The sequence below is a fragment of the Enterobacter cloacae complex sp. IR5418 genome (genome assembly GCF_049238105.1).
GTDB lineage: Bacteria > Pseudomonadota > Gammaproteobacteria > Enterobacterales > Enterobacteriaceae > Enterobacter > Enterobacter hormaechei.
In genome coordinates this window covers 1-114,223 of the sequence record NZ_JBMKHS010000003.1, presented here as the reverse complement: position 1 = coordinate 114,223, position 114,223 = coordinate 1, and the positions used below count along the sequence as shown (strand labels likewise).

At 56.2% G+C, this 114,223-nt stretch carries 111 protein-coding genes, 3 tRNA genes, 1 pseudogene and 1 other annotated feature (1 of these 116 cut by a window edge); of the genes and pseudogenes, 57 read left to right on the top strand and 58 right to left on the bottom strand.

The features are described from left to right. A protein-coding gene (kefF, locus tag ACOTX7_RS03860) for a glutathione-regulated potassium-efflux system oxidoreductase KefF (protein ID WP_006810147.1) crosses the window boundary here: on the bottom strand, window positions 1-218 show its beginning. 313 nt of this gene lie to the left of the window's left edge; only the first 218 of its 531 coding nucleotides appear in the window; the start codon lies at window positions 216-218; its stop codon lies off the left edge, out of view. A 375-nt stretch (window positions 219-593) separates the two neighbouring features. On the opposite strand from kefF, the gene ACOTX7_RS03855 reads away from it, so the two are divergent. Further along, window positions 594-3,638 carry an autotransporter outer membrane beta-barrel domain-containing protein gene (locus tag ACOTX7_RS03855; protein WP_421626049.1) on the top strand — a complete coding sequence of 1,015 codons (3,045 nt, stop codon included), beginning with the start codon at window positions 594-596 and terminating at the stop codon, window positions 3,636-3,638. 49 nt (window positions 3,639-3,687) lie between these two features. On the opposite strand, the gene ACOTX7_RS03850 is transcribed toward ACOTX7_RS03855, so the two are convergent. The 5 genes from ACOTX7_RS03850 to ACOTX7_RS03830 form a co-directional block, all read right to left on the bottom strand. Then, window positions 3,688-3,921 (bottom strand): YgdI/YgdR family lipoprotein, encoded by a 234-nt coding sequence (locus tag ACOTX7_RS03850; RefSeq protein WP_003856439.1) that lies wholly within the window; start codon window positions 3,919-3,921, stop codon window positions 3,688-3,690. A gap of 182 nt (window positions 3,922-4,103) precedes the next feature. Beyond that, window positions 4,104-7,328: a carbamoyl-phosphate synthase large subunit gene (gene carB / locus ACOTX7_RS03845; protein WP_221256899.1), complete on the bottom strand. Its 3,225-nt coding sequence runs from the start codon at window positions 7,326-7,328 to the stop codon at window positions 4,104-4,106. Window positions 7,329-7,346: 18 nt separating this feature from the next. Then, entirely contained in the window at window positions 7,347-8,495 is a 1,149-nt protein-coding gene (gene carA, locus ACOTX7_RS03840) for a glutamine-hydrolyzing carbamoyl-phosphate synthase small subunit (protein WP_045338409.1), read from the bottom strand. Window positions 8,496-8,949: 454 nt separating this feature from the next. Further along, window positions 8,950-9,771, bottom strand: coding sequence for a 4-hydroxy-tetrahydrodipicolinate reductase (gene dapB, locus ACOTX7_RS03835; protein WP_221256898.1), 822 nt, complete (start codon window positions 9,769-9,771; stop codon window positions 8,950-8,952). A gap of 132 nt (window positions 9,772-9,903) precedes the next feature. Then, window positions 9,904-10,911 carry a LacI family DNA-binding transcriptional regulator gene (locus ACOTX7_RS03830; RefSeq protein ID WP_032673657.1) on the bottom strand — a complete coding sequence of 336 codons (1,008 nt, stop codon included), beginning with the start codon at window positions 10,909-10,911 and terminating at the stop codon, window positions 9,904-9,906. A gap of 189 nt (window positions 10,912-11,100) precedes the next feature. On the opposite strand from ACOTX7_RS03830, the gene ACOTX7_RS03825 reads away from it, so the two are divergent. From ACOTX7_RS03825 to ACOTX7_RS03805, 5 genes are read left to right on the top strand one after another with little or no spacing between them, the layout of a single operon-like run. Beyond that, window positions 11,101-12,843, top strand: a complete 1,743-nt coding sequence (locus ACOTX7_RS03825; protein ID WP_221256897.1) for a class I mannose-6-phosphate isomerase — start codon at window positions 11,101-11,103, stop codon at window positions 12,841-12,843. A gap of 2 nt (window positions 12,844-12,845) precedes the next feature. Continuing rightward, on the top strand, window positions 12,846-13,274 hold the full coding sequence (locus ACOTX7_RS03820) for a PTS sugar transporter subunit IIA (RefSeq protein WP_006810156.1): 429 nt from the start codon (window positions 12,846-12,848) through the stop codon (window positions 13,272-13,274). A gap of 10 nt (window positions 13,275-13,284) precedes the next feature. Continuing rightward, on the top strand, window positions 13,285-13,779 hold the full coding sequence (locus ACOTX7_RS03815; protein ID WP_006810157.1) for a PTS system mannose/fructose/N-acetylgalactosamine-transporter subunit IIB: 495 nt from the start codon (window positions 13,285-13,287) through the stop codon (window positions 13,777-13,779). Window positions 13,780-13,789: 10 nt separating this feature from the next. Further along, the gene (locus tag ACOTX7_RS03810; RefSeq protein ID WP_006810158.1) at window positions 13,790-14,587 is read left to right on the top strand and encodes a PTS mannose/fructose/sorbose/N-acetylgalactosamine transporter subunit IIC; all 798 of its coding nucleotides are present in this window, start codon (window positions 13,790-13,792) and stop codon (window positions 14,585-14,587) included. Further along, window positions 14,587-15,405 carry a PTS system mannose/fructose/sorbose family transporter subunit IID gene (locus tag ACOTX7_RS03805; protein WP_006810159.1) on the top strand — a complete coding sequence of 273 codons (819 nt, stop codon included), beginning with the start codon at window positions 14,587-14,589 and terminating at the stop codon, window positions 15,403-15,405. Before ACOTX7_RS03810 ends, ACOTX7_RS03805 begins: the two co-directional genes overlap by 1 nt. Before the next feature lie 26 nt (window positions 15,406-15,431). On the opposite strand, the gene ACOTX7_RS03800 is transcribed toward ACOTX7_RS03805, so the two are convergent. The 8 genes and pseudogenes from ACOTX7_RS03800 to ACOTX7_RS03765 all read right to left on the bottom strand — a co-directional run. Next, window positions 15,432-16,202: a glucose-6-phosphate isomerase family protein gene (locus ACOTX7_RS03800; RefSeq protein WP_006810160.1), complete on the bottom strand. Its 771-nt coding sequence runs from the start codon at window positions 16,200-16,202 to the stop codon at window positions 15,432-15,434. Beyond that, on the bottom strand, window positions 16,195-16,749 hold the full coding sequence (locus tag ACOTX7_RS03795) for a glucose-6-phosphate isomerase family protein (protein WP_221256896.1): 555 nt from the start codon (window positions 16,747-16,749) through the stop codon (window positions 16,195-16,197). Before ACOTX7_RS03795 ends, ACOTX7_RS03800 begins: the two co-directional genes overlap by 8 nt. A 157-nt stretch (window positions 16,750-16,906) precedes the next feature. Then, window positions 16,907-17,857 (bottom strand): 4-hydroxy-3-methylbut-2-enyl diphosphate reductase, encoded by a 951-nt coding sequence (ispH, locus tag ACOTX7_RS03790; protein WP_022647010.1) that lies wholly within the window; start codon window positions 17,855-17,857, stop codon window positions 16,907-16,909. A gap of 1 nt (window position 17,858) precedes the next feature. Next, window positions 17,859-18,308, bottom strand: coding sequence for an FKBP-type peptidyl-prolyl cis-trans isomerase (gene fkpB / locus ACOTX7_RS03785; protein WP_006810163.1), 450 nt, complete (start codon window positions 18,306-18,308; stop codon window positions 17,859-17,861). 81 nt (window positions 18,309-18,389) lie between these two features. Continuing rightward, a complete protein-coding gene (gene lspA, locus ACOTX7_RS03780) occupies window positions 18,390-18,890 on the bottom strand; it encodes a signal peptidase II (RefSeq protein WP_006810164.1) in 501 nt (166 codons plus the stop codon). Next, the gene (gene ileS / locus ACOTX7_RS03775; RefSeq protein ID WP_006810165.1) at window positions 18,890-21,706 is read right to left on the bottom strand and encodes an isoleucine--tRNA ligase; all 2,817 of its coding nucleotides are present in this window, start codon (window positions 21,704-21,706) and stop codon (window positions 18,890-18,892) included. Before ileS ends, lspA begins: the two co-directional genes overlap by 1 nt. A 45-nt stretch (window positions 21,707-21,751) precedes the next feature. Continuing rightward, on the bottom strand, window positions 21,752-22,678 hold the full coding sequence (gene ribF, locus ACOTX7_RS03770; RefSeq protein ID WP_221256895.1) for a bifunctional riboflavin kinase/FAD synthetase: 927 nt from the start codon (window positions 22,676-22,678) through the stop codon (window positions 21,752-21,754). A gap of 7 nt (window positions 22,679-22,685) precedes the next feature. After that, window positions 22,686-22,891: pseudogene (locus tag ACOTX7_RS03765) on the bottom strand (DUF2575 domain-containing protein); the annotation flags it as partial. Window positions 22,892-23,006: 115 nt separating this feature from the next. Between ACOTX7_RS03765 and rpsT the strand changes: the two are divergent. Continuing rightward, window positions 23,007-23,270, top strand: a complete 264-nt coding sequence (gene rpsT, locus ACOTX7_RS03760; RefSeq protein ID WP_003856458.1) for a 30S ribosomal protein S20 — start codon at window positions 23,007-23,009, stop codon at window positions 23,268-23,270. A gap of 58 nt (window positions 23,271-23,328) precedes the next feature. Here the strand turns inward: rpsT and nhaR are convergent, their stop codons facing one another. From nhaR to dnaK, 4 genes are all read right to left on the bottom strand, one after another. After that, window positions 23,329-24,228: a transcriptional activator NhaR gene (gene nhaR / locus ACOTX7_RS03755; protein ID WP_003856462.1), complete on the bottom strand. Its 900-nt coding sequence runs from the start codon at window positions 24,226-24,228 to the stop codon at window positions 23,329-23,331. Window positions 24,229-24,286: 58 nt separating this feature from the next. Continuing rightward, window positions 24,287-25,462 carry a Na+/H+ antiporter NhaA gene (gene nhaA / locus ACOTX7_RS03750; protein WP_221256894.1) on the bottom strand — a complete coding sequence of 392 codons (1,176 nt, stop codon included), beginning with the start codon at window positions 25,460-25,462 and terminating at the stop codon, window positions 24,287-24,289. A 173-nt stretch (window positions 25,463-25,635) separates the two neighbouring features. Further along, window positions 25,636-26,781: a molecular chaperone DnaJ gene (gene dnaJ, locus ACOTX7_RS03745; RefSeq protein WP_008502040.1), complete on the bottom strand. Its 1,146-nt coding sequence runs from the start codon at window positions 26,779-26,781 to the stop codon at window positions 25,636-25,638. An 87-nt stretch (window positions 26,782-26,868) separates the two neighbouring features. Further along, window positions 26,869-28,782 (bottom strand): molecular chaperone DnaK, encoded by a 1,914-nt coding sequence (gene dnaK, locus ACOTX7_RS03740; protein WP_006810169.1) that lies wholly within the window; start codon window positions 28,780-28,782, stop codon window positions 26,869-26,871. Between the two features lie 296 nt (window positions 28,783-29,078). On the opposite strand from dnaK, the gene satP reads away from it, so the two are divergent. After that, window positions 29,079-29,645, top strand: coding sequence for an acetate uptake transporter (gene satP / locus ACOTX7_RS03735; protein ID WP_221256893.1), 567 nt, complete (start codon window positions 29,079-29,081; stop codon window positions 29,643-29,645). On the opposite strand, the gene ACOTX7_RS03730 is transcribed toward satP, so the two are convergent. The 3 genes from ACOTX7_RS03730 to tal form a co-directional block, all read right to left on the bottom strand. Next, window positions 29,622-30,944: an MFS transporter gene (locus ACOTX7_RS03730; RefSeq protein ID WP_421626048.1), complete on the bottom strand. Its 1,323-nt coding sequence runs from the start codon at window positions 30,942-30,944 to the stop codon at window positions 29,622-29,624. The genes satP and ACOTX7_RS03730 overlap by 24 nt on opposite strands. A gap of 122 nt (window positions 30,945-31,066) precedes the next feature. Continuing rightward, window positions 31,067-31,654: a molybdopterin adenylyltransferase gene (mog, locus tag ACOTX7_RS03725; RefSeq protein ID WP_047354693.1), complete on the bottom strand. Its 588-nt coding sequence runs from the start codon at window positions 31,652-31,654 to the stop codon at window positions 31,067-31,069. A 111-nt stretch (window positions 31,655-31,765) separates the two neighbouring features. Next, a complete protein-coding gene (gene tal / locus ACOTX7_RS03720) occupies window positions 31,766-32,719 on the bottom strand; it encodes a transaldolase (RefSeq protein WP_006810174.1) in 954 nt (317 codons plus the stop codon). 262 nt (window positions 32,720-32,981) lie between these two features. Here tal and ACOTX7_RS03715 point away from each other — a divergent pair, with 262 nt between their 5' ends. Continuing rightward, a complete protein-coding gene (locus tag ACOTX7_RS03715; protein WP_221256891.1) occupies window positions 32,982-34,415 on the top strand; it encodes an alanine/glycine:cation symporter family protein in 1,434 nt (477 codons plus the stop codon). A gap of 66 nt (window positions 34,416-34,481) precedes the next feature. After that, window positions 34,482-35,255 (top strand): peroxide stress protein YaaA, encoded by a 774-nt coding sequence (gene yaaA, locus ACOTX7_RS03710; protein ID WP_221256890.1) that lies wholly within the window; start codon window positions 34,482-34,484, stop codon window positions 35,253-35,255. 32 nt (window positions 35,256-35,287) lie between these two features. Here the strand turns inward: yaaA and ACOTX7_RS03705 are convergent, their stop codons facing one another. The 7 genes from ACOTX7_RS03705 to yjjY all read right to left on the bottom strand — a co-directional run bounded on the left by ACOTX7_RS03705 (window position 35,288) and on the right by yjjY (window position 42,103). Continuing rightward, complete coding sequence (locus tag ACOTX7_RS03705) at window positions 35,288-35,584, bottom strand: DUF2502 domain-containing protein (protein ID WP_047354689.1); 297 nt, start codon at window positions 35,582-35,584, stop codon at window positions 35,288-35,290. 248 nt (window positions 35,585-35,832) lie between these two features. Further along, complete coding sequence (thrC, locus tag ACOTX7_RS03700; protein ID WP_221256888.1) at window positions 35,833-37,119, bottom strand: threonine synthase; 1,287 nt, start codon at window positions 37,117-37,119, stop codon at window positions 35,833-35,835. A 3-nt stretch (window positions 37,120-37,122) separates the two neighbouring features. Further along, the gene (gene thrB, locus ACOTX7_RS03695; RefSeq protein ID WP_221256887.1) at window positions 37,123-38,052 is read right to left on the bottom strand and encodes a homoserine kinase; all 930 of its coding nucleotides are present in this window, start codon (window positions 38,050-38,052) and stop codon (window positions 37,123-37,125) included. Window position 38,053: 1 nt separating this feature from the next. Continuing rightward, window positions 38,054-40,516, bottom strand: a complete 2,463-nt coding sequence (gene thrA / locus ACOTX7_RS03690) for a bifunctional aspartate kinase/homoserine dehydrogenase I (RefSeq protein ID WP_047354687.1) — start codon at window positions 40,514-40,516, stop codon at window positions 38,054-38,056. Window positions 40,517-40,540: 24 nt separating this feature from the next. Continuing rightward, window positions 40,541-40,658, bottom strand: a sequence feature (Thr leader region). After that, a complete protein-coding gene (thrL, locus tag ACOTX7_RS03685; RefSeq protein ID WP_015572623.1) occupies window positions 40,597-40,665 on the bottom strand; it encodes a thr operon leader peptide in 69 nt (22 codons plus the stop codon). It overlaps the preceding feature by 62 nt. A gap of 211 nt (window positions 40,666-40,876) precedes the next feature. Further along, a complete protein-coding gene (locus ACOTX7_RS03680) occupies window positions 40,877-41,563 on the bottom strand; it encodes a tRNA/rRNA methyltransferase (protein WP_221256886.1) in 687 nt (228 codons plus the stop codon). Window positions 41,564-41,962: 399 nt separating this feature from the next. Further along, entirely contained in the window at window positions 41,963-42,103 is a 141-nt protein-coding gene (gene yjjY, locus ACOTX7_RS03675) for a protein YjjY (protein ID WP_001541509.1), read from the bottom strand. A 95-nt stretch (window positions 42,104-42,198) separates the two neighbouring features. Here yjjY and arcA point away from each other — a divergent pair, with 95 nt between their 5' ends. Then, the gene (gene arcA / locus ACOTX7_RS03670) at window positions 42,199-42,915 is read left to right on the top strand and encodes a two-component system response regulator ArcA (RefSeq protein ID WP_003856501.1); all 717 of its coding nucleotides are present in this window, start codon (window positions 42,199-42,201) and stop codon (window positions 42,913-42,915) included. A 46-nt stretch (window positions 42,916-42,961) separates the two neighbouring features. On the opposite strand, the gene creD is transcribed toward arcA, so the two are convergent. Genes creD through creA form a run of 4 tightly spaced genes read right to left on the bottom strand, consistent with a single transcriptional unit; the run spans window position 42,962 to window position 46,969 of the window. Beyond that, entirely contained in the window at window positions 42,962-44,314 is a 1,353-nt protein-coding gene (gene creD / locus ACOTX7_RS03665) for a cell envelope integrity protein CreD (protein ID WP_221812954.1), read from the bottom strand. A 56-nt stretch (window positions 44,315-44,370) separates the two neighbouring features. After that, window positions 44,371-45,795: a two-component system sensor histidine kinase CreC gene (gene creC, locus ACOTX7_RS03660; protein WP_221812955.1), complete on the bottom strand. Its 1,425-nt coding sequence runs from the start codon at window positions 45,793-45,795 to the stop codon at window positions 44,371-44,373. Further along, the gene (creB, locus tag ACOTX7_RS03655; RefSeq protein WP_125358541.1) at window positions 45,795-46,484 is read right to left on the bottom strand and encodes a two-component system response regulator CreB; all 690 of its coding nucleotides are present in this window, start codon (window positions 46,482-46,484) and stop codon (window positions 45,795-45,797) included. Before creB ends, creC begins: the two co-directional genes overlap by 1 nt. A gap of 14 nt (window positions 46,485-46,498) precedes the next feature. Further along, window positions 46,499-46,969, bottom strand: coding sequence for a protein CreA (creA, locus tag ACOTX7_RS03650; RefSeq protein ID WP_003856503.1), 471 nt, complete (start codon window positions 46,967-46,969; stop codon window positions 46,499-46,501). Window positions 46,970-47,184: 215 nt separating this feature from the next. Between creA and robA the strand changes: the two genes are divergently transcribed. Next, window positions 47,185-48,054: an MDR efflux pump AcrAB transcriptional activator RobA gene (gene robA / locus ACOTX7_RS03645; RefSeq protein ID WP_006810186.1), complete on the top strand. Its 870-nt coding sequence runs from the start codon at window positions 47,185-47,187 to the stop codon at window positions 48,052-48,054. Here the strand turns inward: robA and gpmB are convergent. Further along, window positions 48,051-48,698: a 2,3-diphosphoglycerate-dependent phosphoglycerate mutase GpmB gene (gpmB, locus tag ACOTX7_RS03640; RefSeq protein ID WP_006810187.1), complete on the bottom strand. Its 648-nt coding sequence runs from the start codon at window positions 48,696-48,698 to the stop codon at window positions 48,051-48,053. The genes robA and gpmB overlap by 4 nt on opposite strands. Window positions 48,699-48,747: 49 nt before the next feature. Between gpmB and yjjX the strand changes: the two genes are divergently transcribed. After that, a complete protein-coding gene (gene yjjX / locus ACOTX7_RS03635) occupies window positions 48,748-49,263 on the top strand; it encodes an inosine/xanthosine triphosphatase (RefSeq protein WP_032673791.1) in 516 nt (171 codons plus the stop codon). Here the strand turns inward: yjjX and trpR are convergent. Next, a complete protein-coding gene (gene trpR / locus ACOTX7_RS03630) occupies window positions 49,254-49,583 on the bottom strand; it encodes a trp operon repressor (protein ID WP_221812957.1) in 330 nt (109 codons plus the stop codon). The genes yjjX and trpR overlap by 10 nt on opposite strands. A gap of 55 nt (window positions 49,584-49,638) precedes the next feature. After that, window positions 49,639-51,576 (bottom strand): murein transglycosylase, encoded by a 1,938-nt coding sequence (gene sltY, locus ACOTX7_RS03625; protein WP_047354680.1) that lies wholly within the window; start codon window positions 51,574-51,576, stop codon window positions 49,639-49,641. 226 nt (window positions 51,577-51,802) lie between these two features. Between sltY and ettA the strand changes: the two genes are divergently transcribed. Beyond that, window positions 51,803-53,470, top strand: coding sequence for an energy-dependent translational throttle protein EttA (gene ettA / locus ACOTX7_RS03620; protein ID WP_006810191.1), 1,668 nt, complete (start codon window positions 51,803-51,805; stop codon window positions 53,468-53,470). A gap of 92 nt (window positions 53,471-53,562) precedes the next feature. Here the strand turns inward: ettA and ACOTX7_RS03615 are convergent, their stop codons facing one another. Next, window positions 53,563-54,462: a LysR family transcriptional regulator gene (locus ACOTX7_RS03615; protein WP_047354678.1), complete on the bottom strand. Its 900-nt coding sequence runs from the start codon at window positions 54,460-54,462 to the stop codon at window positions 53,563-53,565. Between the two features lie 108 nt (window positions 54,463-54,570). On the opposite strand from ACOTX7_RS03615, the gene ACOTX7_RS03610 reads away from it, so the two are divergent. Further along, complete coding sequence (locus ACOTX7_RS03610; RefSeq protein ID WP_221256885.1) at window positions 54,571-55,572, top strand: zinc-binding alcohol dehydrogenase family protein; 1,002 nt, start codon at window positions 54,571-54,573, stop codon at window positions 55,570-55,572. 96 nt (window positions 55,573-55,668) lie between these two features. On the opposite strand, the gene nadR is transcribed toward ACOTX7_RS03610, so the two are convergent. Genes nadR through serB form a run of 3 tightly spaced genes read right to left on the bottom strand, consistent with a single transcriptional unit; the run spans window position 55,669 to window position 59,302 of the window. After that, window positions 55,669-56,901 (bottom strand): multifunctional transcriptional regulator/nicotinamide-nucleotide adenylyltransferase/ribosylnicotinamide kinase NadR, encoded by a 1,233-nt coding sequence (gene nadR, locus ACOTX7_RS03605; protein WP_221256884.1) that lies wholly within the window; start codon window positions 56,899-56,901, stop codon window positions 55,669-55,671. 35 nt (window positions 56,902-56,936) lie between these two features. After that, window positions 56,937-58,322 (bottom strand): DNA repair protein RadA, encoded by a 1,386-nt coding sequence (gene radA / locus ACOTX7_RS03600; RefSeq protein ID WP_003856523.1) that lies wholly within the window; start codon window positions 58,320-58,322, stop codon window positions 56,937-56,939. 11 nt (window positions 58,323-58,333) lie between these two features. Next, entirely contained in the window at window positions 58,334-59,302 is a 969-nt protein-coding gene (gene serB / locus ACOTX7_RS03595; RefSeq protein WP_006810195.1) for a phosphoserine phosphatase, read from the bottom strand. Between the two features lie 117 nt (window positions 59,303-59,419). On the opposite strand from serB, the gene ACOTX7_RS03590 reads away from it, so the two are divergent. From ACOTX7_RS03590 to ACOTX7_RS03580, 3 genes are all read left to right on the top strand, one after another. After that, window positions 59,420-60,064: a YtjB family periplasmic protein gene (locus ACOTX7_RS03590; protein ID WP_006810196.1), complete on the top strand. Its 645-nt coding sequence runs from the start codon at window positions 59,420-59,422 to the stop codon at window positions 60,062-60,064. A gap of 39 nt (window positions 60,065-60,103) precedes the next feature. Then, window positions 60,104-61,120 carry a lipoate--protein ligase LplA gene (gene lplA, locus ACOTX7_RS03585; protein WP_221812959.1) on the top strand — a complete coding sequence of 339 codons (1,017 nt, stop codon included), beginning with the start codon at window positions 60,104-60,106 and terminating at the stop codon, window positions 61,118-61,120. 166 nt (window positions 61,121-61,286) lie between these two features. After that, window positions 61,287-61,970: a DUF1120 domain-containing protein gene (locus tag ACOTX7_RS03580; RefSeq protein ID WP_006810198.1), complete on the top strand. Its 684-nt coding sequence runs from the start codon at window positions 61,287-61,289 to the stop codon at window positions 61,968-61,970. 55 nt (window positions 61,971-62,025) lie between these two features. Here the strand turns inward: ACOTX7_RS03580 and deoD are convergent, their stop codons facing one another. From deoD to deoC, 4 genes are all read right to left on the bottom strand, one after another. Further along, window positions 62,026-62,745, bottom strand: a complete 720-nt coding sequence (gene deoD, locus ACOTX7_RS03575; RefSeq protein ID WP_006810199.1) for a purine-nucleoside phosphorylase — start codon at window positions 62,743-62,745, stop codon at window positions 62,026-62,028. A 125-nt stretch (window positions 62,746-62,870) separates the two neighbouring features. After that, window positions 62,871-64,094, bottom strand: coding sequence for a phosphopentomutase (deoB, locus tag ACOTX7_RS03570; protein WP_221256883.1), 1,224 nt, complete (start codon window positions 64,092-64,094; stop codon window positions 62,871-62,873). Between the two features lie 53 nt (window positions 64,095-64,147). Then, complete coding sequence (gene deoA, locus ACOTX7_RS03565) at window positions 64,148-65,470, bottom strand: thymidine phosphorylase (RefSeq protein WP_047354703.1); 1,323 nt, start codon at window positions 65,468-65,470, stop codon at window positions 64,148-64,150. Between the two features lie 100 nt (window positions 65,471-65,570). Continuing rightward, entirely contained in the window at window positions 65,571-66,350 is a 780-nt protein-coding gene (gene deoC, locus ACOTX7_RS03560; protein WP_003856543.1) for a deoxyribose-phosphate aldolase, read from the bottom strand. 262 nt (window positions 66,351-66,612) lie between these two features. Here deoC and ACOTX7_RS03555 point away from each other — a divergent pair, with 262 nt between their 5' ends. Next, window positions 66,613-68,148, top strand: coding sequence for a YjjI family glycine radical enzyme (locus tag ACOTX7_RS03555; protein ID WP_221812961.1), 1,536 nt, complete (start codon window positions 66,613-66,615; stop codon window positions 68,146-68,148). Further along, complete coding sequence (locus ACOTX7_RS03550; protein WP_205922295.1) at window positions 68,123-68,983, top strand: YjjW family glycine radical enzyme activase; 861 nt, start codon at window positions 68,123-68,125, stop codon at window positions 68,981-68,983. The genes ACOTX7_RS03555 and ACOTX7_RS03550 overlap by 26 nt, the downstream gene beginning before the upstream one ends. On the opposite strand, the gene ACOTX7_RS03545 is transcribed toward ACOTX7_RS03550, so the two are convergent. From ACOTX7_RS03545 to ACOTX7_RS03510, 8 genes are all read right to left on the bottom strand, one after another. Continuing rightward, window positions 68,978-69,757, bottom strand: a complete 780-nt coding sequence (locus ACOTX7_RS03545) for a TatD family hydrolase (RefSeq protein WP_260630767.1) — start codon at window positions 69,755-69,757, stop codon at window positions 68,978-68,980. The genes ACOTX7_RS03550 and ACOTX7_RS03545 overlap by 6 nt on opposite strands. Continuing rightward, window positions 69,757-70,809, bottom strand: a complete 1,053-nt coding sequence (locus ACOTX7_RS03540; RefSeq protein WP_032673663.1) for a patatin-like phospholipase family protein — start codon at window positions 70,807-70,809, stop codon at window positions 69,757-69,759. Before ACOTX7_RS03540 ends, ACOTX7_RS03545 begins: the two co-directional genes overlap by 1 nt. Window positions 70,810-70,931: 122 nt before the next feature. Next, the gene (locus tag ACOTX7_RS03535; RefSeq protein ID WP_003856556.1) at window positions 70,932-71,093 is read right to left on the bottom strand and encodes a DUF1328 domain-containing protein; all 162 of its coding nucleotides are present in this window, start codon (window positions 71,091-71,093) and stop codon (window positions 70,932-70,934) included. Between the two features lie 125 nt (window positions 71,094-71,218). Beyond that, window positions 71,219-71,836 (bottom strand): molecular chaperone OsmY, encoded by a 618-nt coding sequence (gene osmY / locus ACOTX7_RS03530; RefSeq protein ID WP_221256881.1) that lies wholly within the window; start codon window positions 71,834-71,836, stop codon window positions 71,219-71,221. 304 nt (window positions 71,837-72,140) lie between these two features. Further along, a complete protein-coding gene (prfC, locus tag ACOTX7_RS03525) occupies window positions 72,141-73,730 on the bottom strand; it encodes a peptide chain release factor 3 (RefSeq protein WP_221812963.1) in 1,590 nt (529 codons plus the stop codon). Window positions 73,731-73,822: 92 nt separating this feature from the next. Continuing rightward, complete coding sequence (yjjG, locus tag ACOTX7_RS03520) at window positions 73,823-74,500, bottom strand: pyrimidine 5'-nucleotidase (RefSeq protein WP_006810211.1); 678 nt, start codon at window positions 74,498-74,500, stop codon at window positions 73,823-73,825. A gap of 19 nt (window positions 74,501-74,519) precedes the next feature. After that, a complete protein-coding gene (gene rimI, locus ACOTX7_RS03515) occupies window positions 74,520-74,963 on the bottom strand; it encodes a ribosomal protein S18-alanine N-acetyltransferase (protein ID WP_003856565.1) in 444 nt (147 codons plus the stop codon). Then, window positions 74,932-75,345 (bottom strand): DNA polymerase III subunit psi, encoded by a 414-nt coding sequence (locus ACOTX7_RS03510; protein WP_125358550.1) that lies wholly within the window; start codon window positions 75,343-75,345, stop codon window positions 74,932-74,934. Before ACOTX7_RS03510 ends, rimI begins: the two co-directional genes overlap by 32 nt. A gap of 101 nt (window positions 75,346-75,446) precedes the next feature. Here ACOTX7_RS03510 and rsmC point away from each other — a divergent pair, with 101 nt between their 5' ends. The 4 genes from rsmC to ACOTX7_RS03490 all read left to right on the top strand — a co-directional run bounded on the left by rsmC (window position 75,447) and on the right by ACOTX7_RS03490 (window position 76,939). Further along, the gene (rsmC, locus tag ACOTX7_RS03505) at window positions 75,447-76,475 is read left to right on the top strand and encodes a 16S rRNA (guanine(1207)-N(2))-methyltransferase RsmC (protein WP_006810213.1); all 1,029 of its coding nucleotides are present in this window, start codon (window positions 75,447-75,449) and stop codon (window positions 76,473-76,475) included. 144 nt (window positions 76,476-76,619) lie between these two features. Further along, window positions 76,620-76,706: transfer RNA gene (locus ACOTX7_RS03500), tRNA-Leu, on the top strand. A 28-nt stretch (window positions 76,707-76,734) separates the two neighbouring features. Beyond that, window positions 76,735-76,820 (top strand) — tRNA-Leu (locus ACOTX7_RS03495). Window positions 76,821-76,852: 32 nt separating this feature from the next. Continuing rightward, window positions 76,853-76,939, top strand: a tRNA-Leu gene (locus tag ACOTX7_RS03490). A 41-nt stretch (window positions 76,940-76,980) separates the two neighbouring features. Here ACOTX7_RS03490 and ACOTX7_RS03485 read toward each other — a convergent pair. Further along, the gene (locus ACOTX7_RS03485) at window positions 76,981-77,250 is read right to left on the bottom strand and encodes a DUF1435 domain-containing protein (protein WP_026080652.1); all 270 of its coding nucleotides are present in this window, start codon (window positions 77,248-77,250) and stop codon (window positions 76,981-76,983) included. Between the two features lie 216 nt (window positions 77,251-77,466). Here ACOTX7_RS03485 and ACOTX7_RS03480 point away from each other — a divergent pair, with 216 nt between their 5' ends. Together ACOTX7_RS03480 and fhuF are read left to right on the top strand one after the other, a co-directional pair. Continuing rightward, a complete protein-coding gene (locus tag ACOTX7_RS03480; protein WP_221256879.1) occupies window positions 77,467-78,531 on the top strand; it encodes a GGDEF domain-containing protein in 1,065 nt (354 codons plus the stop codon). Between the two features lie 95 nt (window positions 78,532-78,626). Further along, complete coding sequence (gene fhuF, locus ACOTX7_RS03475) at window positions 78,627-79,415, top strand: siderophore-iron reductase FhuF (RefSeq protein WP_221256878.1); 789 nt, start codon at window positions 78,627-78,629, stop codon at window positions 79,413-79,415. An 83-nt stretch (window positions 79,416-79,498) separates the two neighbouring features. Here fhuF and ACOTX7_RS03470 read toward each other — a convergent pair whose 3' ends face one another. Further along, window positions 79,499-80,845 (bottom strand): PTS cellobiose transporter subunit IIC, encoded by a 1,347-nt coding sequence (locus ACOTX7_RS03470; RefSeq protein ID WP_006810218.1) that lies wholly within the window; start codon window positions 80,843-80,845, stop codon window positions 79,499-79,501. A 328-nt stretch (window positions 80,846-81,173) separates the two neighbouring features. Between ACOTX7_RS03470 and ACOTX7_RS03465 the strand changes: the two genes are divergently transcribed. Further along, window positions 81,174-81,632, top strand: coding sequence for a YbaK/EbsC family protein (locus tag ACOTX7_RS03465; protein ID WP_003856572.1), 459 nt, complete (start codon window positions 81,174-81,176; stop codon window positions 81,630-81,632). Between the two features lie 37 nt (window positions 81,633-81,669). On the opposite strand, the gene bglJ is transcribed toward ACOTX7_RS03465, so the two are convergent. Both bglJ and ACOTX7_RS03455 read right to left on the bottom strand, forming a co-directional pair. Then, entirely contained in the window at window positions 81,670-82,305 is a 636-nt protein-coding gene (gene bglJ, locus ACOTX7_RS03460) for a DNA-binding transcriptional activator BglJ (RefSeq protein WP_032673666.1), read from the bottom strand. After that, window positions 82,302-83,039 (bottom strand): helix-turn-helix transcriptional regulator, encoded by a 738-nt coding sequence (locus ACOTX7_RS03455; RefSeq protein ID WP_032673667.1) that lies wholly within the window; start codon window positions 83,037-83,039, stop codon window positions 82,302-82,304. Before ACOTX7_RS03455 ends, bglJ begins: the two co-directional genes overlap by 4 nt. A 388-nt stretch (window positions 83,040-83,427) precedes the next feature. Here ACOTX7_RS03455 and ACOTX7_RS03450 point away from each other — a divergent pair, with 388 nt between their 5' ends. From ACOTX7_RS03450 to ACOTX7_RS03395, 12 genes are all read left to right on the top strand, one after another. Then, entirely contained in the window at window positions 83,428-84,204 is a 777-nt protein-coding gene (locus ACOTX7_RS03450; RefSeq protein ID WP_047354665.1) for a threonine/serine ThrE exporter family protein, read from the top strand. Further along, window positions 84,195-84,668, top strand: coding sequence for a threonine/serine exporter (locus tag ACOTX7_RS03445; protein WP_214592266.1), 474 nt, complete (start codon window positions 84,195-84,197; stop codon window positions 84,666-84,668). Before ACOTX7_RS03450 ends, ACOTX7_RS03445 begins: the two co-directional genes overlap by 10 nt. Window positions 84,669-84,712: 44 nt before the next feature. After that, entirely contained in the window at window positions 84,713-85,165 is a 453-nt protein-coding gene (locus ACOTX7_RS03440; RefSeq protein ID WP_221256877.1) for a MarR family winged helix-turn-helix transcriptional regulator, read from the top strand. A gap of 84 nt (window positions 85,166-85,249) precedes the next feature. After that, entirely contained in the window at window positions 85,250-85,678 is a 429-nt protein-coding gene (locus ACOTX7_RS03435; protein ID WP_003856578.1) for an organic hydroperoxide resistance protein, read from the top strand. A 123-nt stretch (window positions 85,679-85,801) separates the two neighbouring features. Then, window positions 85,802-86,347, top strand: a complete 546-nt coding sequence (gene dnaT / locus ACOTX7_RS03430) for a primosomal protein DnaT (RefSeq protein WP_006810225.1) — start codon at window positions 85,802-85,804, stop codon at window positions 86,345-86,347. After that, window positions 86,344-87,081: a DNA replication protein DnaC gene (dnaC, locus tag ACOTX7_RS03425; RefSeq protein WP_006810226.1), complete on the top strand. Its 738-nt coding sequence runs from the start codon at window positions 86,344-86,346 to the stop codon at window positions 87,079-87,081. Before dnaT ends, dnaC begins: the two co-directional genes overlap by 4 nt. Window positions 87,082-87,165: 84 nt before the next feature. After that, complete coding sequence (locus tag ACOTX7_RS03420; RefSeq protein WP_221256876.1) at window positions 87,166-87,648, top strand: DUF2501 domain-containing protein; 483 nt, start codon at window positions 87,166-87,168, stop codon at window positions 87,646-87,648. Window positions 87,649-87,919: 271 nt separating this feature from the next. Continuing rightward, entirely contained in the window at window positions 87,920-90,211 is a 2,292-nt protein-coding gene (opgB, locus tag ACOTX7_RS03415; protein WP_221812965.1) for a phosphatidylglycerol--membrane-oligosaccharide glycerophosphotransferase, read from the top strand. A gap of 180 nt (window positions 90,212-90,391) precedes the next feature. Next, window positions 90,392-91,030, top strand: coding sequence for an EAL domain-containing protein (locus ACOTX7_RS03410; protein ID WP_221812967.1), 639 nt, complete (start codon window positions 90,392-90,394; stop codon window positions 91,028-91,030). 145 nt (window positions 91,031-91,175) lie between these two features. After that, a complete protein-coding gene (locus tag ACOTX7_RS03405) occupies window positions 91,176-91,676 on the top strand; it encodes a Csu type fimbrial protein (RefSeq protein WP_047354660.1) in 501 nt (166 codons plus the stop codon). Between the two features lie 2 nt (window positions 91,677-91,678). Next, window positions 91,679-92,458 carry a fimbrial biogenesis chaperone gene (locus ACOTX7_RS03400; protein ID WP_221812969.1) on the top strand — a complete coding sequence of 260 codons (780 nt, stop codon included), beginning with the start codon at window positions 91,679-91,681 and terminating at the stop codon, window positions 92,456-92,458. Continuing rightward, window positions 92,376-92,834, top strand: coding sequence for a hypothetical protein (locus tag ACOTX7_RS03395; RefSeq protein ID WP_260630758.1), 459 nt, complete (start codon window positions 92,376-92,378; stop codon window positions 92,832-92,834). Before ACOTX7_RS03400 ends, ACOTX7_RS03395 begins: the two co-directional genes overlap by 83 nt. Here ACOTX7_RS03395 and ACOTX7_RS03390 read toward each other — a convergent pair. Then, window positions 92,799-93,068 (bottom strand): hypothetical protein, encoded by a 270-nt coding sequence (locus ACOTX7_RS03390; RefSeq protein ID WP_260630759.1) that lies wholly within the window; start codon window positions 93,066-93,068, stop codon window positions 92,799-92,801. The two genes, ACOTX7_RS03395 and ACOTX7_RS03390, sit on opposite strands and share 36 nt — an antisense overlap. Between ACOTX7_RS03390 and ACOTX7_RS03385 the strand changes: the two genes are divergently transcribed. The 5 genes from ACOTX7_RS03385 (at window position 92,980) to ACOTX7_RS03365 (ending at window position 97,497) form a co-directional block, all read left to right on the top strand. Beyond that, window positions 92,980-94,671, top strand: coding sequence for a fimbria/pilus outer membrane usher protein (locus ACOTX7_RS03385; protein WP_421626052.1), 1,692 nt, complete (start codon window positions 92,980-92,982; stop codon window positions 94,669-94,671). The genes ACOTX7_RS03390 and ACOTX7_RS03385 overlap by 89 nt on opposite strands. After that, window positions 94,662-95,618, top strand: coding sequence for a Csu type fimbrial protein (locus ACOTX7_RS03380; RefSeq protein ID WP_221812971.1), 957 nt, complete (start codon window positions 94,662-94,664; stop codon window positions 95,616-95,618). Before ACOTX7_RS03385 ends, ACOTX7_RS03380 begins: the two co-directional genes overlap by 10 nt. A gap of 127 nt (window positions 95,619-95,745) precedes the next feature. Next, entirely contained in the window at window positions 95,746-96,486 is a 741-nt protein-coding gene (locus tag ACOTX7_RS03375; RefSeq protein ID WP_221812973.1) for a winged helix-turn-helix domain-containing protein, read from the top strand. A gap of 1 nt (window position 96,487) precedes the next feature. Continuing rightward, a complete protein-coding gene (locus ACOTX7_RS03370) occupies window positions 96,488-96,961 on the top strand; it encodes a hypothetical protein (RefSeq protein ID WP_221812975.1) in 474 nt (157 codons plus the stop codon). 29 nt (window positions 96,962-96,990) lie between these two features. After that, window positions 96,991-97,497 (top strand): GNAT family N-acetyltransferase, encoded by a 507-nt coding sequence (locus ACOTX7_RS03365; protein ID WP_047354655.1) that lies wholly within the window; start codon window positions 96,991-96,993, stop codon window positions 97,495-97,497. Between the two features lie 92 nt (window positions 97,498-97,589). On the opposite strand, the gene tsr is transcribed toward ACOTX7_RS03365, so the two are convergent. Both tsr and hpaR read right to left on the bottom strand, forming a co-directional pair. Further along, window positions 97,590-99,254 (bottom strand): methyl-accepting chemotaxis protein, encoded by a 1,665-nt coding sequence (tsr, locus tag ACOTX7_RS03360; protein WP_421626046.1) that lies wholly within the window; start codon window positions 99,252-99,254, stop codon window positions 97,590-97,592. 83 nt (window positions 99,255-99,337) lie between these two features. Then, window positions 99,338-99,778 carry a homoprotocatechuate degradation operon regulator HpaR gene (gene hpaR / locus ACOTX7_RS03355; protein WP_006810239.1) on the bottom strand — a complete coding sequence of 147 codons (441 nt, stop codon included), beginning with the start codon at window positions 99,776-99,778 and terminating at the stop codon, window positions 99,338-99,340. A 268-nt stretch (window positions 99,779-100,046) separates the two neighbouring features. On the opposite strand from hpaR, the gene hpaG reads away from it, so the two are divergent. The 13 genes from hpaG (at window position 100,047) to yjiA (ending at window position 114,066) form a co-directional block, all read left to right on the top strand. Beyond that, window positions 100,047-101,324: a 4-hydroxyphenylacetate degradation bifunctional isomerase/decarboxylase gene (hpaG, locus tag ACOTX7_RS03350; protein WP_221256873.1), complete on the top strand. Its 1,278-nt coding sequence runs from the start codon at window positions 100,047-100,049 to the stop codon at window positions 101,322-101,324. After that, window positions 101,321-102,787: a 5-carboxymethyl-2-hydroxymuconate semialdehyde dehydrogenase gene (gene hpaE / locus ACOTX7_RS03345; protein ID WP_221256872.1), complete on the top strand. Its 1,467-nt coding sequence runs from the start codon at window positions 101,321-101,323 to the stop codon at window positions 102,785-102,787. The genes hpaG and hpaE overlap by 4 nt, the downstream gene beginning before the upstream one ends. Before the next feature lie 2 nt (window positions 102,788-102,789). Beyond that, window positions 102,790-103,641 (top strand): 3,4-dihydroxyphenylacetate 2,3-dioxygenase, encoded by an 852-nt coding sequence (gene hpaD / locus ACOTX7_RS03340; RefSeq protein ID WP_221256871.1) that lies wholly within the window; start codon window positions 102,790-102,792, stop codon window positions 103,639-103,641. Between the two features lie 9 nt (window positions 103,642-103,650). Then, a complete protein-coding gene (locus ACOTX7_RS03335) occupies window positions 103,651-104,031 on the top strand; it encodes a 5-carboxymethyl-2-hydroxymuconate Delta-isomerase (RefSeq protein WP_221256870.1) in 381 nt (126 codons plus the stop codon). Between the two features lie 131 nt (window positions 104,032-104,162). Continuing rightward, complete coding sequence (hpaH, locus tag ACOTX7_RS03330; RefSeq protein WP_221256869.1) at window positions 104,163-104,966, top strand: 2-oxo-hept-4-ene-1,7-dioate hydratase; 804 nt, start codon at window positions 104,163-104,165, stop codon at window positions 104,964-104,966. 10 nt (window positions 104,967-104,976) lie between these two features. Next, window positions 104,977-105,774, top strand: a complete 798-nt coding sequence (gene hpaI, locus ACOTX7_RS03325; protein ID WP_221812977.1) for a 4-hydroxy-2-oxoheptanedioate aldolase — start codon at window positions 104,977-104,979, stop codon at window positions 105,772-105,774. 21 nt (window positions 105,775-105,795) lie between these two features. Beyond that, window positions 105,796-107,142, top strand: a complete 1,347-nt coding sequence (gene hpaX, locus ACOTX7_RS03320; RefSeq protein ID WP_047354649.1) for a 4-hydroxyphenylacetate permease — start codon at window positions 105,796-105,798, stop codon at window positions 107,140-107,142. Further along, on the top strand, window positions 107,114-108,040 hold the full coding sequence (gene hpaA, locus ACOTX7_RS03315) for a 4-hydroxyphenylacetate catabolism regulatory protein HpaA (protein WP_213826142.1): 927 nt from the start codon (window positions 107,114-107,116) through the stop codon (window positions 108,038-108,040). The genes hpaX and hpaA overlap by 29 nt, the downstream gene beginning before the upstream one ends. A 184-nt stretch (window positions 108,041-108,224) precedes the next feature. Then, on the top strand, window positions 108,225-109,787 hold the full coding sequence (gene hpaB, locus ACOTX7_RS03310) for a 4-hydroxyphenylacetate 3-monooxygenase, oxygenase component (RefSeq protein ID WP_221256865.1): 1,563 nt from the start codon (window positions 108,225-108,227) through the stop codon (window positions 109,785-109,787). A gap of 17 nt (window positions 109,788-109,804) precedes the next feature. Continuing rightward, complete coding sequence (locus ACOTX7_RS03305; protein ID WP_205924778.1) at window positions 109,805-110,314, top strand: 4-hydroxyphenylacetate 3-monooxygenase reductase subunit; 510 nt, start codon at window positions 109,805-109,807, stop codon at window positions 110,312-110,314. A gap of 334 nt (window positions 110,315-110,648) precedes the next feature. Continuing rightward, a complete protein-coding gene (locus tag ACOTX7_RS03300; protein ID WP_214592254.1) occupies window positions 110,649-112,802 on the top strand; it encodes a carbon starvation CstA family protein in 2,154 nt (717 codons plus the stop codon). Between the two features lie 96 nt (window positions 112,803-112,898). Next, window positions 112,899-113,102 carry a YbdD/YjiX family protein gene (locus ACOTX7_RS03295; RefSeq protein WP_003856610.1) on the top strand — a complete coding sequence of 68 codons (204 nt, stop codon included), beginning with the start codon at window positions 112,899-112,901 and terminating at the stop codon, window positions 113,100-113,102. A 10-nt stretch (window positions 113,103-113,112) separates the two neighbouring features. Continuing rightward, a complete protein-coding gene (gene yjiA, locus ACOTX7_RS03290) occupies window positions 113,113-114,066 on the top strand; it encodes a GTPase (protein WP_221256864.1) in 954 nt (317 codons plus the stop codon). The last annotated feature ends 157 nt before the right edge of the window (window positions 114,067-114,223 follow it).

Genomic DNA, 114,223 nt, shown 5'->3' with positions numbered 1-114,223 from the left:
AGCGGAGGGGTGCTGTACCACTGCATTGGATGCTGCCAGACGATCAGGTCGGCACGGGAGAGCGCCTCCTGTTCAGCAGCGACATCGATATTAAAGTCTGGATAGCGTTGATAGAGGGAACGTATCTCTACGTTTTCAAGCGTCCTTGCCTGCTCAAGCATCCGCTTATTGGCATGCGAGTGCTGCGGATAGGGGTGCGCATAAATTATCAGAACCATGAATATGCCTGTCTTTTACTTTTCTTGTAGCAATGAGTGTAGACAGTTACCACCCTGACTGAAAGGGGCTAACTAAGGCCGTCAGGTAAAACGCAAGTATTGGCAATCTTCTCAACCGTGCCCATGTTACCGCGGCTCAAGAAAGCGAGCGAGGTGTGTAATGAATTCATATTATAAAGCAGTCATACTCAAACATATTATTAACGGATACTTTTAGAATATCTTAAGTCATTATGTAATAAATTAACCTGTACATAACCCCTTGAAAAAATAATAATTTTATGCTCTTTTTTTGAGTTCACCTTTTTACGCGATCAATATACGTTTTCATACACGTTAACTTGATGTTCCTTTCTCACTCAAATGGATGTGTACATGAGCAATAAACGCTTTAATTTAAACAATACAACTAAAACTCTGGGAAAGATATTTCCTGCCTTGTTAATATGTACGCCAGTAGTTGCATTTTCTGCCACCATTGACCAATCAACATCTGTCCCTCAAAATTTCTCCACCGATACTGAATATGTTATAAATCAAGATGTCACGATATCTTCCGCAGATAGTGAAGCGGCAGTATCTGTCTCTGGATTTACTACCACCAACGCCACTAATAATGGCAATATTTCTGGCGCGGGAAATGGCCTGGATATTAATACTGGTGATCAGAGCATGGTAATTAATAATGGCATCGGTGCAACCATTTCCTCCACCACCGCAAATGCTGTTAATATTCAGTCAATGCTCGGTAATTTTACTAACAGTGGAAATATTATCGGCGCGGAAAATGGCATAGCTGTCAGCGAAAACTCTTCCGCAGTAACCATTATCAATACCAGCACTGGAATGATAAAAGGAAAAACGGGTCTAAGTACTCACGTTGGCATTGGCATTAATAACAGTGGCGCAATTATCGGTACAAATGGTGATGCTATTACGGCAACTCATGGCAACACCAAGCTTACTAACAGTGCCCTTGTGCAGGGAACCGAGAACGGTATCAATGTAAAAGATACTGCAAAATTGGATATCAAGAATAGCGGAACGATTAGTGGCGATACAGCCGCTATTATGTTTGCCAGTAATAAAAATAACGCCCTGGTGCTTGATACGGGTTCCGTCCTTGTCGGTGACGTTATTTCCACCAATTCCACGGGAAACAATCTCTCTCTGATCGGCACCGGCACAGAAGACAGTAACTTTGTTGGCCTGAATGAAGGCGACGGCTTTGCCAGCGTCACAATGAACGGCGAAAGCTGGGCGCTGTCGGGCGATCTCGACATTATTGGCTCTGGCGATTCCTTACTGGTAGAGACCGGCGCATTAACCCTTTCGGGTGCGGTATCCAACACCGGTAATACACGCGTTGCCAAAGATGCCTCTCTGCAACTGGGTGATGGCGAAAAAACCGCAACGCTCAGCGGTGGACTAACTAATAACGGTACCGTCATTTTTAATCAGGGCAGTGATTTCACGTTTGCCACCGATATGACCGGTAGCGGTAACGTCGAAAAAGTAGACGCCAACACCCTGACCCTGACGGGCAATAATAGCTATGCAGGGGATACCGTTCTGCACGGCGGCACCACGCTGGTCGCCAGCGGCGCGCAACTTGGTGTCGAGGGCAGTAACGCCACCGTTACCGTTGAAAACAGCGCGACCTTTGCCACCGCAGGTGAAGTGAACAACAACGTTGCTATTCTTACCGGCGGTACGCTGGCAGCGTGGAATGCGGTTCAGGGTAACGCAACGCTGCGCGGGGCCGGGGTGGATACCGTGAATGGCAACGTGACAAACGGCGGCACGCTGCTGCTCGCCGCGGCTGATAATAGCGTTGGCAATAATTTTACGATTAACGGCGACTACACCGGTTCTGCCGGCAGCCAGATTGTGATGAACAGCACCCTGGGTGAAGATAATGCGCCAACCGACCACCTCACCATTACCGGCAGCAGCTTTGGTCAGTCCGGCGTAAGCATCTCCAACATTGGCGGTGCAGGCGCTCAAACCATTAACGGAATGGAAATTGTAAACGTAGGTGGCAGTTCCGAAGCCCAGCTGACGCTGGCTGCACCTGTTGTTGCTGGCGCTTATGAATACAATCTTTATCAGCACGACGACGGCAACTGGTATCTGGAATCAAAGGCAATACCTTCTGATGAACCTACCGACGACACCGACGGCGATAACACTGACGGCGGTGCCAACACCGACAACGGCGGTAACACCGACAACGGCGGCAACACCGACAACGGCGGCAACACCGACAACGGCGGCAACACCGACAACGGCGGTAACACCGACAACGGCGGTAACACCGACAACGGCGGTAACACCGACAACGGCGGTAACACCGACGACGGCGGCAACACCGACAACGGCGGCAACACCGACAACGGCGGCAACACCGACAACGGCGGCAATACCGACAACGGCGGCAACACCGACAACGGCGGCAATACCGACAACGGTGGAAACAACGCGCCAGAAGTCATGGCACCAGAAGTCGGCGCTTACTTAGGTAACTACCTCGCAGCGCAGAGCATGTTCCTGCATAAGCGTGACGACCGTGACCAGATCACCTTCCGCAATGAAGAGGATCTGAACACCTGGATGTACGTTAAGGGTCGCTATCACGAGAACGATGCCGGTGGCGATAAAGTCAGCTATGACACCACCACCACCGTCCTGCAAGTCGGCAGTGATTTCATGAGCAAGCCAATGGACAACGGTATCCTGCGTGCCGGTGGTATGTTCGGTGCAGGCCAGGCGAAAACCCACTCTGATGCGAAGCACAACGTGCGTGATGCACAGGGTAAAGTGGATGGCTTCAATGTTGGGCTGTACGCCACCTGGCAGGAAGATCAGAAATTACGTCTTGGCAGCTACATTGATACCTGGGCCGCTTATAGCTGGTACAACAACAAAGTGACCAGCAACCGCAACGATGAAGACTACGATAGCGAAGGTTTCGCCGCGTCTGTTGAAGTCGGTCATGCGTGGGTTATCCAGTCTGAAAACGAACGTACCTGGAAGATCGAGCCACAGGCACAGGTGATCTACAGCTATCTCGATCAGGAGAACCACACCGATCGCGACGGCGTTCGTGTGACCACGCTGGATAATGACAGCGTCTTCGGACGTCTGGGCGTGAAATCCAGCTACTTCCAGCAGAAAGACGTCACGGCCTGGCAGCCGTATGTTGCGGTTAACTGGCTGAAAGGTGCAGGTCAAAACGATCTGGCCTTTAACGACGAGACCGTCAGCAACGACACGCCGGAAGATCGTGGTCAGTTAGAGCTGGGCGTCACCGGCAACCTGAACGAGACCACAACGATCTCCCTGCGCGCCAGCGGCGAATGGGGTGAGAACAGCTATGCCGCTTACGGCGGTCACATTTTGTTAAACCACCGCTGGTAATCTGACAGCATAACGCAAAAAAGCAGTGGCATTTGCCACTGCTTTTTTTTTAATTATCCAGCTCACCCATTGATTTAACCTGGTCACGGTTAATCTGCTCGGTTTGTCCGGTTTCGGCGTTTTTATAGGATACCAGACCGGTATCGTCATCCACCTGCGGTTTCCCGTCAGTCACGATGGTTTTGCCATCGGTGGTTTTTACGGCCTGATTAGACGAACAGCCCGCCACGGTGAACATTGCAGTGGCAGCCAGAACGGAAGCGATCAGTAGTTTATTTTGCATGGTGTTTTCCCCTGCTCTCAGTTGAATTTTCGTTATCGACCTGACTATTTTAGGCTAACTGACTGAAAGCGGATGAAAAACCAGAAGGTTCTTAAGATGGATAAAGAAAATCACAGGGCGGGTAAGCGAAGCGCCACCCGCCATTTGCCCGGCGGCGCTAACGCTTGCCGGGCCTGTGCAGATTACTTACTAATCTGAGCGTGCATTTCCTGCACCGAAATCACCTTCTCAGTGGCATCCGCATTCAGCGCCATGGCTGTCGCGAAACCGCCGTTCAGGGTGGTGTCGTAATGCACTTTGTACTGGAGCGCGCTGCGGCGAATCAGCTTGGAGTCTTCAATCGCCTGGCGACCTGCGGTGGTGTTAATGATGTAGGTGTACTCGCCATTCTTGATACGGTCCTGAATGTGCGGACGACCTTCATGCACTTTGTTCACCAGACGCGGATTAATGCCCGCTTCACCCAGCACAATCGCCGTACCGTGAGTGGCGTCCAGCTCGAAGCCCTGCTTCAGCAGCTTGGCGGCCAGGTCAACGACGCGCTCTTTATCGCCTTCGCGAACGGAGAGCAGCGCACGACCCGATTTCTTCATGGTGGAGTTACTGCCCAGCTGTGCTTTCGCAAACGCTTCTGCGAAGGTACGGCCCACGCCCATCACTTCCCCGGTAGAGCGCATCTCTGGCCCTAACAGCGGGTCAACGCCCGGGAATTTGTTGAACGGCAGCACCACCTCTTTCACCGAGTAGTACGGCGGGATGATTTCTTTGGTCACGCCCTGCTGAGCCAGCGTCTGGCCTGCCATCACGCGCGCCGCCACTTTCGCCAGCGGAATACCGGTCGCTTTTGAGACGAACGGTACGGTACGCGCTGCACGCGGGTTGACTTCAATCAGATAGACTTCGTTGTCTTTTACCGCGAACTGAACGTTCATCAGGCCACGAACCTGCAACTCAAAGGCCAGCTTCTGCACCTGCTGGCGCATCACGTCCTGAATCTCCTGGCTCAGGGTGTACGCTGGCAGAGAACAGGCGGAGTCACCGGAGTGCACGCCCGCCTGCTCGATGTGCTCCATGATGCCGCCAATCAGCACCATTTCGCCGTCGCAGATGGCGTCCACGTCCACTTCAACCGCGTCGTCGAGGAAGCGGTCGAGCAGCACTGGCGCATCGTTGGAAACGCTCACCGCTGTCTGGAAGTAGCGACGCAGGTCGGCTTCGTCGTAGACGATTTCCATCGCGCGGCCACCCAGGACGTAAGATGGACGCACCACCAGCGGGTAGCCAATCTCTTTCGCTTTCTCTACGGCCATTTCAATCGCGGTCACGGTGGCGTTCGCTGGCTGTTTCAGCTTGAGACGGTCAACCGCCTGCTGGAAACGCTCGCGGTCTTCCGCACGGTCAATCGCATCCGGGCTGGTGCCGATGACCGGCACGCCTGCGGCTTCCAGCGCGCGCGCCAGCTTCAGCGGAGTCTGGCCGCCGTACTGCACGATCACGCCTTTTGGCTTCTCGATGCGCACTATTTCCAGCACGTCTTCCAGGGTAACCGGCTCGAAGTAGAGGCGGTCGGAGGTGTCGTAGTCGGTAGAAACCGTTTCCGGGTTACAGTTGACCATGATAGTCTCGTAACCGTCTTCGCGCAGCGCCAGCGAGGCGTGTACGCAGCAGTAGTCGAACTCGATGCCCTGGCCGATACGGTTTGGACCACCGCCCAGCACCATAATCATGTCGCGGTCGACGGACGGGTTCGCTTCGCACTCGTCTTCATAGGTGGAGTACATGTACGCGGTGTCGGTAGAAAACTCTGCCGCACAGGTGTCGACGCGCTTGTAAACCGGGTGCAGGTCATACTGGTCGCGCAGCTTGCGGATTTCCGCTTCGCGCACGCCCGCCAGCTTAGCCAGACGCGCATCGGCAAAGCCTTTACGCTTCAGCATGCGCAGGAAGTCTGCGTCCAGGCCGTTGATGCCCAGCTCCGCCACTTTCTCTTCCAGGCGCACCAGTTCTTCAATTTGCACCAGGAACCAGCGGTCGATGTTAGTCAGATTAAATACGCCATCGACGGACAGGCCCGCGCGGAAGGCATCGGCGATGTACCAGATACGCTCTGCGCCCGCGTCTTTCAGCTCGCGGCGGATTTTGGTCAGTGCTTCCGGGTCGTCCAGGCTCACTTTCGGGTCAAACCCGGTCGCGCCCACTTCCAGGCCGCGCAGCGCTTTTTGCAGGGATTCCTGCTGCGTGCGGCCAATCGCCATGACTTCACCAACAGATTTCATCTGGGTCGTCAGGCGGTCGTTGGCGCCAGCGAATTTTTCGAAGTTGAAGCGTGGAATTTTGGTCACAACGTAGTCGATGGACGGTTCGAAGGACGCTGGCGTGCGGCCACCGGTGATGTCGTTCATCAGCTCGTCAAGGGTGTAACCCACCGCCAGTTTCGCCGCCACTTTCGCAATCGGGAAGCCGGTGGCTTTGGAGGCCAGCGCGGAGGAGCGGGACACGCGCGGGTTCATTTCGATAACAATCAGACGACCGGTTTTCGGGTTCACCGAGAACTGCACGTTAGAGCCGCCGGTTTCCACGCCGATTTCACGCAGTACCGCCATCGAGGCGTTACGCATGATTTGATACTCTTTGTCGGTCAGCGTCTGAGCTGGCGCAACGGTGATGGAGTCGCCGGTGTGGATCCCCATCGCATCGAAGTTTTCGATAGAGCAGACGATGATGCAGTTGTCGTTCTTATCACGCACCACTTCCATCTCGTACTCTTTCCAGCCAATCAGCGATTCATCAATCAGCAGCTCTTTGGTTGGGGAGAGATCCAGGCCACGCTCGCAAATTTCTTCAAACTCTTCGCGGTTGTAAGCGATGCCGCCGCCGGTGCCGCCCATGGTGAAGGAAGGACGGATGATGCACGGATAGCCCACGTCAGCCGCGACGGCCAGCGCTTCTTCCATATTGTGCGCAATACCGGAACGTGCGGTATCAAGGCCGATTTTTTTCATTGCCACGTCGAAGCGACGACGGTCCTCTGCTTTATCAATCGCGTCGGCGGTGGCACCAATCATGGTCACGCCGAACTCTTCCAGCACGCCCTGACGCTCCAGCTCCAGCGCACAGTTCAGCGCCGTCTGGCCGCCCATGGTCGGCAGGACCGCGTCCGGGCGCTCTTTCTCGATAATTTTGCGTACCACTTCCCAGTGAATCGGCTCGATGTAGGTCGCATCAGCCATTTCCGGGTCGGTCATGATGGTTGCCGGGTTTGAGTTGACCAGGATGACGCGGTAACCCTCTTCACGCAGGGCTTTACATGCCTGCGCGCCGGAATAGTCAAATTCACAGGCCTGGCCGATGACAATCGGGCCAGCGCCAAGGATCAGGATGCTTTTTATGTCTGTACGTTTTGGCATGGTTTTCTCAGCTCCTGATTATTTAGCGGTCTTACGGTATTGCTCGATAAGTTCGATGAAGTGATCGAACAGCGGCGCGGCATCATGTGGGCCAGGGCTGGCTTCAGGGTGGCCCTGGAAGCTGAACGCAGGCTTATCGGTGCGATGGATACCCTGCAAGGTGCCATCGAACAGTGATTTGTGCGTCACGCGCAGGTTAGCTGGCATTGTCGCTTCATCCACAGCGAAACCGTGGTTCTGCGCGGTGATCATCACCGTGTTGTTATCGATGTCTTTCACCGGGTGGTTACCACCGTGGTGGCCGAACTTCATCTTGACGGTGTTCGCCCCGCTCGCCAGCGCCAGCAGCTGATGGCCGAGACAGATACCGAATACCGGGATATCGGTTTCGAGGAAGGACTTGATGGCGTCGATAGCGTAATCGCACGGCGCCGGGTCGCCCGGACCGTTAGAAAGGAAGATACCGTCTGGATTCATTTTCAGAACATCTTCCGCAGACGTTTGTGCCGGAACAACCGTCAGGCGGCAGCCGCGGTCAACCAGCATACGCAGGATGTTGCGTTTGGCGCCAAAATCGTAGGCCACCACGTGGAATGGCAGCTCGCTCTCTGGTTTCGCTTCCGGCAGGTCGCCTTCCAGCGTCCAGCTTCCCTGCGTCCAGCTGTAGGCTTCGGCGGTGGTCACTTCCTTCGCCAGGTCCATACCGTTCAGGCCCGGGAAGGCTTTCGCTTTTTCCAGCGCCAGCGTTGCATCAAGGTTATCCCCTGCGATGATGCAGCCGTTTTGTGCCCCTTTCTCGCGCAGCAGACGCGTCAGCTTACGCGTATCGATATCGGCAATCGCCACAATGTTATGGCGCTTCAGGTAAGAAGAGAGGTCTTCGGTGTTGCGGAAGTTGCTGGCAATCAGCGGCAGGTCGCGAATGACCAGGCCTTGCGCATGTACCTGAGAGGATTCTTCGTCAGCCGCATTGGTGCCGACATTGCCGATATGAGGATAAGTAAGAGTAACGATTTGGCGAGAATAGGAAGGATCAGTGAGGATTTCTTGATAACCGGTCATTGAAGTATTGAAAACGACTTCCCCAACCGCCGAACCCGTTGCCCCTATGGCCCGACCGATAAACTGGGTTCCGTCTTCCAGAACCAATAGCGCTGACTTAATCAAAACACCCTCCAGAGAATATTCACTCACTTTATTTGCATATTAATTCATAACCATGTCATGGATCAATGCAAATGTGTTGCCAGCGGATTTTTGGCAAACGGCGGCATTCTGGGGATTTGCCCGGTAAAAGTCAACTTAAAACGGATATTTTGTTTATTCTTTTGCAAGCCTGGCGGCTGGATTTCGAATTAAGCGGCAAAAAGATCATCTAAATCACCGTTGAAACCGCTTGCGTGCGCAGTTTAATAGAAATGAACGTCGAACGGGAATAAAAAGTGGACCAAACGGTCAAAATTTACAATTCAGCAACACAAAACGGAAGGAATAATGTCATTTTTAAGTACTTTAAGGCGATAAGTATTGCTAACGGATAAAATAAAAGGGCAATAAAATATTGCCCTATGCAATCAAGTGTTTACGACTGCAATAACCACATCACGATGGGTAATAACACTTACAAATCGTTGAGATTCAGGACATCTCGCATATCAAAAAGACCGTTAGACTTACCTTTTAGCCACAGAGCGGAGCGTACCGCTCCGTTTGCAAACGTCATGCGGCTGGATGCTTTATGCGTGATTTCGACTCTTTCGCCAATATCAGCGAACATGGCGGTATGTTCGCCGACGATATCTCCCGCGCGAACCGTAGCAAACCCAATGGTGCCAGGAACACGCTCGCCAGTGTGACCTTCGCGAGAATAGACCGCGATGTCTTTCAAATCTTTATCCATTGCATATGCAATCGCTTCGCCCATCGCCAGCGCCGTGCCTGACGGCGCATCGACTTTGTGGCGATGATGTGCTTCGACAATTTCAATGTCGGTATAGTCGCCCATCACCTTCGCCGCCTTCTCCAGCAGTTTCAGCATGACGTTAACGCCCACGCTAAAGTTTGCCGCAAAGACAATCGCAATCTCCGTGGACGCATCCTGAATGGCTTGCTTACCGGCCTCGTCAAAACCAGTGGTGCCAATTACCATCCCTTTACCGTACTGACGGCAAAACGCCAGGTGAGCCAGCGTACCTTCAGGCCGGGTAAAATCGATGAACACGTCAAAGTCGTCTTTCACGGCCTCAAGGCTGCTCTGCACGGTAACGCCCGTCTGACCTGCGCCCGCCAACTCGCCTGCATCGGCTCCCAAAAGCGATGAACCATCACGCTCCAGCGCCGCGCCAAGCGCTACGCCATCCATCTGTAGTGCCGCCTGAATCAGCTGACGGCCCATACGTCCACCCGCGCCCGCAATAGCGACGCGGATCTGTGCATCATGCATAGTTATTCTCTTACGTTAAAATGATGTAAATCGTTTTCAGATTAACCAGCCTTCGCTGAGGCCGCCACAGAAAACGCCGATAATTAGAAATTAATGATAAACAGGGAGAGATATCAGTGAAAGACATGATCGTCAGCGAAAACCGCATGATTCCCGCACGACCAGCGCAGGCGGCAGGATGATACGTTTGGCGGGTTCATCATTGCCCTGTATCCGGCTGTACAGTAACTCCCCCGCCTTACGACCAATCTCTTTCGCCGCCACTGATACGGTGGTCAATGCGGGCTGCACCAGAGCCGCTTCGGTAATATCATCAAAACCGACCAGCGCAAAATCGCGTCCCGGCTCACGGCCCATCTTGCGTAAGCTTTGCATCACTCCCAGCGCCACGACATCCTGATAGCAAATCGCCGCGCTGATGTGTGGATGCTCAAGGAGTAACGCCTCCGCCACGCGCGCACCGTCGCTTTGGCTGGCGTGTGAGGTTCTGATCCAGGCAGGATTCGGCGTCACGCCGTACTCAAGCAGCTTGCTGGTAAAGCCGCCAATACGCTGTGCCCGGGAGCCCGAATTCTGGCTCCCCCCGATGAACGCAATGTGCCGATGGCCCATTCTGAGCAGATGCTCCGTCGCCATCTGCGTGCCTAAGAAGTTATCCGTTCCGACAAAATCAAAATCTGGATCGTTCAGCGGGCGCACAACCATGATCGCCGGAATATTGCGCCGCTTCAGCCCCTCAAAAAAGGCCTGGGGCGTTTCCCGGGCCGCGCACAGCACCATACCACTAACGTTATTCCGCATCAGTGAATCAACAAATTTTTGCTGTCGCTCTGCCGATTCCTCGCTGTTCGCCAGAAAAAGCAGCAGCTCATGGCGCTCCATTTCATGACTTAGCCCTGCCGTCATCTCGCTGTAAAAAGGGTTGGTAATATCGTGCAAAAGCAGCCCGACCTGGTTACTGCGGCGGTTACGTAAATTGGCTGCCGTCTGGTTATAGACATAGCCGGATTCATCCAGCGCCTTCAGCACACGTTCGCGCGTGCTTTGCGAGATACGGCCTTTGTTGCAGAGCACCATCGAGACCGTCGCCGTTGACACGCCGGCGCGTTTCGCGACATCGGCCAGTGTAATTCCCGTCATGTTGTCTCCTTTCATCATCTCTACAGGTTAATCGAATAACCTGTTTTTTTGCATTTTTCCCTGTGAGACTCTTCACATTACCGCTGAGGATCTGGATGCGATTCGCATTTATGGCGGGTTAATCGCGTTAACCACTCTTCTCAAACACGGTTAATCGAATAACCTTAAATAACGATTACGGAGGATACAATGACAACCTACGACAAATTTCCCACGGTAGCGATAAAGGGATATGACGACAGCGCCTGGCAAGGCTGGGAGGCGATTACCCGCGTCCTTGAGGCAAAAACCCAACAGCGCAGCCGTACGGTGCTGGTGATGGATTGCTATCCGGGCGTGCGCATGACTGAGCTTGAAGAGAACGTGCTGCCGCGGCTACGTCCGACGCTGGCGATCAATGCCGAACAGGCGCGACGGGATGAAGGTGCCATCCATGAGATGCTGGCGCGCAACCTCACGGACGATCGCGTTTTTGGCGTACTCTCCTGCCACCAGCCTGGTGAGTTTTTCGATGCTGCGCGTCTGAAGACCTTACAGGAGCAGGTGAACCAGTGTACCGAGGGGCTGATTGTGATTTACGGACCCGGTGCGACGCTTGTCCATCCGGGTGATGTACTGGTGTATGCCGATCTGCCGCGCTGGGAGATCCAGCAGCGTATGCGCAGCGGCGAGATGGGAAACTGGGGCGCAGAGAATCAGCAGGAAGATATGCTTCGTCGCTACAAGCGCGCCTTTTTTATCGAGTGGCGCGTCTTCGACCGCCACAAAACGCCGCTGCTCAGGCGCACCGATTTTTTACTGGATACAACCCAGGCGAACCAGCCTGCGATGGTCAGCGGCGAGGCCTTGCGAGCCGGGCTGAAGCAAATTACCACTCAGCCTTTCCGCGTGGCGCCCTTCTTCGATCCCGGCGTCTGGGGCGGCCAGTGGATGAAACAGCAATTCGATCTCGATCCCTCTGCACCCAATTACGCATGGTGTTTTGACTGCGTGCCCGAGGAGAACAGCCTGTTACTGCGTTTTGGCGCAGTGCGGATCGAGATCCCCTCTCTGGATCTGGTTCTGCTTGAGCCTCGTGCTCTGCTGGGCGAGAAAGTTCACGCACGTTTCGGCGCAGAGTTCCCGATCCGCTTTGACTTCCTCGACACCATGGGTGGCCAGAATCTGAGCCTCCAGGTCCACCCCATTACTGAGTACATCCAGCAGCAGTTTGGGATGCACTATACCCAGGATGAGAGTTATTACATTCTGGAAGCCGAGCCGGGTGCCGTCGTCTATCTGGGGACCAAAACCGGTACCGACCCTGAGGCCATGATGGACGATCTCAGGCGCGCGGGTCGCGGTGAAAAACCGTTTAATGACGACCACTTCGTTAATCAGATCCCGGCGAAAAAGCACGACCATTTCCTGATCCCGGCAGGGACGGTGCACTGCTCCGGCGCGGGAACCATGGTGCTGGAGATCAGCGCTACGCCGTATATCTTCACTTTCAAACTGTGGGACTGGGGTCGCCTGGGCCTGGACGGGCTCCCGCGCCCGGTACACCTGGAACACGGTGAAAAGGTAATCGACTGGGAGCGCGACACGCAGTGGGTACATCAGCATCTGGTGAATCAGTTCGAACCTGTCGCGGAAGGAAACGGCTGGCGCGAAGAGCGTACTGGCCTGCACGAGCGTGAATTTATCGAAACCCGCCGCCACTGGTTTAGCGAACCCGTTGTGCATCACACCGGCGGCGGCGTAAATGTACTGAATCTGGTAGAGGGCGACGAAGCAATTGTCGACAGCCCAACCGGTGCATTTGAGCCGTTTACCGTTCATTACGCCGAAACCTTCATCATTCCGGCAAGCGTAGGTGAGTATCGCATTTCACCGTCCTCCCGTGCTTGCGGACAACCGCTTGCGACCATCAAAGCCTGGGTAAGGAGCTAACGATGATTCATTTTATTGTCGCTACTCACGGCCCATTAGCCACCGCGCTACTGGAGAGTGGCCGGATGGTGTACGGCGACCTTCCCAACGTACACGCCGTTTGCCTGACTGAACAGGCGGGAATAGAGGGCTTCCGGCAGGATTTCAGCGCCACGCTGAAAGCGGCAAGCGCCAACGCCGAAGGTGTGCTGGTGTTATGCGACATGCAAAGCGGCACGCCGTGGAACGTGGCCTGTGAAGCCGCGTTTACCCCTCTCACGCAGCCGCCGGTCGCCGTGGTGGCTGGCGTTAACTTCCCGATGCTGCTGCAAACCGACGAGGTGATGATGGCACGCGACGTTCATCATGCTGCCGCACAGCTTATCGAACTCACACTGCCGACGCTGGTACAGGCGAAACCGGCGGATACTGCACAGACAGACGATTTTTAAGGAGCCGCATATGAGTATTTCTTTTGTACGCATTGACGACCGCGTGATCCACGGGCAGCTCATTACGCGCTGGGCCAGGGAGCTGCCCTGCGACGGCATCGTTGCCATTGACGATGCCGTCGCGGCCGATCCGCTGTTATCGTCGGTCATGAAAGGGGCCGTATCAGACACCAAAGTGTGGCTGTTCGATACGGCAACCGCGATCGAAAAACTGCCAAAAGTGATTGCCAGCGAGAAACGCTATTTCGTGATTGGTAAATCACCACTCACGCTACAGCGCATTGAGCAGGCAGGCATTAGCCTGAAAAACAGCAACGGGAAAATTAACGTGGGGCCAATGAGCGCCCGGGCTAACACGATCACCATCGGCCCGAACCAATCGGTAACGCCAGATGAAGCGGCGGCGTTCGAATGGCTGACCGGACAGGGGCATGCGATTGAATTCCGCCTGGTTCCCGATGCCAGTTTTTATACCTGGCAGGATGCCAGACAAAAGCTGAAATAAGGAGCAGATCATGATTATCGAAGCGGCTTTAATTGGCCTGCTGTGTTATCTGGGCGCACTCAGTAGTCCGTGGCTTTTAGGGCTAACGGGCGGCTGGTATCTCATCTCCCGACCGCTCATTTCCGGGATGCTGGTTGGCCTGATCCTGGGCGATATCAAAACCGGGATCATGATTGGCGTAGCGGTACAGGCGGTGTATATCGCAATGGTGACGCCCGGCGGCTCAATGCCAGCAGATTTGAACTTTGTGGCATATCCGGCCATTGCGCTGGGGATACTTTCCGGCAAAGGACCAGAGGTTGCCGTCGCGCTGGCGGCGACTATCGGGATCGCCGGAACCATTCTCTTCAATGCGATGATGGTGCTGAACTCCTTCTGGAACCATCGTGCGGATGTGGCGCTGGAGAACGGCGACGAGCGCGGGATCTACCTCAACAGCGCCATCTGGCCGCAGGCGATGAACTTTGTGCTGCGCTTTGTGCCTACCTTTATCGCCGTCTTTTTCGGCGCACAGTACATAAGCGGGTTTATGGACAGCCTGCCGCACATCGTCCTCTCCACCATGAATGTGCTGGGCGGCATTTTGCCCGCCGTTGGTATTGCCATCCTGCTTAAGCAGATCATCAAAAGCTATAGCATGCTCATCTACTTCCTGGTGGGCTTCGTCTGTATCGTCTTTCTGAAACTCAATATGGTCGCGCTGGTGATCGTGGGCGCCCTGCTGGCACTGATTCATTACAACTATAAACCCGAGGCACCGCAGGCCGTGGCTTCAGCACCTGTCCCTGACGACGAGGATGAATTCTGATGGAAGAACGTAAACTCACCCGCAAGGATCTGCGCCGCTGCTGGCGAGCGTGGATGATGCACAACCTCTCCTCAATGAGCTTTGAACGCCTTGAATCCTTCGGCTTTTGCCTCAGCATGCTACCGGTCGCAAAAAAGCTCTATCCCGACGCGGCACAACGTACCGAGATGCTGCGCCGTCACGCGTCGTTCTACAACACGGAGCCACAGATTGGCGCGATCGTTAACGGTATGGCGCTGGGGCTGGAAGAGAAAAAAGCCAACGGCGAGCCGATTGATGGTGAAACCATAAATACCCTGAAGGTAGGCCTGATGGGGCCAATTGCCGGGATCGGCGATTCGATGATCCCCGGCATGCTGATCCCGATCCTGCTCAGCATCGGGATGGCGCTGGCGGCAGGCGGAAATATCCTCGGTCCACTGTTTTATACCGTTGCCTGGCTGGCCATCATTATCCCTGGCTCCTGGTTCCTGTTTCTGAAAGGCTACCAGATGGGTTCCGGCTCCGTGGAGATGCTGGTGAGCAGCAAATCCACCCGGCTACGGGAAGCACTCTCGCTACTGGGCGTATTTGTCATGGGCGGCGTGGCAGCCAGCTACGTTAAGCTCGGCACCGGGCTGGAATTTATCACCCGGGATGGGGTTAACATTCACCTTCAGCAGATGCTGGACGGTATTTTCCCACAGTTGCTTCCGCTGGCGGTGGTCCTGGGGACCTGGTATCTGATGGCAAAACGCGGCGTGTCGCCGGTGAAAGCCATGGCGTTACTGCTTATACTGGCAGCGCTTGGCGTGGCATCAGGTTTGTTTGCAGGATAAGAAAACCGGGGCAACGCCCCGGCTTTTTATGGATGGAAGTTATTCCACAGCTCTGCCGCTTTATCGGGACGCGAAATAAACTGGAACCGCGCGGGCTCATCAATAAACTGCTGATAAACAGGCGCATCAGTAATACCGAACTCCAGATAACTGCGCGGTGTAACCATCTGCAAACGCCCTGGTCTGTAATGACTGTTGTGCTGCCAGACAATATGATCCCCCTGAACTAAGGGATACCAGGCCAGACCTTTTCGCGCACGAACGGCCTCATACTCAAAGCCATATTCCCGATCGCACCACGCGCCAAAGGTCAGCGGCTCATTGGGCGAGGCCGAAATCGTCGCATGACCCCAACCAGGAGGGACCAGTACCTTTTCACCTGGCCCCGCGAGCACCGCAAAACAGCGTCCCGGATCGTCGTCCACATATTCCTGCATGTAGATAATCGCTTTACCCTGCCAGATTTCATACAGTTCAGGCGGCGACCATCCGCTGTGCTGGCTAATGCGGTGAACATGTCCCTGGCTGCGGACCGGCTCATCGCCAAGCGTGCCCGCCGCGTAGGTGACCACACCAAAAAGCAGCATGCGTTTTTCGAGTTCCTGCCTGTCCGCCAGACGCGCCACGTCCATCGCGATGGCATACACCTGTTCAGGCCCTTCGCAGTCCGGATTGCGCAGCGACGGGCGGATCTGATCCAGCGTTCTGATCTCCGGCATCGGCCCGGTAACGTCCTCTCCGTAGCAAAAACCGAGCGGCTGACGGGTGATGGTCATATCAAGGCCATAGTTAGCCATGGCGCACCTCGTAACCTTTCCCGGAGGCAAAGATCCGCACGGTGAAGCCCTCTGCCAGCGCCGCATAGTCGTGTCCCGCAATACTCGGCCAGACGGCAAGGGAGGACAGCGTCTCGTTGCCAGTGTTAATCAAGCGATGTGCGGTAAAAGGCGGAATAATATGCACGGAGCCTGCCGTCACCTGCTCAAGCCGCGCGTCGCCCGCCTCCGTTTGCAGCAGCAGCAAGCCAACTCCGCGCAGGCCAAAATAGACCTCGCCCTGTTCGCGGCGCTGGTGAAAATGGCCGCGCGTCATAAAGAACTCACCGCCAATCTTCCCTGCATACAGGTGTGTTACCCCAACGAAAAGTGCCCCTTCCCCCACGGGGGAGTCCAGGACGTCTACGTCATACACGCTTTTTTGAGGATCGCCGCACGTCCACGCCTCGCCGTCCGCGAAGATATCGGGAAGATCCGTAAGACGAGTCGTTTTGCGGGTAAGAGGCCCGCCAGCTAGCGCGCCGGTTGCCCACGCCACCTGAGGTGGCAGAAAGATGTCTGAAGTCATATTGGTCTCCGGCCCAAGGAGAACAGCAGTATCATCATGACAGATTAAACGATTAACCCGCTCGTAAAATGCGTTACTATTGATGGTGAATCACAGTTAACCAGAAACAAAAATGCCGGAAGCTTTCACCACCGGCATTTTTAAGGCTGAAAGGAGGTTACTCCACTTCGCGGGCGTCGATCCGCAGCTCTTTCGGCACTTCAAAGACAATGTTCTCTTCACGGCCTTCCAGCGGCACCGCTTCGCCACCGCCCAGCTCTTGCAAGCGGGCAATGACGTTCTGCACCAGAATATCCGGCGCAGACGCGCCAGCAGTCACACCGACGCAGGCCGCGTTTTTCACCCACGCTTCCTGAATGTCCGTTGCATCGTCGATCAGGAACGCCGCTTTCCCCATACGCTGCGCCAGTTCGGCCAGACGGTTGGAGTTAGAGGAGTTTTTCGAGCCGACCACTAGCACCACGTCCGCCTGCTCCGCCAGCGCACGCACCGCTTCCTGACGGTTGGTGGTTGCGTAGCAAATATCATCTTTACGCGGCCCGACGATTTTCGGGAAGCGCTGACGCAGGGCGTCAATCACGTCAGAGGTGTCGTCTACGGAGAGCGTTGTCTGGGTCATAAACGACAGACGCGCTTCGTTTTTCACGTTCAGCGTAAAGACGTCTTCCGGCGACTCAACCAGATACATGCCCCCTTCCGGGTTGCTGTACTGGCCCATGGTGCCTTCGACTTCCGGATGACCGGCATGGCCAATCAGAATCGACTCTTCACCACGACGGCTGGCGCGCGCCACTTCCATATGCACCTTGGTCACTAAAGGACAGGTGGCATCGAATACGGTCAGATCGCGGCTTTTGGCTTCGTTACGCACCGCCTGCGAGACGCCGTGGGCAGAGAAGATCAGGATTGCACCGTCCGGCACTTCGCTGATCTGCTCGATGAAAATCGCCCCGCGCTCGCGCAGGCTGTCCACCACGTAGCGGTTGTGCACCACTTCGTGACGCACGTAAATCGGCGCGCCGTAAATCTCCAGCGCGTTTTCAACAATGCTGATAGCGCGGTCTACACCGGCGCAGAAACCGCGCGGGTTAGCCAACAGGATCTGCATTTCAGGCCTCCAGTGCCGGATCGATCTCCAGCACTTCTACATCAAAATGAACGGTACGCCCGGCAAGCGGATGGTTGAAGTCAACGGTGATGGAGTCCCCGTTGATTTCGCGGATCACGCCAGGCATTTCGCTGCCGTCCATAGCGGTAAAGAGCATGATCGCCCCTACTTCCGGTTCGCCCGCATCCATAAATTCACGGCGCGAGAAGTATTGCACCAGGTCCGGGCTTGGCACGCCAAATGCGGCATCCGGCTCCAGCGAAAATGCCTTTTTCTCGCCCTCTTTCAGGCCAAGAAGCTGCTGCTCAAGACCTTCAGACAGGGACGTGTCGCCAAGACGAAACAGGGCAGGTTTGCCGTTATTGCGGGTGGATTCAGCCGTGGAGCCATCATCCAGCTTCAGCGTGAAGTGGACAAGAACCGCGCTGTTGCTCTGTACGGATTTAGACATGCAAATTGCTCTTTAGTGTTGTCTCGCCTGTGTGCCGGGTGGCACTTCGCTTACCCGGCCTACAAGTGTCGGCATTGACAATTAAACCTGCTCTTTCGCAGCCGGTTTTGGCAAGAAGCCTTCCAGCACGATTAACGCCGCACCAACGCATATTGCGCTATCGGCGAGGTTAAAGGTCGCGAAGTGCCAGTCGCCGACGTAGAAGTCGATCATATCGACCACAAAGCCGTGCCACAGGCGGTCAAAGAGGTTACCCAGTGCGCCGCCAATGATCAGCGCGTAGGCGATGTTATTCAGCTTTTGCGTGGCCTTCGAGCGGTACATCAGCACCGCCAGCACGACGCAGATACCGATCGCGATACCTGCGAAGAACCAGCGCTGCCAGCCACCGCTGTCGGCAAGGAAACTGAACGCCGCGCCGTAGTTACGGGCGTAGTGCAGGTTAAGCGACGGGAACAGCGGGACCGTATCCCCCAGAGCGAAATTCTGGAGGATCAGGAACTTGCTGCCCAAATCAATAATCAGCACCACCACAACCAGCCACAGCCAGCGCAGTCCTGTTGAACAGAGAGTTTTACTCATCAGGCAAACTTACGTTTTTCGCCGTCACCGGCGACGTTGCTTACACAGCGTCCGCAAATGTCTGCGTGTTCCGCCACCTGACCGACATCAGTGGTGTAATGCCAGCAACGCGGGCATTTTTCACCGTCGGCTTTGCTCAGAGCGACTTTCAGTCCTTTGAGCAGTTCGCTCTGCTGAGCATCAGCAGAAGCCTCGGCATAATCCGCAACTTTCGCACCGGAGGTCAACAGGACAAATCGTAATTCATCGCCCAGCGCGGTCAGCTTCGCGGCCAGCTCAGGCTCTGCGTACAGGGTCACCGTCGCTTCCAGAGAGCCACCGACTTTCTTGTCCGCACGCGCCTGCTCGATAACCTTGTTCACTTCGCCGCGCACTTTCAGCAGCTCGTCCCAGTAAGCATCGTTCATCGCTTCGGTGCTGGAGAGGTCAAACAGACCTTCGTACCACTCGCCAGTGAAAACATACTTCTCGCGGTCGCCCGGCAGGTAGCCCCAGATTTCATCCGCGGTGAAGGACATGATCGGCGCCATCCAGCGTACCAGCGCTTCTGCGATGTGGAACAGCGCGGTCTGGCAGCTACGACGCGCCACGCTGTCCGCTTTCGCGGTGTACTGGCGGTCTTTTATGATGTCGAGGTAGAACGAGCCCATCTCGATGGAGCAGAAGCGCATCAGGCGCTGCACCACTTCGTGGAAGTCGTAAGATTCGTACGCCTTAACGATGTCTTCCTGGGCCGCTTTCGCACAGCCTACCGCCCAGCGATCGAGCACGACCATCTCTTCCGGTTTAACCATGTCTTTCACTGGATCAAACCCGTTCAGGTTCGCCAGCAGGAAGCGCGCGGTGTTACGGATACGACGATAGCTGTCAGCCGCACGTTTCAGGATCTCGTCGGACACCGCCATTTCGCCGGTGTAGTCGGTAGAGGCCACCCACAGGCGCAGGATGTCCGCACCCAGCTTGTTCATCACGTCCTGCGGAGAAACGGTGTTACCGATGGACTTGGACATCTTACGGCCCTGACCATCCACGGTGAAGCCGTGAGTCAGTACCTGACGGTAAGGTGCTTTACCCTTCATGGCGGTGGAGATCATCAGGGATGACATGAACCAGCCGCGGTGTTGGTCGGAACCTTCCAGATACATGTCGGCAGCGTGACCGGCAAATTCCGGACGCACGTCAACCACGGAAGAGTGGGTAGACCCGGAGTCAAACCACACGTCCAGGGTATCCGGCACTTTCTCATAGTTGTCCGCGTCCGCGCCCAGGATGTCGCGGGCGTCAAGATCCCACCACGCCTGAATGCCATCAACTTCAACGCGCTTCGCCACTTCTTCCATCAGTTCCAGGGTGTTCGGGTGCAGTTCCTGCGTCTCTTTATGCACGAACAGGGACATCGGCACGCCCCAGGTACGCTGACGGGAGATACACCAGTCAGGACGGTTAGCCACCATCGATTCGATACGCGCCTGGCCCCAGTCAGGGATCCACTGCACGCCTTTGATCTCTTTCAGTGACTGCTCGCGCAGGCCTTTCTGATCCATGCTGACGAACCACTGCGGGGTCGCACGGAAGATGATCGGCGTCTTATGACGCCAGCAGCACGGATAGCTGTGCTGCATTTTCTCAACGTGCAGCAGTGCGCCGCGGTCACGCAGCATGTCAACGATGATGTCGTTCGCCTTAAAGACGTTGATACCGTCCAGCGCCGGGTAAGTACCGGGCAGGTAAGAGCCGTCCGGGCCAACCGGGTTGGCGATTTCCAGACCGTATTTCAGGCTGATGTTGTAGTCGTCAGGACCATGGCCACCGGCGGTATGTACCGCACCCGTACCCGCGTCCAGCGTCACATGGTCGCCCAGGATCGCCGGAACGTCGAAGTCCAGGAACGGGTGCTTGAAGCGCATCAGCTCCAGCGCGTCGCCTTTTACGGTGCCCAGCACGGAGTAGTCGGTGATGTTCGCGCGCTTCAGCACGCTCTCAACCAGATCTTTCGCCAGGATAACCGCGCGGCCATCAATCTGCACCAGCGCGTACTCAAACTCACCGGACAGGGAAATAGCACGGTTGGCTGGCAGCGTCCACGGGGTGGTGGTCCAGATAACCAGCGAGATTGGGCCGCTTACGCCAGGCAGACCAAATTTAGCTTTGATCGCATCCTGATCGACCGCTTCGAAAGCCACGTCGATAGAAGGGGAGGTTTTGTCGTAATACTCCACTTCCGCTTCTGCCAGCGCAGAGCGGCAGTCTACGCACCAGTGCACCGGCTTCGCGCCCTTGTGCAGGTGGCCGTTACCGATGATTTTGCCCAGCGCACGGATGATGTTGGCTTCGGTTTTGAAGTCCATGGTCAGGTACGGGTGCGACCAGTCGCCCAGCACGCCCAGACGGATGAAGTCAGCGCGCTGACCGTCAACCTGGGTGGCGGCGTATTCGCGGCATTTCGCGCGGAACTCGGCGGCGGTGAACTTCTCACCCGGCTTGCCGAACTCTTGCTCCACTTTCAGCTCGATTGGCAGACCGTGGCAGTCCCAGCCCGGAACGTAAGGCGAGTCATATCCCGCGAGTCCTTTGGACTTCACGATAATGTCTTTCAGAATCTTGTTTACAGAGTGACCAATATGAATGCTGCCATTCGCATATGGAGGGCCATCATGCAGAATGAAGGTTTTTTTGCCTTTTTTGGCTGCACGAATGATGCCGTACAGGTCATCATCGGTCCAACGCGCCAGCATTCCCGGTTCACGCTTGGCGAGATCGCCGCGCATCGGGAACCCTGTTTCCGGCAAATTCAGGGTTGATTTATAGTCACTCATCAGATTCTCGGTTCCGTATTTATCACGTAGGCAGTTAAGCCGGTTCTAAAGCCCAAAAAACTCGCGGGCCGTTAATTCATCTCGCGCGATTTGCGCCTTAAGTTCGTCCAGCGAAGCGAATCGCTGTTCATTGCGTATTTTTTTACGCAGTATCACATCTATATGGCGACCGTAGAGGTCCATTACAACGTCCAGCAGGTGTACTTCTAACTGTTGACGTACACCGGCAACGGTTGGACGTGTGCCAATGTTGGCAACACCGTAGAAAGGCTTCTCGCCCAGTCCTGCCACTTCCACCGCATATACCCCTTTAACCGGGGAGACCTGACGGCGCAGCGGTATATTCGCCGTCGGGAAACCTATCGTGCGGCCCAGCGCATCGCCATGGACCACGCGACCTGAAATCGTGAACGGATGGCCCAGCAGCGTTTCTGCCGTGTCCAGATCATCGTTCGCCAGCGCCTGACGTACCGCCGTGCTGCTGACGCGCACCCCGCCCTCGCAGAAGGTCATTGTACTGGTGACGTCAAACCCGTACTCCAGGCCAGCCTTCTGTAATAACAAGAAATCGCCCTGACGACCAGCGCCAAAGCGGAAATCATCGCCCACGGCAAGAAACTGCACGCCAAGCTGCCTGACCAACAGGTCACTGACGAAGTTTTGTGCGGTCAGCGCGGCAAAGCGACGGTCGAACCGTATGCACAGGACGTAGTCTACCCCTGACTCCGCCAGGTAGCGTAACTTCTCGCGCAGACGAGTCAGCCGCGCGGGGGATTTCTCGCCTGCAAACAGCTCCAGCGGCTGAGGCTCGAAAATCATCACCACGACGGGCAGGCCTCGCGCCTCGCCTTCTTTACGCAATCCCTGCAACAGCGCCTGATGCCCACGATGCACGCCGTCGAAATTGCCAATGGTCAGCACGCACCCGCGCGGGGCCTGACTGAGATTATGTATGCCGCGTATCAGCTTCATGACTGGCTCAAAACAGTGAAAATCGCCAAAGTATACCTTGTACAGCGGTTAAGGTTAACCGGCGATTGTTCACGCTAAACAGAAAGCTGTATGATTTCATCACGCTGACCTTTCACAGCAAAAAAATCTGCCCGTGAACTGCGATTTTTACGCCGAAAAGCTGTATTCACGAACGACAAGCTGGTAGAATCCTGCGCCATCACTACGTAACGTAGCGTCGCCACATTAACGGCGCTTATTTGCACAAATCCATTGACAAAAGAAGGTATAGAGGGCATATTCCTCGGCCTTTGAATTGTCCACATAGATCATATTTGGGAGTTGGACCTTGGCTAATATCAAATCAGCTAAGAAACGTGCCGTTCAGTCTGAAAAGGCTCGTAAGCACAATGCAAGCCGTCGCTCTATGATGCGTACTTTCATCAAGAAAGTATACGCAGCAATCGAAGCTGGCGACAAAGCTGCAGCGCAGAACGCATTTAACGAAATGCAACCAATCGTGGATCGTCAGGCTGCTAAAGGTCTGATCCACAAAAACAAAGCAGCGCGTCATAAAGCAAACCTGACCGCGCAGATCAACAAACTGGCTTAATCGCCACTTGTTGTTGCTTGTTTGAAAGAACCCGCTTAACGCGGGTTTTTTTATGTCTTCAGATTGCCGGTGGTGTAAACAGCGCCGAGTAGTCACGGTTGCAGATTCGCTGCACCGCCGGGTGCTGAATCATCCTTTCGGCGAATATGGCGTGATACTCCTCCATCACGTTATCTACCCTGCCAATCTCCGTAATCTTGTCGTCTGAATAGAGATCGTGCGCGTACAGCGTCGGGGCAACGAAGATAGCGTTGTGTGCCTCGCCAAAGGCTTTCATCAGCGCGGCATCGTCGAACTCACCGAGGATTTCTACGTTCAGCCCCTGCGAGTTAAACCAGTTCAGCAGCTTGCGTCCGAGCATGGAACGCCTTCCCGGCACCAGCAAGCGGCGCTCTTCCAGGCAGGCCGGAAACGGTTTTTCCGGTGGCGGATTGATGCACCAGAAACTGACGCCGCATTCACCAATTTTCACCGAGAACAAACCCTCCTGCTGCGTCGAATCGATGGGGCAGTCCGAGATAATCATGTCCAGCTTGTGCTGGCTCAGCTGTTCCAGCAGCATTTCGTGAGTGGACTCAAAGCAGCGTAAATGAATCTGTTCATCTTCCACCACTGCCGCATCCAGCACGCCGCTCACCAGCCGTTTGGACAGCGCATCCGCCACCCCCACGTCAAAGAGCAGGTTAGACTCTTTGCGATAGTTAACGATATCCAGCATCTCCTGGCTCAGGGTGAACATCTTGTCCGCGTAACGGAACACCAGTTCACCCAGCTCGCTCGGCTCAATGCCCCGCCCTTTCCGCTTAAAAAGCTTTCCCTGCAAACGCTCTTCCAGGGCTTTGATTTGCCCGGTGATAGTCTGTGGCGTCAGGTAGAGCGCCTCTGCGGCCCCCACGACCGAGCCCTGCTTGTAGACATGCCAGAAGTAATAGAGGTGGTTATAGTTCAAATGTGACATCACGTTTTCACTCCCTGATAGTTTATCGGGAGAAGGCTTCCCTCCTCCCGGTTTCCTGTTATGCCTGGACAGCCTGTCCGGACAACTTCACCTTCAACAAGGTATAACCAACAACCGCGGCCAGTAACGACCCGATAAGAATGCCGAGTTTCGCCCAGATGATCAGCTCAGGCGCGCTTGTACCAAACGCCAGCGTCGAGATAAAGATCGACATGGTGAATCCAATACCGCACAGCACGCCGACGGCCATAATCTGTCTAAAGGTGGTTCCGTTTGGCAATGACGCCAGCTTCAGTTTCAGCGCCAGCCAGCAGAACAGGCTAATGCCCAGCGGCTTGCCGATAAACAGACCGGCGATGATGCCCAGCGGCAGCACGGAGGTGAGTCCGTCCAGGGTAACCCCTGCCAGGGACACCCCCGCGTTGGCAAACGCGAACAGCGGCAGGATCATAAAGCCCACCCAAGGGTGCAACACATGCTCTAACTGTTTAGCAGGCGATTTTCCGTCCTTCTCCTTCAGCGGAATAAAGAAGCCAACGATGACGCCAGCCAGCGTGGCATGCACGCCAGACTTCAGCACAGCCGTCCACAGCACCATTCCCACCAGAATATAAATACCCGTGCGTCGGACATTGAAGATGTTCAGCAACGCCAGCACCGCAATAGCCACGGCCGCCACGCTCAGCGACAGAACAGACAGATCGCTGGTGTAGAACAACGCGATAATCACAATAGCGCCCAGGTCATCAATAATCGCCAGCGCCATCAGGAAAATTTTGAGTGCGGTCGGCACACGGCTGCCAAGCAGGGCTAAAACGCCGAGCGCAAACGCGATGTCCGTCGCGGCCGGGATCGCCCAGCCGTCACGCGCAACCGGATCCTGCCACGCAAACGCGAGGAAAAGCAGCGCCGGAACGACCATCCCGCCAATTGCCGCGATCACCGGAAACGCCGCGCGCTGTCGGCTGGCAAGCGAACCGATCACCAGTTCACGTTTGACCTCCAGCCCCACCAGCAAAAAGAACACCGCCATCAGTGCATCGTTGATCCATAGCAGCATGTTCTTGTTAATTTCCAGCGCCCCGACCTTAAGCTCAACGGGCGTTTCCAGAAATGCGTGATAGAGATCGCGCGTCATGCCCATGTTGGCGAGCAGCATGGCAGCCACAGCAGCAATGATCAGAATGATGCCGCCGGACGCCTCACTGCTAAAGAAACGGTGTAGTAATTTCACGTTTACTCTCTCTTTTACAACAATACTTCGGTAAAACCATAATATCAGCGCAAACAGATCGGTAAAATCAGATTAATATTGGGTATAGATTCAGTTTAACCGAGCAATAAGGCTATAAAGCAAAAAGCCCGGAATCGCTTCCGGGCTTTAAAGGATAGTAACCAGCTGGCGAATTAGCGGGTTAAATCGTCGAAGAATTTTTTGACGCCATCGAAGAAGCTTTTGGAGCGCGGGCTGTTTTTCTCACCCGTTGGGCCGCCAAAGCTTTCCTGCAACTCTTTCAGGAGCTGTTTCTGCTTGTCGTTCAGGCCGACCGGCGTTTCAACGACCACGCGGCATAACAGGTCACCCTGCGCGCCACCGCGAACGGATTTAACGCCTTTGCCGCGCATGCGGAACAGTTTGCCGGTCTGGGTTTCGCCAGGAATTTTCAGGTTAACGCGACCGTCCAGCGTTGGCACTTCGATTTCACCGCCGAGTGCCGCCATCGCGAAGTTGATCGGCACTTCACAGTACAGGTTGTTACCTTCACGCTCGAAGATGGCGTGCTGCTTCACCTGCACCTGAACGTACAGATCGCCTGCCGGTGCACCGTGCTCCCCTGCTTCACCCTCGCCTGCCAGACGGATGCGGTCGCCCGTATCAACGCCCGCCGGGATCTTAACGGACAGCGTTTTGGTTTTCTCAACGCGACCATGACCGTGGCATTTGGTGCACGGATCTTTAATCAGCGTACCGCGACCATGACAGTGCGGACACGCCTGCTGCACCGCGAAGAAGCCCTGACGCATCTGGACCTGACCGGAACCGTGACAGGTCGGACAGGTCTGCGGCTGAGTTCCAGCCTTCGCACCGCTGCCGTGGCAAACGTCACACTCTTCCAGCGTCGGGATACGGATCTCTTTGGTTACGCCACGAACCGCTTCTTCCAGCGTCAGATCCATGTTGTAGCGCAGGTCTGCGCCGCGCGCCGCGCGTTGACGACCACGACCACCACCGAAGATATCGCCAAATACATCGCCAAAGATGTCGCTGAAATCCGCACCGCCGCCAAAGCCGCCGCCACCAAATCCACCGCCGCCCATGCCGCCCTGTTCAAAGGCCGCGTGACCATACTGGTCGTAAGCCGCACGTTTTTGTGCATCGGTCAGGACTTCGTAGGCTTCTTTGATCTCTTTAAATTTGGCTTCAGCCTCTTTGTCACCCTGATTGCGGTCCGGGTGGAATTTCATGGCCAGGCGCTTATACGCCTTTTTAATTTCACGCTCTTCCGCAGTTTTCGGAACGCCTAAAATCTCGTAATAGTCTTGCTTTGCCATTGGTTTTTTTAAGCCCCTTAACATGCGAGCACGGGCGTGGAGAATTCTCCTACGCCCGTGCCGATTACTTACCCTGCATCAGGGCGATTATTTTTTGTCTTTCACTTCTTCGAACTCAGCGTCGACAACATCGTCGTCTTTCGCGTTGTTCTGGGAAGCATCAGCGCCCGCCTGCTGCTGTGCGTGCTGCTGCTGAGCGATTTCCATCAGCTTCTGAGAAACCTGTGCCAGCTCCTGCATCTTCGCTTCGATGTCCGCTTTGTCTTCGCCTTTCAGAGACGTTTCCAGCGCGCTCAGTGCAGTTTCGATCGCAGTTTTGTCTTCCGCTGGCAGTTTATCGCCCGCTTCTTCAACCTGCTTACGGGTGCTGTGCAGCAGATGGTCACCCTGGTTACGGGTCTGAACCAGCTCTTCGAACTTACGGTCGGATTCCGCGTTAGCTTCGGCATCACGAACCATTTTTTCGATTTCCGCTTCGTTCAGGCCAGAAGATGCCTTGATGGTGATCTTCTGCTCTTTACCGCTGTTTTTGTCTTTCGCAGACACGTGCAGGATACCGTCAGCATCGATGTCGAATGTGACTTCGATCTGTGGCATGCCGCGTGGTGCCGGGTTAATACCGTCCAGGTTGAACTGACCCAGAGATTTGTTATCTGCCGCACGCTTACGCTCACCCTGAATCACATGGATGGTTACCGCAGACTGGTTGTCTTCAGCGGTAGAGAACACCTGGCTGTGTTTCGTCGGGATAGTGGTGTTTTTGTTGATGAGCGGAGTCATCACGCCACCCATGGTTTCGATACCCAGAGACAGCGGGGTAACGTCCAGCAGCAGTACGTCTTTCACTTCACCCGTCAGTACACCACCCTGAACCGCAGCACCGATAGCCACTGCTTCGTCCGGGTTAACGTCTTTACGTGGCTCTTTGCCAAAGAATTCAGCCACTTTCTTCTGAACCATTGGCATACGGGTCTGACCACCTACCAGGATAACGTCCTGAATGTCAGACACGGACAGGCCAGCGTCCTGCAATGCAACTTTCAGTGGCTCGATAGAACGGTTCACCAGGTCTTCTACCAGGCTTTCCAGTTTCGCACGGGTCACTTTGATGTTCATGTGTTTTGGACCGGTCGCGTCTGCGGTGATGTACGGCAGGTTCACGTCGGTCTGCTGAGCGGAAGACAGCTCGATCTTCGCTTTCTCAGCGGCTTCTTTCAGGCGCTGCATCGCCAGCGGGTCGTTACGCAGGTCAATGCCCTGATCTTTCTTGAACTCGTCAACGAGGTAGTTGATCAGACGGGTATCGAAGTCTTCACCACCCAGGTGGGTATCACCGTTGGTTGCCAGAACTTCGAAGGTTTTTTCGCCGTCAACGTCGTCGATTTCGATAATAGAGATATCGAAAGTACCACCACCCAGGTCGTAAACCGCGATAGTACGGTTGCCAACTTCTTTATCCAGACCGTAAGCCAGCGCAGCTGCGGTTGGTTCGTTGATGATACGTTTTACTTCCAGACCTGCGATACGGCCAGCATCTTTGGTTGCCTGACGCTGAGCATCGTTGAAGTAGGCAGGTACGGTAATAACAGCTTCAGTTACCGGCTCACCCAGGTAATCTTCCGCGGTTTTCTTCATTTTTTTCAGCACTTCAGCAGAGATCTGCGGTGGTGCAGTTTTGGTGCCTTTCACATCAAGCCATGCATCGCCGTTATCCGCTGCGATAATTTTGTAAGGCATGATGGAAACGTCACGCTGAACTTCTTCGTCCTGGAAGCGGCGGCCAATCAGGCGTTTGATCGCAAACAGGGTGTTTTGCGGGTTTGTCACTGCCTGACGTTTAGCCGGCTGACCAACCAGAGTTTCACCATCCTGGGTATAAGCAATGATAGAAGGCGTGGTGCGATCGCCCTCGGCGTTCTCCAGCACACGTGCAGTAGTGCCATCCATAATCGCTACACAAGAGTTGGTAGTACCCAGGTCGATACCAATAATTTTACCCATCTAAACGTCTCCACTAAAAATTCAGTCAACATGTGGTTGTGTACCTGTAATAAGGGCAGAACGTGCTTTTTCAACTGCCCAGATTTGATTTTTTTCAGGTCCACACACTGCGGTTGCTTACAAGATGGGGTCACAACGGCATCCATCAAGGGGGAAGGATAAAAAATTTTTTAATTTCACCCCGATGAGATCATAGACGGCGTCGATGCCGCCCATTATGATGCCGCGCCCCGTCAGGGAGAACTGGCGCGGGTTTAACCATTTCACCATATTAATGATGATTTTTTTGAGGACTTATGGGCAACACTAAGTTGGCTAATCCGGCTCCGCTGGGCCTGATGGGTTTTGGCATGACCACCATTCTGCTGAACCTGCACAATATCGGGATGTTCCCGATGGACGGCATTATCCTGGCGATGGGCATTTTTTACGGCGGTATCGCACAAATTTTTGCGGGCCTGCTGGAATATAAGAAAGGCAACACCTTCGGCTTAACCGCCTTTACCTCTTACGGTTCCTTCTGGCTGACTCTGGTCGCGATTCTGCTGATGCCTAAAATGGGCCTGGCGGAGGCGGCAAACACCCATTTCCTGGGCGTGTACCTGGGACTGTGGGGCGTATTCACCCTGTTCATGTTCTTCGGCACCCTTAAGGCGAACCGCGCGCTGCAATTCGTCTTCCTGAGCCTGACCGTACTGTTCGCCCTGCTGGCCATCGGTCACCTGGCGGATAACGAAGGCATCGTTCACGTTGCCGGCTGGGTGGGTCTGGTTTGCGGCGCAAGCGCAATCTACCTCGCTATGGGTGAAGTGCTGAACGAGCAGTTCGGCCGCACCATTCTACCGATTGGTGAAAAACACTGATCCCTCTGTCGTGGCCCCGTCGCGGGCCCGACGTCCCGCTGACTGGCGAAGCCACATCCCCAATACCAGCCCCATCAGCGATAACGCCAGCACGTACCACGCTGGTGCGAGGGGTGACACCCCCATTAACACCGTGACCACTATTGGCGTTAGCCCACCGAAAATGGCATACGAGACGTTATAAGAGAAAGAGATCCCGGTAAAGCGTACCTCCGGCGGGAAGGCGCGGACCATCACGTACGGTACGGCGCCAACGACGCCCACGCACAGCCCGACGATGCCGTACAGCAGGAACAGCTGTTCAGGATGACTGCCCGCCAGGTGGTAAAATGCCCAGCTCGACGCGGCCAGCAGCAGGCTGCCGACAATAAAGGTCACGCTGGCCCCGAAACGATCCGCCGCCAGACCGGCGGCCAGACAGCCAAAGCAGAGCATAATTGTCGCGATACTGTTCGCCTGTAACGTCACGGCGGGCGCAAAACCGTACTGTTTTTGCAGCCAGACTGGCGACATCAAAATGACCACCACAATGCCCGCAGACAGCAGCCAGGTCAGAAGCATCGATACCACCACCGCTTTTTTATGCCGCACCACCACCGTTTTCACCGGCAGTTCTTGCGCCAGCGCCTTTCGCTGCTGCATTTCCAGAAATATTGGCGTCTCCTGCAACCAGCGTCGCAGGTACATTGCCACCAACCCAAACGCCCCGCCCAGCAGGAACGGGATACGCCAGCCCCAGTCGTGAACGGCCTGCTGCGTCATGCTGGTATTGATGATGGTGGCGACCACGGAGCCAAGCAGGATCCCGATCGTCAGCCCTGCGGTCAGCGTTCCGCACGCAATGCCGATCCGGCGCACCGGGACGTGCTCAGCGACAAACACCCAGGCGCCCGGCACTTCCCCACCGATGGCCGCCCCCTGGAGAATACGCATCAGCAGCAGTAATAACGGGGCGATAATGCCCATCGACTCATAGGTAGGCAAAAGACCAATCGCCAGCGTCGGCACGGCCATCAGCAGGATACTGAGGGTAAACATCTTCTTGCGCCCAACCAGATCGCCAAAGTGCGCCATGACAATGCCGCCCAGCGGACGCGCCAGATATCCGGCGGCAAAAATGCCGAAGGTTTGCACCTGACGCAGCCATTCAGGGATATCCGCCGGGAAAAACAGCGCCCCCACGACGGCAGCGAAGAAGACGAAGATGATGAAGTCGTAAAACTCCAGCGCGCCGCCTAAGGCGGCGAGCGTCAGGGTTTTGTAGTCCTGTCGATTCAGAGGTCGGGTGTTATGTGACATAGCGAACCATTGTGCATGTGTTGTGGATTATTTTTTACAGCAATCGTAAAGAAAAAATTACTATATCGTAAATCCATTTACACGCTACCGTGGCTGGCGCGAATGTCACATTTTAATCAATTTCAGGAGATTGTTTCGCGGCGAGCGCTTTTAGGGCGAAATGCTGCTACCACGTTGCCGTCAGTTTCCACATAGGGACCGTCAAGCAACTGTATACAATACGGTACACTTGCAAAGATGCCGTGCACGATAACGCTGCCGTCCTCGGCTTTCACCCCTTCCAGCGTTTCTTTGATCGACTTCGGCTGACCCGGCAGGTTAAGGATCAACGCCTGCTTGCGGATCACCCCCACCTGGCGAGAGAGAATGGCCGTCGGGACAAAGTGTAGACTGATCTGGCGCATCTGTTCACCGAAGCCCGGCATTTCGCGGTCGGCAATCGCCAGCGTCGCGTCCGGCGTCACATCGCGGCGCGCGGGGCCGGTTCCGCCCGTTGTCAGAACAAGGTGGCAACTCATCTCATCCACCAGTTCACACAGGGTCTGCTCGATGATCGGCTGCTCGTCCGGGATCAGGCGAGTCTGGATCTCAAACGGGGTAGTGAGCGCGCTGCTCAGCCACGCTTCCAGAGCAGGGATGCCTTTATCCTGATAAACACCGCTGGAGGCGCGGTCAGAAATCGACACTAGGCCGATGCGTAAGGTATTCATATCCATTCCATTAAAAAAGTACTGATTAAAGGGAATGATACACGCAGAGAGGAAATTCAGACAGTGGTGGGGGGGAAGACGCGTGACCGGGAACCCGGTCACGCAGAATGATTACAGCAGGTCGCCGATCATTTTTTCCAGTTTTTCCTGGTCGATAGCAAACTTACGGATACCATCCGCCAGTTTATCTACGGCCATTGGATCCTGGTTATGCTGCCACAGGAACTCGGATTCGGTGATGCGCTCCGGGCGCGCTTTCACTTCGCCGGTGTAAGAAAGTTTACGTTCGATAGTCCCTTCGCTTTCTGCCAGCTCTTTCAGCAGCGCAGGGGCGATGGTCAGGCGGTCACAGCCAGCCAGCTCGATGATTTCGCCGACGTTACGGAAGCTTGCGCCCATAACAACGGTCTCATAGCCGTGCTGTTTGTAGTATTCGTAGATTTCAGTCACGGAAATCACGCCTGGATCTTCAGACGCCGCATACTCTTTCTTGTCGGTATTGGCTTTGTACCAGTCCAGAATACGGCCCACGAACGGAGAAATCAGGTATACGCCAGCTTCTGCACATGCACGCGCCTGCGCGAAGGAGAACAGCAGAGTCAGGTTACAGTTGATGCCTTCTTTTTCCAGCTGCTCAGCAGCGCGGATGCCCTGCCAGGTAGAGGCCAGTTTGATCAGGATACGATCGTTGCTGATGCCCGCATCGTTGTACAGTTTAATCAGGCGTTTTGCTTTGGCGATAGACGCTTCGGTGTCGTAGGAGAGACGTGCATCAACTTCGGTAGAGATACGGCCAGGAACGAGTTTCAGGATTTCCAGACCGATGTTCACTGCCAGTTTGTCAGTGGCATCCACAACCTGCTGCGCGCGGTCATTGCTCTGTGCTTTCGCCCAGGTCACCGCCTCGTCGATCAGTTTGCGATACTCAGGGATCTGCGCGGCGTTAAGGATCAGAGAAGGGTTGGTTGTGGCATCCTGCGGCTGGTACAGCTTCATTGCCGCGATATCTCCGGTGTCAGCGACGACAGTGGTGAACTGACGAAGGGAGGTCAATTTATCCGTCATGATAGTGTTTCTCTTTTAACGTGCCCTGGATAATTCACACTACCGACAGCTTGCCAGCAGCGGAAAAATGACAGGTTTACTTGTTAGGGGGATGTAACCGGTCTGCCCTGATGATAACACGAGTGAGAGGCAGCGCAACCGCAGACAGTGCGCTTAGGCAGAGTATGATAAACTCAGAATATTAACAGGCTGCTAAGTAACAGCATGCACACTCAGTGATAGCGCTTACATATTCACTTTGGCATCAACAAGAGGGACGTTAGTGCCTGATTTCTTTTTCTTTATTAACGAAGTCCTCTGGGGTTCGATCATGATATACCTGCTTTCAGGAGCAGGTATCTGGTTTACGTGGCGCAGCGGGCTGATTCAGTTCCGCTATATCCGCAAATTTGGCAGAAGTCTGAAAAACAGCGTCACCCCACAGCCGGGCGGCCTGACCTCGTTTCAGGCGCTCTGTACCAGCCTGGCCGCGCGCGTGGGCAGCGGTAACCTGGCCGGTGTCGCGCTGGCGATCGGTGCGGGCGGTCCGGGCGCGGTATTCTGGATGTGGGTGACAGCGATTATCGGCATGGCCACCTCCTTTGCGGAGTGCTCCCTTGCGCAGCTCTACAAAGAAAAAGACAGTAAAGGTCAGTTCCGCGGCGGCCCTGCCTGGTATATGGCTCGCGGGCTGGGAATGCGCTGGATGGGCGTGCTCTTCTCACTCTTTTTACTGATTGCCTATGGCCTTATTTTCAATACCGTACAGGCAAACTCCGTCGCCCACGCGCTACGTTTCGCCTTCAACTGTCCGGAGTGGCTGACGGGCGGCGCGCTTGCCCTTCTCACCCTGCTGACCATTGTGACCGGGCTAAAAGGGGTTGCCCGCCTGATGCAGTGGCTGGTTCCGCTGATGGCGCTGCTGTGGGTGTCCACCAGCCTGTTGGTGTGCGCGATACATATCGACGAGGTGCCGAACATTATCGCCACCATTTTCAAAAGCGCGTTCGGCTGGCGCGAAGCTGCTTCCGGCGCACTGGGTTACACCGTAAGCCAGGCACTCGCCGCAGGATTTCAACGGGGGATGTTCTCCAACGAAGCGGGGATGGGTTCCACGCCGAATGCCGCCGCCGCGGCCGCATCCTGGCCCCCGCATCCCGCCGCGCAGGGCATTGTGCAGATGATTGGCGTCTTCACAGACACCATTGTTATCTGTTCCGCCAGCGCGATGATAATGCTGCTGGCTGGCGCGACTGAACATCCGTCCGGCAATACGACAGGTATTCATTGGGTACAACAGGCGCTGGCCTCCCTCGTCGGCGGCTGGGGCGCGGGCCTTGTCGCACTTGTCGTGGGGCTGTTTGCCTTCAGTTCCATTGCGGTGAACTATATCTATGCCGAAAATAACCTTATTTTCCTGAAGGTTGATTCGCGTCTGGCCCGCAACGTACTTCGCGCGGGGGTGCTGACGATGGTGATCGTCGGCTCCCTGCTCAGCATGCCGATGATCTGGCAAATAGCGGACGTCATTATGGCGCTGATGGCCATCACCAACCTGACGGCCATTTTGCTCCTTTCACCGGTTGTGGCGCTGATCGCGCGCGATTATCTGCGTCAGCGCAAGCTCGGCGTACAGCCCGTCTTTGACGCCTCACGCTATCCCGAAATCGAGTCACAGCTTGCCCCTGGCACCTGGGATGATTTGCCGCGGCAATAACAGCTATCGATCAATTCAGGGCGATTTTTTGTTAAAGTCGCTCTAAATTTCCTGCAAGGACTGGATATGCTGATTCTGATTTCACCTGCAAAAACGCTCGACTACCAGAGCCCGCTCGCCACTGAGCGTTATACCCAGCCGGAATTGCTGGACTACTCGCAACAGCTGATCCGCGAAGCGCGTAAACTTTCGGCTCCGCAGATCGCCTCGCTGATGAGCATCAGCGATAAACTCGCCGACCTGAACGCCACCCGTTTTCACGACTGGCAGCCTGACTTCACGCCCGCTAATGCCCGCCAGGCGCTGTTAGCCTTCAAAGGTGATGTCTACACTGGCCTGCAAGCAGAAACGTTTAGCGAAGCCGATTTCGATTTTGCCCAGCAGCATCTGCGCATGCTGTCCGGCCTGTACGGGGTGCTGCGCCCGCTGGATCTAATGCAGCCGTATCGCCTGGAGATGGGTATCCGCCTGGAAAACGCCAAAGGCAAAGATCTGTACCAGTTCTGGGGCGATGTTATCACCGACACGCTTAACGCGGCGCTGCAAGCCCAGGGGGATAACGTGGTGATCAACCTGGCCTCCGATGAGTACTTTAAATCGGTGAAGCCGAAAAAGCTGGATGCGGACATTATCAAGCCGGTGTTCCTCGACGAGAAGAACGGCAAATTTAAAGTGATCAGCTTTTACGCTAAAAAAGCGCGCGGTATGATGAGCCGCTTCATCATCCAAAACCGCCTGACGAAGCCAGAGCAGCTCACCGGCTTTAACTGTGAAGGGTACTTCTTCGACGAGGCATCGTCAGGAAAAAACGAGCTGGTGTTTAAGCGTCACGAGCAATAAATGACAACCCCGCCCTCTGGCGGGGTTCTGCATTAATGGTGTTTCCAGTCCGGGCCAGGACGATGATCGTCATGGCGACGATCGTCATGATGGTGGTCACGATCGCGGCGCTCATCGTGCGGACGCCAGTGGTTATCGCGCCAGTCATAGTGCGCTTTCCACCAGTCATGGTCGCGCCAGCGGCCACCATCCCAGTAGTGTCCGTTATTATCCCGATCGCCTATTTGCAATTTTACCGCAGGTACGAGAGTAATTTCAGATGCCTGTACCGCCATAGGGGCGACCAGCATCAGGGAAAGCGCGATGAGTGCAGGTTTCAGTGTAGACACAGGTGACTCCTTATTCTTCTTGCCCGACGTGGGCCGATGTAAGGAGAGTACGTGATGGGAACGGGGGATGTTATTCTCTGCAATCCTAAACGCTAAGTGACCGCATTTATTGGGAATTTCTGCTTTTTTCCTGCTGTTTTTCTCCTTAATTTCTCCATAAAAAAGCCGGGTGGCGGCTTCGCCTTACCCGGCCTACATTCTGAGCCGTTGTAGGCCCGGTAAGGCGTAGCCGCCACCGGGCAACAAACTTACGCTCGGGTCATCATCAGCTTACGCAGCGCGGCAAAGTCTGCGGGCAGCTCATGGGACAGCAGCGGCAGATCGGCGCGCTCGGCCAGCTCTTTTGGCAGCGGCAGCGTTTCGCCCAGGATCGCTTCCACGCTCTCTTTGAACTTGGCTGGATGGGCGGTGCCGAGGAACAGGCCATACTCGCCCGGTTGAAGCTGATCGCGCAGGGCACGATAGGCAATCGCCGCGTGTGGCTCAGAAGTGTACCCCACCGCTTTCAGCTCGCGCAGGGTGGCTTTAGTGGTTTCGTCCGTTACCGCAGCGTAGCCCAGGTCGCCCAGACGCCAGACCTTACGGCGGAACAGCTCTTCCACACGCGGCCAGTTGTTAGGCTGTGACACATCCATCGCATTGGAGAGCGTGGCCTGAGTCGCGTTCGGCGCCCATTTTCCGTCCTTCAGGAAACGCGGCACAGTGTCGTTGGCGTTGGTGGCGGCAATAAAGCGTTTCACCGGCAGGCCGAGTGATTTTGCCAGCAGACCCGCCGTCAGATCGCCGAAGTTCCCGCTTGGCACGGAAACCACCAGCTGATTGCGCGCTTCCTGCGGCAGCTGCGCCACCGCTTCGAAGTAGTAGCAGATCTGCGCCAGCAGACGGCTGATGTTGATGGAGTTGGCAGAGTTCAGCCCCAGCGCCGCCTTCAGCTCTTCGTCATCGAAGGCCTGCTTGACCAGCGCCTGGCAGGCATCGAAATCGCCGTCGATCGCCACGGTTTCAATGTTGCCCCCCAGGGTGCAGAACAGTTTTTCCTGAAGCGGACTGATTTTGCCTTTCGGATAGAGGATCACCACGCGGACGTTTTTCAGGCCGTAGAACGCATGGGCCACCGCTGCCCCGGTATCACCGGAGGTCGCGGTCAGGATGGTCACCGGTTTGTCACCGCTGATGTGGGTCAGCATCTGCGCCATAAAGCGACCGCCGAAATCTTTGAACGCCAGCGTCGGGCCGTGGAACAGCTCCAGACAGCCAATGTCAGGCTCCACCTGTTTCACCGGAGCCGGGAAAGCAAACGCCGCGCGCACGCGCTCTTCGAGCAGCTCCTGCGGGATTTCGTCGCCGATAAACGCAGACAGAATTTTGGTGCTGCGGGTGACAAAGTCCTGTTTCAGCAGTTCATCAATTTCAGTCAGCTGAAATTCCGGCAGGTCGTGGGGAAAGAACAGCCCCTGATTTTTGCCCAAACCCTGCGTTACCGCCTGCGCGAAGCTGACCTGCTCGTTATGATCTTTAAGGTTGTAGAGTTTCATTCGTTATCCCAGTACTCGTGCGCCAGCCGTGTCCAGACGGCAAATATGAACAAAGCCTTCCTGATTTTGCAGGTAGTGTTTAGAGAGCCAGTCCGCCACGCGCTGCGCGGTGTCTGGCTTGTCGCATAAGGCGAACAGCGTCGGGCCGGAGCCGGAGATGCCACACGCCTGTGCGCCGATATCCATGGATGCCTGTCGCGCATCGTTAAAGCCCGGCAGCAGCTTCGTGCGATACGGTTCGGCAATGACGTCTTTCATCAGTTTCGCCGCCAGCTGCGGCTGACGGGTGTAGCAGGCGTGAATAAAGCCCGCCAGATGACGCCCGTGGGCGATACAGTCCTGACGACGATACTGCGCTGGCAGGATCGCACGCGCTTCGGCGGTAGACACTTTAATGCCCGGATAGGCCAGTACCCACAGCCACTCATCAAACCCTGGCACCTGCTGGCTGATGATGCCATTTTCTTCAATCATCAGCTGCATGCCGCCGAGGAAACATGGCGCCACATTATCATAATGAATGCTGCCGGAGATGCGCCCCTCCAGCTCGCCCATCAGCGCCAGCAGACGGCTGTTGTTCAGCGGCTTGCCGCAGTGCTCATTCATCGCCACCAGCGCGGCGACCACCGAGCAGGCGCTCGAGCCGAGGCCCGAGCCAATCGGCATGCTCTTTTCCAGCGTCATGGCGACCGGCACGTTTTTGCCGATCTCCTGACAGAAGCGTTCCCAGCACTGATAAACGATATTTTCGCGCGGCTCAGACGGCAGTTTGCTGGCGAAGCGGCCCACGTTATTCAGGCTGAAGTGCTCTGACGCCTCAACCGTTACCGTATCACCCAGCAGCGAACCATCCACCGGCGTCACCGCCGCCCCCAGCACGTCAAACCCGACGCTCATATTGGCGCTGGAAGCCGGGGCATATACTTTAACCATCTTAAACTCCTAACTTCCATGACAGGGTACGCAGCAGATCGGCAAACACGCCTGCCGCCGTTACATCATTCCCTGCGCCATAGCCGCGAAGCACCAGCGGCAGTGGCTGATAATAATGGCTGTAGAACGCCAGGGCGTTCTCGCCGTTTTTCACCTTATACAGCGGATCGTTGCCATCCACTTCGGCAATCTTCACCCGGCACACGCCGTCTTCTTCAATGTTGCCAACATAGCGCAATACCTTACCTTCATCACGGGCTTTCGCAACGCGTGCGGCAAAGGCATCGTCAAGCTGGGGCAAATTCGCCATAAAGGTGCTGACATCGCCGCTGCTGTCAAACTCGGCAGGCAGCACCGGTTCAATCACGATATCCGAAAGCTCCAGCTCGCGGCCCGTCTCACGCACCAGGATCAGCAGCTTACGCGCCACGTCCATGCCGGAAAGGTCGTCGCGCGGGTCTGGCTCGGTGTAGCCCAGCTCGCGCGCGGCGCGGGTGGCTTCCGACAGGCTCATCCCTTCATCCAGCTTGCCGAAGATAAACGACAGAGAGCCGGAAAGGATGCCGGAGAAACGCTGGAGTTCATCCCCCGCGTTCAGCAGGTTTTGCAGGTTCTCAATGACCGGCAGGCCCGCGCCCACGTTGGTGTCATACAGAAACTTGCGGCGCGACTTACTCGCCGCCAGGCGCAGCTGGTGATAGTAATCCATCGACGAGGTGTTGGCCTTTTTGTTCGGCGTCACCACGTGGAAGCCTTCGCGCAGGAAATCCGCGTACTGATCGGCCACCGCCTGGCTGGAGGTACAGTCGACGATCACCGGGTTAAGCAGGTGATACTCTTTTACCAGACGGATCAGGCGGCCCAGGTTAAACGGCTCTTTTGCCTCTTCCAGCTCCGCCTGCCAGTTTTCCAGGTTCAGACCGTGGACGTTAGTCAGCAATGCTTTCGAGTTAGCGATACCGCAGACGCGTAGATCGATGTGCTTTTTCTTAAGCCACTCCTGCTGGCGCTTGACCTGCTCCAGCAGCGCGCCGCCGACGCCGCCAACGCCCACCAGAAACAGCTCAATCACCTGGTCGGTATTGAACAGCATCTGATGCACCACGCGCACGCCGGTAGTGGCATCATCGTTATCCACAACCACGGAAATTGAACGCTCTGATGAGCCCTGGGCAATCGCCACGATATTGATATTGGCCCGCGCCAGCGCGGCAAAGAATTTGGCAGAGATACCGCGCAGGGTGCGCATGCCGTCGCCCACCACGGAGATCACGGCCAGGCGCTCCTGAATAGAGAGCGGCTCCAGCAGTTCCTCTTTCAGCTCCAGGTAGAACTCTTCTTCCAGCGCGCGACGGGCGCGCAGGCAATCGCCCTGTGGGACGCAGAAGCTGATGCTATATTCCGAGGAAGACTGCGTGATCAGCACGACGGAGATCCCGTTGCGGGACATGGCGGCAAACACGCGCGCAGCCATGCCGACCATGCCCTTCATGCCCGGGCCGGAGACGCTGAACATCGCCATGTTATTAAGATTCGAAATGCCTTTCACCGGCAGGTCATCTTCATCCGCGCTGGCGCCAATCAGCGTACCCGGCGCTTGCGGATTACCGGTATTTTTAATCAGGCAAGGGATCTGGAACTGGGCAATCGGGGAGATGGTACGCGGGTGAAGCACTTTAGCACCGAAGTAGGAAAGCTCCATCGCTTCCTGGTACGACATCGACTTCAACAACCTGGCGTCCGGCACCTGACGCGGATCGCAGGTATAAACGCCGTCGACGTCAGTCCAGATCTCACAACAGTCTGCACGTAAACAGGCCGCCAGCACGGCAGCGGAGTAATCAGAGCCGTTACGCCCCAGCACCACCAGTTCGCCCTTCTCGTTACCGGCGGTGAAGCCTGCCATCAGGATCATATGGTCAGACGGAATTTTGCTTGCCGCAATGCGGCGTGTCGACTCGGCAATGTCGACGGTGGATTCAAGGTAGTGGCCTACTGCCAGCAGTTTCTCAACCGGATCGATGACCGTCACGTGGTGACCGCGCGCTTCCAGCACCCCCGCCATGATGGCGATGGAGAGCTTTTCACCCCGGCAAATCAGCGCCGCGTTGATGCTGTCCGGGCACTGACCCAGCAGGCTGATACCGTGAAGAACATGTTTGATCTGGGCAAATTCGAGTTCAACAGTGGCTTTCAACTGCGCCAGCGGGAAACCAGGCTGGGCGTCTGCCAGCCCCTGAAGCAGATCGGCGAAGATATGCTCGGCGTCGCTGATGTTCGGCAGTGCATCCTGACCACCGATGGTTTTTTCAATCATCGCCACCAGGTGGTTCGTGATTTTAGCCGGGGCAGAGAGCACGGTGGCAACCTGCCCCTGCCTGGCGTTGCTTTCCAGGATATCGGCAACACGCAGAAAACGCTCTGCATTTGCCACTGACGTACCGCCGAACTTCAACACTCGCATGGTTCTACCTCATTTCCTTTAGCCGAAAAAAAAGCCCGCACTGTTCAGGTGCGGGCTTTTTTCTGTTTTTCCTGTACGCGTCAGCCCGCATCGTTACCTGTGGTAATGATGATGGTTGTAGTAATGGTGGTGATGCTGATGCGTTTCATGGATGTTGTGTACTCTGTCATTATTATCTGTCTGTGCTCTATTCTTTTAGGGTTAAAGGATCGAGCTTCTTAAGTCAATGAATTTTTAATTTGATCACAATTCGGGACATTCTCACGTCCCACTGTGGGCTGATTTATTTTCATCGGAATCCCCCAGATGCAACCCCTGACATCAGCAGGATCGGCCATAATAAAAACCTATGGCACGATTTTACTCGGCTAATTTTTTTTCAATATCATGGAGCAATCGGTGCAGCATTGCGGTGTCGCGCTGTTCAAGACGCCCTAAACGCTGCTGCAACCAGTCCACCATTTTTTGATCATCCGCGACGCCCAGCTGCACAAGAAGCTTATCTGCACGAACCCGCAGTGCCGCCAGCTGGTTTTCATCCGGCATTGTCACCGGTGGCTGAGAAATTTGTATTAAGGATGCTAATTGATAGCAATAAACCATCACCGCCTGCCCCAGATTGAGTGATGGATAATCCGCCACCATCGGCGCGCCCGTCAGCACGTCAGCCAGCTCCAGTTCTTCGTTGGTCAGCCCGGAATCCTCGCGCCCAAATACCAGTGCGGCTTTCTCCAGCCACTGGCTTTTTTCTTCCAGCATCGGCACCAGTTCAGCGGGCGTGGCGTAATAGTGAAACTTTGCCCGGCTGCGCGCGGTCGTCGCGATGGTAAACGAAATATCGTGCAGCGCGTCAGCGAGTGTTGCGTAAGTGGTTATATTATCGAGAATATCACCCGAACCGTGCGCAACCCACCGCGCAGCAGGTTCCTGATGTGCGGTGCTGTCCACAATACGCAAATCGGTAAAACCCATGGTCTTCATAGCCCGCGCCGCAGCGCCAATATTCTCGGCTCTCGCTGGTGCAACCAGCACAATCGACAGATGCATTTATGCTCTCTTTTTAATCATTTAGCGGGTAAAAATGTGATTCACTTTATCATATTACGCAGCGCGAATTTACAAATTTGCAACACAAATCACTGAAATAGCGTTTCATAACAAATTAAAAACGCTAAACTATTTTGTGGCTGAACAATCAGTTAGAATGTTAACAGAAGTTCATTATCCTTATGTTTTGTAATGATAATGACCATATGAATACTCTTTTCTGATTGGATTCGTACCGTTTATCAATCAATGTCCGCAACTAGTTGGTTTATTGAAAAATTGTGACAAAGGCTAGCATTCAGCTACGATGATTTCATCAAACTGTTAACGTGCTACAATTGAACTTGATATATGTCAACGAAGCGTAGTTTTATTGGGTGTCCGGTGTCACTTAGCCTGTTATGTTGCTGTTAAAATGGTTAGGATGACAGCCGTTTTTGACACTGTCGGGTCCAAAGGGAAAGTACCCACGACCAAGCTAATGATGTTGTTGACGTTGATGGAAAGTGCATCAAGAACGCAATTACGTACTTTAGTCACGTTAAGCCGATCATGTTAATTTGCGACATGCATCAGGCAGGTCAGGGACTTTTGTACTTCCTGTTTCGATTTAGTTGGCAATTTAGGTAGCAAACATGCAGACCCCGCACATTCTTATCGTTGAAGACGAGTTGGTAACACGCAACACGTTAAAGAGCATTTTCGAAGCAGAAGGCTACGATGTCTTTGAAGCGACCGATGGCGCAGAGATGCATCAGATCCTTTCTGAAAATGATATCAACCTGGTGATTATGGATATCAATCTGCCGGGCAAAAACGGGCTTCTTCTGGCGCGCGAACTGCGTGAACAGGCGAACGTCGCGTTGATGTTCCTGACAGGCCGTGACAACGAGGTTGATAAAATTCTTGGTCTGGAAATCGGCGCGGATGACTACATCACCAAGCCGTTCAACCCTCGCGAGTTAACCATTCGTGCACGCAACCTGCTGTCCCGCACCATGAATCTGGGTACGGTCAGTGAAGAGCGTCGTAGCGTCGACAGCTACAAATTCAACGGCTGGGAACTTGATATCAATAGCCGTTCGCTGATTAGCCCGAACGGTGAGCAGTACAAACTGCCGCGCAGTGAATTCCGCGCGATGCTGCACTTCTGCGAGAACCCGGGCAAGATTCAGTCCCGTGCAGAACTGCTGAAGAAAATGACCGGTCGTGAGTTGAAGCCACACGATCGTACCGTTGACGTAACCATCCGTCGTATTCGTAAACATTTCGAATCTACGCCGGATACGCCGGAAATCATCGCCACGATCCATGGTGAAGGCTATCGTTTCTGCGGTGACCTCCAGGAGTAATCCGTTCCGTCACGCAGTAAAAAACGGCGCTTTTGCGCCGTTTTTTTTATTTCCAGATCCGCATCGTATCGTCATCCGGCGATGCTGGTGGCTCAGACCGCTTCGGCTGTGAAAGTGAATACCAGTCGAGATGTCGGGTCAGGTACATCACGGCGAACAGCGCCAGCGCGAGAACCGCAGACCCCAACAGCAGCGCGCTATCCTCCGAGCGCAACAGGAACCACATCACCACGTCCAGCCCCAGCAGGGCCAGCACGAACAGCCCGCTGCGCTTCCAGCTTTTCAGCACAGCATGCAGGTACATCCCGTTCATCGCCGCGCCCACCAGACTTGCAACAACCCAGGCTGGTGTAAAGCCGACGTGTTCTGACAGCGCCAGCAGCACCAGATAGAACAGCACCAGCGAAAGCCCCACCAGCAGATACTGCATCGGGTGCAGGCGCAGACCGGTGAGAGTTTCGAAAACAAAGAAGGCCATAAACGTCAGCGCAATCAGCAAAATAGCGTACTTGATCGCCCGGTCAGTCAGTTGATACTGATCGGCGGGCGTGGCTACCGTGACGCTGAAAGCGGGGATCGACTCCCACGTCGGAGATTCACTGCCGTTGAACCAGCTCTCAAGGTTGTTCGCAAACCAGCTGCTCTGCCAGTTCGCCTGAAAACCGGAATCACCAATTTTGTGCTTCACCGGCAGATAGTTACCCATAAAGCCCGGATGCGGCCAGTTGCTGTTCAGCGCCATTTCACTGTTACGTCCCACAGGCACCACGGCAAAACTTCCCGTCCCCGCCAGATTCAGCGACATGTCCATGACAAACGTTTTTGGCTCCAGCGCTTTGTCCGTCAGCGGGATATGAATACCGGAAAGCCCCCCATACACGCCTGAACCCGGCTCTACGCTCAGCGTCTCACCGTTGATACTGGAGACGTTAACCGTGCCAATGCCGCGAGCATCGCCCACGCCAACAACGATAAACGGCTGCCCCAGGGTCATCGTCTCCCCTTTCAGCTGCGTGATTTTTTCGGTGTTGAATCGCGCTTTTATGTTGAGTTCAGTGTTCCAGATCTGACCGTCATAAATACCGATATTTCGGGACTCAACGTGCTGGTTACCCTCAACAAGCAGAGACTCCGGCAGGATGAAACGCATATAGCTTTTCTTGTACTCGACTTGCTTCTCATCCTCTGACTTGTAGAAGACCTCCGTAACCGGGATCGCCATCATCGGGCCGACCAGTTTTTGCGGTCCACTGGTACTCTGGCGAAGTGTGTTTTCGACATCATTACGGTAGCTTTCACGCTCTGAAATGAGGTTACTCACCATACACAGCGGAACTAACAGCAGCAGAATGCACCCCAGCAGGGTGCTTACTTTCCAGAACAGGGGGGATTTCATCATTACGTCTCCTTTGCGATGAAGAGAGCGTAACCAGGCTGTGTGGGGGAAGTTTGAAGTTATGTGAAGGGACGGTGAAGTGTCAGCGTGGCCATCACGCCGCCTTCATCACGATTGCGCAATGTAATCTCTCCCTGATGCAGACGAGCCACCTCCTGGACAAAGGCCAGCCCAAGCCCGCTGCTCTTAACCCCATTATCCCGCGGCAGGGAATAGAAGCGTTCAAAAATACGATCCCGCGCGTAATCCGGGATCCCGCTTCCGCTGTCGGTGACGATCAGCTGTATCTGCCCGTGCTCTTCCCGGGCCGCCAGTTCTATGGATCCGCCCTGCGGTGTGAAATCGATAGCGTTATCCAGCAAATTACCGAGCGACTGTTCAAGCAGGTCGGGATCGCCTTTAACATAAAGCGAAGCAGGCTGGAGGGTCAGCGCAATCTCTTTTGTCGCCAGCTGCGCCGATCGCGCGTCAGCAAGCCGGGTAAACAGCGAGTCGACCCGGACGGCCTCGGGCGTAATCTCGACCCGATTTTCAAGCCGAGCCTGAGCGAGCAGTTTTTCAACCAGCGACTGCATGCGCGCGTTTTGTACCAGAATGTTATCGATGAACCGCGCAGCCACCTGCGGCGGCGGCTGCTCGGCGAGTATTTCCGCCGCGCCGCGTATGGCCGCGATCGGGCTTTTCAGCTCGTGGGTGAGCGCATGGACATAGCGTTCAATATAGTTTTTCCCTTCGAGGCGAATGCGCATATTTTCCAGCGCCTGGGCCAGCTTGTGCAGTTCGCTGCTGCCCGGATTGGGCAGCGGGAGAGGCGTGTCGGTGGTCACCGAGTCGGCGTAGTGCGATAACGTACTGATGGAACGGTTGATCCACCAGGCGACAAAAAGACCGATCAGCAAAGCAATGCCGAGCAGCGCCCCGCCTGCCCACAGAATTCGCCGCTCGCTGCGATGAATAACCGGGTCCATCGCGCTGTTAGGTTTCCCCACCGACAGCACGCCGATGATTTGGCCCTGTTCCACAACCGGCGCGGCAACATACATCACCGTACTCTCCGGATCCTCGGGATTGATCTGAGTACTGCGCGCGCCGTATTCGCCGCGAAGCGTCAGCCAGACGTCGTTCCAGCGAGAGTAATCTTGTCCTAACGCCAGGCCTGTGGAATCAAACACCACTCTCCCCTGCGCATCGGTCATATAGACGTGATACTCGTTGCGCACCTTATGAATGCCGCCGATATTGGCGCGGAAAGGCCGCTGATGGAGCTGGGAAAAGGCCTGCGCCAGTTTGCCCTGCTGCGCATTGCCCGAAAGAAGATCCTCACGCCCGACTTCGGCGAGCAAGGTCGCGGTATCGATCAACGTGCCCTCGGTTGCCCTTCGCACGCCGGGCTTCACTTCCTGAACAAAGATCGACAGCACAAACCACGCGGCGATGGCCACGATGAGGAAATATCCCAGCAATAACCGCATCCCAATGCGCATCAGTAAAGGCCCAGACTATAGCCCATACCGCGATGGGTGCTGATGGGTGAGAGTTCCTCGTTCACCGCCCGCAGCTTGGCGCGAAGGGTTTTGATGTGGGTATCCACGGTACGATCGAAACTGTCCCCGTCTTCACCCCATACCTTGTCCATGAGCTGCTGGCGAGAAAATACGCGTCCGGGCGCCTGTAACAGGGTTTTGAGCAGCAAGAATTCGTAGCGGGTCAGGGGCAATGCTTCACCGCACCAGCTGATTCGGGCTGCTGGTTCGTTCAGCTCAAACTGCCCGATACGCACCGTCTCTGCTGGCGCGGCAGATTTTTGCATCCGGCGTAAAATGGTCCTTACCCGGGCGCATACCTCGCGCGGGGAGAAAGGTTTGGCGACGTAGTCGTCTGCGCCCATTTCCAGGCCGAGGAGTTTATCCACTTCGTCACTGCGTGCCGTCAGAAACAGCACGGGCAGTGACGGATGCTGCGCCAGAAGCTGGCGGCAGAGCTCGAAACCACTGATGTCCGGCAGCCCGATATCCAGAATGGCGAGCGCCGGAACCTGCCGCCGCGCCGCCTCCAGCACGGGTAGCCCCCGTTCAAACGCCTTTACCGCAAACCCTTCCTGCTGAAGCATGTAGATAAGCGTATCGGCAATACTGGTTTCGTCTTCAACCAGCCAGACCACAGGTTGTTGCATGGTTCATCTCTGTATTAATGCCACGGCATAATCGGCACCGCGCTAATCGCGTTTTTCGGTGACCCTTCCACGACTTTGTCGGAATAAGCCAGATAAGCCAGGGTGTTGCGCTTCGCGTCATAAAAACGCACTACCTGTAGCTTTTTGAATACCAGCGAGGTCCGTTTCTGGAATACGACGTCGCCCTGCGCTTTGCCGTTTTTGATTTTGTCACTCAATTCCACCGGGCCAACCTGCTGGCAGGAAATGGCCGCGTCAGACGTGTCTTCAGCCAGACCCAGGCCGCCTTTAATCCCGCCCGTCTTCGCCCTGCTGACATAGCAGGTGACGTTTTTCACGTCCGGATCGTCAAAGGCCTCCACCACAATTTTGTGGTCCGGCCCAAACATTTTAAACACGGTATCCACGGAGCCAATTTGCTCCGCCTGCGCCACGCGCCCTGCCATCAGCGCCAGAGCCGCAAAGACTAAAACCTTGTATTTCATATTGTTACCATTCATAAAAAATTACGCTGAGCGATTATTCAACAGGTTAGGTAAAAATGTAGCAAGATCACAGGATTAGAATATATCCGCACATAAATCACCACAAAAAGCATTTATGCGCAAAAAAAACACTGAATGCTAAAACGTCAAAAAATGCTATTATCCGCTAACCTGTAAACAGGCACCTGCGGCAGTTTTAAGGATGAGGATAGTATATGGATCAGGCTGGAATTATTCGCGACCTGCTCACCTGGCTGGAAGGTCATCTCGACCAGCCATTGTCACTGGATAATGTGGCGGCAAAAGCAGGCTATTCCAAGTGGCATCTGCAAAGGATGTTCAAAGATGTCACCGGTCATGCTATCGGTGCTTATATTCGTGCACGACGGTTATCAAAGTCTGCTGTAGCGTTGCGCCTGACCGCGCGACCAATCCTGGATATTGCCCTGCAATATCGCTTCGATTCACAGCAAACCTTCACCCGCGCCTTTAAAAAACAGTTCTCGTTAACGCCAGCGCTTTATCGTCGTTCGCCGGACTGGAGTTCCTTTGGTATGCGTCCGCCGCTGCGTCTGGGCGAGTTTGCGATGCCAAAATATGAAATCATCACCCTGCCGGAAACGCACCTGGTTGGCACCACGCAGAGCTACTCCTGTTCCCTGGAGCAGATCTCCGAGTTCCGCCATCAGATGCGCGTTCAGTTCTGGCGCGAATTTTTAAGCCACGCTCCGGCGATCCCGCCGATTCTGTATGGCCTGAACGAAACGCATCCAAGCCAGGAAAAAGACGACGAGCAGGAGGTGTTCTATACCACGGCGCTGACGCCTGACATGGCGAACGGTTACATTCATGGCTCGAAGCCTGTCGTGCTGGAAGGCGGCGAGTATGTGATGTTCTCATACGAAGGTTTAGGCACGGGCGTTCAGGAGTTCATCCTGACCGTTTACGGGACCTGCATGCCGATGCTGAATCTGAATCGCCGTAAAGGTCAGGACATTGAGCGCTACTATCCGGCGCATGATGCTAAACCGGAAGAAGGCCCTATCAATCTGCGTATGGAATTCCTGATTCCGGTACGTCGTTAACGCTGCAATTCGTCCAGTGCAGGGGCATCAAGATGCGAAATGTCCCCTGCCATCTCAACCACCCACCCCGATGCCAGCCAGGCACTTTCCTGATAGTCGATACGGGAAATGGAACAGTTGCGCAGACGCAAACGACGCTCGGCATAAGCCGGCAGTCCCAGAATGGTGCTCACCAGGCAACCCAGCGCGATACCGTGGCTCACCAGCAGCGGTCGGCTACCCGCAGGAAGTTTCAGGCACTCGGCCAGCGCGGCATGCATGCGCACGCTCAGCTCCTGCATGGATTCCCCCTCCGGGATGCGACCATCTTCAGTACCGTTCACCAGCGTGCGACGCCAGCCTTCTTCGGTTTCCGTCAGCGTATCGATAGGACGTTTTTCCAGCACACCCATATCCAGTTCGCGCAGGCGCGGTTCGAGGGTGACGTCACAGCCACAGGCATCGGCAATGATGCGCGCCGTCTGCTGCGTGCGGCCTAAATCACTGGAGATGACGTGAGTGATACCCAGCGTTCTGGCGCGCTCCGCCACCTGCCACGCTTGTTGCACACCCTTGTCGGTGAGAGGACTGTCTGACTGGCCTTGAATACGTCGCTCGGCGTTCCACTGCGTTTCACCGTGGCGAACAAGGTATACCTGTAACATGCTTTTTTTCCGTTATACTGCGATGAATTTTTTTAAATCGAGCTTAATTATGCACCATGTTGTCTCTGCTACCACCAATCCTGCCAAAATTCAGGCAATTCTAAGGGCATTTGAAGAGATCTTCGGCGAAGGATCCTGCCATATTGACGCCGTCGGCGTCGAGAGTGGTGTGCCGGAGCAGCCGTTTGGCAGCGAGGAAACGCGCGCTGGCGCACGAAATCGCGTGGCGAATGCCAAAGCCGCCGCGCCAGACGCTGACTTTTGGGTCGCGATTGAAGCGGGCATCGACGAAGGGGCAACCTTCAGCTGGGTGGTGATTGAAAGCCGTGAGCAGCGCGGCGAAGCGCGTTCAGCCACCCTGCCCCTGCCGGAGATTATTCTGGAGAAAGTTCGCGAAGGCGAAGCGCTCGGGCCGGTGATGTCGCAGTACACCGGCATTGATGAGATTGGCCGTAAAGAAGGGGCGATTGGCGTCTTTACCGCGGGCAAGCTCACCCGTTCGAGCGTTTACCACCAGGCGGTGATCCTGGCGCTAAGCCCGTTTCATAACGCCATTTATCGTTGATCGCTCAATAAGAATGACTCGAGCCACTGGCGCAGCTCAACCGGCGCAGACTTCAGGCTGTTTGACCCACGGGTAATCGTCGCGATGCCCGCGCCCAGCTCGTTTTTCAGCTCGCGCTGGCTCATCTCACCGCGCAATAGCTCTTCAATAATCCGCACGCGCGTGCCCAGCGCCTCACGCTCGTCCGGCGTAAGCATCAGCTGCATGAGGGGTAGGTGCAAATCCTGCTCGTAAGACTGGCGAAGCAGCTCCACAAAACGAAGCCACTCCTGGTGACGCTGTTCGGCCATCGCCGAGGAATACGGGGAATGCTGGGTCATGTTATGCTGCCTCTTGTACTCATTAGCGAGTACAGCATAACACAACCCACGCCGATCAGTAACGTCTCTGCCACTCGGCATCGCTCATCAGGGTATCTTTCTGCCCCATGAAGTAGCGATAGTAGGCGTCATACGCCAGCACGTTCTTCACATAGCCGCGCGTTTCCGAGAACGGAATGCTCTCGACGAACGCCACGGCGTCGATACGCCCTGCGCTATTGCCAAGCCATGTCCGCACGCGGCCGGGTCCGGCGTTGTACGCCGCTGACGCGAAGATGCGGTTATTACCGAACTGCTGATAGACATACTGCAAGTAGCTGGTGCCGATGTTGATGTTGGTATCCGGATCGAGAAGCTGTGACGGGCTGCTATAACCTGGAATGTTGAACATCTTCACCGTGTGCGTCGCGGTGCCCGGCATAATTTGCATCAGGCCACTGGCCCCCACCGGAGAACGCACTTTCGGGTTCCACGCACTCTCCTGACGGGCGATCGCCATCGCGTAGCTTTGCGGAATGTCTTTGCCGCTGGTGTAACGCTCGAAGAGATCTTTATAAGCCAGCGGGAAACGCTCTTCGAGATGATCCCACAGCTTGCCGGCGATCGTCGCCTGTACGCTCAGATCCCACCAGCGATTATCAAACGCATAGCGGGCAAGCTGCGCTTTCTCATTCGTGGTGCGGCTGGTCACCAGATTGGCCCATTCGCTGCGCGCGGTATTATCCAGATTCCAGTACATCAGCTCGCGCACGCGCGCCATTTCTGGCCCCTGCGTCAGCGCCGGGTTCGCGTTAGCTGGCGCTTTGTCGATCTTCAGGGTGTACTCCTCGCCCAGACGCTGCGCCGCCGCCATCGGGTAGAAGCCGCGCTGCTGCATCAGGGAGTGGAGGATCTCTTTGGCTTCGTCTTCACGACCACGCTCCAGCAACAGGTCCGCCTGCCAGTAACGCCATTCATCTTTCTCTTTGGCATCCATCGGCAGACGCGCCAGCCAGGTATTGAGGCCACGACGATCGCCCGTGCCCAACGCCATGCGCACGCGACGTTCTACCAGCGAGACAGAGTTTGAACGCATTACCGCATCGTCACGCCAGCGCGCCTGTTCGTCGGTGACATCTGTTCCCATCAGCCGCCACGCAACGATATCGCGCAGCTCCTGGGTTTGATCGTCATTCAGCTGCTGGGCCTGCACCAGCTGCGGGATCATCAGCCGGGCGTTTTCCACATCATCACGCGCCACGCTGGTAAAGGCCACCGCCGCCATTTGACGGGTAAAATCGGTCGCGCCGGTGGTGCGCGCAAACGTCAGCACGGTATTGGGATCGTTCGCCAGACTGATAACGGCGGACGCAATGGTCTGATAATCCGCTGGCATCTGGCCCGCCAGCACGGTGACCAGCCGGGTGTTTCCGGCCTTCATCGCCAGGCGAATGCGTTCCAGGTAAGAGAGCGGATCCTGCTTGCCCGAGGCGCGCCAGGCGCTGAAAAGCGGGTCACAGGCGTTTGGCTGGCTTTTCCCCGTCAACCACAACTCTTTCGCACCAGCCCAGGCTTCCTCCTGCTGACCGGTCGCCCATTTCGCATAATAGTAATTACACTGCGCTTCCGTCGCGCCCGGTTTATCCGGGCTGAAGGCCAGCAAACCGCGCCAGTCTTCGCGACGGGCCAGCTCGTTTACGAACCGGGACTTCAGGGTGCGCGCAGGCGGCAGGGTCGGGTTCGCCTGAATGAAGTTATTGACGGTGACGGTCGGTTGATTCATGAGATCGTCGGTGATCTGACGATACTCCAGATACGGATACAGCGGATAATCCTTCAGCGTCGGCATCAGCGCCTGGACGGTATCCATCTGCTTGTTGTCCCATGCCTGTTTAATCTGGGCATAGCGGCTACGTTGTTCATCCAGTGAATCGGCATGTACCGCCTGGCTTACCGCCATTACGCATACGCTGGCCGCCAGCAGACGCCAGACCACCCGTTTGGCTTTTTCCACACGCTCTTCCTCATTGTTTTTCGTCAGTTGCAGCGTCTTGCCACGTAAAAGTTACATCAACTTATGCTAACCAGGCATCCCACAACGCGCCACGTCATGGACACTTTTTTACCTTTCTTGCGCGTTTTAACACTCCCGACGTTCCTGGCTGGGATTAGGGCGTGAAAAAGGCTACACTTCGAGGCTGAAATTCCTTCTCATCACGATAAAAGAGGCGAAGTCCAACGTGGCTCAATTCGTTTATACCATGCATCGTGTCGGCAAAGTTGTCCCGCCGAAACGTCATATTCTTAAAAATATCTCGCTGAGCTTCTTCCCGGGCGCAAAAATCGGTGTTCTGGGTCTCAACGGTGCCGGTAAGTCCACCCTGCTGCGCATCATGGCCGGCATCGATACAGACATCGAAGGTGAAGCCCGTCCGCAGCCTGGCATCAAGATCGGCTACCTGCCGCAGGAACCTCAGCTGAACCCGGAACACACCGTTCGCGAATCCGTTGAAGAAGCGGTATCCGAAGTGGTTAACGCGCTGAAAGGTCTGGATGAAGTGTATGCCAAATACGCCGAGCCGGATGCGGACTTCGACAAGCTTGCTGCACAACAGGGCAAGTATGAAGAGATTATCCAGGCGCACGACGGCCACAACCTGAACGTGCAGCTGGAGCGCGCCGCTGATGCCCTGCGTCTGCCAGACTGGGATGCGAAAATCGCTAACCTGTCCGGTGGTGAACGCCGCCGCGTGGCGCTGTGCCGCCTGCTGCTGGAAAAACCAGACATGCTGCTGCTCGACGAACCGACCAACCACCTGGATGCGGAATCCGTGGCATGGCTGGAGCGCTTCCTGCACGACTTCGAAGGCACCGTGGTGGCAATTACCCACGACCGTTACTTCCTCGACAACGTGGCAGGCTGGATCCTGGAGCTGGACCGCGGGGAAGGTATTCCATGGGAAGGCAACTACTCCTCCTGGCTGGAGCAGAAAGACCAGCGTCTGGCGCAGGAAGCGTCTCAGGAAGCCGCCCGTCGTAAGTCTATTGAGAAAGAGCTGGAGTGGGTGCGTCAGGGCGCGAAAGGCCGTCAGTCTAAGGGCAAAGCCCGTCTGGCACGCTTCGAAGAGCTGAACAACACCGAATACCAGAAACGTAACGAAACCAACGAACTGTTTATTCCACCTGGCGCACGTCTGGGGGATAAAGTGGTTGAAGTGACCAACCTGCGTAAGTCCTACGGCGACCGCCTGCTGATCGACGATCTGACCTTCTCCGTACCGAAAGGCGCTATCGTCGGCATCATCGGTCCGAACGGCGCGGGTAAATCCACCCTGTTCCGCATGATGTCCGGTCAGGAACAGCCTGACAGCGGCTCTATCACCCTGGGTGAGACCGTGAAGCTGGCCTCCGTTGACCAGTTCCGTGACGCCATGGATAACAGCAAAACCGTGTGGGAAGAAGTCTCCGGCGGTCTGGATATCATGCGTATCGGCAACACCGAGATGCCAAGCCGTGCCTACGTTGGCCGCTTTAACTTCAAAGGCACCGACCAGGGCAAACGCGTGGGCGAGCTGTCCGGCGGTGAGCGCGGTCGTCTGCACCTGGCGAAACTGCTCCAGGTTGGCGGCAACGTTCTGCTGCTCGATGAACCGACTAACGACCTGGACATCGAAACCCTGCGCGCGCTGGAAAACGCCCTGCTGGAATTCCCGGGCTGCGCGATGGTTATCTCGCACGACCGTTGGTTCCTTGACCGTATCGCGACCCACATCCTGGACTACCAGGACGAAGGTAAAGTGGAGTTCTTCGAGGGTAACTTCACCGAATACGAAGAGTACAAGAAACGCACGCTGGGCGCCGACGCGCTGGAGCCGAAGCGTATTAAGTACAAGCGTATTGCGAAATAAGTGCCTGAGTGCCGGGTGGCGGCTTCGCCTTACCCGGCCTACGGTACTGCGCAGTTTGTAGGCCGGGTAAGCGTGAGCGCCACCCGGCTTTTTTATTTGCCCACGTAGTACCGCTTCACCTCATCAAACTGCATTGCAAAGTCGATATAGCTCATCAGCGCAGGCGAATTCAGCTTGCGGCTCGGGTAGGCCAGCCAGAGATCGTTACCTTCAACGCTCCATTCTGGCAGCACCTGAACCAGCGCCCCCTTTTCGATCTTATCCTCCAGCAGAAAGGCGGGTAACAGCGTGATCCCCGCCCCGGCAATGGCACATTCGCGGGCGTACACCAGGTTATCGGTCATATGGGCATTATCCGGCAGGTAGCGGTAATCCTCACTCTCGCTTCGCAGAAGCCACTCCGACCATGCCCGGTGCGTAATGCAGCGGTGATCCACCAGTTGTCGGGGGTGGATTAACGGCGCCCGACGCGCCAGGTAGTCGGGCGAGGCCAGCATGTAGCGCGGACAGTGCCCAATCATGCGGCCAATCAGGGAGGAGTCCTGCGGTTTGCCGGTGCGCAGCGCCACGTCAAAGCCAGACTCAACCAGATCCACCACGTCGTCAGAGATCGACACATCCAGCGACACGTCAGGATAGCGAAGCTGGAACTCGGCATTCATATGGGCCAGCAGCGTCGCGCCAATCCCGGCCGGACAGGTGATCCGCAGCCGCCCGCTGGGGTTTTCGCGCAGGCGCTGAATGGCATACTCCGCGCGCTCGCTGGCCGCCAGCATTTCACGGCAGTGCACCAGATAATGCTCGCCTGCAAAGGTCAGGCTGATCCTGCGAGTCGTGCGGTTAAGCAGACGGATCCCCACCTGCTGCTCCAGCTGGCTTATCCGCTGGCTGACGCTGGATTTCGGCAGCTCCGCCTTCTGCGCCGCCGCGGTAAAGCTGCCCATCTCGGCCACCAGCGCAAACAGCGCCATATCCTGAAGCTGTTTAAACATGATTGTTCACCCTATGCGAACGCTGAGTTCTTGATTGTCCATCTTATCATGCAGCTGACCACTTACTAGACTAGCCTCAACAAGACGCATTTCATTGAGGAGCACACCATGTCTGTTAAAGCCATTGCCGTTAGCCCAGAAAATCCCTCCACCTTTATTGAAATCGCCCCGCCGATGCCGCAGCCCGGCGAGCACGATCTGCTGGTTGAGGTAAAAGCCGTATCCATAAATCCGGTCGATACCAAAGTGCATGCGGGGCTCGCCAAAAATGGGCTGAAAGAGCCACGCATTCTCGGGTGGGATGCCAGCGGGATCGTCAAAGCGGTTGGGGCTGGCGTCACCGGATTCAAACCGGGTGACGAAGTGTGGTACGCGGGAGATATCACCCGTCCGGGGAGCAATACTACGCATCAGCTGATCGATGCGCGTATTGTCGGGCACAAGCCCACAAGTCTTGGCTGGGCCGCCGCGGCTGCGCTGCCGCTGACGGCGCTTACCGCGTGGGAAGGCCTGTTTGAACGGCTGAACATTCAGGATGCCGACGCAGATAAGACTCTGCTGATCATCGGCGGCGCGGGCGGCGTGGGATCGCTGGCGATCCCGTTTGCGAAGCACAACAGCAAGGTGAAGATTATCGCAACCGCTTCGCGAGAAGAGTCCGCCCGGTGGTGTCGCGATCGCGGGGCTGACGCAGTGGTCAACTACCGCGATCTGAAAGGCGAGCTGGCGAAGCAAGGGATCACCTTTGTGGATTACATTTTTATCCTCAACGACACCGACGGGCACTGGGATGCGGTCAGCGATCTGATTGCCCCTCAGGGGCATATCTGTTCCATCGTTGAAAACGCGCATCCGCTGAACCAGGACAAGCTGAAGTCCAAATCTGCCGCCCTGCACTGGGAATTTATGTACACCCGCAGCATGTACCAGACCGCGGATATGGCGCGTCAGGGGGAGATTTTAAACGAGGTGGCGAAGCTGGTGGATAACGGCGTGGTGGAAAGCTCGCTCAGCGAAACGCTGCACGGGCTGAGTGTGGAAAGCATTACCGAAGCGCACCGCAGGGTGCTGGAGGGGCATATGCGGGGAAAAGTGGTGGTTGAGTATTGAGGTATTCCCCCCTCATCCCGGCCCTCTCCCCAAAGGGGCGAGGGTGGAATTATTCCCTCTCCCCTCTGGGGAGAGGGTTAGGGTGAGGGGTAATTCTTAACCCTGCTCCCCCATCATCTCCTTCACCAGCTCGACGCAGCGCAGGAAACGGGAGTCGTAGTCCGACTCCTCCACATGGACAAACTCAACGTTGTTTTCGTTAAGCATCTCCACCAGCATGGCCTGGAACTCGCGCCTGTCCACGGAGCTGCCGAGGCTGCGCATGCCGTCAGCCACCCACGGCGTGTTGTTTTCCAGCAGGATCACCAGGTCAAAGCGGTATTCGTCAATCAGCGCCTGCACAAACGGGTGCTCGCGCCCCTCGTACTTTTTACAGAACGCCTGCGTGGTGACAAAATCGGTATCGATAAAGGCCACTTTGTTGGCGTATTTCACCGCGAAATCAATGTACTGGGCATGACCGAGCGCGATTTTATCGTAGTCGGAATACTGCAACGCCATCTCGTCGCCGCCCAGGTGCGAGAAGACGTAATCGCGTCCGTACTCCCATGCGCTGGTGGTATTGAAGATATTCGCCAGCTTGTTGACCAGCGTTGATTTGCCGCTCGACTCGCCGCCGAGGATCGCCACAGTGCGCACGAAGAAAGGCTTCACTTCGGTCGGAATGTAATCCCAGTAGCGGAACGGGTTCTCGCGGATCTGTGCCCCGCTGATGTTCATGAACGTGCGTTTCGGATCGATCAGCACCGTCTCAATGCCCAGATGCTCGCGGAACTGCGGCGCGTCCGACTCTTCAGAGGTGTAGATCCAGTTAGGCGCGATGCCCTTCTCTTCCATAAACGCTTTGATGCCGTTGCTCCACACGTCCCAGCCGTGCGGGTACGGCTCCATGCCCTCTTCGTTGAAAGCATGAATACGAATATTTTTCTGATACTTAAACGTCTGAAGCAGCCAGCGAAGGCGGTCCGGTACGGTGGGCTGCTGTGACATGGCGCTGTCTTCAAACAGCTGGCGATCGCGGGTTTCATCATAACCCATGATGATATGCAGTTCGTCGACCTGGCTACAGGCGCGCTGGATCAGATAGATGTGGCCAGTATGCAGCGGGTAGAACTTACCGAACACCACGCCAATGTTCTTTTGCATCCGCGGAAATTCAAGCCCCAGAAAACGGTGCAGCGCTTCAAGCTTCTGCGCGCTGGGGCTTTTGATTTTGGCGTTCAGCAGTTGGCTCAGGTAGCCCTTGGTCATGCCGCTGGCGTCCGCCACCTGCTGCAACGTGCAGCCCTTCTGGCGGATAGCGGTCTTGATGTAGTCAAATGATGACATAAATTACGGTGCCTCCTGCAAAATCGAATACGTAATTATAAGTCGTCAAAGACATTTAACGCATCTGCGAGTTTTTTAACGCCAAAAACCTGCATCCCTTCCGGGATTTTTTTCGGCACGTTGGCGGCCGGAACAATCGCACGGCGGAAACCGTGTTTTGCCGCTTCGGAGATACGCTCCTGGCCGCTCGGTACCGGGCGTATCTCGCCAGCCAGCCCCACCTCGCCAAACACCACTAAATCCTGCGGCAACGGTCTGTCGCGCAGGCTGGAGACCATTGCCAGCAGCAGCGCCAGGTCCGCGCTGGTTTCCGTCACCTTCACCCCACCCACCACGTTGACGAACACATCCTGATCCGCCATTTGCAGGCCGCCGTGACGGTGCAGGACCGCCAGCAGGATCGCCAGGCGGTTCTGTTCCAGACCAACCGCCACGCGCCGCGGGTTGCCCATCATCGAGTGATCCACCAGCGCCTGAATTTCAACCAGCAGCGGACGCGTTCCCTCCCACAGCACCATCACCGAACTGCCGGACGTGATCTCGTCGCCACGGCTCAGGAAGATGGCCGACGGGTTGCTGACTTCGCGAAGCCCCTGCTCGGTCATGGCAAACACGCCCAGCTCATTCACAGCGCCAAAACGGTTTTTATGGCTACGCAGGGTACGAAAACGGGAGTCCGCATCGCCGTCGAGCATCACGGAGCAGTCGATACAGTGCTCCAGCACCTTTGGCCCCGCCAGCGAGCCATCTTTGGTGACGTGGCCGACCATCACTATCGCCACGCCGCGCGTTTTGGCAAAGCGCGTCAGGTAGGCTGCGGTTTCACGCACCTGTGCCACACTCCCCGGCGAGGACTGGATGTCCGCCATGTGCATCACCTGGATGGAGTCGATCACCATCAGCTTCGGCTGCTCTTCTTCGGCGATCATGCAGATCTGCTCGATGCTGGTTTCCGACAGCATATTCAGATTGCCGGTTGGCAGGCCGAGGCGGTGCGCACGCATCGCCACCTGCTGGAGTGACTCTTCACCCGTCACGTACAGGGTTTTCATCTGTTCGGCGAGCTTGCAGAGCGTTTGCAGCAGCAGGGTCGATTTACCCGCGCCCGGGTTACCGCCGATCAGAATGGCGCTGCCCGGCACGACGCCACCGCCGAGTACGCGGTCAAATTCTTTGAATCCGGTAGAGAAGCGCGGCAGCGCCTCAAGGCTGATATCCGAAAGTTTTTGTACCTTCGACACGCCTGCATTGCCCGCATAGCCGCTCAGCCGTTCATTGCGGGCCACGCTCGGCGAAGCCGCCACACCACGCACTTCAGTGATGGTGTTCCAGGCATGACAGGCGCTGCATTGCCCCTGCCAGCGCGGATAATCCGCACCACATTCATTACAGACAAATGCGCGTTTAGGAGCTTTCGCCACGGTTTACCTCGTTATTTTTGATTAATGCTGCCGGAGAGAATGCAGAACACCCCCATCAGGTCAGCGTGACGGATAGTCACTTCCGTCTTTTCATTCACTTTCGGCTTGGCATGGAAGGCAATACCCAGTCCGGCCACTTTGATCATCGGCAGATCGTTCGCGCCATCGCCGATGGCAACGGTCTGCTCGACCGGAATGTCATATTTCTCCGCCAGACGCGTCAGCGTATTGGCTTTGTACTGCGCATCCACGATGTCACCGATGACCTGCCCGGTCAGCTTGCCGTCCATGATCTCCAGCTCGTTGGCCACCACGGTGGTCAGACGCAGTTTGTCACGCAGGTAATCGGCAAAGAAGGTGAACCCACCGGAGGCAATCGCCACCTTCCAGCCGAGCGTCTCCAGCTTGAGCACCAGCTGCGTCAGCCCCGGCATCAGGGGCAGTTCGTCGCGCACCTGACGCAAAATAGTCGCATCGGCCCCCTTCAGGGTCGCCACGCGCTGTCTCAGGCTGGCGGTGAAATCCAGCTCGCCGCGCATCGCGCGTTCGGTGACTTCCGCCACCAGCTCGCCGCTGCCTGCCAGTTTAGCAATCTCGTCAATACACTCGATCTGAATGGCGGTGGAGTCCATGTCCATCACCAGCAGGCCCGGCGTTTTCAGGTGCGGAATTTTGCCGAGCGGGGCAACGTCCAGCCCGGCGTCGTGCGCCAGACGGGTGGCGCGCTGCGTCAGGGAACCCGCCAGGCGAATAACCTGATAGTCTTCCACGCACCAGGCCGCAACGATGACCATCGCTGCGCCCAGTTTGGTTTGATACTGCGTGAGGCGTTGCTTATCCAGGCCGCGTCCGTACAGCAGCCAGCCGCTACGGCCAGCGTGGTAATCGAGAGGCATCACCTCATCGCCACTTAAAGAGAGCGGCAATCCTGGCCATAAAGAGACATCCGTTGGCAGGTCGCACCAGGTAATGTTCGGCATTGAAGCTCCTGTAATTTCGTTCGCGCCGGAAGGTTCCAGAGGGAAAATAACGCATGAGGCTACCCTGTAACCATCACTTCTGGCAACATTAAGCCGTAAATTTTAAGCAGGTGGAATATGGCTCGCGCAAAACTGAAATTCCGGCTTCATCGCGCCGTGATTGTCCTGATCTGTCTCGCACTATTAGTGGCGCTTATGCAGGGGGCATCCTGGTTTAGTCAGAATCACCAACGGCAGCGTAACCCGCAGTTTGAAGAGCTGGCCCGTACGCTGGCGCGTCAGGTGACGCTCAACGTTGCGCCGTCTATGCGCACCGAAACGCCGGATGATAAGCGGATAGCCCAGGTATTACGCCAGCTGACGGAAAACAGCCGCATTCTGGATGCGGGGGTGTACGATGAACAGGGCGACCTGATTGCCCGCGCGGGTGAGCATGTCGACGTGCGCGACAGGCTGGCGCTGGACGGCAAAAAAGCCGGTGCTTATTTCAACCAGCAAATCGTCGAACCTATTCAGGGCAAGAATGGTCCGCTCGGGTATCTGCGCCTGACGCTTGACACTCACACCCTGCCAACCGAAGCCAAACAGGTGGATAACACCACCAATATTTTGCGCCTGATGCTGCTGCTCTCGCTGGCGACTGGCGTGGTACTGGCGCGCACGTTGCTGCAAGGCAAGCGCACCCGCTGGCAACAGTCACCGTTCCTGTTAACCGCCAGCAAGTCGGTCCCCGAAGAGGAAGAGAGCGAGAAGAAAGAATAGTGGTAAAGTAGGCGGATGATTCGGAAAAGGAACTCTGCCATGACGACGTTACGCCTGCTTATCTCTGACTCTTACGATCCCTGGTTTAACCTGGCGGTGGAAGAGTGCATCTTTCGCCAGATGCCCGCCACCCAGCGCGTCCTGTTTCTCTGGCGCAACGCTGATACGGTCGTTATTGGTCGCGCGCAAAATCCGTGGAAAGAGTGTAACACCCGCCGTATGGAAGAGGACAACGTCCGCCTGGCGCGCCGGAGCAGCGGCGGCGGCGCAGTGTTTCACGATCTGGGCAATACCTGCTTTACCTTTATGGCAGGCAAACCGGAGTATGACAAAACCATCTCCACCGCTATTGTGCTCAACGCGCTCAATGCGCTCGGCGTGACGGCTGAAGCTTCCGGACGTAATGACCTGGTGGTGAAAACCCCTGAAGGCGACCGGAAAGTGTCAGGCTCAGCCTACCGCGAAACAAAGGATCGCGGATTCCACCATGGCACCCTGCTTCTTAACGCTGATCTGAACCGCCTTGCGAATTACCTTAACCCCGACAAAAAAAAGCTTCAGGCAAAAAGAATTACCTCTGTACGTGGTCGTGTGGCTAATCTGGTCGAGCTTCTGCCGGATATTACGCACGAGCGGATCTGTGAAGCCGTTCGCGAGGCGTTTTTTGCCCATTACGGTGAGCGCGTTGCAGCAGAAATTATCTCACCGGATAACACCCCGGACCTGCCCAACTTTGCAGAGACGTTCGCCCGACAGAGCAGCTGGGAATGGAATTTCGGCCAGGCCCCCGCGTTTTCGCATCTGCTGGACGAACGGTTCCCCTGGGGCGGAGTAGAACTGCACTTCGACGTTGAAAAAGGGCATATCACCCGTACGCAGATTTTTACCGATAGCCTCAATCCGGAACCGCTGGAAGCGCTGGCCGCGCGTTTACAGGGGTGTTTGTACCGTGCGGATATGCTCCAGCAGGAGTGTGATGCGCTGCTGGTTGATTTCCCGGAACAGGAAAATGAGCTGCGGGCGCTTTCAGCGTGGATAGCAGGCGCGGTGCGCTAACCTGTCCGGGCGCATTCCACGGCAGATTGAGCTTATTATCAATTTAAACTTTATAATCAATGAAGAAAAAATAATTAAAGTAGAGTGACTGGTCTGATTATCATCATCCTGATTTGCACAATTTGTGCTATAGCCCGTGGTTGATTATTACTATCAAGGAAATGATATGAAGAAGTCCTCAATTGCCGCCGCCCTTTTTTGCGCGGCCTTTATGACTACTGCCCATGCAGCAGAAACCGCCGTTCTTAAATTAAAAGGTACGTTAACCAATTCTGCCTGTACACCTGAACTGAGCAATGGCGGTATTGCCGATTTTGGTTATATCCGTACGGCGGAATTAAGCGCGACACAAACAAACCAGATCGGAAAACGCGACATTACGCTGACAATTAACTGCCAGACCAAAACCCAGGTAGGCTGGAGCATTGTTGACAACCGCGCGGATAGCTTACCAAGTCCTTTCATTACCGTTGATGATGCCGCCGCGAACGGTGAATATGCCTTTAGCGGATCGTCCACGTTTGGCGTTGGAAAAACGCCAGGTGGCGTTAACATCGGTGCCTATGCCGTCTATGCCGATCTGCCGAACGTAACGGGTAACGGCATTGCTGTTGATGTTCTTTCTCATGCAGGCGATAGCTCCACCTGGACTAAGAGCACCACGGGTCGTCCGACGATCGGTGTCGATGTCTTTACCGTTACGAACAAAGGTGAGAAAGAGCCTATAGCATTTACCGAAGCCGTGTTCCCACTGAAAGTGGTACTGGCTGTTCAGGCTACCGACAAGCTGTCGATCACTGACGACGCGCCGTTAGATGGTCAGGCGACCATCAGCCTTACTTATCTGTAATTTGCAGAAGTAAAAAAGCCTCCGTCACGACGAAGGAGGCTTTTTAGTCATAGCGTTACGCTTTATCGCCCAGCAGAACGGATTCCAGCGCGATTTTGATCATGTCGTTGAAGGTGGTCTGACGCTCGGCAGCAGTGGTCTGCTCGTGGGTACGGATGTGGTCGGACACGGTGCAGATGGTCAGCGCTTTCGCACCAAACTCAGCCGCCACGCCGTAGATACCCGCCGCTTCCATTTCCACGCCCAGGATGCCGTATTTTTCCATCACGTCGAACATGTCGCCTTCTGGCGAGTAGAACAGATCGGCAGAGAACAGGTTGCCCACGCGCGCGTCAACGCCCAGCGCTTTTGCCGCGTCAACGGCGTTACGCACCATGTCAAAGTCAGCGATTGCCGCAAAGTCATGATCTTTAAAGCGGATGCGGTTGACTTTAGAGTCGGTACACGCGCCCATGCCGATCACCACGTCACGCAGCTTAACGTCCATACGTACCGCGCCGCAGGAGCCGACACGGATGATTTTCTTCACGCCGAAATCGGTGATCAGCTCTTTGGTGTAGATGGAGCAGGATGGGATACCCATGCCGTGGCCCATCACGGAGATTTTGCGGCCTTTATAGGTGCCGGTGAAGCCCAGCATGCCGCGCACGTTGTTCACTTCACGCACGTCTTCGAGGAAGGTTTCTGCAATGTGCTTCGCGCGCAGCGGGTCGCCCGGCATCAATACGACGTCAGCGAAATCACCCATTTCTGCATTAATGTGAGGAGTTGCCATCTTCAGTTCCTTTTACATTGTTGTTTTTGCCGGGTGGCGGCTACGCCTTACCCGGCCTACATTCTGTTCTCCCTCTCCCACGGGGAGAGGGCCGGGGTGAGGGCATCAGGCCGCACCCAATCCGTTTAGAACATAGCCTTGCCATATTCCATGTCAGACGTACCAAAGTATTTCGCAATGGTCTGGCCGATGTCCGCGAAGGTTTCACGGTGACCGAGCGAGCCAGGTTTGACTTTCGGGCCATACACCAGCACCGGAATGTGTTCACGGGTGTGATCGGTACCGGTCCAGGTCGGGTCACAGCCATGGTCAGCGGTCAGGATCAGAATGTCATCTTCCCCCACCAGCTCCATCAGCTCTGGCAGACGGCGGTCAAACAGCTCCAGACCCGCAGCATACCCGGCGACGTCGCGACGGTGGCCCCAGGAGGAGTCGAAGTCCACGAAGTTGGTGAAGACAATGGTCTTATCACCCGCTTCTTTCATCTCTTTGATGGTGGCGTCGAACAGCGCATCCAGACCGGTCGCTTTGACCTTTTTGGTAATGCCGCAGTTGGCGTAAATGTCCGCGATTTTACCCACAGAAACCACGTGGCCGTCTTTCTCGTCGACGAGTTTTTGCAGCACGGTCGGCGCTGGTGGCTCCACGGCCAGATCGTGACGGTTGCCGGTACGCTGGAAGTTACCCGCTTTGTCGCCGATAAACGGACGCGCGATAACACGGCCAATGTTATAGCCGCCTTCGGTCAGCTCTTCACGCGCGATTTCGCACAGTTCGTAGAGTTTATCCAGGCCAAAGGTCTCTTCGTGGCAGGCGATCTGGAACACGGAGTCAGCGGAGGTGTAGAAAATCGGCTTACCGGTTTTCATGTGCTCTTCGCCGAGCTGATCCAGAATCACGGTACCGGAAGAGTGGCAGTTGCCGAGGTAGCCCGGCAGGTTGGCGCGCTGCACCAGCTTATCCAGCAGCTCCTGCGGGAAGCTGTTCTCGTGATCGGAGAAATAACCCCAGTCAAACAGCACCGGCACGCCGGCGATTTCCCAGTGACCGGACGGGGTATCTTTACCGGAAGAGAGCTCGTGCGCCCAGGCGTAGGCGCCCACCACTTCCGCGTTACCGTCCATACCGGCTGCGATTTTACCGGTAGAGCCTTCATGCGCTTTTACCAGCCCGAGGCGGGTCAGGTTTGGCAGGTTCAGAGGGCCTTTACGACCGTTGTCCGCTTCGCCTTTGGCACAGGCTTCCGCGATGTGACCCAGGGTATCGGAACCCACGTCACCAAAACGTTCTGCATCTTCGGTTGCGCCGATGCCGAATGAGTCCAGCACCATAATAAATGCACGTTTCATAATTGTTCTCCGTACTTAGTGCTTCATAAAAATGCGATCAGATCAGTATACCGCTATTCAGTGATACGACGATAGACCGTCGGTGTGGTTTCCGGTGCTTTATCGTCAAGAGATATTGCCGCTTTCACCGCTTTCGCCGCGTCCTGCCAGCTGGCTTCGTCTTTCGCGTGGATCACCGCCAGCGGACGCTGGCCGTCAACGCTGTCGCCCAGACGGGCCATATCGGTAAAGCCGACGCTGTAATCAATGGTGTCCGATGCCTGACGGCGACCGCCGCCCATAGAGACGACAGCCATGCCGAGCGCGCGGGTATCCATAGCCGAAACAAAACCTTCGCTGTCCGCATAAACGGCTTTGCTGAGCATCGCGGTTGGCAGGTATTTCGCGTAGTTTTCCACGAAGTCGGTCGGGCCTTTCTGTGCCGCGACCATCCGACCAAAAATCTCCGCCGCTTTGCCGTTGTCCAGCACCGCCTGCAATTTCGCGCGTGCTTCCGCATCGTCTTTCGCCAGCTTGCCGGAGATCAGCATCTCCACGCACAGCGCCATAGTGACGTCGAACAGGCGCGGATTGCGGTATTCGCCTGTAAGGAACTGCACGGCCTCGCGAACTTCGACGGCGTTACCGGCGCTGGAGGCCAGCACCTGGTTCATGTCCGTCAGCAGCGCGGTGGTGCGCACGCCTGCGCCGTTGGAGACGCCAACGATCGCCTCAGCCAGCGCCTCAGAGAGTTCATAGGTTGGCATAAATGCGCCGCTGCCCACTTTCACATCCATCACCAGCGCGTCCAGCCCTTCCGCCAGTTTTTTGGCGAGGATAGAGGCGGTGATCAGCGGGATGGAGTCTACGGTCGCGGTAATATCACGCGTCGCGTAGAAACGCTTGTCTGCCGGAGCAAGAGAGCTGGTCTGGCCGATAATTGCCACACCAACGTCTTTAATAATGTCGCGGAAGCGGCTGTCATCCGGGAAGATATCGAAGCCCGGAATGGCTTCCAGTTTGTCGAGCGTCCCGCCGGTGTGGCCCAGGCCGCGCCCGGAAATCATTGGGATGTAACCGCCGCAGGCCGCCACCATAGGGCCAAGCATCAGGGAGGTCACGTCGCCCACGCCGCCGGTGGAGTGTTTGTCCACAATCGGGCCGTTGAGGTTGAGGCTTTTCCAGTCCAGAACGGTTCCTGAATCTCGCATCGCCATGGTCAGCGACACGCGCTCAGGCATAGACATATCGTGGAAGAAAATGGTCATCGCCAGAGCCGCAATCTGCCCTTCTGAGACGGTGTTATCACGAATGCCGTTGATAAAGAAGCGGATCTCTTCGTCGCTTAATGCATGACCATCACGTTTTTTACGAATAATTTCTTGTGCGAGAAACACGGTAACCCCCATGCGGAATCGGGTGAATGGCGGCGGGTATGTTGACCCGCCCTACGATCCTGTAGGCCGGGTTAGCGTAGCGCCACCCGGCAATTCAAACTTAGTAGCTGCTTGCGCTCTTACCGTCGCCGTGACCCAGCGCCTTCAGCAGGCTGGCCAGCAGGCTGGATGCGCCGAAGCGGTAGTGGCGGGAATCGGCCCAGTCGGCACCGAACAGCTCGTCGGCAATCGCCAGGAACTGCTGCGCGTCTTCCGCGGTACGCACGCCACCCGCCGGTTTGAAGCCAACGGTTTTGGACACGCCCATATCGCGGATAACTTCCATCATGATGCGCGCGCTTTCCGGCGTAGCGTTGACCGGCACTTTACCGGTAGAGGTTTTGATGAAATCTGCGCCCGCTTTGATGGAGATTTCAGACGCTTTACGAATCAGCGCCTCTTCTTTCAGCTCGCCGGTTTCGATGATCACTTTCAACAGCACGTTTGCCGCCGCGCAGGCATCTTTACACGCTTTCACCAGGTCAAAACCGACCTGCTCGTTGCCCGCGATCAGCGCGCGGTACGGGAATACCACGTCAACTTCGTCTGCGCCGTACGCAATCGCCGCGCGGGTTTCTGCCAGCGCAATCTCGATGTCGTCATTGCCGTGCGGGAAGTTAGTTACGGTTGCAATGCGCACATCCGGCGTGCCCTGCTCTTTCAGCGTTTTGCGGGCAATCGGGATAAAGCGCGGGTAGATGCAGACGGCGGCGGTGTTACCCACTGGCGTTTTCGCCTGATGGCACAGGGCGATGACTTTTTCATTGGTGTCGTCATCGTTCAGGGTGGTCAGGTCCATCAGTTTCAACGCACGCAGGCTGCTTGCAGTTAAATCGGTCATAACATTCTCCAACGGCAGTGCCGTATAAATTTTACCTTGCGGGTCTGTGAGTATTCTAACATTCACCCGCATCCACACTTCGACATTCATCACAGTTAATGAAAACTGTGTGCAAATTTGCATTACTGTAATGAGATCTTCTTCAAACTTTAGCGCGTTAATTGCTGACTAAATCGGCGATATCCCCTGTCGGATCAAAAGCGCCGTCAGATGGGCTTCCTACAATTCGTTCACCGTCCGCCGAACAATCAAGGAAATGAATATGTCCGACGCCCTGCAACAACGTTGCCAGCACATTGTGACCAGCCCGGTGTTAACCCCCGAACAAAAACGTCATTTTCTGGCGCTGGAAGCGGAGAACAACTTGCCCTATCCCGCTCTGCCAGAGGCGGCCCGCGCTGCGCTGGACGAGGGATTCATCTGCGACATGTTCGAAGGCCATGCGCCATACAAACCGCGCTACGTGCTGCCGGATTACGCCAAATTCCTGGCTAACGGTTCAGAATGGCTGGAGCTGGAAGGGGCGAAAGATCTGGATGATGCCCTCTCGCTGCTCACTATCCTTTATCACCATGTTCCATCCGTCACATCGATGCCGGTCTATCTGGGCCAGCTCGATGAGATACTCAATCCCTATGTTAAAATTCTAACACAGGATGAAATCGATAGCCGAATAAAACGTTTCTGGCGTTACCTGGACAGAACCCTGCCCGATGCGTTTATGCATGCCAATATCGGCCCGGCGGATACGCCTGTCACCCGAGCCATTCTTCGTGCGGATGCAGAACTGAAGCAGGTTGCGCCGAACCTGACCTTTATCTACGACCCGGACGTTACCCCCAGCGATCTGCTGCTGAGCGTGGCGAAAAACATTTGTGAGTGTAGCAAGCCGCATATTTCCAATGGCCCGGTGAATGATAAAATTTTCACAAAAGGCCGCTATGGTGTGGTGAGCTGTTACAACTCCCTGCCGCTGGCAGGCGGAGGCAGTACGCTGGTGCGCCTTAACCTCAAGGCCATTGCCGAACACAGCGCATCGGTTGACGACTTCTTCACCCGCACGCTCCCGCACTACTGCCAGCAGCAAATCGCCATCATCGATGCCCGCTGTGATTTTCTGTATCAGCAATCCGGCTTCTTTGAGAATAACTTCCTGGTGAAAGAGGGGCTGATTGATGCCGATCGTTTTGTGCCGATGTTTGGTATGTACGGCCTGGCCGAAGCGGTGAACGTGCTGTGCGAGAAAGCAGGCATTACGGGACGTTACGGTAAAAACGAACAGGCTAATGCACTGGGCTACCGCATCAGTGAACAGCTGGCGGCGTTTGTTGAAAACACGCCGGTAAAACACGGCTGGCAGCACCGCGCGATGCTGCATGCCCAGTCTGGGATCAGTTCCGATTCAGGCACCACGCCGGGCGCGCGGCTGCCGTATGGCGACGAGCCGGACCCTGTCAGCCACCTGCTGGCCGTGGCGCCGCACCATAAACACTATCATTCGGGGATCAGCGATATTCTCACCCTGGATGAGACGGTTAAACGTAATCCTCAGGCGGTGGTGCAGCTGTGCCTGGGGGCGTTCAACGCCGGTATGCGTGAGTTCACCGCGAATGTCGCCGGAAACGACCTGGTGCGCGTAACCGGGTATATGGTGCGGCTTTCCGATCTGGAGAAATACCGGGAGGCTGGCTCACGCACCAACACCACCTGGCTCGGCGAGGAGGCCGCGCGCAATACCCGTATTCTGGAACGACAGCCACGCGTGATAAGCCATGAACAGCAGATGCGCTTTAGTTAGTCAGGTTATACCTTTCTCCTGCGTGGATGGGCCGGGCAGCCGCCTGGCGCTGTTCCTTCAGGGCTGTAACCTGCGCTGCAAAACCTGCCACAACCCGTGGACGATAGGGCGCTGCAACGACTGTGGCGACTGTGTTCCTCACTGTCCTCATGATGCGCTGACGATTCAGGCCGGGCGCGTCTGGTGGCAGGAGAGTGACTGTCAGCAGTGCGACACCTGTCTGCACCTGTGTCAGCAGCAGGCGACGCCGATGGCGCAGCGCTATAGCGTTGAGGAGATCCTCACCCGGATCCGCACGTCCGCGCCGTTTATTGAGGGCGTGACCGTCAGCGGAGGCGAGGCCACCACGCAGCTGCCGTTTGTGGTGGCGCTGTTCACCGCGATCAAAGCCGATCCGTCCCTGCGCCATCTTACGTGTCTGGTGGACAGCAACGGTCTGTTAAGCGAAACCGGCTGGCAAAAGCTGTTACCGGTGTTTGACGGCGCGATGGTGGATCTGAAAGCCTGGGGCAATGAGCATCACCGTTTTCTGACCGGGCGCGAAAACACGCTGATCAAGCAGAGCATCCGCTGGCTGGCCGAGCGTCATCGCCTGACGGAGCTACGCCTGCTGGTGATCCCCGATCGGTGTGATTATCTGCAACATCTGTCACCGTTGACCGCTTTTATCCACACGCTGGGGAACGTTCCGGTGCGGATCAACGCGTTTCATACCCATGGGGTTTACGGGGAGGCGGCGCGATGGCGGAGCGCCACACCGGAAGATATTGAGCCACTGGCGCTGGCGCTGGAACAGCAGCAGATTACGGTGATCCGCCCTGCTCTTTATCTATAGCGTGATGCCGAAGACCGCTCGGGTATTTTCCAGCAGCGCGCTGGCAATCACATCGTCAGGCTCCTGGCGCAGTTCACACAGCACATCAAAAACGCGCGCCGCCTGCTCCGGGCGGTTGGGCTGGCCCTGAAAATCCTTCAGCGGCATGTCAGGCGCATCTGTTTCCAGCAGGAGCGAGGTCAGCGGGAGTTGCGCCATCACATCACGGGTTTTGCTGGCACGCGGATAGGTAATGGTGCCGCCGACGCCTATTTTATAACCCAGCTCGATGAAACGCTGCGCCTGCTGAAGGCTGCCAGCGAAACCGTGGACCACGCCCCTGCGCGGCACATCGATGCGCTTCAGGTGCATCGCCAGTTTGTCATGGGTACGTCTGGAGTGGAGGATCACCGGCAGATCGTGGCGCTTTGCCAGCCGGAGTTGCGCATCCAGGATCGTCTGCTGGCGCTCGAACTGCGGATCTTCACGATAGAGATCGAGGCCGATCTCACCGATGGCAACCAGCTTCGTATCCGCGTTTTGCAGCATGGCATCCAGCCTGTCGATATGGTCATCAAGATGATGCTCAATAACGATCGGATGCAGACCCAGCGCGGCGTACAGCGCATCGTGATCCCGGGCAAGCGCCAGCACTTTCTCGAATCTTGCCGCTTCAATAGCGGGCACAATGATGGCTCTCACACCGGCCTGAGCCGCGCGCTCAATGCTTGATGTCTCCTCCCCGCTGAACGGCGGGAAATCAAAGTGGCAATGGGTATCGACAAAGCAGTGCATCACGCCAGATCCTCGTTATCGAGTAAGCCATCGTTGGCCTGCGGCGCGTCCACCAGCGGCATCGCCACCGCGTCATTAGCCACAATAGCGGGCGGCAAAATGATGCTTTTATGCCGTTGAACAGGCGGTTGCTCGGCCAGCATTTTTCCGACGGTCGCCAGGAAGTAACGCCCGCAGAGCCGCCCTGTTTTGTAATCCATACGCAACGCAGGCAGCCGACTGCCCAGCGCCATGCTCAGCAGCGGCTTAGGCGGATAAATTTCAAAGATGCGCAGCTTGCCCGGTGGTTTTTCAATAAAACGCTGCATCGCGCCGTAGGTCGTTTCATGCTGCTTCGCGATATTCACCAGCGGTTGCAGACTGCTGTCGCCCAGCCAGCGTTCCATCCGCTTAAACCACTGTGGGGTGTAATACATTTGCGATGGCACCGTGCGGATCACCACAATGGTTTTTGCCCCGCGCCGCGCCGCCTCCTGTACCGGCACCGCGTCGCTGATACCGCCGTCAAGATAGCTTATTCCCTCCAGCAGCGCGCCGGTGCGGTAGAAACCCGGGATCGCGCTGGATGCGCGAATGATATCGAGCCAGTTCTCTTTCTGCGGCGAAAAGTAACCCGGCGAATAGTCATCGCCACGGCTGGCGCACATCCAGAACGCTTTGCCGGTATCGAACAGACGTGCAGCGGTATCCATAGCCAGCGGCATCTGGCTGGAGGTGGCATCCAGCAGCCAGTCGAGATCGATCAGGTTCCCGCCGCGCACGAAGCGTACCGGATTGAAGAATTCTTTGGAGGTGGTGTAGCGCATAATCACTTTACGCGCATAGCCGGGCTGGTTGCAGACATAGGCAGAGAGGTTTTGCGCCCCGGCAGAGGTACCAAAATAGAGATCGAACGGGTTGAACTGCGCGCGCATAAATTCGTCGAGCACACCGGCCGTGAATATACCGCGCTGCCCACCCCCTTCACAGACCAGCGCAAGCTGGCCTGCATGAAACGGTTTTAACGTCAGCGGCGCAATATTGCCGAGCGTCACGGGAATTCGTTGCCCCACCTCTGCCTTCCTGTTTTCATTATTTTGATGAGACACAGTAACGCACTTCCCCGGTGGTTCTCAAACAAGAAAAAGCCAGTCACGAGGACTGGCTTGAGTTTGTTTAATATATATTGCGTTTGCTACGGGCGACGTCGACCCGTAAACAGGCTGACCAGGAACAGAATAATACCCACGACGAAGACAATTTTTGCTGCCCATGCCGCAGTACCCGCCAGTCCACCAAAGCCCAATGCGGCGGCAATTAACGCGATAACCAGAAATATAATGCCCCAACGAAACATAAGCCTCTCCTTTACCATAGTTAATGTCGGCCGCTAAACGTGAGCGCTCAGGTCACTCACCGGCTTTTCCAGAGTCGTTTTTATTTCGCCCGCAGGTGTAATCCTGTCGGGCGAATGGTGCTGCTTTACTTCGTTTTCAGATCGTTTTTGACGCTTTTCACACCATCAATCGCTTTCGCAATTGACTCGGCACGATCGCTTTGTGCCTGGTTCTCAACCGTACCGGACAGCTGGACCACACCATCGGTGGTTTCAACTTTCACCATACGGGATGGCACGATGTCGTCAGCTAACAGTTTAGCTTTGATTTCGCTGGTAGTTGCTGCATCTCCGGCATAGCCCTTCACCGACGATTCTTTGTTGTCACGTAAGTGCAGTTTGTCGCTGACGGAGCTAACGCCCTCAACGCCTTTAGCCACTTTAACGGCCTCTTCGGCCTGGGTCTGGCTTTCAACGAAACCGCTCAGAGTGACAACTTTGTTGTCGGTTTTAACAGAAATATCGGTACTCTTGATGGATTCATGATCCACCAGTGCGGCTTTCACTTTTGCTGTGATTGAGCTGTCATCCATGAAATTACCGACTTTATTCATAGAGCTATCGATTTTTTCCCCTGCGGTATCGGCGGTATTTTGCGCTTTATCCATGGTGCTGGTTTCCGCCAGTGCAGAACCGCTTACCAGGACACTACCCAACGTTACAGCCAGCAGAGTTTTAGAAATCTTCAGTCTTGTCATATTCATCGATTTATTCCTGTGTTTTGCCCGTTATTTGGGCGACATACTTCCCTAAATCTTGGTTTTATATATTGCGAATTAACACCGGGGCAAAATGGAGAACCAATCGACATGCATTGAACAGTTAATTCATCCACGCCCGGTGCTAAACACTGAGTTAAATATAGATCACAATCAGAGGGGTGCATTCAGAATTGGGGAAAAAACGAACGAATAGCGAAAAATTGCGGTGAATTAAGAACATTCCGCAAGGGTTTAATAACACAGGAATTAAAGAAGAGCACGGCGGCTGCCGTGCTCTGAGAGGGAATTAATGCTCGCGCGTTTTGCGGAACTGAACATCAGGATAACGTTCCTGCGTCAGGTTCAGGTTTACCATGGTCGGGGCGATATAGGTCAGGTTATCGCCGCCATCCAGCGCCAGCTGAACTTCGTTCTTACGCTTAAATTCTTCGAACTTCTTCACGTCTGAACATTCAACCCAACGCGCGGTCGCCACGTTCACCGATTCGTAAATCGCTTCCACGTTGTACTCGCTCTTAAGACGGGCTACCACCACGTCAAACTGGAGCACACCTACCGCGCCCACGATCAGATCGTTGTTGGCGATTGGGCGGAACACCTGGACTGCCCCCTCTTCGGAAAGCTGAACCAGGCCTTTCAGGAGCTGCTTCTGCTTCAACGGGTCGCGCAGACGAATGCGGCGGAACAGTTCCGGCGCGAAGTTCGGAATGCCGGTGAACTTCATCATCTCGCCCTGCGTGAAGGTATCGCCAATCTGAATGGTACCGTGGTTGTGTAAACCAATAATGTCGCCCGGATAGGCTTCTTCCACGTGCGAACGGTCGCCCGCCATGAAGGTCAGCGCGTCGGAGATCACCACGTCTTTACCGATACGCACCTGACGCAGCTTCATGCCCTTCTCATACTTACCGGAGACGACACGCATAAAGGCGACGCGGTCGCGGTGTTTCGGATCCATGTTGGCCTGAATTTTAAAGACGAAGCCGGAAAACTTCTCTTCCTTCGCTTCTACTTCGCGGGTGTCGGTTTTACGCGGCATCGGCTGCGGTGCCCACTCCACCAGACCGTCAAGCATATGGTCTACACCGAAGTTACCCAGCGCGGTACCGAAGAAGACCGGCGTAATTTCACCGCTCAGGAACAGCTCTCTCTCGAACTCGTGCGACGCGCCTTTCACCAGCTCCAGCTCATCGCGCAGCTGTGCAGCCAGCTCTTCACCGACAGCGGCGTCCAGCTCCGGGTTGTCCAGACCTTTCACAATGCGGACTTCCTGAATGGTGTGGCCTTTACCGGTCTGGTACAGGTAGGTTTCGTCTTTATAGAGGTGGTAAACCCCTTTGAACAGCTTGCCGCAGCCAATCGGCCAGGTGATGGGCGCGCAGGCAATCTTCAGCTCGTTTTCCACTTCATCCATCAACTCCATCGGGTCACGGATGTCACGGTCGAGTTTGTTCATAAAGGTGAGGATCGGCGTATCGCGCAGACGGGTAACTTCCATCAGCTTGCGGGTACGATCTTCAACCCCTTTCGCAGCGTCGATCACCATCAGGCAGCAGTCCACCGCCGTCAGGGTACGGTAGGTATCTTCGGAGAAGTCTTCGTGGCCCGGGGTGTCAAGCAGGTTCACCAGGCAGTCGTGATACGGGAACTGCATCACGGAGGTGGTAATCGAAATACCACGCTGCTTTTCCATCTCCATCCAGTCGGATTTTGCATGCTGGCTGGAGCCACGGCCTTTAACGGTCCCCGCGGTCTGGATCGCCTGTCCGAACAGCAACACCTTCTCGGTGATGGTCGTTTTACCGGCATCCGGGTGCGAGATAATGGCAAAAGTGCGGCGTTTGGCCACCTCTTGCAGATAAGGAGACAACGTCATAATCAATTCTTCTTAGGTAAGCGCGGCAGCAGGCCGCGCATCATGGAATACGAAAAATGCGGCTATTTTACCCATCAACAGGGGGCAGGCAATCATTGTTTACACAGGAGCTGCTCCAGTTCGTTCAATGACGTAACGGTCCAGGTCGGCTCGATGCCTTCCGGCAGCGCGCGCCCATGCGCATTCAGCCAGACGGTAGACAGACCCGATCTCATACCCCCCAGAATATCAGATTCTGCCGTATCCCCCACCATCAGCACGCGATCGCGGTCAGGATTACCGGCTTGCGCCAGCGCATAATCGAAAATACGCGGATCCGGCTTCGGTACGCCCACCTGTTCGGAGATCACCAGCGCGTCGAAATGATCGCGCAGGCCGGTGCGTTCAAGGCGGATCTGCTGAAGCGCGGTAAAGCCGTTGGTGATGATCCCAAGCTTCGCCTTCCCTTTCAGCGAATCCAGCAGAGAAACGGCGCCAGGCAGCGGCGCGCAGATATCCGCCATCGCATTCAGGAAGGCCTCGTTCAGCACCCCAGGACTGACATTTAACCGTTCAGCCCACACGTCAAAACGCTGATGCTGAAGCTGTAACGCGGTGATGGCACCGTTCTGGTAGTCCACCCACAGCGGTTTGTTCACCGCCTGATAGTCCTGAAAATCTTCAGCGGTGAAGGTCACGCTATAGTCGAGAAACATCCGCTGTAGGCCGCCGAACGAGTCAAACGTAAACAGCGTTTCGTCGGCATCAAAGAAAATCCAGTCCCATTTCATCGTTACAACCTTATTTTCGTTATCCAATTGGCAGAGCCATGATAATGGCGTCTTCACGTCCCTCTGCGGTGGGGTAGTAGTTACGGCGGATAGTCGCCTCGTTGAAGCCTAAGCTTTCATAGAGCGCGATGGCGGCGACATTGGACGCGCGCACTTCCAGCCACAGGGTGAAAACGTCACGGGTTTCCAGCTCACGAATGAGGTGCTCAAGCAGTTCCCTGCCCAGCCCGCGGCGTTGGTAAGCGGGATCGACCGCGATATTAAACAGCGTCGCCTCGTCCAGAACGACCTGCGTGATGGCGAACGCAGCCATCGCACCGTCCACGTCCAGGCGGAGATTTAAATAGCGTTCGCCCTGATTGCTGGCAAACGTCTTTTCGCTCCACGGAAAGGCATGGGCGCGGGTTTCAATCGCGAACGCGGTAGTCAGGTCAGCCGTCGTGAGGGAAGAAATCGTGTTCATATTCGCAAATTTGTTGCCATAGCGCGCTGCGCGCTTTTGGGTTGGCTTTCAGTTCGTCCAGCGCTGGCGAGCTGATCTGGCTTCCTTCAAGAGGAAGCTCGTCCACCGCCCCGATTCGCCAGCTGTTACAGCGGCTGTCAGGGGGAAGCATCGCGACGCTTTCGGGCGCCAGCTGTAATACCTGATCGCGGGTCACCTTCAGGCTGCGAAGGACATCCTCAATCAGCGGTTCATTCAGGGCAGGCGGCGCCTCTGCCACCATCACCAGGCGGACATGCGCAGGGATGGAGATGGCTATTTCGCCCCGCAACGCCGTCGGGCGACGCAAAGCCCACTGGGTGATGCCCAGCTGCTGCAACTGCCAGTCTCGTCGGGATGTCATAGCAAAACTCCTGTCTCTCAGGCGCGCAAATATAGCAAATGTGTCGAAACTGCGCCATCTACCTACTATAATCCCCGCCTGAGTTTATTGAGGAACAATTCATGTCTGCATTTACCCCGGCAAGTGAAGTCTTGCTGCGTCACAGTGATGATTTCGAAGAAAGCCGTATTCTGTTTGCCGGAGATATGCAGGATGACCTGCCCGCACGTTTCGACTGTGCTGAAAGCCGTGCCCATACCCAGTACTATCACCACTGGCAGGTGCTGAGCCGCCAGATGGGCGAGCGTGCGCGCTTTAGCCTGGCGGCGGAGCAGAGCGATATTGCTGACTGCGATACGCTCATTTACTACTGGCCAAAGAACAAGCCGGAAGCCCAGTTCCAGCTGATGAACCTGCTTTCTCTGCTGCCGGTTGGCTGTGATATTTTTGTTGTCGGTGAGAACCGCAGCGGGGTGCGTAGCGCAGAGCAGATGCTCGAAGCCTGGGCGCCGCTGACGAAAATCGACAGCGCCCGTCGCTGCGGCCTGTATCATGGCCGTCTGGAAAAACAGACCACCTTTGATGCCAACGCCTTCTGGGACGAGTATCAGCTTGACGGTCTGACCATCAAAACCCTGCCGGGCGTATTCAGTCGTGACGCGCTTGATACGGGCAGCAAACTGCTGCTGTCCACCCTGACGCCGCACACCAAAGGCAAAGTGCTGGACGTGGGCTGTGGCGCGGGCGTGCTGTCAACGGTTCTCGCCAGCCATTCACCCAAAGTGCGTTTAACCCTGTGTGACGTAAGCGCCCCGGCGGTGGAAGCCAGCCGCGCCACGCTTGCTGCGAATGGCATTGAAGGTGAGGTGCTTGCCAGCAACGTCTTCTCCGACGTGACCGGTCGCTTTGACATGATCATCTCTAACCCGCCGTTCCACGACGGTATGGAGACCAGCCTTGAAGCGGCGCAAACGCTGATCCGTGGCGCAACCCGTCACCTCAACAGCGGCGGTGAGCTGCGTATCGTGGCGAACGCCTTCCTGGCGTACCCGAAAGTGCTGGATGAAACCTTTGGTTTCCACGAAGTGATCGCCCAGACGGGCCGCTTTAAGGTGTACCGCACCGTGATGACGCGTCAGGCGAAAAAGTAATTCCCCTGTCCGGCGATGGCTGACGCTGCCATCGCCCATTTTTGCAGCAATCAAAACAACGTGCGCAATTTTCTGTTGACGTAAAGCTGAAAACATCTAGAATGCGCCTCCGTGGTTACGATACTTTTACAGTGTCGATGGTATGCGAAGGTGGCGGAATTGGTAGACGCGCTAGCTTCAGGTGTTAGTGTCCTTACGGACGTGGGGGTTCAAGTCCCCCCCCTCGCACCATAAATCACGTTGATATTGCTCGCACTGGGCGAAGGTGGCGGAATTGGTAGACGCGCTAGCTTCAGGTGTTAGTGTCCTTAGGATGTGGGGGTTCGAGTCCCCCCCCTCGCACCAACGAGGCGATATCAAACCAGTAAGATGACTGTGCGAAGGTGGCGGAATTGGTAGACGCGCTAGCTTCAGGTGTTAGTGTCCTTACGGACGTGGGGGTTCAAGTCCCCCCCCTCGCACCAATTATCTTACATCCCTTCAGCAGTACCTCTTGTTTTCCCTTTTATTTCAAACTCATCAGAATCACCAGCAGTCCACTGATTAGCGCAACGCATGACGGCAGCAGCACGTAGTGCCGTAACTGTTTGTGCCAGATCATCGCGGATGTCACCAGCAACCCTGAGACAATCATTGCTTTCCAGACATCAATGGGAAGATCGGCAAACATTAATCCACCGATGATGGAACCAGGCAGCAATATCCCCCACCCACTTCCCAGCGCTTTGCTCAACATGGTTTCACCTCTCGCACTGATAATGATAACCAATATCATATGATAGTAATTATCACTTGTCAGTATGCGACGTAAGAAATTGCGCCAGCATGTGCTTTCCCATAATGACAGAGAATGTGTAAGGTGATAAATTGCCCACCTGTTAACTTTCTATAAAGTTTTTCTGATAATAAAAATTCAATTTTGAAGCGCCCAATATTACATAACAACACCTTGCTCCTTGTTTTAATTGAGTTTTAATAAAAACGCACGCATATGACATCACAATCCTGGCTGTCTCTGGTCAACAAGAAATATCAGCTATCTTTACGTTTGTTTTTATTTCTGAATGCCGCATCAGCACTGTTCTCGGTAACAAACCCCCTTTATTCCGTACGTGTGTTATCAGTTCCCCTGATTGCCGTACTGACTATCAGTACAGGCTTACTTATCTGGCACTGGAAAAACAGCACGCGAAAAATAAATATCCCTGTTGTTTCAGCTATTTTTGGGCTTTTATGGGCCTGGCAGATCGTCTCAAAATTTCTCTTAATAACGCACGATCAGCCGACCTATTTAATGATGGCGCTATTAACAGTGCTTTTTATAGGGTCTCTGGCGTTTGCCAGTAATATTAAAGCCTTTACGCTACATTCCTTTCCCGCTTTTATCTCCTGCCTGTGGCTTAGCCCGTCCGAAAACTGGCTGAGAATGGTCTATTTTTTCGCGCTGCCGGTGGTCGCCATTGGTATTCACCATGTACTTCAACGGCGCAATGACCGTTTCGCCCAGGAGTTGCTTTCCGAACTGCTGGAAGAGCGCGAAACCCTGACCGATCTCAGCATGATGGATCCGCTCACCGGCTTATATAACCGTCGCGGGCTGCAAAGCCGTCTGGAGAATCTCCCCAGACCTGACGGTGGCGAGCACTTCGTGCTGCTGATGGATATCGACCATTTCAAAGCCTACAACGACCATTACGGCCATATGATGGGCGATCAGGCCTTAATCAGAGTCTCGGCTGCGATCCGCGACGCCGTACGCTCACGCGATGTTGTCGCCCGGTTTGGCGGGGAAGAATTTATGGTGCTGTTGAGTAACATCCCGCTGGAGCAAGCACGCCAGACGGCAGAGCGCATACGTCAGAAGGTTTACGATCTTAAAATCCCCCATATGTTTAACGAAAGCGTCGCCACTAACGTGACTATCAGCATTGGCATCGCCATGTTCGAAGGAGAAGACGTTGAGGGTGCGCTGGCGAAAGCCGATAAAGCTCTCTATGAAGCCAAGCATATGGGACGCAACAGCATTCTGCTGAGCGACGAGCTTCATACCGCCTGAAACCGCCTTCACAGCGCCAGTATAAAACGCTTGCGCTCGGTTTTATCTATAGTTAGGATTGGCAATCATTATCATTTAGATTTGTAATCCACACTATGGCGACTCGTACTGCACACATCGTTGAGCCTCTACTCTGGCGAGCTCCACTCTCCGCCGGGGAAACGACGCTTGCGGATGCCATTCGGGAAAAAATCGCCGTAACACGCGCCCATCTGCTGGATTTCATCAAACTGGATGAAGCGCCCCCGCATCATGCGCTGACGCTGACTCAGTGGCAACGACCTGCCGAGCTGCGGTCACTGCTGGCTACCTATTCCGACCACATTTATCGTAACCAACCGACGCTGACGCGGGAAAACAAACCGCTGCTTTCCCTCTGGGCACAGTGGTATATCGGTCTGATGGTACCGCCAGTGATGCTGGCATTGTTGACCCAGGAGACCATGCTCGATCTCTCGTCGGAACATTTCCACGTCGAATTTCATGAGACCGGGCGCGCCGCCTGTTTCTGGATTGATGTACATGAAGATCCGAGCGCTATGCATTTGTCAGCCCAGGCGCGTATGGAACGGCTGATCACAAGCGCGCTGGTTCCGGTTATCGATGCGCTGGAAGCGACGGGTGAGATCAACGGCAAACTGATCTGGAGTAATACCGGATATCTTATCCACTGGTATTTAACGGAGATGAAGCCGCTGCTCGGCGACGAGAAAGTCGATGCGCTGCGTCAGAGCTGTTTCTTTGCCAGACAGCTGTCGGATGGACGGGATAACCCTCTTTACCGCACCGTGGTGCCGCGTGAGGGACTGCTGGTACGTCGTACCTGCTGTCAGCGCTACCGTCTGCCGGATGTTCAGCAGTGCGGCGATTGCACGCTTAAGTAGTCTGGCCCGGCCTGTTGCCCTCAGCCCGCAGGGCGAGGGAACAAACACTAAAACGGCAACCTGCGTTGCCGTTTTGCTTTTACCTAAGCGACCTGCTGATTTTCCTCTTCCCCATTACGCTGTGCTTCTTCCGCTTCCTGCTGAAGCAACTGTTTCTCATACACCTTGAAGAACGGGAAATAGATAATGGCGGAGACGCAGGCTAAAACCAGCACCAGGATGGCTGCCCGGAAATCCCAGCCCAGCGCCCAGGCGGCACCAACCGGAGCCGGTGCCGTCCACGGCACAACGGAAATCACGCGGCCAATCAGATCAAATTTCATCGCTGCCCATGCCAGCACCGCATTGACCATCGGCGCCAGCAGGAAAGGAATAAAGAACACCGGATTCATCACAATCGGCGTACCGAAAATCACCGGTTCATTGATATTGAAAATGCTTGGCACCACGCTCAGACGTCCAATGGAGCGCAGGTGTGCGGAGCGGCTACGCAGATAGCAGAACACCAGCCCCATCGTCGCCCCCGATCCGCCGATAACAATAAAGAACGTCCAGAAGGCTTCCATAAAGATGTGTGGCAAAGGCAGGCTCGCCGCCAGCGCGGTCTGGTTCGCCCCGAGGTTAGTCAGCCAGAACATTTGCAGCATCCCGGAGACAATCGCTGCGCCGTGGATCCCGGCAAACCACAGCAGGTGGCCAATCAGCACCGCCAGCAGGATCGCAGGCAGCGAGTCAGCCGCAGAGACCAGTGGTTTGAATATCGACATGATGGCCTGTGGGATAAGCATACCGAACTGCGACTGGATCAGCAGGCTCAGCGGATAGAGCGTCAGAACCACCACCAGCACCGGGATCAGCAGGTCAAACGAGTTTTTGATCATCGGTGGAACCTGGTCTGGCAGGCGGATCCCGATATTGTGCGCTTTCAGGAAACGCATCATCTCAACGCAATAGATCGCCACCAGAATCGCGGTGAAAATACCGGTCCCTCCAAGGCTATCGACCGGTAAAGCGCCTTTGGTTTTCGGGGCGGCTACCAGCAGGAACGCCATCAGCGACAGCATGGCGCACATGAAGGGATCCAGCTGATGGGTTTTAACGTAATGTTTGCCCAGGTTGTAGGCAATAGCCGCACAGATATAAAGGGACATCACCCCCATCGTCATATCAAACGGCGTCAGAATTTGACCTTCAAACTGCTTCGCCATATCCAGCCAGGCGCGAGCAAAACCCCAGGTGGTATCAGGCGAAAAAGGCGGATAAGCGAACACTAATAAAAACGAACCCACAATCATAAACGGCATCGCTGAGATAAACCCGTCACGAATAGCCATGACATGACGCTGGGAAGAGATGCGCCCGGCAATAGGGCTGACATAATTTTCAACGAAGCGGAAAATCAGATTAAATGCAGCATGGTTGGCAGACATAGCAGATCTCCTGTCAGACGTTCGTTTCGGACGCTCTCACGTCACACGTTGTTCCATACATCAGCGTCACAACCTTGCCGGATCGTGTACCAGCGGTACTGCTCAAACGGAATGGTTTCATAATTAGCTCTTATTATTAGATACAGGGGAAGTTACACACTTAGTATTAATCTCTGCATCACGCTCTGCAACCGGTTACTGTAACCGGTTTCTGTGAATGTGAAGGCGATCTAGAAAACGCCCCCGGCGGATATTTGTTACTTAAGGGATATTTACAGCGACTAAATTCTTATGACAGATTACGCAGGATATTTGTCAGGAGGAATCAATGAGTTTGCAGTCTGTACAGCAGTTTTTCGCCGAACACGCTCCGGATATAGAGATCATTGAGCTTAACCAAAGCACAGCGACTGTTGCCCTTGCTGCTGCCGCGCACAACGTTGAACCCGGCCAGATTGCCAAAACGCTGTCACTGAAAATCAAAAATGACGTGATTCTGGTGGTCGCAAAAGGCGATGCGCGTCTGGATAACAAAAAGCTCAAAGAGACATTCGGCGCAAAAGCCCGCATGCTCAGCAGCGATGAGGTAGTCACTCTGACGGGTCATCCTGTTGGCGGCGTCTGCCCGTTCGGACTGGAAAATCCGCTTTCTGTTTACTGTGACATCACATTAAAACAGTACGCGGAAGTGTTACCCGCAGCGGGCGCCATCCACAGTGCGGTGCGTATATCGCCCGACAGAATGGCGGAACTGACCGCAGCAAAATGGGTGGATGTCTGCATTTGAACGTTGCGCCAGAAGAACTCTGGCGCATCACTTTATGCTAAGAAAATGAAGGAACGGTGAGAGCGGAACGACGGACTTCACGGGCAGGGAGATGCGCCAGAATATCCGCCGCATCCAGTAATCCCACGTCAGAATTGACGCCCAGCTTTACCATGGCATTAAACTTATGCGCCCGGATGGTTTTAATATTGCGTTCAAGCTGTGCCGCAATTTCAGGGATTGAAAAACCCGATGACATATAACGCAGTATCGCCCTTTCGGTCGGGCTTAGCATGCGATTCTGGCTCACACACCAGTGATTGTACATGTTGTCATTCACCTGATGCGTTTCGCTGAGTAATGTCTCCAGCCCCTCCATTAACTGCTTTAGCGGAACCGATTTACTGATTATCCCATGCAAGCGAGAAGGCGAAAGATGGCTGACCAGCCTCGCCTCCATCTCATCAGAGGCCAGCACGATACGCTGGACGTCGCTGTGGGTGAAGGTGAGATCCCGTAAACAGGCCAGACAGTTTCTCCGCTCCTCACGCTCATCAGACAATGAATAGATAACCGCATAGAATGAGATATCCGAGAGCGCGACTTTAAAACTATCGAATCTGCTAAACAGGTGCACCTGGTAATGGCTCAGGGCGGGCATCGCAAAAAGATGCTTCAGCCCTACAGCGCTCATTGAGCAGCTTTCGATGACGGCGATATGTCTTGTTGCAGTGGTCTTTTCCATTCCTCAAACTCTCCATAAGCCGACATTAAACTGAGTTCTCGCATTCCCTGGGTACTGCTTATCCACGCGTACATATCGGCATTACTGCGAAGTGATAAGCGGCGCATTGCACTGTTTTTCTGTGCACTGATCGTTTTATTACTCTTATTCAGTAACGTGGCAATTTGGTTGATCCCCCAACCTTTACCTAGCAAACGCAACACCTTGCGCTCAGAGTGGGTGAGCGCAATCATTTGCTCACTCTCCTCTTCAATATCGGGCGTTTCCGGTATTAATAACGTCTGGCTTATTCGCTCGGCACGCTCACTGCCCGCGCGAATAGCGTTAATAACGCCTTCAATGGGTTCCATATCCGAAAGCAGCGTGCTTTCCGGACGCATAAGAAGCTCTACTGCAAGCGGATAAAGGGGACGCGAGACAAGGAATATCCAGTGAATATCCCGATACTGATTCATTAATCCATAATATTGCTCAAGCGTGCCGCGAGGATTGCGATACTCACCCGAAATATCGGCAATAACGACCCCAGCGCGACGCAACTGTAGTAGCGTCAACTCCTGCATCGAACGGCAATACGTTATCTCAAAATCGGGAAAGTGACGCGACATGACGCTACCTAACCCATTTTGCATAACCGGTACTCTACTAATCACAACTCCGTGTTTACCATTCAATGGCAACATAGACCCTCCATGTCATGAATTCATTATTTAAGAACGAACTAACCCTACGAGATTAAACACGTTTGTATTCCTTAGTACAAAACGCCTTAATATTCGTAAACCAGTAGAAATGTCACATGGGTTATGAAACGCCCAATACAGTCTTAATATCGCACAAAGACTACAAGAATTTAATTCACATTGCGTGAAAAGATCGAAAATATGAAATTAGAAATACTTAATACATTGTTTTTATAAATTCCCATCACACATTCATTAAATAAATAAAAATGACGCTTTCGCCGTGCTGGTCACGCAACTGATCGCACAAATGTTGATCTGGCCCAGCGCAAAGGCCCCCGCACTTTGTGTTAAAAGTAAGCAATCTCTCTTCTCTTCAGGGCGTTTCATGCAGGCAGATCGGTCTACGCAACGTGCTACCACGCGGCTATGTATTCAGTGCGGGCTTTTTCTCTTACAGCACGGGGCAGAAAGCGCCCTCGTGGAAGAACTTTCCACACGTCTGGGGCTGGCGCTGGGGATGGACAGCGTTGAGAGCTCCATCTCGTCAAATGCAATTGTGCTGACCACCATTAAAGACGGACAGTGCCTGACCTCCACCCGTAAAAATCATGACCGCGGCATTAACATGCACGTCGTGACGGAAGTGCAGCACATCGTGATCCTTGCCGAACACAAGCTGCTCGATCTCCGGGAGATAGAGAAACGCTTCAGCCAAATCAAACCTCTCCGGTATCCACGCTGGCTGGTTGTGCTGATGGTGGGACTGTCCTGCGCCTGCTTCTGCAAGCTCAACGCGGGCGGCTGGGACGGCGCTGTCGTGACTTTCTTTGCCAGCAGCATCGCGATGTATGTTCGCCAGCTGTTGACGCACAGGCAGTTACATCCGCAAATTAACTTCTGCATCACGGCTTTTGTGGCGACAACCGTATCCGGCCTGCTTTTGCGCCAGCCCTTTTTCGCCAGCACGCCGACTGTGGCGATGGCCGCCAGCGTATTGCTGCTGGTGCCGGGTTTTCCCTTAATCAATGCCGTCGCTGATATGTTTAAAGGCCACATCAACACCGGTCTGGCGCGCTGGGCGATAGCCAGCCTGCTGACACTGGCGACCTGTATCGGGGTGGTAATGGCCATGACGCTCTGGGGGTTACGCGGATGGGCGTGATCGATTTTCTGCTCGCACTGGCGCAGGACATGCTCCTGGCAGCCCTTCCCGCCGTTGGATTTGCGATGGTGTTTAACGTCCCGCAGCGTGCATTACCCTGGTGTGCGCTGCTGGGTGCCATTGGTCACGGCTCACGTATGGTCATGATGACGTCGGGCTTTAATATCGAGTGGTCGACATTTATCGCCTCCATGCTGGTTGGCAGCATCGGTATTCAGTGGTCCCGCTGGTATCTGGCGCACCCGAAAGTGTTCACCGTGGCGGCGGTGATCCCGATGTTCCCGGGCATTTCAGCCTATACGGCAATGATCTCCGCCGTAAAAATCAGCCACTTTGGCTACAGCGAGCCTCAGATGATCCTGCTCCTGAGCAACTTCCTCAAAGCCTCGTCGATTGTGGGCGCGCTCTCCATCGGCCTGTCGATCCCCGGCTTATGGCTTTACCGCAAACGTCCACGCGTGTAATAAAATCGCTTGCAATTGTATCGTGCGCTATCTATATTCATTTCATGGACGCAAAAACGAACGACACCACCCACGCGCTTCTGCTGGATAACCAGCTCTGTTTTGCCCTCTATTCGGCAAACCTGGCGCTTAACAAGCTGTACCGGCAACTGCTGGCGCCGCTTAACCTGACCTACCCGCAATACCTGGTGATGCTGGTGCTGTGGGAGCAGGACGATATTACGGTGTCAGACATTGGCGAGCGGCTGTTCCTGGATTCCGCCACCCTGACTCCCCTGCTGAAACGCCTGGAAAGTGCGGGATTGATCTTCCGCCAGCGTTCCCGTCAGGATGAGCGTCAGGTCGCCGTCACCCTGAGCGAGGCGGGTCGCGAGCTGCAACAGCAGGCCGTGGCGATCCCACACGCCGTGGGCTGTGCAGCGCAGTGTGATACCGACACCCTGCTGGCGCTCAAGCAACAGCTCGAACTTTTGCGCCAACAGCTGCATCGCGCGTAAGGCTATACTTTACGCGTCCGCTTTTAACTTAATACATCGTGCGCTATTTAATAGCGTATAAAAACGTAAGATGAGGAACCTGCCATGTCTTTAGAAAAAGTTGTCTACACTGCCAAAGCCAAAGCAACCGGAGGCCGTGATGGCCGCGCCACCTCTTCCGATGGCGTTCTGGATGTCAAACTGGGTGTGCCAAAAGAGATGGGCGGCATGGGGGGAGAAGTCACCAACCCTGAACAGCTGTTCGCTGCGGGCTACTCCGCTTGCTTCCTGGGCGCAATGAAGTTCGTGGCGGCACGTGACAAATTCGCTCTGCCAAAAGACGCCTTTATTGAAGGCGAAGTAGGAATTGGCCCGCTGCCAACCGGTTTTGGTATCGAAGCGAAGCTGAATATCCACGTTGAAGGAATGGACGCAGCGGAAGCCAAAAAACTGGTGGATGCGGCGCATATCGTCTGTCCGTACTCTAACGCAACGCGCGGCAATATTGACGTGACGCTGAACATCATCGCGTAACAACGCCTGTGATGATAGCCCCGGTAAGCGTAACGCCGCCGGGGAAATCCTCTGCTTTCCTTCCCTCTCTCTGTGCTACCATAACCCTCAATCACGCCCGTAGTAATCAGTAGAGAAAGTGTTATGTCCTCCAGAATCCTGACCACCAGCATTGCTGGCATTGATGCCTTTATGCGCGATCCTCGCGGTGTGTTGACGCACGCCGAAGGCGGCACGCTCGCGGTATTTGCCGACAACGCCCCGGCGTTTTACGCGGTCACGCCGGAACGTCTGGCGCAGCTTCTGGAGATTGAAGCGAAGCTGTCGCGCCCGGCGAGCGATGTCATGCTGGATAATCAGTTTTTTGACGAACCCACCAGTGCCCCGGTGGCCATCCCAATGGGGAAATTTCCCATGTACGCTGGCTGGCAGCCGGACGCCGATTTTCAGCGGCAGGCGGCATTATGGGGAATAGCCCTCTCGCAGCCCGCGACACCGGAAGAGCTGGCGGCCTTTACCGCTTACTGGCAGGCTGAAGGGAAAGTATTCCACCATGTTCAGTGGCAGCAAAAGCTTGCGCGCAGTCTGCAAATCAACCGCGCCAGCAACAACGGCCAGCCAAAACGTGATATCAATGCCTTTTCAGAACCGGACAAAAAAATTCCTGATGGATTCCGAGGTGCAAAATGAAAAACGTCGGCGACCTGATGAAACGTTTGCAGAAAATGATGCCCGCCAACGTGAAGCCCGCCTTCACCACCGGTGAAGAGCTGCTGGCGTGGCAAAAAGAGCAGGGTGAAATCCGCGCGGCGGCCCTCGCCCGCGAGAACCGTGCGATGAAAATGCAGCGCACCTTTAACCGCTCGGGCATTCGCCCTCTGCACCAGAACTGCTCCTTTGAGAACTACAAGGTTGAGTCACAGGGGCAGATGAACGCCCTTAACCAGGCGCGCCAGTATGTGGATGAATTTGACGGCAACATCGCCAGCTTCATCTTTAGCGGTAAACCCGGCACCGGGAAAAATCACCTGGCGGCCGCTATCTGCAACGAGCTGCTGCTGCGCGGGAAGTCAGTGCTGATTATCACCGTGGCCGATATTATGTCCGCCATGAAGGACACCTTCAGCAACCGCGAAACCAGTGAAGAACAGCTGCTGAATGATTTAAGTAACGTGGATTTGCTGGTCATCGACGAGATCGGCGTCCAGACGGAATCCCGCTACGAGAAAGTGATCATCAACCAGATTGTCGATCGCCGTTCGTCATCAAAACGTCCCACCGGTATGCTGACGAACCACAATATCGACGAGATGACCCGGTTGCTTGGCGAGCGGGTGATGGATCGCATGAAGCTGGGTAATAGCCTGTATGTCATCTTCGACTGGGACAGCTATCGCAGTCGCGTCACCGGCAAAGAGTATTAAGATATTTCCAGGGAGCGCCAGAAGAGCAGAGGTATATACTGAACCCACTTCTGGCCCAAAACGGACCTTGTTGAGTAATTCATTATGAAAAAACAGTTTTTTATCAGCATCTTTACTGGCGCTCTGCTGGTGACTGGCGCAGCGCAGGCCGCATCATGGCAGGAGTCGCTCTCCAGCGCAGCAAGTGAGTTGACCAAAGAGAGCGGTACTTCTCAGGGCGGGCTGTCCGCCTCGTCCCTCACCGGCCTGCTGAGTAACAGCTCCCAAAGCCTGAGCGCCGGAACGATGAACAACGCGGCGGGTATTCTGGAATACTGTGCGAAGCAGAAGCTGGCTTCCGTCACCGATACCGAAAACATCAAGAACCAGGTGCTGGGTAAACTGGGTCTGGACACCCAGGAGCAGAAGGCGGATACCAACTATATGGACGGTATTCAGGGCCTGCTGAACGCGCAAAATGGCCAGCAACTTAACCTCAGCACCCTTGGAAATTCATCTCTGGCGAAACAGGTGAAAACGAAAGCCTGCGATCTGGTGCTGAAACAAGGCGTTAATTTCCTCTCCTGATCGTCCCCCATTTTCTGCCACAACACGCCGCGTTTATCGCGTTAGTCTTACCCCGCGGCGTGAAGTGCGTTTTTTTACCCCTTGCCACCACTTCAGCGTCCGTATGCCACGATGCGACTGTATTCAAAAATCCGATTTTATAAACCAAATCCTAACAACAGCACACTTTCGTGACACTAAAATTGCAGCTAAGCGACATCGCAATTACATTGTATTACCCAAAAAATAAGCAATTAGCCGGCTAAGCGTCCGGCATGATGAGGATCGGCTGTTGTCAGAGTTAATGTCCCTTGTCCTTTTCCTGGCTTCCATCGGCGTTTATGCCTGGAAAGCTGGTCGTCACACCTGGTGGTTTGTGGCCACCCTGGTGGTGCTCGGCATTTTTATTGTTCTAAACATTACGTTATATGCCAGCGATTACTTTACCGGCGACGGTATTAACGACGCGGTGCTTTACACGTTGACCAACAGCCTGACCGGCGCTGGTGTGGGTAAGTACATCCTTCCGGGTCTGGGGCTGGTGGTCGCGCTGGTGGGCATTTTCGCCGCGCTGGCCTGGGTCCTGCGCCGTCGCCGTCACCGTCCGCATCATCATGGCTACAGCCTGCTGGCGCTGTGCCTGGCGCTGGCCTCGGTGGATGCCAGCCCGGCATTTCATCAAATTACCGAGCTGGTAAAATCCCAGTCGCGCGATGGCGATCCGGACTTCGTGGCCTACTACAAAGAGCCAGCGAAAAAAATCGATAACCCCAAACTTAACCTGGTCTACATCTACGGTGAGAGTCTGGAACGCACCTATTTTGACAACGAGGCGTTCCCGAACCTGACGCCAGAGCTTGGCGCGCTGAAAAACCAGGGCCTCGACTTCAGCCACACCATGCAGTTACCCGGCACGGATTACACCATCGCCGGGATGGTGGCCTCCCAGTGCGGCATTCCGCTGTTCGCTCCGTTTGAAGGTAACGCCTCCGCCTCGATGTCGAGCTTCTTCCCGCAAAACATTTGCCTTGGTGATATCCTGAAAAACTCGGGCTATGAAAACTACTTTATGCAGGGCGCTAACCTGCGCTTTGCCGGGAAAGATGTGTTCCTGAAATCCCACGGTTTCGATCACTTGTATGGTTCCGAAGAGCTGAAAACCACCGTCGCCGATCCGGCTTACCGCAATGACTGGGGCTTTTACGACGATACCGTTCTGGATGAAACCTGGAAGAAATTCGAGGAACTTTCCCGCGCCGGTAAACGCTTCTCGCTGTTTGCGTTGACCGTCGACACGCACCACCCGGATGGTTTCGTATCGCGCACCTGTAAACGTCAGCGCTACGACATTGACGGTCAAAACAACAAGTCCTTTAGCGCCGTGACCTGTAGCCAGGAGCATATCGCGGCGTTAATAGAGAAAATCAAAGCCTCGCCTTATTTTAAAAATACGGTCATCGTCGTGTCGTCTGACCATCTGGCGATGAAAAACAGCGCCTGGGATGAGCTGAATAAGCAGGATCGCAGCAATCTGTTCTTTGTGCTGCGCGGCGATAAACCGCAGCAGGAGGTCATTGCCGCTAAGCGTAACTCGATGGATAACGGCGCGACCGTGCTGGATATTCTGGGGGGCGATAACTTTATTGGACTGGGCCGCAGCACGCTGTCGGGCCAGTCCCTGTCGGAAATCTTCCTCAACATGAAGGAAAAAATCCTCGCATGGAAGCCGGATATCATCCGTCTGTGGAACTTCCCGAAAGCGATTAAAGATTTCACCATCGATCAGGATAAAAAAATGATCGCGTTCTCCGGCAGCCATTTCCGCCTGCCACTGCTGCTGCGCGTGTCGGATAACCGCGTCGAGCCGCTGCCGGAAAGCGAATACTCCGCACCACTGCGCTTCCAGCTGGCGGAATTTGCCCCGCGCGATAATTTCGTCTGGGTCGACAGGTGCTACAAAATGGGCCAGCTCTGGTCGCAATCGCTGTCGCTGTCCACCGACTGGTGCGTCTCTCAGGGACAACTCGGCGGTGAGCAGACCGTGCAACACGTTGACAAACCGCAGTGGCAGGGGAAAACCGCCTTTAAAGACACGGTGATTGATACCGCACGCTATCAGCGCAACGTTGACCTGCTGAAAATCGTCGATAACGACATTCGCTACAAAGCAGACAGCTTTATCTTTAACGTTGCCGGTGCGCCGGAAGAGGTGAAGCAGTTCAGCGGTATTTCACGGCCTGAATCCTGGGGGCGCTGGTCTAACGCACAGTTAGGTGACGAGGTGAAAATTGAGTATACCCAGCCGTTACCGGAGAAATTTGATCTGGTGATCACCGCCAGGGCATTTGGCCCCAATGCAAACCGCCCTATTCCGGTGCGCGTCGGTGATAAAGAACAGACACTGATGCTGAGCAATGACGTCACCACCAGTACGCTGCATTTCGATAATCCTTCGCGCAGCAATACGCTGGTCATTGTGCCGCCCGATCCACAGTCCACTAACGAAGGGAATATTCTCGGTCACTCTCCACGCAAGCTGGGGATCGGCATGGTGGAAATCAAAATCGTCAAAAACAACGGGTAATGCGCGCAGCGCCCGGCTTCCTGCCGGGCGCTTATGAAATTAAATAATCCTTTATAACGCTTATAAATTAGATAAAAACACTATATATAAGCGTTTTTTATTTATAAATACCCCGCCAAAATCACAATCCATAAAATGTGCAGCTTCTGAATTTACCACGGAGCGTTACGCACTTTTATCATGCTAACCGGCTATAAGTTCGAATCCATCCGGGCACTGCGCAGCGAACACGTGATTGCCTGGGAGGTATTGTCCACGGCACTGCCTCACGTCGATCTCGAAGACTATTTTTGCTCGATGCCCGCGACGCAGCGTAAAGCGCATTTCTTTGCGCAGCTTCGTCATGCCATGTTCTGCGAAGCGGGCGACAAATATTATCTCAACGCGACGACAGATTTGCTGCTGGAAACGGACTTCCTCGACAGGCTGAAAGAAGAAACGCCCAGCCCGGAGAGGCTTGCTGTCGAAGTCACCGATCTTTACAGGCTGGTACATCTTGACGATACGCAAAGCCGGGCCCTGCGGACGTGCATCGCCACGCTGCATCGGTGGGGAATAGAAGTGTGGGCCGACGATGTCTGCGAAGACATTCTTCCCGACCTGCTTGCCAGCCAGATCCGCTTCTGCGGCGTAAAAATTGACAAGCATACCTTCTGGGACGGACGCACCGAGCGGGAAAAGTTTTTACAACTCACCCGCCAGTGCAAACGTCTCGCCAGCAAGGTGCTGATAGAGGGCATCGAAACCGCGGGTGATTTCGCCCTGGCCCGCTCCAGCGCGGCCGATTACGGTCAGGGTTACCTGTGGGGAAGACCGTGACGCCTGGTATCGTTAACGCTGGCTATCAGGTCATCGTCCTGTTTTGCAGCCCCCCCCTGGCGGAGTTTCATCGAAAGCTCTGCCTGCTGGACGCTCAGTCCTTTTCTTTGTCAATGCACCGTTAATCACGTTAGGAAATACAATCATGAGAATTATTCCCACAGCTGTATGTTGTTCCGTTCTCCTGCTTCCTGCCGCTGCTATCGCCGCAGACAACAGCACCGCGAGCGCGACGATGCACGTCTCACTGGAAGTGGTTAAGTCCTGTACCCTCAACGCCAACGATCTTAACTTCTCGCGCCACGGTACGGACGAAGCGGGTGAAATTCAGGCCAGAACGCAGGTCGATATCGTCTGCACCAACGGTACGCCGTTCACCCTTTCCGCCACCAGCAGTGACAGCAGTGAGAACGGCACCTTCTGGCTGAAGCCGGAAAACGGCGAAACGGGCGCACAAAAGATTGCGTGGAAGCTGTTTGCTGACGAAGGCAAACAGACGCAAATCACCGGCACCGAAGGGCTCACCGATACCGGCAACGGGATGAAACAGGAAGAGACGCTATATGGCGTGATTGACGCAGGCGCCCTGACGACCGCCCAGGCGGGTACCTATAGCGACGATGTAACCTTAAACCTGGAGTACTGATCGTGCGTCGCTTTCTTCCCTGCTTCATTATCTGGTTCATGATGCTGGCGCTGCTGTCACGGTACGCGCTGGCCGCCACGCTTCAGGTCGCGCCCGTGACGCTCGACATGCAGAGCGGCCAACGAGCCACGGCCGTTTACCTCACGAACAGTGGGAAAACGGCCATCCACGCTCAGATACGGGTGTACGAATGGTCCCAGAAAAAAGGCAAGGATGTTCTGGAAGCAACCGAAAAGGTCGTCAGCAGCCCGGCGATGACCTCGCTGGCGCCGGGCCAGCAGCAGCTGGTGCGTATTATCGTGATGCAGCCGGGTGCGCATGAACAGGAGCAAAGCTACCGGCTGGTCATCGATGAGCTGCCAGACGCCGCGTCCCGTGCCGCCAACCCCAGCGCCGTTCACTTCCTGCTGCGTTACTCGATTCCGGTCTTTATAGCCGGAAGCCAGACAACGCCCCTCAGCCAGGATGTCCTGAGCTGCGAACAGGCCGAAATTCCGGCAACGCTTCGCTGCTATAACGCCGGAAACCGCCATATTCGCCTCAGCCACCTTCAGGTTCTGACGGCCAGCGGGCAGGTTGCCGGATCGGTCAAAGGGCTGGCGGGCTATGTTCTGCCGGGCCAGACCGCGCTTGTACCGCTCAAGCAGACTCCCCGCCACTCGCTCAGCGCGTTACGCGCCTACATCAATGACGATCGCCATGCCAGCCAGATCCCCCTGCGTCCGCTCGCTGCTCGCGCTCCTGCTTTGGCTACCGCTCATTCTGTCAGCAGCCCGGGCTGAATCTCCCGTCGACGCCGTTCAGTGGCTGGCCATTACCGTTAACCACGCCCCGCGCGGTGAGCTGTGGGCCTGCCGCGTTGCGGGTGATGCCCTGTGGATTGGCCGCAGCGATATCGCAAAACTGGGGCTTCGCGCCCCGGAAGGCCGCAGCGAGTGGGTTGAACTGACGTCCCTGCCGGGCCTGAAGGTCAGCCTCGACGTGCTTTCGCAGCAGGTGACTATCAACGCCGAGGCGAAGGCGCTTGAGGGTCAGCAGCACGTAACGTTCGGGAGGCCTCCCTCGCAGTACCGCTATCCTGAAGCGCAGCCCATCAGCTGCCTTTACCCTCGGGTACGCCCTCTATGCCAGCGAGTCCGAGGGAAAACGCCAGCTTAACGCGCAAACCACGCTGTCCGCCTCCGGGCCGCTGCCCGGCCTGTTCAGCAGCAGCTTTTCCAGCCATGCGGGGGAGGAAAACAGCGCGGGTCGCCCCACCCACACGCGTCTTGAAACCCGCTGGCAGCGGGATAACGCAGACTCGCTGACCAGCCTGGCGCTGGGGGACAGCATCACCACCGGCACGCGCTGGAGCCGCCAGGTCCGCTTCGGCGGGCTGCACTGGGCGCGCAATTTTGAGCTTAATCCGCAACTCAACACCGAACCGCGCAGCCGCTACAGCGACACGGCCATCCTGCCTTCAACGGTCGATCTTTACATCGACGGCCTTAAGCAGAGCAGCCAGCAGGTAACGCCGGGTGATTTTCTGCTCGATACCCTGCCTTCCTTTACCGGCAGCGGGCAGGCGCAGGTGGTGATCACCGACATCAACGGCCAGCGGCGTACCGTTCAGCTCGATTTGTACGGCGCGCCGGGAATGCTGGCGGAGGGGCTTAGCAGCGGTTCACTGGACATTGGCTGGATGCGGCAAAACTATACCCTGCGATCCGATGACTATGCCGCCTCGCCGATGCTCGATGCCGGCTGGCGCTATGGCGTGAATAACCAGCTGACGCTGGCGCTGCATACGGAACAGCAGCGAAAGCTGCGCAACGTGGGTACAGGCGCCGACTGGCTGATCTCCCCCACTGCGGGCATTCTTAGCCCGCACATCGCCCTAAGCGACAGCGCCTACGGGAAGGGGATGCAGTGGGGCCTCGGCTGGCAGTGGAATGGCAGCGGGACGGGGCTTTCCGCCAGCACCGTTCGCACCGACGCCGCATTCGCGGATAACGCCCGCATGAGCGGGGCCGCGCCCGTCAGACGCAGCGATAGCGTATGGGTTAGCCACGCATTTCCCCATTTCGGCACGCTGGGGGCGGGCTGGGTGCAGCAAAATATACAGGGCAACCGGCAGCGCTATCTTAATGCCTCATGGTCCGTCTCGCTGCCAGCACATCTCTCCACCACGCTGAGCTATACCCGCTCGTTTACGGACGCGTCGAGCAATGTCCAGCTTATGCTCTCCGTCCCGCTGGGCCGCCAGAACACCCTCTCGGTTCAGGCCAGCCGGGACAGGCCGCGTATGGACTATCGCCACCAGCCAGACAATCAGGCGGGCGGCTGGTCCTGGCAGCTGGGGCAGGGCTTTGGCCAAAACCGGGAAAGGTATGCAGACGCAGGCTACCTTGGCCGCGCCGGAGAGTGGCACGTCGGGCTGGAGCAGAGCGCTAACGCGAGCAACCAGTACGCCTCGGCCGAAGGCAGCCTGACGCTGCTGGACAACAGCCTGCACGCTTTACGCTACAGCCAGCAGGGTCTGGCGCTGGTCTCCACGCGCGGTATCGGGCATGTACCGGTGATGCTGGAAAACCGCCGCGCGGGTGAAACCGATGAGCAAGGATACCTTCTGCTGACCGACCTGCCGCGCTACCACAACAGCAAAGTCACCATCGATCCGCTGGAACTGCCGCCCGACGTCATCGCCCCCGTCACCGACATGTATGCCAGACCGGGCAACGGTAACGCGGTGAAAGTCGATTTTAACGTCCATCGCGCCATGACGGTTCAGGCCCGGCTGGTCGACAGACACCGCCAGCCGCTGCCGCTGGGCAGCGTCGTTTCAACGCCACACGGCGCCACCATTGTGGGTCGCGACGGGTTTATCTGGCTTGAAGATCCGCCCCTGCCGGGCGAGCTGGTGGTGAAAACCGGTGAAGGCGAATGCCGGGTCACGCTTCCGGCCCCGCGCACCTCGTCAACCGTAATCAATATTGGAGAACAACTGTGTCATTAAAAACGCTGTTAACGTTGCTGCTTGTGCTGTCCATGAAGGCGATGGCGGCAGCGTGCTGGATCACCTCCCCCGCCGTTATTAACTTCGGCAACGTCGTGGCGGGTAACGCAGCCTCGACCCACACCGAGGTAAAGTTTAGCTGTCAGGCCGACAACTACGGCACGGCAGAATATATCAACGTCTGTCTGAGCAGCATCGACGCCCCGCCCTTTCAGATGCTTTCGACGGGCGACCAGGAGGGAAAACAGTACACCCTGCTGTTTCGACTGCTTAACGGTCTCGCGCGATCGCAGGAGTTAGGCCCCGCCAGCCGCGGGGATCTCATCCAGCAGACCATCATTGCGGGAAGCAACGCCAGCGTCAGCGGCAGTTTTCCGCTTATCGCCACCCTGCCAGCGGGGCAAAGCCAGCTCCCTGCGACCCACTATTACAACTACAACATGAACCTGCGTATCGCCTGGCACAGCACCACCCGCCAGGATGCCTTGCAAAGCTGTGCTGACGGCTCTGCGGAGGGGGAACAGGTGCAGGGCGGGAGCAATGCGCAGGCCGAAATCAGCGAAGGATGCTACATAGAGCGTGTCACGCCGCTTAACTTCGGCACCCTGACCAGCACCGCCACGCTGCGCCCCTCGCGCTCGACGGCAACCCTCACCACGCGCTGCCCGGCCGGTACCGCATTCACCCTTGCCATGGGGAAAGGCAATCATGCCAGCGGCGACTGGCGGCAGCTTTGCAACGATGAGGGCCAGTGCCTGCGCTATGGACTATGGCAGGATGCGGGCGCGACGCAGCGCTGGGGCGATCGAAGCAGCGGCGATACGCTGAACGTCACCAACCCCGCAGGCGGCACGCAGAACTTCACCGTATACGGGGAGGTTCCGGCCCAGCCCCTGAGCGGGACGGGGGAGTTCATTGATGACGTGATAGTCACACTGACTTATTAACCTCACCAAAAAACCGTCTGGATCAATGTTATCGGTAACAGTGACGCTAAAATAACCAACAACGCTGCTTACTAAGACGTAATGCCTGTTTTTTAATTGAATATCTCTGTCTGTATTACAACACCTTATGAAATACCTGCTTGCTGACGCCCTCATTTACAATGACGAGGACGGCATTATTACTCCTGTCAATGCGCCGGAAGAGGATGCGCAGATCCTCACCTGTACGGCCAATACCATCCTGAAGCTGCTGGTGAAGCATCACGGGAACGTTGTCGAACGGGAAACTTTCCTTCATGACGTCTGGGATCGGCGCGGGCTTCATGGATCCAACAACTCGTTAAACCAGTACATCAGCATCCTGCGCAAAATGCTGGCCAGCCTGGTTCCCGACGTGCTGTTTATCGTCACGGTGCCGAAAACGGGCTTTATGCTCTGCGCGGACGTCACGGTGACGACGCTGGAGGAAGAGGCGCCAGCGGCCGAAACGGCAAAACCGGCATGGCGCGTTCGTCCGGAACGGCTGTTCTGCGGCGCGTTCACGCTGGCGATTATTGCGCTGTGCGTCTGGATAACGGCCATTAAGCCCGATGCCCCACAGAGTGACATTCACCTGCTTACCCATATCGGCAAGTGTCCGGTCTACACCTTTACGCCGCTGGCGGATGTGTTCCACGACAGGGCCATTGCCCTGGCGCAAAACCTTCAGCAGGACGGTCATCTCCCGTGCCTGAAAAATTCGATCTTTTACATGCACATTCAGAGAACGCTTTTCTACGGCCATGAAGGGCGGCTGGTGCTTTCCCAGTGCTCGCTCACGCACGATAAAGCCAGCGCCTGTCGTACGCTTTACTATTACGAGTGGTGATATGAAACACAAAAAAGTGTGGCTAATACTGGTCCTTAACCTGTTGCTTCTGGGCGCCGCGCTGGCGTGGTATGTCTACACGCCCCCGCTGTCGGTGGCCTGCGATGGAAATCTGACCTTCTCCGACAGGCGCGATAACCACGAGTTCACGTTCGACGGGGAGATCATCATGCGTTTTCACCCCGATAAAACGGGCTACATCACGCTAAACGGCAACTTTGAGAATGCCCCGAAAAGCTGGGAAGTTTCTCGTCAGGAGATGTTTAAATGGCGGCACGTTGAGGGAGCGCTGTATGAAATTATCATTCAAAAAGTGGAGCGCTTCAGCCATGACGCCATGCCGCCGGGGGTATTTGAAAAGTACGTGGCTGGCCTGACGCTGGGGAAAAAAAGGCTCCTGACGATAGAGCGCACGCCGCATAAGGCGCTGGTGATCAGCAATTTTTACTCGCCGGTGCTGGTCTGCTCGGAGTAATAGCGGTCGATCAGGCTATACTTCCCGCCATGAACATGACTATTCGCCCCACAACCCGCGATGACGTTACCGCCCTGCCCGCGATCGAACGTGCGGCCGGGCAGCGGTTTCGCGACGTTCCTGAGCTGGCCTGGCTTGCCGACGGCGAGGTCATTTCCGTTGAGGATCACCTCGGCTATGCCGCGCGAGGATCAAGCTGGCTGGCGCTGGCAGACGACAGGCCGGTGGGGTTTATTCTCACCGAAGCCCATCCATCGTCGCTGTTTATTGTGGAACTCTCTGTTCATCAGGACTGGCAGGGACGCGGTCTCGGACGCCAGTTAATTGCCCGTGCCGCGGCGCATGCTCGCAGTCTTGGTCTGAACTCGCTGACGTTAACGACGTTTCGTGATGTCCCGTGGAATGCGCCGTTCTATGCGCGGCTGGGGTTTGAAATGATGACGACGCTGACGCCGGAGCTGCGCCAGAAACGCGAAGAAGAGGCAGCGCACGGTTTAGCGTATGGTTCCCGCTGCGCCATGCGCCTGCCCCTGTAGTATCGCCCGGTGGCGCTGCGCTTACCGGGCCTACAAAAACCCATCCCGTAGGCCGGGTCAGGCGCAGCCGCCACCCGGCAAAATGCACAGCGTCAGAACGTTTCCCAGTTATCGCCCGCGTCTGCGGTCGCTGGTTTACGCGCCACGACCGGTGCGGTAACGCTTTTCGCGGAGGCAAACTCGCGCGCCTTCATCTGCTCCTGCTGAATACGGAACACCGCAACGGCCTGCGTCAGACGGCTCGCCTGCTCTTCCAGCGCCGCCGCCGCAGCAGCAGACTCTTCCACCAGCGAGGCGTTCTGCTGGGTCACGCGATCCATCTCCGCTACCGCCAGCCCCACCTGGTCGATACCGCGGCTCTGCTCGTCAGACGCAGACGCAATCTCGCCCATGATGTCGGTCACGCGGGTCACCGCATTCACGATCTCACCCATGGTTTCACCGGCGCTTTCTACCAGCGTTGAACCCACTTCCACGCGGCCAACGGAGTCTTCAATCAGGCTCTTGATCTCCCGCGCTGCCTGGGCGCTGCGCTGCGCCAGGTTACGGACTTCACCTGCAACCACCGCAAAGCCGCGGCCCTGCTCGCCCGCACGCGCCGCTTCTACCGCCGCGTTCAGCGCCAGAATATTGGTCTGGAAGGCAATACCGTCGATCACGCTGATAATATCAGCGATTTTCTGCGAACTCCCCGCGATGTCGCGCATGGTCTGCACCACGTTATCTACCACTTTACCGCCTTTCTGCGCGGTCTCAGACGCGCTCAGAGCCAAGTTGCTCGCCTGACGGGCATTCTCGGCGTTCTGCTTCACGGTGGCAGTCAGCTGTTCCATGCTGGCGGCGGTCTCTTCCAGAGAGGCAGCCTGCTGTTCGGTACGGGATGAGAGATCGTTATTGCCCATCGAGATTTCGCTCGCACCGCTGTAGATGGCATTCGCGCCGTTACGCACGTCACCCACGGTACGCACCAGCTCGCCCTGCATGTGGCGCAGGGAGTCGGCCAGTTCGCCCATCTCGTTGGAACCTTCCACGTCGATACGCTTCACCAGATCGCCGCTGGCGATATGACGAATGCTGTCAATCAGACGGTTCATCGGTGAAATCAGCGCCTGACGAATGCCCAGCCAGACGGCAACAATCACCACCAGCACCGCAACCAGTACGCTAATCAGCACCCAGATCGCCTGGCGGTAAGAGCTGTTGCTGTCTTCAACCGCGGTCTGATACAGCGCGTCGTTCTGTTGCAGGTAGTTAACGTACTGCTTCTCAAAGCCATCCTGATAGCTCTGGGTCGGCTGGTCGAAGAACGCATTGATCTTGCCTGCCCCCAGCAGCTGGATCAGCTCAGCCAGCGCACCGTGGTAGATATCGTAATTACGTTTGATTTCCAGCGCCGCAGCGTCGCTCTGACGCGGGTCGCGCGGCAGTGCTTCGTAATCGGCCCAGTTTTTTTCCGCCTGTTTCAGAGACGCAGAGGCAATCTGCATCAGCTCGTTGACGGTTGAGCCGCTGCCGATGTTGTTCTGATCCATCATGTAGCGGATACCCGCGCGGTTCAGGGTATTACGGGTTTGCAGCAGCGCCACCCAGCTACCGTTCAGGGTGGATTGTTGCTGGCGAATGGTTTGCAGGACGGTGAAATTCTCTTTGTCATGCTTCAGGGCATTGAAGAAAAGACCACCGGATGTGAGTTGTAAAAGGCCAAATATCGCTAAAACCAGCATGAGACTGGTGACAATCTTGATACGATTTAACATGTTTTCTCTTTCCTCAGACAGATACAGAATTTTCGGCCTGGAAAGGGAAAACTTTACGAAAATCATCCTGGAATTTAGGGTTTTTACTCTTCGTCCCGCGCGGCAATATGTCGGTTTCCAAGTTCAATAAACTCTTCCAGCAGCGCCGTGAGCTGCTTCATCTTCTCCGGCGTATATTCCGCCTCAATCTGCTGGTACGCCTCTTCCACCTGAGCCTGAGCACGCTGGTACAGCGCGTTGCCTTCTTTCGTCAGCGACACGTACAGCTTGCGCTGGTCGTTCACCGGCTTTAAGCGCAGCACCAGACCGTCGCGCTCCATCCGCGTCAGAATGCCGGTCAGGCTTGGGCGTAAAATGCAGGTGCGAAACGCCAGATCGTGAAAATCCATGGAAGGATGCTCGGCCAGCACGCGGACAATACGCCACTGCTGCTCGGTCAGATTATGCCGCTTCACTATCGGGCGGAAGTAGCCCATCGCCGCTTCACGCGCCTGCAACAGCGCGATGGTTAATGAGTCATGCATCACCTTCCCCTTACATCATTAACAAGTAAACAATTCAAAACAGATGCTTTTATAGACAACCCGTTTTAACTCAAAAAGTCTAACAGAAACAACGCCATTTTTTTAATGCATTGATTTAAAAGCATATTCACTCATTAATGTAAATTTATTGTTATTCATATCACAAATTATTCACTTCTGATTGCGAAACGAACAGCAAAAGCATAAAACCAGATCATTAACATATTAATGAAATCAAAACCGGACAGCCGGTCTGAGGAGTATGGGAATGAAAGGTACTGTTTTTGCCGTGGCGCTAAACCATCAAAGCCAGCGCACAGCCTGGGCTGAAGCGTTTGAAAAAGCTCCCTATAACGCGCCGCCAAAAACGGCGGTGTGGTTTATCAAGCCGCATAACACCGTTATCCGCGCAGGCGAACCGATTCCCTTCCCACAGGGAGAAACCGTGTTAAGCGGTGCGACGGTAGCGCTGGTGGTGGGTAAAACCGCCCGCAAGGTACGCGTAGAAGAGGCGGCGGCGTACATCGCCGGGTATGCGCTCGCCAACGAGGTGAGCCTGCCGGAAGAGAGCTTCTACCGCCCGGCCATCAAGGCCAAATGCCGGGATGGATTTTGCCCGCTTGGCGAACCTGTCGCCGTTGATAACGTCGATAACCTGACCATCATCACCGAGATTAACGGTCGCGAAGCGGACCACTGGAACACGGCCGATCTGCACCGCAACGCCGCCGAACTGCTGAGCGCCCTGAGCGAATTCGCTACCCTGAACCCCGGTGATGCGATATTGCTCGGCACCCCGCAAAGCCGGGTGGAGATCCGCCCGGGCGATCGCGTGCGCATTCTGGCGGAAGGTTTCCCGCCGCTGGAAAACCCGGTGGTCAATGAACGCGACGTTGCCATCGCTCAACGCACGCCGCCGCACGCCACGCTATTTGCCCTCGGCCTGAATTATGCCGACCACGCCAGTGAGCTGGACTTCAAACCGCCCACCGAGCCGCTGGTGTTTATCAAAGCGCCGAACACCTTTAACGGCGACGGCCAGACCTCGGTGCGCCCGAACAATATCGACTATATGCACTACGAGGCCGAGCTGGTGGTGGTCATCGGTAAAACCGCGCGCAAGGTGAGCGAAGCCGAGGCGATGGAGTATGTGGCGGGCTACACGGTGTGCAACGACTACGCCATCCGCGACTATCTCGAAAACTACTACCGCCCGAATCTGCGGGTGAAAAGCCGCGACGGGCTGACCCCCATCAGCCCGAACATGGTGCCAAAAGAAGCCATTCCTGACCCACACAACTTAGCCCTGCGCACCTTCGTCAACGGTGAACTGCGTCAGGAAGGCACCACGGCAGACCTGATCTTCAGCATCCCATTCCTGATTGCGTATCTGAGCGAGTTTATGACCCTGCAACCGGGCGACATGATTGCCACCGGCACGCCGAAGGGGCTGTCCGACGTGGTACCGGGCGATGAGGTGGTGGTGGAAGTGGAAGGCGTAGGCCGTCTGGTAAACCGAATTGTCAGTGAGGAGACCGCAAAATGAAAAAGATTAACCACTGGATCAACGGGAAAAACGTCGCCGGAAGTGAGTACTTCCACACCACCAACCCGGCCTCCGGCGAGGTGCTGGCTGAAGTGGCCTCCGGCGGGGAAGCCGAAATCCATCAGGCCGTTGCCGCCGCCAAAGAGGCGTTCCCGAAATGGGCCAACCTGCCGATGAAGGAGCGCGCGCGCCTGATGCGTCGCCTGGGCGATCTGATTGACCAGAACGTGCCGGACATTGCCGCGATGGAAACCGCCGACACCGGCCTGCCGATCCACCAGACCAAAAACGTGCTCATTCCGCGCGCCTCGCACAACTTCGAGTTCTTCGCCGAGGTGTGCCAGCAGATGAACGGCAAAACCTATCCGGTCGATGACAAGATGCTCAACTACACCCTGGTGCAGCCAGTGGGCGTCTGCGCGCTGGTGTCGCCGTGGAACGTGCCGTTTATGACCGCCACCTGGAAGGTTGCGCCGTGCCTCGCGCTGGGAAACACCGCGGTGCTGAAGATGTCTGAACTCTCGCCGCTGACCGCCGACCGTCTGGGCGAGCTGGCACTGGAGGCGGGCATTCCGGCGGGCGTGCTGAACGTGGTGCAGGGCTATGGCGCGACGGCGGGCGACGCGCTGGTGCGCCATCACGACGTGCGCGCCGTCTCCTTCACCGGCGGGACCGCCACCGGGCGCAACATCATGAAAAACGCCGGGCTGAAGAAATACTCTATGGAGCTGGGCGGTAAATCGCCGGTATTGATTTTTGAAGACGCCGACATCGAGCGTGCGCTGGACGCCGCCCTGTTCACCATCTTCTCCATCAACGGCGAACGCTGCACCGCTGGCTCGCGCATCTTTATCCAGCAGAGCATCTACCCGGAATTCATCAAGCGCTTTGCCGAGCGCGCCAGCCGCCTGCGCGTGGGTGACCCGACCGATCCGAACACCCAGATTGGTGCGCTCATCAGCCAGCAACACTGGGAAAAAGTCTCCGGCTATATCCGTCTCGGCATTGAAGAAGGCGCGACCCTGCTGGCGGGCGGCCCGGACAAACCAACCGATCTGCCTGCGCACCTGAAGGGCGGCAACTTCCTGCGCCCGACCGTACTGGCGGATGTTGATAACCGCATGCGCGTGGCGCAGGAGGAGATCTTCGGGCCGGTGGCCTGCCTCCTGCCGTTCAAAGACGAAGCGGAAGGCCTGCGGCTGGCCAACGACGTGGAGTACGGGCTGGCGTCATACATCTGGACTCAGGACGTCAGCAAAGTGCTGCGTCTGGCGCGCAATATCGAAGCGGGCATGGTGTTCGTTAACACCCAGAACGTGCGCGACCTGCGCCAGCCCTTTGGCGGCGTGAAAGCCTCCGGCACCGGGCGCGAGGGTGGCGAGTACAGCTTCGAAGTCTTCGCGGAGATGAAGAACGTCTGCATCTCCATGGGCGACCATCCGATTCCAAAGTGGGGGATCTGATCATGGGAAAATTAGCGTTAGCGGCAAAAATCACCCACGTCCCGTCGATGTATCTCTCTGAGCTGCCGGGCAAAAACCACGGCTGCCGCCAGTCGGCCATCGACGGGCATAAAGAGATCAGCAAGCGCTGCCGCGAGCTGGGGGTGGACACCATCATCGTGTTCGACACCCACTGGCTGGTGAACAGCGCGTACCACATCAACTGCGCGGACCATTTTTCAGGCGTCTACACCAGCAACGAGCTGCCGCATTTTATTCGCGACATGACCTACGACTACGACGGCAACCCGGAACTCGGCCAGCTGATCGCCGACGAGGCGGTGAAGCGTGGCGTGCGCGCCAAAGCGCACAACATCCCGAGCCTGAAGCTGGAGTACGGCACGCTGGTGCCGATGCGCTACATGAACGCGGATAAGCACTTCAAAGTGGTCTCCATCTCGGCGTTCTGCACGGTTCACGACTTCGCCGACAGCCGCAGGCTGGGCGAGGCCATCGTCAGCGCCATCGAAAAATACGACGGCACCGTGGCGGTGCTCGCCAGCGGCTCGCTCTCGCACCGCTTTATCGATGACCAGCGCGCGGAGGAAGGGATGAACAGCTACACCCGCGAGTTCGACCGCCAGATGGACGAGCGGGTGGTGAAGCTGTGGCGCGAAGGCCAGTTCAGGGAATTTTGCAGCATGCTGCCGGAGTACGCCGACTACTGCTACGGCGAGGGCAACATGCACGACACGGTGATGCTGCTGGGGATGCTCGGCTGGGACAAATACGACGGCAAGGTGGAGTTTCTCACCGAGCTGTTCGCCAGCTCCGGCACTGGTCAGGTTAACGCCGTTTTCCCGCTGCCCGCGTAAGGAGTCACCATGCCGCACTTTATTGCTGAATGTACCGACAACATCCGCGAGCAGGCCGACCTGCCGGGGCTGTTCGCCAAAGTGAACGAGGCGCTCGCCGCCACGGGGATCTTCCCGCTCGGCGGTATCCGCAGCCGCGCCCACTGGCTGGACACCTGGCAGATGGCAGACGGTAAGCACGATTACGCCTTTGTGCACATGACGCTGAAGATCGGCGCCGGGCGCAGCCTGGAGAGCCGGGAAGAGGTCGGTGAAATGCTGTTTGCGCTGATCAAAACGCACTTCGCGGAGCTGATGGCGGAGCGCTATCTGGCGCTGTCTTTCGCCATGGAAGAACTCGATCCGACGCTCAACTACAAACAAAACAACGTGCACGCGTTGTTTAAGTAACACGCTCGATCGATCCCCTCTCCCCTTTGGGGAGAGGGTTAGGGTGAGGGGAAATCTCTGCGGCCTGATGCCCTCACCCCGGCCCTCTCCCACAGGGAGAGGGAGAAAACAAATAACAACAGGATATCGCCATGCTCGACAAACACACCCATACTCTGATCGCCCACCGCCTGCATCAGGCGGAACAATCCCGGGAGCAGATCCGCGCGATCTCGCTGGAGTACCCGGAGATCACCATTGAAGACGCCTACGCCGTCCAGCGCGAATGGGTGAACCTGAAAATTGCCGAAGGCCGCGTGCTGAAAGGCCACAAGATCGGCCTCACCTCGAAAGCGATGCAGGCCAGCTCGCAAATCAGCGAGCCGGACTACGGCGCGCTGCTGGACGACATGTTCTTCCACGACGGCAGCGACATCCCCGTGGATCGCTTTATCGTCCCGCGCATTGAAGTGGAGCTGGCCTTCGTGCTGGCAAAACCGCTGCGCGGCCCGAACTGCACGATCTTCGACGTCTACAACACCACGGACTACGTCATCCCCGCCCTGGAGCTGATCGACGCCCGCTGCCACAACATCGACCCGGAAACCCAGCGCCCGCGCAAGGTGTTCGACACCATCTCCGATAACGCCGCCAATGCGGGCGTGATCCTCGGCGGCCGCCCGATTAAACCCGACGAGCTGGATCTGCGCTGGATCTCCGCCCTGCTCTACCGCAACGGCGTGATCGAAGAGACCGGCGTTGCCGCTGGCGTGCTTAACCACCCGGCGAACGGCGTGGCGTGGCTGGCGAACAAACTCGCGCCATACGATGTGCAGCTTGAACCAGGGCAAATCATCCTCGGCGGCTCGTTTACCCGCCCGGTACCCGCCAGCAGGGGCGACACCTTCCATGTCGACTACGGCAACATGGGCTCCATCAGCTGCCGCTTTGTATAAGGAGATGACCATGCAAAACGCATTCAAAGCGGCGCTGAAGGCGGGCCGTCCGCAAATCGGGTTATGGCTGGGGCTGACCAGCAGTTACAGCGCAGAGCTACTGGCCGGAGCAGGCTTCGACTGGCTGCTGATCGACGGGGAGCACGCGCCAAACAGCGTGCAGACCATCTTAACCCAGCTACAGGCCATCGCCCCTTATCCCAGCCAGCCGGTGGTGCGCCCGTCGTGGAACGATCCGGTGCAGATCAAACAGCTGCTGGACGTGGGGGCGCAAACCCTGCTGGTGCCGATGGTGCAAAACGCCGACGAAGCGCGGCTGGCGGTGAGCGCCACACGCTACCCGCCTGCGGGCATTCGCGGCGTTGGCAGCGCGCTGGCGCGGGCGTCGCGCTGGAACCGCATCCCGGACTATCTGCATCAGGCTAACGACGCCATGTGCGTGCTGGTGCAAATCGAAACCCGCATGGCATTGAAAAACCTGCCGCAGATCCTGGACGTGGAAGGCGTCGACGGGGTGTTTATCGGCCCGGCGGATCTGAGCGCCGACATGGGCTTCGCCGGCAACCCGCAGCACCCGGAGGTGCAGGCCGCCATTGAACAGGCAATCGCGCAGATCCTGAGCGCGGGTAAAGCGCCCGGCATCCTGATGGCGAACGAGCAGCTGGCGAAACGCTATCTTGAACTCGGCGCGCTGTTTGTCGCGGTCGGCGTGGATACCACTCTGCTCGCCCGCGGCGCGGAAGCGCTGGCGGCGCGCTTTATCGAACAACCGGTTACGTCAGTGAATAACAATAAATCCGTCTACTAAACGTAAGATCTGGAGCGCACCATGACGACCTCTACCCTGCAAGATAAGAAAGCTATAGAACATCGCGCGATCAACAAGCTGTTCCGTCGTTTGATCGTGTTTCTCTTTATCCTGTTTGTTTTCTCGTTTCTCGATCGCATCAACATCGGCTTTGCCGGACTGACGATGGGCAAAGATCTGGGCCTCACCTCCACCATGTTTGGCCTGGCCGCGACGCTGTTTTACGTCACCTACGTGCTGTGCGGCATCCCGAGCAACATCATGCTGGCGAAGGTCGGCGCCCGCCGCTGGATCGCCGGGATCATGGTGGTATGGGGCATCGCCTCCACCTGCACCATGTTCGCCACCAGCCCGGAAACGCTTTACGTGCTGCGCATGCTGGTGGGCATTGCCGAAGCCGGTTTCCTGCCGGGCATTCTGGTGTATCTCACCTGGTGGTTCCCGGCCTATCATCGCGCCCGCGCCAACGCGCTGTTTATGATTGCCATGCCGGTCACCATGATGCTCGGCTCGATCCTCTCCGGGTACATCCTGGCAATGGACGGACTGTGGAACCTGAAGGGCTGGCAGTGGCTGTTCCTGCTTGAAGGGTTGCCGTCGGTGGTGCTCGGCGTCGTGACCTGGTTTTACCTCAACGACACGCCGGATCAGGCCACCTGGCTGGACGACGACGAAAAGCAGGCGCTGAAAGCGATGATCGCCCGCGAGCAGGAGGTCGCCATTGCCCAATCCGCCACGCCGCGATCGACGCTGCGCGAAGTGCTGACTCCGGCCGTGCTGCTCTACACGCTGGCCTACTTCTGCCTGACCAACACGCTCAGCGCCATCAACATCTGGACGCCGCAGATCCTGCAAAGCTTCAACACGGGAAGCAGCAATATCGTCATCGGCCTGCTGGCGGCGATCCCGCAGTTTTGCACCATCCTCGGGATGATCTGGTGGAGCCGCCGCTCCGACAGGCTGAAAGAGCGAAAAAAGCACACCATCCTGCCGTATCTGTTTGCAGCAGCGGGATGGATGCTGGCCTCGGCGACCGATCACAGCCTGATCCAGCTGCTTGGCATCATCATGGCCTCAACCGGATCGTTTACCGCCATGGCGATCTTCTGGACCACGCCGGACCAGGTGATTAGCCTGCAATCCCGCGCGGTGGCGCTGGCGGTGATCAACGCCATCGGCAACGTCGGATCTGCCGTCAGCCCGTTACTGATTGGGATCCTGCGCGACGCGACCGGCAGCTTCAGCTCGGGGCTGTGGTTCGTGGCGGGTCTGCTGGTGGTCGGCGCGCTGGTGCTGACGCGCATTCCGATGACGCAGCGGGATCAACAGAGGAACGATCATGTGCCAGAGCCCCATCGCCAACATTGATATCAGCAAGGAGTACGACGAAAGTCTGGGCACCGACGATGTGCACTACCAGTCGTTTGCCCGCATGGCGGCCTTTTTTGGCCGCGACATGCAGGCGCATCGTCACGACCAGTATTTTCAGATGCACTTTCTCGACACCGGGCAGATTGAGCTTCAGCTCGACGATCACCGCTATTCGGTGCAGGCCCCGCTGTTTGTGCTGACGCCGCCGTCGGTGCCGCACGCGTTTATCACCGAATCCGACAGCGACGGTCACGTGCTGACGGTGCGCGAGGATCTCATCTGGCCGCTATTAGAAGTGCTCTACCCCGGCACGCGGGAAGCGTTCGGCCTGCCGGGGATCTGCCTGTCGCTTGCCGACAGGCCTGACGAACTGGCGGCGCTGAAGCACTACTGGCAGCTCATTGCCCGGGAATCCACGGAACAGCTGCCGGGACGTGAATATACGCTGGTCCTTCTGGCGCAGGCGGTGTTTACCCTGCTGCTGCGCAACGCGAAGCTCGACGACCACGCTTCAGGCGGTATGCGCGGCGAGCTGAAGCTGTTCCAGCGCTTTAATCAGCTGACAGATGCGCACTACCACGAGCACTGGACGGTGCCGGAATACGCCAGCGAACTGCACCTCACCGAATCCCGCCTGACGGACATCTGCCGCCGCTTCGCCAACCGCTCGCCGAAACGGCTGATCTTCGACCGGCAGCTGCGGGAAGCCAGACGGCTGCTGCTGTTTTCCGACAGCACAGTGAGCGAAATTGCCTGGCAGCTGGGGTTTAAAGATCCGGCCTATTTCGCCCGGTTTTTTAACCGGCTGACGGGGTGCTCACCCAGCGCGTATCGGGCGCAGAAAGTACCGGTTTCCCCTCACCCCGGCCCTCTCCCCATAGGGGAGAGGGTGTAATTGTTCCCTCTCCCCTGTGGGGAGAGGGTTAGGGTGAGGGGACAACGATCACAAATCCCTTCTCCACCCGAAAAGTACCAGCCGTTGTCCCAATCGTCCCTTCACGTTCCGCCCCTCTCACGCTTCAATTAAACAACAAAAACAAAACATAAATTTAACAACCATCTTCCGATACGAGGTCCCTATGAAGCCTGAAGATTTCCGCGCTGATGCCAAACGTCCGTTAACCGGTGAAGAGTATTTAAAAAGCCTGCAAGATGGCCGTGAGATTTATATCTACGGCGAACGCGTGAAGGACGTCACTACCCACCCGGCATTTCGCAATGCGGCGGCGTCCATCGCCCAGATGTACGACGCCCTGCACAAGCCAGACATGCAGGATACCCTCTGCTGGGGCACTGACACCGGCAACGGCGGCTACACCCATAAATTTTTCCGCGTGGCGAAAAGCGCCGACGACCTGCGCCAGCAGCGCGATGCCATCGCCGAGTGGTCGCGCCTGAGCTACGGCTGGATGGGACGTACGCCGGACTACAAAGCGGCGTTCGGCTGCGCGCTCGGCGCTAACCCTGCCTTCTACGGTCAGTTCGAGCAGAACGCCCGCAACTGGTACACCCGTATTCAGGAAACCGGCCTCTACTTCAACCATGCCATCGTCAACCCGCCGATCGACCGCCACAAACCGGCGGACGAGGTGAAAGACGTTTACATCAAGCTGGAGAAAGAGACCGACGCCGGGATCATCGTCAGCGGCGCAAAAGTAGTGGCGACCAACTCGGCGTTGACCCACTACAACATGATCGGTTTTGGCTCGGCGCAGGTGATGGGCGAAAATCCGGACTTCGCGCTGATGTTCGTCGCGCCGATGGACGCCGAAGGGGTGAAGCTGATCTCCCGCGCCTCTTACGAGATGGTGGCAGGGGCGACCGGCTCTCCGTACGACTATCCGCTCTCCAGCCGCTTCGACGAGAACGACGCCATTCTGGTGATGGATCATGTGCTGATCCCGTGGGAAAACGTGCTCATCTATCGCGATTTCGACCGCTGCCGTCGCTGGACGATGGAAGGTGGCTTCGCCCGCATGTACCCGCTTCAGGCCTGCGTGCGTCTGGCAGTGAAGCTCGACTTTATCACCGCCCTGCTGAAGAAATCGCTGGAGTGTACCGGCACCCTTGAGTTCCGCGGCGTACAGGCAGATCTCGGCGAAGTGGTGGCGTGGCGCAACATGTTCTGGGCGCTGAGCGACTCCATGTGCTCCGAAGCCACGCCGTGGGTGAACGGCGCGTACCTGCCTGACCACGCGGCGTTGCAGACCTACCGCGTGATGGCGCCAATGGCCTATGCGAAGATCAAGAACATCATCGAACGTAACGTCACCTCCGGGCTGATCTACCTGCCGTCCAGCGCCCGTGACCTGAACAATCCGCAGATCGACCAGTATCTGGCGAAGTACGTGCGCGGCTCCAACGGCATGGATCATGTCGAACGCATCAAGATTCTGAAACTGATGTGGGATGCCATCGGCAGCGAGTTTGGCGGACGTCACGAGCTGTACGAAATCAACTACTCCGGTAGCCAGGATGAGATCCGCCTGCAATGCCTGCGTCAGGCGCAAAGCTCCGGCAACATGGACAAGATGATGGCGATGGTTGACCGCTGCATGTCCGAGTACGACCAGCACGGCTGGACCGTACCGCACCTGCACAACAACACTGATATCAACATGCTGGATAAGCTGCTGAAATAACGCAGCGGGAGGTTTCAATGCAAACAGAAGAACGCCTGCGTTTTCGCGACGCGATGGCCAGCCTGTCGGCGGCGGTGAATGTAGTTACCACCGAGGGGGACGCGGGTCGCTGCGGCATTACCGCCACCGCTGTCTGCTCGGTAACGGACACCCCGCCTTCGATCATGGTCTGCATCAACGCCAACAGCGCCATGAACCCGGTCTTCCAGGGCAACGGCAAACTGTGCGTCAACGTGCTGAACCACGAGCAGGAGATCATGGCCCGCCACTTCGCCGGGATGACCGGCATGGCGATGGAGGAGCGCTTCGCTCTCTCCTGCTGGCAGAAAGGCCCGCTGGCGCAGCCGGTACTGAAGGGCGCTCTGGCAAGCCTGGAAGGTGAGATAACCCAGGTGCAAACCATCGGCACCCATCTGGTCTATCTCGTGGAAATTAAGAACATCATCCTCAGCAGCGAGGGGCACGGCCTGATCTACTTCAAGCGCCGTTTCCACCCGGTGATGATGGAGATGGAAGCCGCGGTGTGATCCCGTTGCGCAAAAAAAACGCTAACGTTTCCGCAAAGGTCCGCGGTTAACACGCCATAAGATCGCTTTTCCGGGAAGGCTGGCGCGCAGGGCCAGCCGCCCCCCGCAGGATTAGATTATCCTTAGTGATCTCAATCACATATTTTCGCCCGCCGGGGGTGAGCCTTAACCACTTACCCTCGCTTTTGACCGCTCACGCATCGCTTTCAACCACTCACCCATTTACCGTGCTTTACACGCGCGAGGATCTGGCACGATCGCTCCAGCATTACTCAATACCTCCTCACAACGAACCCTGACCCTTTTTTCTTTACATAAAAAACCAGGTCTTACTATGGATACTAAAAAACTACTCAAGCACGTGCCCTGGGCCTTACTCGGGATCATCGGTGCTTTCTGTCTGGCGGTTGTCGCATTACGCCGGGGCGAGCACGTCAGCGCCCTCTGGATCGTGGTCGCGTCGGTTTCCGTCTACCTTGTGGCTTATCGCTACTACAGCCTGTACATCGCGCAGAAGGTCATGAAGCTCGACCCGACGCGCGCCACCCCGGCGGTCATTAACAATGACGGCCTGAACTACGTGCCAACCAACCGCTACGTGCTGTTTGGTCACCACTTTGCCGCCATTGCAGGCGCTGGCCCGCTGGTCGGCCCGGTGCTGGCCGCGCAGATGGGCTACCTGCCGGGTACGCTCTGGCTGCTGGCGGGCGTGGTGCTGGCGGGTGCGGTGCAGGACTTTATGGTGCTGTTTATCTCCTCGCGTCGTAACGGTTCGTCGCTGGGCGAGATGATCAAAGAGGAGATGGGCCGCGTGCCGGGCACGATCGCCCTCTTCGGCTGCTTCCTGATTATGATCATCATCCTGGCGGTGCTGGCGTTGATCGTGGTGAAAGCGCTGGCCGAAAGTCCGTGGGGCGTCTTTACCGTCTGCTCTACCGTACCGATTGCGCTGTTCATGGGCATCTACATGCGCTTCCTGCGCCCTGGCCGCGTGGGTGAAGTGTCGGTCATCGGTATCGTGCTGCTGGTCGCGTCCATCTACTTCGGCGGCGTGATTGCACACGACCCGTACTGGGGCCCGGCGCTGACCTTTAAAGACACCACCATCACCTTCGCGCTGATCGGTTACGCGTTCATCTCTGCGCTGCTGCCGGTGTGGCTGATTCTGGCCCCGCGTGACTACCTGGCGACCTTCCTGAAAATCGGCGTTATCGTCGGGCTGGCGATTGGTATTGTGATCATCAACCCGGAGCTGAAAATGCCGGCGGTGACGCAGTACATTGACGGTACCGGTCCGCTGTGGAAAGGCGCCCTGTTCCCGTTCCTGTTTATCACCATCGCCTGCGGCGCCGTATCTGGCTTCCACGCGCTGATCTCCTCCGGCACCACGCCGAAGCTGATGGCCAACGAAACCGACGCGCGCTTTATCGGTTACGGCGCGATGCTGATGGAATCCTTCGTGGCGATCATGGCGCTGGTTGCGGCGTCGATTATTGAGCCTGGCCTGTACTTCGCGATGAACACCCCGCCAGCGGGTCTCGGCATCACCATGCCAAACCTGCACGAGATGGGTGGCGAAAACACCGCGCTGATCATGGCGCAGCTGAAAGATGCCAGCGCACACGCGGCGGCGACCGTTAGCTCCTGGGGCTTCGTGATTTCGCCTGAGCAGATCATGCAGACCGCGAAAGACATCGGCGAACCGTCCGTGCTGAACCGCGCAGGTGGTGCACCGACGCTGGCCGTGGGTATTGCACACGTGTTCCACAAAGTGCTGCCGTGGGCGGACATGGGCTTCTGGTACCACTTCGGTATTCTGTTTGAAGCGCTGTTCATCCTCACCGCGCTGGATGCCGGTACGCGTGCAGGCCGCTTCATGTTGCAGGATTTGCTGGGTAACTTCGTGCCGTTCCTGAAGAAAACCGACTCTCTGGTAGCCGGTGTGCTGGGTACTGCGGGTTGCGTAGGCCTGTGGGGTTACCTGCTGTATCAGGGCGTTGTTGACCCACTGGGCGGCGTGAAGAGCCTCTGGCCGCTGTTCGGCATCTCTAACCAGATGCTGGCGGCTGTGGCCCTGGTGCTGGGTACCGTTGTCCTCGTGAAGATGAAACGCACCAGATACATCTGGGTAACCGTCGTTCCTGCACTGTGGCTGCTGCTCTGCACCACCTGGGCGCTGGGTCTGAAACTGTTCAGCACCAACCCGCAGCTGGAAGGCTTCTTCTTCATGGCTAACCAGTACAAAGAGAAGATTGCCGCAGGCGGCGCGGATCTGACCGCGCAGCAGATTGCCAACATGAACCATATCGTGGTGAACAACTACACCAACGCGGGTCTGAGCATTCTGTTCCTGGTGGTGGTGTACAGCATTATCTTCTACGGCATCAAAACCTGGATGAAAGTGCGCAACGCCGAAGGCCGTACGGATAAAGAGACCCCGTACGTGCCGGTACCGGAAGGCGGCGTGAAGACCTCTTCGCACCATTAAAAAAATGGCGGGTGGCGCTACGCTGACCCGCCCTACAACGGTACTGTAGGCCCGGTAAGCGTAGCGCCACCGGGCTTTGTCTTATCAGGATGCATTATGTTTGGTAACTTAGGCGAAGCAAAAAAATACCTCGGTCAGGCGGCGAAAATGCTGATTGGCATTCCGGACTATGACAACTACGTTGAGCATATGAAGACCAACCATCCGGATAAGCCGTACATGACCTACACTGAATTCTTCCGCGAGCGTCAGGAAGCGCGCTACGGCGGAAGTGGAGAAGGCGGCGTCCGCTGCTGCTAAAGGAGAAACCATGACCCCGATTGCCGTTACCCTGCTGACCGGTTTCCTCGGCGCCGGTAAAACCACCCTGCTGCGCCATATCCTGAATGAACAGCACGGCTTCAAAATCGCCGTCATCGAAAACGAATTTGGCGAAGTCTCCGTTGACGATCAATTAATCGGCGACCGCGCCACGCAGATCAAAACCCTAACCAACGGCTGCATCTGCTGCACCCGCTCTAACGAATTAGAAGACGCCCTGCTGGACCTGCTCGACAGCCGCGATCGCGGTGACATCGACTTCGACCGCCTGGTAATCGAGTGCACCGGCATGGCCGACCCCGGCCCGATTATTCAGACCTTTTTCTCGCACGAGATCCTCTGCCAGCGCTACCTGCTGGACGGCGTGATTGCACTGGTCGACGCGGTCTATGCCGACGAGCAGATGAACCAGTTCACCATCGCCCAGTCCCAGGTGGGCTACGCCGACCGCATCCTGCTGACCAAAACCGACGTGGCGGGCGACAGCGAAAAACTCCGCGAGCGCCTGACGCGCATTAACTCGCGTGCGCCAATTTACACGGTGACGCACGGCGATATCGATCTCGCCCAGCTGTTCAACACCAACGGCTTTATGCTGGAAGAGAACGTCACCGCGAAGCCGCGCTTCCACTTTATATCCGACAAGCAAAACGACGTGGCGTCGATTGTGGTGGAGCTGGACTACCCGGTTGACATCAGCGAGGTCTCCCGCGTGATGGAGAACCTGCTGCTGTCGTTTGCCGACAAGCTGCTGCGCTACAAAGGGATGCTGTGGATCGACGGCGAACCGAACCGCCTGCTGTTCCAGGGGGTACAGCGCCTGTATAGCGCCGACTGGGACCGCCCGTGGGGTGAGGAAGCGCCGCACAGCGTGATGGTGTTTATTGGAATACAGCTGCCGGAAGAGGAGATTCGGGCAGCGTTTGCGGGACTGAAGAAATAAGATAAATCAGGGCCTATTTTTAATGGCCCTGATTTAATTACCGTCTCGGATTTTCGATTTTTTTATTCTCTGCTCTCTGGCAGAGAAGTAAGATTACAGCGACTTTGTTGAATAAATCGAACTTTTGCTGAGTTGAAGGATCAGATCACGCATCTTC

Bases quoted from the DNA above. Each gene is read 5' to 3' on its own strand.
- ACOTX7_RS03855 (WP_421626049.1), top strand. From the start codon at position 594: ATGAGCAATAAACGCTTTAATTTAAACAATACAACTAAAACTCTGGGA.
- ACOTX7_RS03850 (WP_003856439.1), bottom strand. From the start codon at position 3,921: ATGCAAAATAAACTACTGATCGCTTCCGTTCTGGCTGCCACTGCAATG.
- carB (WP_221256899.1), bottom strand. From the start codon at position 7,328: ATGCCAAAACGTACAGACATAAAAAGCATCCTGATCCTTGGCGCTGGC.
- dapB (WP_221256898.1), bottom strand. From the start codon at position 9,771: ATGCATGATGCACAGATCCGCGTCGCTATTGCGGGCGCGGGTGGACGT.
- ACOTX7_RS03830 (WP_032673657.1), bottom strand. From the start codon at position 10,911: ATGACGGGAATTACACTGGCCGATGTCGCGAAACGCGCCGGCGTGTCA.
- ACOTX7_RS03825 (WP_221256897.1), top strand. From the start codon at position 11,101: ATGACAACCTACGACAAATTTCCCACGGTAGCGATAAAGGGATATGAC.
- ACOTX7_RS03820 (WP_006810156.1), top strand. From the start codon at position 12,846: ATGATTCATTTTATTGTCGCTACTCACGGCCCATTAGCCACCGCGCTA.
- ACOTX7_RS03815 (WP_006810157.1), top strand. From the start codon at position 13,285: ATGAGTATTTCTTTTGTACGCATTGACGACCGCGTGATCCACGGGCAG.
- ACOTX7_RS03810 (WP_006810158.1), top strand. From the start codon at position 13,790: ATGATTATCGAAGCGGCTTTAATTGGCCTGCTGTGTTATCTGGGCGCA.
- ACOTX7_RS03805 (WP_006810159.1), top strand. From the start codon at position 14,587: ATGGAAGAACGTAAACTCACCCGCAAGGATCTGCGCCGCTGCTGGCGA.
- ACOTX7_RS03800 (WP_006810160.1), bottom strand. From the start codon at position 16,202: ATGGCTAACTATGGCCTTGATATGACCATCACCCGTCAGCCGCTCGGT.
- ACOTX7_RS03795 (WP_221256896.1), bottom strand. From the start codon at position 16,749: ATGACTTCAGACATCTTTCTGCCACCTCAGGTGGCGTGGGCAACCGGC.
- ispH (WP_022647010.1), bottom strand. From the start codon at position 17,857: ATGCAGATCCTGTTGGCTAACCCGCGCGGTTTCTGCGCCGGTGTAGAC.
- fkpB (WP_006810163.1), bottom strand. From the start codon at position 18,308: ATGTCTAAATCCGTACAGAGCAACAGCGCGGTTCTTGTCCACTTCACG.
- lspA (WP_006810164.1), bottom strand. From the start codon at position 18,890: ATGAGTAAAACTCTCTGTTCAACAGGACTGCGCTGGCTGTGGCTGGTT.
- ileS (WP_006810165.1), bottom strand. From the start codon at position 21,706: ATGAGTGACTATAAATCAACCCTGAATTTGCCGGAAACAGGGTTCCCG.
- ribF (WP_221256895.1), bottom strand. From the start codon at position 22,678: ATGAAGCTGATACGCGGCATACATAATCTCAGTCAGGCCCCGCGCGGG.
- nhaR (WP_003856462.1), bottom strand. From the start codon at position 24,228: ATGTCACATTTGAACTATAACCACCTCTATTACTTCTGGCATGTCTAC.
- dnaJ (WP_008502040.1), bottom strand. From the start codon at position 26,781: ATGGCAAAGCAAGACTATTACGAGATTTTAGGCGTTCCGAAAACTGCG.
- dnaK (WP_006810169.1), bottom strand. From the start codon at position 28,782: ATGGGTAAAATTATTGGTATCGACCTGGGTACTACCAACTCTTGTGTA.
- satP (WP_221256893.1), top strand. From the start codon at position 29,079: ATGGGCAACACTAAGTTGGCTAATCCGGCTCCGCTGGGCCTGATGGGT.
- ACOTX7_RS03730 (WP_421626048.1), bottom strand. From the start codon at position 30,944: ATGTCACATAACACCCGACCTCTGAATCGACAGGACTACAAAACCCTG.
- mog (WP_047354693.1), bottom strand. From the start codon at position 31,654: ATGAATACCTTACGCATCGGCCTAGTGTCGATTTCTGACCGCGCCTCC.
- tal (WP_006810174.1), bottom strand. From the start codon at position 32,719: ATGACGGATAAATTGACCTCCCTTCGTCAGTTCACCACTGTCGTCGCT.
- yaaA (WP_221256890.1), top strand. From the start codon at position 34,482: ATGCTGATTCTGATTTCACCTGCAAAAACGCTCGACTACCAGAGCCCG.
- thrC (WP_221256888.1), bottom strand. From the start codon at position 37,119: ATGAAACTCTACAACCTTAAAGATCATAACGAGCAGGTCAGCTTCGCG.
- thrB (WP_221256887.1), bottom strand. From the start codon at position 38,052: ATGGTTAAAGTATATGCCCCGGCTTCCAGCGCCAATATGAGCGTCGGG.
- thrA (WP_047354687.1), bottom strand. From the start codon at position 40,516: ATGCGAGTGTTGAAGTTCGGCGGTACGTCAGTGGCAAATGCAGAGCGT.
- ACOTX7_RS03680 (WP_221256886.1), bottom strand. From the start codon at position 41,563: ATGCATCTGTCGATTGTGCTGGTTGCACCAGCGAGAGCCGAGAATATT.
- arcA (WP_003856501.1), top strand. From the start codon at position 42,199: ATGCAGACCCCGCACATTCTTATCGTTGAAGACGAGTTGGTAACACGC.
- creD (WP_221812954.1), bottom strand. From the start codon at position 44,314: ATGATGAAATCCCCCCTGTTCTGGAAAGTAAGCACCCTGCTGGGGTGC.
- creC (WP_221812955.1), bottom strand. From the start codon at position 45,795: ATGCGCATTGGGATGCGGTTATTGCTGGGATATTTCCTCATCGTGGCC.
- creB (WP_125358541.1), bottom strand. From the start codon at position 46,484: ATGCAACAACCTGTGGTCTGGCTGGTTGAAGACGAAACCAGTATTGCC.
- creA (WP_003856503.1), bottom strand. From the start codon at position 46,969: ATGAAATACAAGGTTTTAGTCTTTGCGGCTCTGGCGCTGATGGCAGGG.
- robA (WP_006810186.1), top strand. From the start codon at position 47,185: ATGGATCAGGCTGGAATTATTCGCGACCTGCTCACCTGGCTGGAAGGT.
- gpmB (WP_006810187.1), bottom strand. From the start codon at position 48,698: ATGTTACAGGTATACCTTGTTCGCCACGGTGAAACGCAGTGGAACGCC.
- yjjX (WP_032673791.1), top strand. From the start codon at position 48,748: ATGCACCATGTTGTCTCTGCTACCACCAATCCTGCCAAAATTCAGGCA.
- trpR (WP_221812957.1), bottom strand. From the start codon at position 49,583: ATGACCCAGCATTCCCCGTATTCCTCGGCGATGGCCGAACAGCGTCAC.
- ACOTX7_RS03615 (WP_047354678.1), bottom strand. From the start codon at position 54,462: ATGTTTAAACAGCTTCAGGATATGGCGCTGTTTGCGCTGGTGGCCGAG.
- ACOTX7_RS03610 (WP_221256885.1), top strand. From the start codon at position 54,571: ATGTCTGTTAAAGCCATTGCCGTTAGCCCAGAAAATCCCTCCACCTTT.
- nadR (WP_221256884.1), bottom strand. From the start codon at position 56,901: ATGTCATCATTTGACTACATCAAGACCGCTATCCGCCAGAAGGGCTGC.
- serB (WP_006810195.1), bottom strand. From the start codon at position 59,302: ATGCCGAACATTACCTGGTGCGACCTGCCAACGGATGTCTCTTTATGG.
- ACOTX7_RS03590 (WP_006810196.1), top strand. From the start codon at position 59,420: ATGGCTCGCGCAAAACTGAAATTCCGGCTTCATCGCGCCGTGATTGTC.
- lplA (WP_221812959.1), top strand. From the start codon at position 60,104: ATGACGACGTTACGCCTGCTTATCTCTGACTCTTACGATCCCTGGTTT.
- ACOTX7_RS03580 (WP_006810198.1), top strand. From the start codon at position 61,287: ATGAAGAAGTCCTCAATTGCCGCCGCCCTTTTTTGCGCGGCCTTTATG.
- deoD (WP_006810199.1), bottom strand. From the start codon at position 62,745: ATGGCAACTCCTCACATTAATGCAGAAATGGGTGATTTCGCTGACGTC.
- deoB (WP_221256883.1), bottom strand. From the start codon at position 64,094: ATGAAACGTGCATTTATTATGGTGCTGGACTCATTCGGCATCGGCGCA.
- deoC (WP_003856543.1), bottom strand. From the start codon at position 66,350: ATGACCGATTTAACTGCAAGCAGCCTGCGTGCGTTGAAACTGATGGAC.
- ACOTX7_RS03555 (WP_221812961.1), top strand. From the start codon at position 66,613: ATGTCCGACGCCCTGCAACAACGTTGCCAGCACATTGTGACCAGCCCG.
- ACOTX7_RS03550 (WP_205922295.1), top strand. From the start codon at position 68,123: ATGAACAGCAGATGCGCTTTAGTTAGTCAGGTTATACCTTTCTCCTGC.
- ACOTX7_RS03545 (WP_260630767.1), bottom strand. From the start codon at position 69,757: ATGCACTGCTTTGTCGATACCCATTGCCACTTTGATTTCCCGCCGTTC.
- ACOTX7_RS03535 (WP_003856556.1), bottom strand. From the start codon at position 71,093: ATGTTTCGTTGGGGCATTATATTTCTGGTTATCGCGTTAATTGCCGCC.
- osmY (WP_221256881.1), bottom strand. From the start codon at position 71,836: ATGAATATGACAAGACTGAAGATTTCTAAAACTCTGCTGGCTGTAACG.
- prfC (WP_221812963.1), bottom strand. From the start codon at position 73,730: ATGACGTTGTCTCCTTATCTGCAAGAGGTGGCCAAACGCCGCACTTTT.
- yjjG (WP_006810211.1), bottom strand. From the start codon at position 74,500: ATGAAATGGGACTGGATTTTCTTTGATGCCGACGAAACGCTGTTTACG.
- rimI (WP_003856565.1), bottom strand. From the start codon at position 74,963: ATGAACACGATTTCTTCCCTCACGACGGCTGACCTGACTACCGCGTTC.
- ACOTX7_RS03510 (WP_125358550.1), bottom strand. From the start codon at position 75,345: ATGACATCCCGACGAGACTGGCAGTTGCAGCAGCTGGGCATCACCCAG.
- rsmC (WP_006810213.1), top strand. From the start codon at position 75,447: ATGTCTGCATTTACCCCGGCAAGTGAAGTCTTGCTGCGTCACAGTGAT.
- ACOTX7_RS03485 (WP_026080652.1), bottom strand. From the start codon at position 77,250: ATGATATTGGTTATCATTATCAGTGCGAGAGGTGAAACCATGTTGAGC.
- ACOTX7_RS03480 (WP_221256879.1), top strand. From the start codon at position 77,467: ATGACATCACAATCCTGGCTGTCTCTGGTCAACAAGAAATATCAGCTA.
- fhuF (WP_221256878.1), top strand. From the start codon at position 78,627: ATGGCGACTCGTACTGCACACATCGTTGAGCCTCTACTCTGGCGAGCT.
- ACOTX7_RS03470 (WP_006810218.1), bottom strand. From the start codon at position 80,845: ATGTCTGCCAACCATGCTGCATTTAATCTGATTTTCCGCTTCGTTGAA.
- ACOTX7_RS03465 (WP_003856572.1), top strand. From the start codon at position 81,174: ATGAGTTTGCAGTCTGTACAGCAGTTTTTCGCCGAACACGCTCCGGAT.
- bglJ (WP_032673666.1), bottom strand. From the start codon at position 82,305: ATGAGCGCTGTAGGGCTGAAGCATCTTTTTGCGATGCCCGCCCTGAGC.
- ACOTX7_RS03455 (WP_032673667.1), bottom strand. From the start codon at position 83,039: ATGTTGCCATTGAATGGTAAACACGGAGTTGTGATTAGTAGAGTACCG.
- ACOTX7_RS03450 (WP_047354665.1), top strand. From the start codon at position 83,428: ATGCAGGCAGATCGGTCTACGCAACGTGCTACCACGCGGCTATGTATT.
- ACOTX7_RS03445 (WP_214592266.1), top strand. From the start codon at position 84,195: ATGGGCGTGATCGATTTTCTGCTCGCACTGGCGCAGGACATGCTCCTG.
- ACOTX7_RS03440 (WP_221256877.1), top strand. From the start codon at position 84,713: ATGGACGCAAAAACGAACGACACCACCCACGCGCTTCTGCTGGATAAC.
- ACOTX7_RS03435 (WP_003856578.1), top strand. From the start codon at position 85,250: ATGTCTTTAGAAAAAGTTGTCTACACTGCCAAAGCCAAAGCAACCGGA.
- dnaT (WP_006810225.1), top strand. From the start codon at position 85,802: ATGTCCTCCAGAATCCTGACCACCAGCATTGCTGGCATTGATGCCTTT.
- dnaC (WP_006810226.1), top strand. From the start codon at position 86,344: ATGAAAAACGTCGGCGACCTGATGAAACGTTTGCAGAAAATGATGCCC.
- ACOTX7_RS03420 (WP_221256876.1), top strand. From the start codon at position 87,166: ATGAAAAAACAGTTTTTTATCAGCATCTTTACTGGCGCTCTGCTGGTG.
- ACOTX7_RS03410 (WP_221812967.1), top strand. From the start codon at position 90,392: ATGCTAACCGGCTATAAGTTCGAATCCATCCGGGCACTGCGCAGCGAA.
- ACOTX7_RS03405 (WP_047354660.1), top strand. From the start codon at position 91,176: ATGAGAATTATTCCCACAGCTGTATGTTGTTCCGTTCTCCTGCTTCCT.
- ACOTX7_RS03395 (WP_260630758.1), top strand. From the start codon at position 92,376: ATGCCAGCCAGATCCCCCTGCGTCCGCTCGCTGCTCGCGCTCCTGCTT.
- ACOTX7_RS03375 (WP_221812973.1), top strand. From the start codon at position 95,746: ATGAAATACCTGCTTGCTGACGCCCTCATTTACAATGACGAGGACGGC.
- ACOTX7_RS03370 (WP_221812975.1), top strand. From the start codon at position 96,488: ATGAAACACAAAAAAGTGTGGCTAATACTGGTCCTTAACCTGTTGCTT.
- ACOTX7_RS03365 (WP_047354655.1), top strand. From the start codon at position 96,991: ATGAACATGACTATTCGCCCCACAACCCGCGATGACGTTACCGCCCTG.
- tsr (WP_421626046.1), bottom strand. From the start codon at position 99,254: ATGTTAAATCGTATCAAGATTGTCACCAGTCTCATGCTGGTTTTAGCG.
- hpaR (WP_006810239.1), bottom strand. From the start codon at position 99,778: ATGCATGACTCATTAACCATCGCGCTGTTGCAGGCGCGTGAAGCGGCG.
- hpaG (WP_221256873.1), top strand. From the start codon at position 100,047: ATGAAAGGTACTGTTTTTGCCGTGGCGCTAAACCATCAAAGCCAGCGC.
- hpaE (WP_221256872.1), top strand. From the start codon at position 101,321: ATGAAAAAGATTAACCACTGGATCAACGGGAAAAACGTCGCCGGAAGT.
- hpaD (WP_221256871.1), top strand. From the start codon at position 102,790: ATGGGAAAATTAGCGTTAGCGGCAAAAATCACCCACGTCCCGTCGATG.
- ACOTX7_RS03335 (WP_221256870.1), top strand. From the start codon at position 103,651: ATGCCGCACTTTATTGCTGAATGTACCGACAACATCCGCGAGCAGGCC.
- hpaH (WP_221256869.1), top strand. From the start codon at position 104,163: ATGCTCGACAAACACACCCATACTCTGATCGCCCACCGCCTGCATCAG.
- hpaI (WP_221812977.1), top strand. From the start codon at position 104,977: ATGCAAAACGCATTCAAAGCGGCGCTGAAGGCGGGCCGTCCGCAAATC.
- hpaX (WP_047354649.1), top strand. From the start codon at position 105,796: ATGACGACCTCTACCCTGCAAGATAAGAAAGCTATAGAACATCGCGCG.
- hpaA (WP_213826142.1), top strand. From the start codon at position 107,114: ATGTGCCAGAGCCCCATCGCCAACATTGATATCAGCAAGGAGTACGAC.
- hpaB (WP_221256865.1), top strand. From the start codon at position 108,225: ATGAAGCCTGAAGATTTCCGCGCTGATGCCAAACGTCCGTTAACCGGT.
- ACOTX7_RS03305 (WP_205924778.1), top strand. From the start codon at position 109,805: ATGCAAACAGAAGAACGCCTGCGTTTTCGCGACGCGATGGCCAGCCTG.
- ACOTX7_RS03300 (WP_214592254.1), top strand. From the start codon at position 110,649: ATGGATACTAAAAAACTACTCAAGCACGTGCCCTGGGCCTTACTCGGG.
- ACOTX7_RS03295 (WP_003856610.1), top strand. From the start codon at position 112,899: ATGTTTGGTAACTTAGGCGAAGCAAAAAAATACCTCGGTCAGGCGGCG.
- yjiA (WP_221256864.1), top strand. From the start codon at position 113,113: ATGACCCCGATTGCCGTTACCCTGCTGACCGGTTTCCTCGGCGCCGGT.